The following is a 114164-nucleotide window of genomic DNA, read 5'->3' as shown; positions in this document are numbered from 1 at the left end:
TTGGTCAGCTTCGCGTTGCCCGAGTTCAGCCACTTCTTGCCGTCGCACGCCGCGACGCTGCTGGGATACGGCATCTCGTACGGCGAGTCGTAGCTCTTCGTCGGTGGTGTTCCGCCCTCCAGCGCGGCCGCGGCCACGATCGGCTTGAACGTCGATCCCGGCTGATAGCCGGCGCCGCCGCCCATGGAGTCGTCCACCGACAGGTTGATCGTGGTCTCGTCCTTCTTGAAGCCGTAGGGCCGCGACTGGCCCATGCCCAGGATCTTGCCGGTGCCCGGCTCGACGAGGGTGGCCGCCGTCGCCACGTCGTCGGACTGGTTGACGTGATCCTTTATCGAGGCCTGCACGGACTGCTGGGCCTTGGGATCGAGTGTCGTCCTGATGCGCAGACCGCCCTGGTTCCAGACCTTGGCCCGGGCCTCCTTGGTCTTGCCGAAGACCGGGTCGGAGAGGAAGACCTCGCGTACGTAGTCACAGAAGAACCCGGCGCCGCTGACCGCCGTGATGCAGCCGTTCTTGGGCTTGCTCACCTTCAGGCCGAGCGGCTTCTCCTTGGCCGCGGCGGCCTCCGCCTGCGTGATGTCGTGCGTCTCCGCCATCCGCTGGAGGACGACGTTGCGGCGCTTGGTCGCTTCCTCGGTGTCGTTGACCGGGTCGTACCTGCTGGGGGACTGCACGATGCCGGCGAGCAGCGCGGCCTCCTGGACCTGCAGTTCCTTGGCGGGCTTGGAGAAGTAGCGCTGGGCCGCGGCCTCGACGCCGTACGCCTGCTGGCCGAAGTAGGTGATGTTCAGGTAGTTGCTGAGGATGCGCTTCTTGCCGAGCTTGTCCTCGACCTGGATCGCGTACTTCAGCTCGCGGATCTTGCGCCCGAGGGTCTGCTGGGTGGCTTCGGCGACCTTCGTGGGGTCGTCGCCCGCCTCCTCGACGAAGACGTTCTTCACGTACTGCTGGGTGAGCGTGGACGCGCCCTGGGAGACGCCGCCGCTCTGCGCGTTCTGGTTCAGCGCGCGCAGGATGCCCTTCGCGTCGACCGCGCCGTGCTCGTAGAAGCGCGAGTCCTCGATCGCGACGATCGCCTTCTGCATGTACGGCGAGATCTCCTTGAGGGGGACCACCGTGCGGTCACGCGAGTAGACCGTGGCGATGGAGCCGCCCTGGCTGTCGAGGATCGTGGTGCGCTGACTCAGCGGCGGCTGCTTCAAGTTGGACGGGATGTCGTCGAACCCCTCCACCGAGCCCTTCGCCGCGAGGCCGAGCGCGCCGGCCGCGGGCAGGGCGATACCTGCCAGCACGGCTCCCGCGAGCACGCTGACACCTAGGAACTTCGCGGCCTGCTGAGTTGGTGACAGACCACCGCCCGAGCGCTTCTTTCCCATGGGGGCAGCCTACGTTCTGATTCGCCGGACAGGCCTCAATGCCTTGGCCTAAGCTGCTCTCAACTGTCACAGCAGTGCGGTTCGGCAACAACCCTCCGCCGGTCCCGAATCCCGGACGGGGGCCTCCCCTGCTCTTCCGGAGCTCCGAGTGAGCTCGTGGGACGCGCCCGGAGCCGGCCCGGATCGAGCCTTGATCGAGCTTGGGAAAGCGCCCGAATTCGCCTCATGCGGCATTCGATGCCCGTTGTGGCCCAGCTGAAGTGCCCTCATTTGCCGGGTTAATCACGCATGTCGCCAGCTCACTCCGTCGGGTGATCTGCCGCTTACGCATAGTCCGTTCGGGCCATCCAAGATTGGGCCCGAAGGGGGTGTTGCGCTGTGCCCACCTTCCGTAACGTCCTCAACTGGCGGCGGTGAATATGCCGCTGCCGCCGTGGGGGAGCCTCGATTCGGGAGAGGACGGCGCCGGTATGGGCTGGGTAACCGACTGGAGTGCGCAGGCGGCCTGCCGCACTACCGATCCAGATGAACTGTTCGTTCAAGGAGCAGCGCAGAACAGGGCCAAGGCGGTGTGCACCGGCTGCCCGGTGCGCACGGAGTGCCTGGCCGACGCGCTGGACAACCGCGTCGAATTCGGCGTGTGGGGTGGCATGACTGAGCGGGAGCGTCGCGCATTGCTGCGCAGGCGTCCCACGGTCACCTCGTGGCGCCATCTGCTGGAGACGGCGCGCTCCGAGTACGAGCGTGGCGCGGGCCTGCTGCCCGTGGACTTGGAGGACGACGAGACGTACGAGAGCTACGCGGCAGTGGGTTAGCGCCCGTCAGCCGCGTGGCGGTGGGGTAGGGCCCCCACCGGCCGCGTGGCAGTGGGAGCGGGAGCGGGCGCCGGAGGGAGTGGGTCGGACCCACTGCTCAGGCAGCTCGGGCCGGACCACCGACACTGGTCACCGGTTCGGATCACCATCACTGGTCACCGGGTCGGCCACCATTACTTGGTCACCGGGTCGGATCCTTGTCACTGGTCACCGGGATCACCGGCCGCGAGCCGGTCCCCGATGGCCCGAAGGCCTGCCAGGTCGTGCACGTCACCCGGCAGAGCCGTCACTTCGGCCACGGCAACCTCGGGGTGAAGCGCGGTGAAGCGATCGCGCGTGCGCTTTTCGCGCGCGAGCAGTTGCATGCGTTCCGCGTGCAGTCGCAGCAGGCCGACGGTCAGCTGCGCCACGGGCGGATGCGTGTCATGGGGATGCGCGTCATCGAGTGCGGAAGATGCGGGAGTCGGGGAACCGCCGGGGGCCTCGGTGGAGTTGCCGGGAGCTTCGTGGGATGCCTCGGGAGAAGCCTCGCGGGGGTTACGCAGTCGAACCTTCCCTTCCTCCTGATCCACAATGCGGCTCTCTTCAAGATTTTCCGCGGCGGCAAGCGCCCGCTCGGCCGAGAGCTGAGCGGCGCCGCTGCTGTGCACCCTGTTCAGCACGAGACCGGCGAGCGGCATGTCGTCGGCCGCCAGGCGCTCCACGAAGTACGCGGCCTCCCTGAGCGCGTCCCGCTCCGGCGAAGCCACCACGAGGAACGCCGTGCCCGGCGCCTGGAGCAGCCGGTAGGTGGCGTCCGCGCGGGTCCGGAAACCGCCGAACATGGTGTCCATGGCAGCCACGAACGTCTGGACGTCACGCAGCAGTTGGCCGCCGAGCAGCTTGCCCAGGGCCCCCGTCATCATCGACATCCCGACGTTCAGGAACTTCATCCCGGCCCGGCCGCCCACCTTCGCCGGGGCCATGAGCACCCGGATCAGCTTCCCGTCCAGGAAGGACCCGAGGCGCTTCGGCGCGTCGAGGAAGTCGAGGGCCGACCGCGAGGGCGGCGTGTCGACGACGATCAGGTCCCACTCGTCACGTGAGCGCAGATGCCCCAGCTTCTCCATCGCCATGTACTCCTGCGTGCCCGCGAAGCCCGCCGAAAGCGACTGGTAGAAGGGGTTGTTGAGGATCGCGCTCGCCCGCTCCTTGTCCGCGTGCGCCTCGACGATCTCGTCGAAGGTGCGCTTCATGTCGAGCATCATCGCGTGCAGCTCGCCCTCGCCGGACGGGCTCTCGATGTCCTTGACCCGGCGCGGGACGTTGTCGAGCGAATCGATCCCCATGGACTGGGCGAGCCTGCGTGCCGGGTCGATGGTCAGGACGACGACCTTGCGGCCCCGTTCGGCGGCGCGCAGGCCGAGGGCCGCCGCCGTGGTGGTCTTGCCGACGCCTCCGGAGCCGCAGCACACCACGATGCGGGTCTTCGGGTCGTCGAGCAGGGTGTCCACGTCGAGCGTGCGGGCCGGATCCAGGGGGCGTGTCGTGTCCGGGTCTCGTGCCGGGTCCGAGGTCATGCGATCCCTTGCTTCCGCAGTTCCGTGGCGAGGTCGTAGAGCCCCGCCAGGTCCATTCCCCCGGCCAGCAGGGGGAGTTCGTGCAGGGGGAGGCCCAGCTCGCCCAGGACGGCCCGCTGGGAGCCCTCCAGGGCGTACCGCTCGGCGTACTCGGCGGCCTGCTCCAGGAGCGGGTCGACCAGACGCTCGGCGACCCCTCCGCGGCGGGCCCCGCCGAGCCCGGCGGCGGACAGGGACTTGGCGATGGCGGTACGCGGGGTCTCGCCGAGGCCGAGCTCCAGGGCGTCCTCGTCGAGCAGCGCGGGCCGCACCATGTTCACGATGACGCGCCCCACGGGGAGCTTGGCGGCGCGCAGCTCGGTGATCCCGTCGGCGGTCTCCTGGACGGGCATCTCTTCGAGGAGCGTCACCAAGTGGACCGCTGTCTCCGGAGACTTGAGGACGCGCATCACGGCCTGCGCCTGATTGTGTATGGGGCCGATCTTGGCCAGGCCCGCGACCTCGTCGTTCACGTTCAGGAAGCGCGTGATGCGCCCCGTGGGCGGCGCGTCCATCACCACGCAGTCGTACGCGTAACGCCCGCTCTTGTCCTTGCGGCGTACGGCTTCACAGGCCTTGCCGGTCAGCAGGACGTCCCGCAGGCCCGGTGCGACCGTGGTGGCGAAGTCGATGGCGCCGAGTTTCTTGAGCGCGCGTCCCGCGCCCCCCAGCTTGTAGAACATCTGGAGGTAGTCGAGCAACGCCAGTTCGGGGTCGATGGCGAGGGCATACACCTCCCCGCCCCCGGGAGCGACGGCGATCTTCCGCTCCTCATACGGCAGCGCTTCGGTCTCGAAGAGCTGCGCGATGCCTTGTCTGCCCTCAACCTCCACGAGGAGAGTGCGCTTGCCCTCCGTCGCGAGGGCGAGCGCGAGTGCGGCGGCCACCGTGGTCTTGCCGGTACCGCCCTTGCCGCTGACGACCTGGAGCCTGCTCACACTTCCGAGCCTAACCAGTCGCCGTCCGGACTAAGCAGGAGGCCACCGTGAGCAGCGCCTCACAACGGCTACAGTCGGCCATATGACCAAGTGGGAATACGCAACCGTGCCGCTGCTCGTCCATGCCACGAAGCAGATTCTGGACACCTGGGGCGAGGACGGCTGGGAGCTCGTCCAGGTAGTGCCCGGGCCGAACAACCCTGAGCAGCTCGTGGCCTACCTGAAGCGGGAGAAGCAGGCATGAGCGGCGCCGTGGAGGCGAAGCTGGCCGAGCTCGGGCTGACGCTGCCCGAGGTCGTGCCGCCGATCGCCGCCTACCAGCCGGCGATCCAGTCCGGCGTGTACGTCTACACCTCGGGGCAGCTCCCGATGGTGGAGGGCAAGCTTCCGATGACCGGCAAGGTCGGCGGGGAGGTGACCCCCGAGGAGGCCAAGGAACTGGCCCGCACGTGCGCGCTGAACGCGCTCGCCGCGGTGAAGTCCGTCGCCGGTGACCTGGACCGGATCGCCCGCGTCGTGAAGGTCGTCGGCTTCGTGGCGTCGGCCCCGGACTTCACGGGCCAGCCCGCGGTGATCAACGGCACGAGCGAGCTGCTCGGCGAGGTGCTCGGCGACAAGGGCGTGCACGCCCGCAGCGCCGTGGGTGTGGCGGTCCTGCCGCTGGACGCGCCGGTCGAGGTCGAGATCCAGGTGGAGCTGACGGAGGCGTAAGCGCCGCCCTGGGTGCCTCATCGGCTGCCTCCTGGCACCCGATAGTTGCCTCTCGAACATCAGCCCACTAGGGGATAGCCTCCGCCCATGGCTAATGGGCAGTGGTACCCCCCGGAGTGGCCCGACCGTATCCGTGCGCTGAGCAGCGGCGAACTGACGCCGGCGACTCCGCGCCGGGCGGCCACGGTCATGCTCCTGCGGGACTCCGTGACGGGCCCCGCCGTACACATGCTGCGCAGACGCGCCTCCATGGCTTTCGCCGGAGGCGCGTACGCGTATCCGGGCGGCGGCGTGGACCCGCGCGACGACGACCACCTCGTGCGCTGGGCCGGCCCGTCCCTCGCGACGTGGGCGGAGCGCCTCGGGGTGGACGAGCCGGGCGCGCAGGCCATCGTGTGCGCCGCCGTCCGCGAGACGTTCGAGGAGGCGGGCGTGCTGCTCGCCGGGCCGACCCCGTCGACCGTGGTGGGCGACACCACGGGCGACGACTGGGAGGCGGACCGCGAGGCGCTGGTGGCCCGCGACGTCTCCTTCGCGGAGTTCCTCGACCGCCGGGGCCTGGTCCTCCGCAGCGACCTGCTGGCCGCCTGGGCGCGCTGGATCACCCCGGAGTTCGAACCGAAGCGCTACGACACGTTCTTCTTCGTGGCCGCCCTCCCGGAGGGGCAGCGCACCCGCAACGCCTCCACGGAGGCCGACCGTACGGTGTGGATCGCTCCGGGGGAGGCCACCGCGGGGTACGACAAGGGCGACCTCCTGATGATGCCGCCCACCATCGCGACCCTGCGCCAGCTGAGTCCCTACGGGTCGGCCGCGGAGGCCCTGGCCGCCGCCCCGGAGCGCGACCTCACCCCGGTGCTTGCCCAGGCGCGCTTCGAGGGCGGCGAGTTGGTGCTGAGCTGGCCGGGCCACGCCGAATTCACCAAGCACATCCCTACGGGGGGTTCCGCATGACCACGGCCGCGCCTGCCGTGAAGGCCACCCCTGCCACGAGGGGCGTGCCCGCAATGAAGACGACGCCTGCCACGAAGGCGACACCTGCCACGAACCGGACGGGAGCCCTCCCCGCATGACCGAAGCCGCCGCCCTTCCCGGCCAGCCCCGGGGCGGAGTCCTCAGCGGTCCCGCCACCGCCCGCGCGGTCAACGTCCTGGCTCCCAACGCGTCCGCGATGACGCTGGACGGGACCAACACGTGGATCGTGTCCGAGCCGGGCTCAGGGCTCGCGGTCGTCGTCGACCCCGGCCCCCTGGACGACGCACACCTCCAGCACGTCATCGCCACGGCCGAGGAGGCCGGGCAGCGGGTCGCGCTCACCCTCCTCACCCACGGCCACCCGGACCACGCGGAGGGCGCCGCGCGCTTCGCCGAGCTGACCGGAACCAAGGTGCGGGCCCTCGACCCCGCGCTGCGCCTCGGCGACGAGGGCCTCGGCGCGGGTGACGTGATCACCACGGGCGGCCTGGAGCTCCGCGTGGTCCCGACGCCGGGCCACACCGCGGACTCCCTCTGCTTCCATCTCCCGGCCGATCAGGCGGTCCTGACGGGCGACACCGTCCTGGGGCGCGGTACGACGGTCGTGGCGCACCCTGACGGCCGTCTGGGGGACTATCTGGACTCCCTGCGGCGCCTGCGGTCCCTGACGGTCGACGACGGCGTGCACACGGTCCTGCCGGGCCACGGCCCGGTCCTGGAGGACGCCCAGGGCGTCGTCGAGTTCTACCTCGCCCACCGCGCGAACCGCCTGGCCCAGGTCGAGACTGCCGTGGAGAACGGCCACGCGGCCCCGTCGGACGTGGTCGCCCACGTCTACGCGGACGTGGACCGCTCCTTGTGGCCGGCGGCGGAACTGTCGGTGAGGGCGCAACTGGACTACTTGCGTGAACACGGCTTGATCTAGCCGTAACCCAGCTGCGGAAGCACGGATGGGGCCCCGCCGCGGAAACACGGACGGGGTCCAGCCTCCGAGAGGCTGGACCCCATCCACGTAAGAAACAGCGTCAGCGAATCCGCGTCAGCGAGACCCCGTCAGCGTGACCTCTTGGCCAGTCGCTCCACGTCCAGCAGGATCACCGCACGCGCCTCCAGCCGGAGCCAGCCGCGCCCGGCGAAGTCCGCCAGGGCCTTGTTGACCGTCTCGCGGGACGCGCCGACCAACTGGGCCAGCTCCTCCTGCGTGAGGTCGTGCACGACGTGGATGCCCTCTTCGGACTGCACGCCGAAGCGGCGCGACAGGTCCAGAAGGGCGCGGGCCACACGCCCGGGCACGTCGGAGAAGACCAGGTCGGACATCTGGTCGTTCGTCTTGCGCAGGCGCCGGGCAACGGCACGCAGCAGTGCCGCGGCCACCTCGGGCCGTGCGTTCAGCCACGGCTGAAGGTCGCCGTGGCCCAGGCCGAGCAGCTTGACCTCGGTGAGCGCGGAGGCGGTGGCCGTACGCGGACCCGGGTCGAACAGCGAGAGCTCACCGATGAGCTCTCCGGGGCCGAGCACCGCGAGCATGTTCTCGCGCCCGTCGGGTGAGGTGCGGTGAAGCTTCACCTTGCCCTCGGTGACCACATAAAGGCGGTCTCCGGGGTCGCCCTCATGGAAAAGCGCATCCCCGCGCGCGAGCGTCACCTCACTCATGGAGGCGCGGAGCTCCGCGGCCTGCTCGTCATCGAGCGCCGCGAAGAGCGGGGCGCGCCGCAGAACGTCGTCCACGAGTTCTCTCCTTGTCGACCTGCATCAGGGGACCGGGTCCCCATTTTGCCGGACCGTCCAAACAGTGTGATCAGTCACAAGTCTGCCGCACTGGCGTCGCATGCTGTGCGGGAGGGGGCCAATTGGGGGCCGATCCATGGGGTCCGGGGCGGATGTCAGTGTCGGGCTCTAGGCTGGCCGGGTGTCCAAAAAGCCGGTGAGAGCACAGGCCAGGAGGGCCGGGAAGGCGACAGCCAACCCGGATTCCGCTGTGGGCGAACATACTTCCACTGGGCCAGAGAATGCGACAAAAGGGACAAGGGTGCCACCGGTGAGCAAGCCTTCGGAGCGGAAACCAGCCACCGCCGGCGCGGCGAAAACCACCCCGGCCAAGAAGGCCACTCCGGCTGCCAAGAAGGCCGTACCGGCGAAGAGGACCGCCGCGGCCAAGAAGACCACCGCAGCGAAGAAGGCCATCCCGGCCAAGAAGGTCACGGCAGCCCCAAAGGCCACCCCTGCCAAAGCCCCGGCCACCCCGAAGTCCAAGGCTGCCTCCAAAGCCACCTCCAAAGCCGCCCCCGAGTCCCACACCGCCCTCGTCCGCCGGGCCCGCCGCATCAACCGTGAGCTCGCCGAGGTGTACTCGTACGCACACCCCGAGTTGGACTTCGAGAACCCCTTCGAGCTGCTCGTCGCCACGGTTCTCTCCGCGCAGACGACCGACCTGCGGGTGAACCAGACGACCCCGCGCCTCTTCGCCGCGTATCCGACCCCGGAGGACCTCGCCGCCGCGAACCCCGAAGAGGTCGAGGAGTTGATCCGGCCGACCGGGTTCTTCCGGGCGAAGACGAAGTCGATCATGGGGCTCGCCACGGCTCTCAGGGACGACCACGGTGGCGAGGTCCCCGGTCGCATAGAGGACCTGGTCAAGCTGCCCGGCGTAGGACGCAAGACCGCGTTCGTGGTGCTCGGGAACGCCTTCGGGGTCCCCGGCATCACCGTGGACACCCACTTCGGGCGGCTCGTCCGGCGCTGGAAGTGGACCGAGGAGACCGACCCCGTGAAGGTCGAGGCCGCCATCGCCGACCTCTTCCCGAAGAGCGAGTGGACGATGCTCTCGCACCGCGTGATCTTCCACGGCCGCCGGATCTGCCACTCCCGCAAGCCCGCCTGCGGCGCCTGCCCGATCGCCGACCTCTGCCCGTCGTACGGGGAGGGCGAGACCGACCCGGAGAAGGCGAAGAAGCTCCTGAAGTACGAGATGGGCGGCCTGCCGGGCCAGCGTCTGAAGCCCCCGCCGGACTATCCGGGGAAGGCGGCGCCTCCGCTGGGCGCCGCATGAGCGAGGAACCAACCGAGGGTCCACAGGCGTTGTCCACAGTTGGACGGGGGTGCCGATGACGCACGCGAGCGACACGAGCGAGACAACCGACACGAGCGATACGTACATGAGCGACATGAGCGATGGGAACGGCTTCCAGGAGCGGCCCGGCGGCACAGACAGCCCGCACCCCAACGGCACAGGGAGCCCCAACGGACACGTGCGCCTCAGCACCGAAGGACTCCCCGCCTGGCTGGATCCGGTCGCACGCGCGGCCGAGACGGTCCTGCCGACCCAGCTCAGCCGCTTCCTGCCCCCGGAGAGCGGCGCCGGACGCCAGTCCGCCGTACTGATCCTCTTCGGAGAGGGCGCACGCGGCCCCGAGCTGCTTCTGATGGAGCGTTCGGGAAACCTCCGCTCGCACGCGGGACAGCCCTCCTTCCCCGGCGGCTCCCTCGACCCCGAGGACGGCGACCCGATGACGGACGGCCCGCTGCACGCCGCCCTGCGCGAGGCCGAGGAGGAGACCGGGCTCGACCCCCGGGGCGTCCAGATCTTCGGCGTGCTGCCCAAGCTCTTCATCCCGGTGAGCGACTTCGTGGTGACCCCGGTGCTCGGCTGGTGGCGCAGGCCCACGCCCGTCGGCGTCGTCGATCCGGCCGAGACGGCCCGTGTCTTCACGGTCCCCGTGTCCGATCTCACGGATCCCGCGAACCGCGCGACGACGATTCATCCGAGCGGTCACCAAGGCCCGGCGTTCCTCGTCGAGTCTGCTCTGGTCTGGGGTTTTACGGCCGGAGTGATCGACAGAATCCTGCATTTCGCAGGCTGGGAGCGCCCCTGGGACCGCACCAAGCAGGTGCCGCTCGACTGGCGCGCATGACAAGGTTGCGGGGACGTGGCGACCGCGATGCGAGGCGAGGATTGAATCGGTGAACGTGCTGGACATCCTTTTGGTGGTCGCCGCCGTGTGGTTCGCGGTCGTCGGTTATCGCCAGGGATTCGTCGTCGGCATCCTGTCGGTGATCGGTTTTCTGGGCGGCGGACTCGTCGCGGTGTACCTGCTGCCCGTCATCTGGGGCGCCCTCACGGACGACGAGGGGGCGGTGAGCACGACAGCGGCCGTCGTCGCCGTGGTCATCGTGATCGTCTGTGCCTCCATCGGCCAGGCCTTCACCACGCACTTGGGCAACAAGCTCCGCCGGTACATCACTTGGCAGCCCGCCCGCGCCCTGGACGCCACGGGCGGCGCGCTCGTCAACGTACTGGCGATGCTTCTCGTCGCCTGGCTGATCGGCTCCGCCCTCGCGGGCACGACGCTGCCCACGGTCGGCAAGGAAGTACGCAACTCCAAGATCCTGCTGGGCGTCTCGCGCACGCTGCCGAACCAGGCCGACACCTGGTTCGCGGACTTCTCGTCCGTCCTTGCGCGCAACGGCTTCCCACAGGTCTTCAGCCCGTTCTCGAACGAGCCCATCACCGAGGTCCAGGCCCCCGATCCCAAGCTCGCCAAGAGCGCGGTCGCCACGAAGGCCAAGCGCTCCATCGTGAAGGTGCAGGGCGAGGCCCGCGGCTGCGGCAAGGTCCTCGAAGGCACCGGCTTCGTCTTCTCCGACCGCCGCGTGATGACGAACGCGCACGTGGTCGGCGGTGTGGACGAGCCGACGGTGCAGATAGGCGGGGACGGCAGGACGTACGACGCGAAGGTCGTGCTCTACGACTGGGAGCGCGACATCGCCGTACTGGACGTGCCGACCCTCCAGGCGCCCGCGCTGCAGTTCACGTCGAAGGACGCCGCCAGCGGTGACAACGCGATCGTGGCGGGCTTCCCGGAGAACGGCCCGTACGACGTCCGCCCCGCGCGCGTGCGCGGTCGCATCACGGCCAACGGCCCGGACATCTACCACCGGGGCACCGTGCGCCGAGACGTGTACTCGCTCTACGCGACCGTCCGCCAGGGCAACTCCGGCGGCCCGCTGCTCACGCCCGAAGGCAAGGTCTACGGCGTGGTGTTCGCGAAGTCGCTCGACGACCCGGACACCGGCTACGCCCTCACCGCCGACGAGGTCCGCAAGGACATCGAGGCAGGCCGCACCGCCAACCAAGAGGTCGACAGCGAGGGCTGCGCGCTCTAGTCGGCGCGCAGTCGGGGGAGCGGTCGGAGCAGGCGGATCGATCGCGCGTATGCCTCGGCCGAGTCGCGCGTACGCCCTTGGTTCAGTCGCGCGTATGCCTCAGCCGCGCCGAGACCCAGCGGGCCCTGCGGCGCAGGATGTGGGGAATGCCGATGCCCTGAGCAGGGCCTTCATGGCCCGGGTCATGCGGACCGCCCCTCTCACGGCTGTTCAGCGCTGTGGCCGAGCGGCGATTGCGTGCTACGTCACTGTAGTCGTGCGTCCAGCCCATACCCGGACGTGTGCCCGTGCCTCAAGGTCGGTAATCGCGCCCACGGGCCCCAATTGGCCTATGCGGGCGGCAATTGGCCGTTCGAAGGACAGGTGTTCCCCTGATGCTCCCCTGACCCTGCTTCAGGACCTCGCGCAGGACCTCGTTCAGGGCCTCGTTCAGGGCCCCGCGCGGCCTACCGGTCCGGCTCGGGATCCTTCAGCCAGTTCACCAGCTCGGTGGAGAAGGCGACAGGGTCCTCCTCCTGCGGGAAGTGCCCCAGACCGTCGAACAGCCGCCACCGGTAAGGCGCTTCGACGTACTCGCCCGAGCCGGCCGCGCTGCGCGTGCGCATCACGGGGTCCAGCGAGCCGTGCAGATGCAGCGTGGGAACCCGTACGGGGCGCTTCATGCGCCGGTTGAACTGGATGCCGTCAGGACGGGCCATCGACCGCACCATCCAGCGGTACGGCTCGACCGAGCAGTGCGCCGTCGACGGGATCGTCATGGCACGGCGGTACGTCTCCACCGACTCGTCGTCCGGAAGCCGCGGACCCGACCAGTCCCGCACCAGACGCCCCACCAGAGCGGCGTCATCGGCGACGAGTTGACGCTCCGGCACCCACGGCCGCTGGAAGCCCCACACGTACGAGGCCGCGGAGGTCTGCTTCCGGTCCGAAAGCATCGCCGAGCGCCAGCGCCGCGGGTGCGGCATCGAGGAGACGGCGAGGCGGCGCACCAGCTTGGGCCGCATCACGGCCGCCGTCCACGCGAGGTACCCGCCCAGGTCGTGCCCGACGAGCGCGGCATCCGGCTCGCCGAGCGACCGCACGACGCCCGTGATGTCGAGCGCGAGGTTCGCCGGGTCGTAACCGCGCGGCGTACGGTCGCTGCCGCCCACGCCCCGCAGGTCCATCGCGACCGCACGGAAGCCCGCGTCGGCGAGCGCCACCATCTGGTGCCGCCAGGTCCACCAGAACTGCGGAAAGCCGTGCAGGAGCAGCACGAGCGGCCCGTCGCCCATCTCGGCGATGTGGAAACGGGCGCCGTTGGCGGCGACGTCCCGGTGGGTCCACGGTCCTTCGATGCGTACGAGTGACGTCGGTTGGGCCGGATGGGGGGCGGGCGTGGCAGGGTCCGTCATGAAGACGAGCGTGCCACAGCCGAAGCCTTGTCACCGACACGGTCGAGGGTGGCTCCCACGGCGGGCGCGGGGCCCACCGAACGCGGGTGCGGCTTGACGTTCTGCAGTACGGCAGCCGTCTCCTTGGCCGACGCGGCGGCCTTCTGCGGCCCCTTGCCCTTCTTGGCCTTCTTCGCGAAGACGACGCCGATCAGCGCGAGCACCCCCGCGACCAGCACGTTCGCCGCGAAGGAGAGCAGGAAGCAGATCGCCATGTTCCATCCGCTCCAGGTGCGGATGCCGTACGCCAGGGCGAAGCTCAGCATCGGCAGCGAGAAGATCAGCACCGTCCCCGCCGCGGCGAACGCGGCGCCGCCGACCGCACCCCGCTTGACGTCCTGCCGCAGCTGGGCCTTGGCCAGCGCGATCTCGTCGTGCACCAGCGCGGACATCTCGCTGGTCGCCGTGGAGACCAGCTGGCCGAGGCTGCGTTCGGTGCCGACGGGCCCGTCGGGTGCGCTCATCGCTTCTCCCCTTCTCCGTAAGCCTGCGTAAGCCTGCTCACATACGTCTGTTCCGGTACGACCGCTCAGCTCAGTCTGCGCAGTCAAGTCTGCTCAGATCATGCCGGACCCTCGTCATCGGCGCGTGCCCCGGCCGACACTTCGGCAAGCCTGCGGTGCTCGGCGGCTTTCTTTTCGTAGATCGCGGCCATCCGCAGGTGGTACTCCGGCTTGTCCTGTTCGTACACGTCAGGGATGCCGTCGAGGTCGTCGTCGCGCTCCTCGGCGTCGTACAGCGCGCGGTAGCGGGCGTTGCGCACCTTGAGCAGGATCCCGGAGAGCACGGCCGCGATGAGAGAGCCCATCAGGACGGCTGCCTTGATCTCACCGGTGAGCAGCGGGTCCTCGGTGAAGGCGAGTTCACCGATCAGGAGCGAGACGGTGAAGCCGATGCCGGCCAGCGAGGCGACCGCGAACACGTCCGGCCAGGCGAGCTCGTCGTTGAGTTCGGCCTTGGTGAACCGCGCCGCGAGCCAGGTGCCGCCGAAGATGCCGACTGCCTTGCCGACCACGAGCCCGAGGACGACACCGAGTGTCTCCGGCCTGGTGAAGACGTCCCCCAGGGCGCCGCCCGACACCACGACACCGGCGCTGAACAGCGCGAACAGCGGTACGGCGAGTCCTGCGGAGAGGGGGCGCACAAGGTGTTCGATGTGCTCGCCCGGGGAGTGCTCCTCGCCCTCGCGGCGGGTGCAGCGGAGCATCAGGCCCATGGCGACACCGGCGATCGTGGCGTGGATGCCGCTGTTGTACATCAGCCCCCAGATCACCAGGGCCAGCGGAACGTAGACGTACCAGCCGCGTACGCCCTTGCGGAGCAGCAGCCAGAAGACCGCGAGGCCGATGACGGCGCCGCCGAGCGCCGCGAAGTTGAGGTCGCTGGTGAAGAACACCGCGATGATCAGGATCGCGAAGAGGTCGTCGACGACGGCGAGGGTGAGCAGGAAGGCGCGCAGGGCGGACGGCAGCGAGGTGCCGATGACCGCGAGGACGGCGAGCGCGAAGGCGATGTCCGTGGCGGTCGGCACCGCCCAGCCGTCCATGGATCCGCCGCCGACCGTGTTGACCGTGAAGTACACGAGCGCGGGTACGGCCATGCCGCAGAGCGCGGCGACGACGGGCAGCGCGGCGGCCTTGGGGTCGCTCAGATCGCCCGCGACCAGCTCACGCTTGAGTTCGATCCCGGCGACGAAGAAGAAGACGGCGAGCAGTCCGTCGGCCGCCCAGTGCTGGATGGAGAGGTCGAGGCCGAGGGCGCTGGGTCCCAGGTGGAAACCGCTCACGGACGCGTACGAACCGCCGGCGGTGTTCGCCCAGATCAGTGCGGTGACGGCGGCGACGAGGAGGAGGACACCACCGACGGTCTCGGCACGCAGCGCGTTCGCGACGAAGTTCCGCTCGGGCAGCGAGAGCCGTCCGAGGACCTTGCGGTTGTTCTGGGGTGCGTTGCTGGGTGCGGGCGCGGCCACGGGGGTCGACCTCCGGTCGGTAGGCAGGACAAAACACTTGCCGACCAGACTTCCCGGCGCACCCAGATGCTTCGTGTACTTCGTGTCGTGACTTCTTGTCGCGTTGTTGACGCGGTCCTTAGCGTACCTAACGTGTCCTTGGGGTGCGCGAGCCCATCCGGTGATCGTCACTTTATGCGCAAAAGGGCCATCCGGCGCGATGCCGGACGGCCCTTCGGCGCATGGGGCACGAGGTGCCCCGGTGGATCAGTCCTCGCTCGGCGCGGCCGGCAGCTTGGTCTGGATGAGGTCCATCACGGAGGAGTCCGTGAGCGTGGTGACGTCTCCCAGCTCGCGGTTCTCGGCGACGTCCCGGAGCAGGCGCCGCATGATCTTCCCGGACCGCGTCTTCGGCAGCTCGGCCACCGGAAGGACCCGCTTCGGCTTGGCGATCGGCCCCAGGGCCGTGCCCACGTGGTTGCGCAGGTCCGCCACGAGGCCCTCGTCGTCGGCGTTGGCCGTGCCCCGCAGGATCACGAACGCGACGATGGCCTGGCCGGTGGTCTCGTCCGCCGCGCCCACGACCGCCGCCTCGGCGACCGACGGGTGCGAGACGAGCGCCGACTCGACCTCGGTGGTGGAGATGTTGTGCCCGGACACGAGCATCACGTCGTCCACCCGGCCGAGGAGCCAGATGTCGCCGTCGTCGTCCTTCTTGGCGCCGTCACCGGCGAAGTACTTGCCCTCGAAGCGCGACCAGTACGTGTCGATGAAGCGCTGGTCGTCGCCCCAGATGGTCCGCAGCATCGAGGGCCACGGCTCGGTCAGGACGAGGTAGCCGCCACCGCCGTCCGGCACTTCGCGCGCCTCGTCGTCGACGACGGTCGCGGAGATGCCCGGCAGCGCGCGCTGGGCGCTTCCCGGCTTGGTCTCGGTCACGCCCGGCAGCGGCGAGATCATCATCGCGCCGGTCTCGGTCTGCCACCAGGTGTCCACGATGGGGCACGTGTCGGCGCCGATGTTCTTCCGGTACCACATCCAGGCCTCGGGGTTGATCGGCTCACCGACCGACCCGAGGACCCGCAGGCTGCTGAGGTCGAACTTCGCGGGGATGTCGTCGCCCCACTTCATGAACGTACGGATCGCCGTCGGCGCCGTGTAGAGGATCGTCACGCCGTACTTCTGGACGATCTCCCAGAAGCGCCCCTGGTGCGGGGTGTCGGGCGTGCCCTCGTACATGACCTGCGTCGCGCCGTTCGCCAGCGGGCCGTACGTGATGTACGAGTGCCCGGTGACCCAGCCGATGTCGGCCGTGCACCAGTAGACGTCGGTCTCCGGCTTGAGGTCGAAGACGGCGTGGTGGGTGTACGCGGCCTGCGTCAGATAGCCGCCGGAGGTGTGGAGGATGCCCTTCGGCTTACCCGTCGTGCCCGACGTGTAGAGGATGAAGAGCGGGTTCTCGGCGTCGAAGGCCTCGGGCGTGTGCTCGGCGGACTGGCGCTCGGTGAGCTCGTGCCACCACACGTCACGGCCCTCGGTCCACGCCACGTCCTGGCCGGTGCGGCGCACGACGAGGACGTGCTCGACGGAGCTCCCCTCGCGCGACACGGCGTCGTCGACCGCGGGCTTCAGGGCGGCGGGCTTGCCCCTGCGGTAGCCGCCGTCGGAGGTGATGACGACCTTGGCGTCGGCGTCCTTCACGCGCGTGGCGATGGCGTCGGCGGAGAACCCGCCGAAGACCACGGAGTGCGCGGCGCCGATGCGGGCACAGGCCAGCATCGACACGACGGCCTCGGGGATCATCGGCAGATAGACGGCGACGCGGTCGCCCTGCCGGACGCCGAGCTCGGTCAGCGCGTTGGCGGCCCGGCTCACCTCGTCCTTGAGCTCGGCATAGGTGATGGCCCGGCTGTCGCCGGGCTCACCCTCGAAGTGGATCGCCACACGGTCGCCGTTCCCGGCCTCCACATGGCGGTCCACGCAGTTGTACGCGACGTTGAGCTTCCCGTCGGCGAACCACTTCGCGAACGGCGGGTTCGACCAGTCGAGCGTCTCGGTCGGTTCAGTGGCCCAGGTCAGCCGGCGGGCCTGCTCGGCCCAGAAGCCGAGTCGGTCAGCCTTGGCCTGTTCGTACGCCTCCGCGGTGACGTTGGCGTTGGCCGCCAGGTCGGCCGGCGGCGCGAACCTTCGCTCTTCCTTAAGAAGGTTGGCCAGGCTTTCGTTGCTCACGACATCTCCCATTCCCAGGGTGTCCGTTGTGTCCAAAGCCACAGCTCATCAGACCCGAACCCCTGGTGACAAGAGGCTGCCGAAAATTGGTTTAGACCTTTACTCGGGTGGGCGGCTCCTCGCGGGGTGTTCCCTGCTGCGGTGACGGCGTCACCTGGTCGAATACGTCGTCCGGACTCTCCGTCAGGAGATAGGCCTGCGCCTCGCCGACGTGGAAGTACATGCCGTGCAGTTCGAGGGAGCCCTCGGCCATGCGCCGCGCCACGGCCTCGTGCCCGCGCAGGTGCTCCAGCTGCTGGACCACGTTGGTCAGACAGAGCTGCTCGACGGCGTCGGCAGGTGCCCGCCCGGCCAGCCGCGCCCAGCCCTCGTCCTCGTGGGCCGCCATGCGCTCAAGGCTCGGCATGCCGTGCCGCAGCCACCGCTTCAGGGGCGTCTGGGTGCCCCCGGGCGGCGTGGTGAGCAGCGCCTGCATCGCCCCGCACCCGGAGTGCCCGCACACGGTGATGGACCGCACCTTCAGTACGTCCACCGCGTACTCGATCGCCGCGGCCACCGAGTCGTCGCCGCTCTCGGCGCCCGGCAGCGGCACCAGGTTCCCGACGTTGCGTACGACGAAGAGGTCGCCGGGGCCGCTCGACGTGATCATCGACGTGACGAGCCGGGAGTCGGCGCAGGTCAGGAAGAGCTGCGAGGGCTGCTGTCCGTCGCGTGCGAGCCGGGCCAGCTCCCCTCGCACATGCGGCGCCGTGTTCCGCTGGAACGCGCTGATGCCGCTCTCCAGTTGGTGCGCGCTGGGCCGTCCCTCGCCATGGTGTGCTTCCTGGGGCCGGTCGCAGTGGTGGTTGCGCCAGGCCGTCCAGGGCCGGCAGCAGGAGTGCGACGCGCTGGCGGGCTCGGCGATGCGCGTCCCGGCGCGCCCGGTCACCTCGACGGTGCCGCCCTGCGCGGTGTGCGCGTCCTGCCAGCACTGCAGCGCTTCGAACGCCGCGTGGTCCATGAACGATCCGTCCAACTCGACGATGGTGGACGCCCCGTGGGGCACGAGATGCAGCGCCCTGCTGAGGCGCGGCACGGCGAGGAAGGTCAGCTGCCCGCGCACGCGCACGTGGTGGACCCCGTCCTCCTCGGTGTGGGTGATCCGGGTGCGGGCGAGGCGGTGCAGCGCGACGGCCACGGCCACGGCGACGCCGAGCATCACGCCTTCGAGCACCCCGAAGCAGATCACGCCGAGGATCGTGGCGGAGTACACGAGGATCTCGCGGTGGCGGGTGATGGTGCGGATGTGGTTCAGGTTCACCATCTGGATGCCGACCGCCATCACCAGGGCGGCGAGCGCGGCGAGCGGGATCAGCTCCAGCAGAGGGACCATCAGGGCGGCGGCCAGTACTACCCAAACGCCGTGCAGCATCGTGGAGTTCCGGCTGACGGCACCGGCCCGCACATTGGCCACGCTGCGCACCGCGACCCCGGCGACCGGGAGCCCGCCGAGCGCTCCGGACACGGCGTTGGCGGCACCCTGGCCCAGCAGCTCGCGGTTGAGGTCGGAGCGGATGCCGCCGGCCCGCGGATCGCGCCGCCCGGAGACGAGCTTGTCCACGGCGACGGCGCCGAGCAGTGACTGCACGCTGCAGACCAGCGTGACGGTGAGGACGGCGGCGACGAGCCCGAGAACGGGCCCTCGGGGCAGGCCTGCCAGGGCGTGACTGCTCCACGACGGCAGGTCGACCTTGGCCACGCTCAGCCCGGCGACCGCGGCGACGGCCGTCGCTACGGCGACGGAGACCAGGGGGGCCGGTACGACACGCAGGGCTCTGCCCGCACGGCCCGGGATCCGGGGCCAGAGCAGCAGCACCGCGAGGGTCAGCACGCTGATGGACAGCGCGGACGGCTGCGGCTTCGCCAACTGGGCGGGCAGCGCACGGAGGTTGTCGAGCACGGCGCTCTGCGGGGTCCCGCCGAGCACGATGTGCAGCTGGGCTACGGCGATGGTGACCCCGATGCCGGCCAGCATGCCGTGCACGACGGCGGGGCTGACGGCCAGCGCCGAGCGGGCCACGCGCAGGCAGCCGAGGCCCAGTTGGGCGATTCCGGCCAGGACGGTGATGGCGCAGGTGGTCCGCCAGCCGTACTGGTGGATGAGGTCGGCGGTGACGACCGTGAGCCCTGCGGCGGGGCCACTGACCTGCAGCGGCGATCCGCCGATCCATCCGGCGACCAGACCGCCGACGGCGGCGGCGACGAGGCCTGCCTGGAGCGGCGCTCCGGTGGCGAGCGCGATACCGAGGGACAGGGGCAGGGCGATCAGGAAGACGGCGATCGACGCGGACACGTCGGCGCCGGCGATGCGGAACTTACGGATCTTGCGGAACTTGCCGGGCGGCGGCCCGTGGGGCTCGTGGTCGCGTGAGGCGTGGGCCGAGTCGGTGGCATGGGTGGGGACGCAGGCAGACATGGTTTCCCGTCTCCTCCGGGGCAGCGCGGTCGCGGAACTAGGGGTCCTCCGGGGGTCTCCGGAGGGCGGGTCGCGGCCGTGGGTCACGGCGTTGCAGCGGCGGGATATCTCAACTCTCGGTAAATGAATCGTAATGGAGAGTAAAGGTCTCGGATAGACAAGTGGAGCAAATGGGGCACTAGATCACCCTGAAGGGTGAATAAAGCTATTCATCGGCTTGTCGGAACGTCTGCCCGGAGTCTCCGTGCGACGTTGGCGGCGCTGTGGGTCATTACCGGGCAAATACTGCTCAATCGTCCCCGGTGATGACACCTGAAGCGCGCCCTCGTGGGCTCCCCGCAGCGCCTCTGCGGGGAGTGCCCCGATTCGAAGCCGACTGAAGGAAGAAGGTGGGCGGAAGATGGCCGCCACCCAGAGGATCCACCGGATCGCCGCGGGCATCGCCGCCCTCGTGGCATGCGCCGCCGCACTGGCCGGTTGCTCGCACGGCGACACCGGCGCCAAGCCGGGCGCACCGGGCGCCAAGAAGGCAGCCCCCGCCCAGGCCCCCAAGAGTGCGGTCCGCTTGATCGGTGACGGCTCCACCGCCTTCACCGGCCGGCAGCCGCACCTGCCCGAGCCCGCCCGTCTGAGACCCGGCCAGAAGCCGCCCCAGTTCGTCGTCTTCTCCTGGGACGGCGCCGGCGAGGACAGTCAGAAACTCTTCTCGCACTTCCGCAAGGTGGCCAAGCGGAACAACGCCACGATGACGTACTTCCTCAGCGGCGTGTACATGCTCCCCGAGTCGAAGCGGAAGCTCTACGACCCGCCGCAGCACCTGTCCGGCAGTTCGGACATCGGCTTCAACGACCGCAAGGGAATCAAGGACACCGTGGACCAGCTCCGCGGCGCCTGGCTCGAGGGCAACGAGGTCGGCACCCACTTCAACGGCCACTTCTGCGGCACCAGCGGCGGCGTGGGCCAGTGGTCGGTCGCCGACTGGAAGAGCGAGATCAACCAGGCCAAGTCCTTCGTGAAGGGCTGGAAGACGAACACGGGCACGAAGAAGGCGCAGCCGCTGCCCTTCGACTACGACAAGGAACTCATCGGCGCCCGCACGCCCTGCCTGGAAGGCCAGAAGAACTTCATGCGGGCGGCCCGCGACCTGGGCTTCCGCTACGACACCAGCGGCGTGAACAACCAGGTCTGGCCCAAGAAGAAGGAAGGTCTCTGGGACCTGTCGATGCAGCTGGTCCCCGTCCCCGGCCGCAAGTTCGAGACGCTGACCATGGACTACAACTTCATGGTGAACCAGTCGGGCACGACGTCCCAGGGCGACCCCGACAAGCACGAGTACTGGGGTGACCAGATGCGCGACGGCCTGCTCCAGGGCTTCGACCGCGCCTACAAGGGCAACCGCGCCCCGCTGATCATCGGCAACCACTTCGAGTCCTGGAACGGCGGCACGTACATGCGCGCCATCGAGGAGACGATCGAGTCGGTCTGCACCAAGCGCGACGTGCGCTGTGTCTCCTTCCGCCAACTCGCCGACTGGCTCGACGCCCAGGACCCGCAGACCGTGGAACGCCTCACCAAGCTCCCGGTCGGCAAGGCACCGAAGGAGGGCTGGGCATCCTTCCTCTCCGCCCAGCCCGCCCCGGCCCCGAAGGGCGTCCCGGGAGCCCCGGCAGCCAAGCCGTAGTCGTCAGGCGCTCTGCGGCTGTGACTCGCGCAGGACGAACGTGGGGTCGACCTGGCCGGCCAGGTCGGCGCCCGTTCGTTCGTTGCCCCAGCTCTGGGCGTTCTTCAGGTGGAAGTGGACCATCTGGCGGGTGTAGCGGTCCCAGTCCCTGCGGTCGTACGAGGTGTCGACGGCGCTCTGAAGTGCCTGCAGGGAAAGGCGGTTGGCGTCCTCCAGGAGCTCGAACCGGGGCGGGCGGCCCTTCTCCATGGCGCGCACCCAGTCCGAGTGCCCGACCGTCACCAGGAGGTCGTCGCCGACCTGCTCGCGCAGGAAGTCGATGTCGTCCTGGCCCTGCACCTTGTTGCCGACGACCTTGAGGTCGACGCCGAAGTCCCGCGCGTATTCCTTGTACTGGCGATAGACGGAGACCCCCTTCCGGGTCGGCTCGGCAACCAGGAACGTCATGTCGAAGCGGGTGAACATGCCGGACGCGAAGGAGTCCGAACCTGCGGTCATGTCCACGACCGCGTACTCGTCGCGTCCGTCGACCAGGTGGTTCAGGAACAGCTCCACCGCCCCCGTCTTGGAGTGGTAGCAGGCGACACCGAGATCGGCTTCGGTGAACGGCCCGGTCACCATCAAACGCACGGCCGCGTCGTCGAGTTCCACCGGCCGCGCACACGCGTCGTACACCGGGTTGTCCTCGCGCACCCGCAGGATCCGCGAGCCCTCGCCGGGCGGCGTCGTCTTGATCATCGTGTCGGCGGAGGCGATCCGCGGGTTCGAGCCCCGCAGATAGTCCTTGATCAGGGGGAGCCGCGCGCCCATGGCCGGCAGCGCGGCAGCGTCCGCCTCGTCGAGGCCGAGCGCGGGACCCAGGTGCTGGTTGATGTCGGCGTCCACCGCGAGGACCGGTGCTCCGGTGGCGGCGAGGTGTCGGATGAACAGCGAGGACAGCGTGGTCTTGCCGCTGCCGCCCTTCCCTACGAAAGCGATTTTCATAGTCACCAAGAGTAGTGGCACGATCACGTGACGTATCGATGCGGCGTGAAGAAGACCACTCCTTCGTGGGGCGGGCGCCCGGGGTGCGTAGGGTCGTACTCATGAGTACGACAGCCGATCCGCTCGCGGCCCTGGGCGCACTGCCCGGCGTGGCCGACTCCGTGGACTCCGTGCGCAAGGCCGTGGACCGCGTCTACGGCCACCGGATCATGCGGCGCCGCAGCAATGAGATCACCTCCGAGGCCGCGCTGCGCGGCGCGCGCGGCTCGGCGGCGCTCTCCGGTGCCGACTGGGCACTCGAAGAGGTCCGCCGCCGCAGCGACTTCAGCGGCGGCGGCGAGGCCCGCACGATCGGCGCGGCCCTGCGGCTGACGGCGGAGGCGGGCCAACTCCTGTCCATCTGGCGGCAGTCACCGCTCCGGGTCCTCGCGCGCCTCCATCTGGTGGCCGCCGCGGAGAACGACGAGGCGGCGGGCCGGCCGCGCCTGGCCGGTGAGCCGGTGGACGAGCCGCTGGTCGAGCTGGATGTGCCGGACTCCGACGAGGTGGCGGGCCGCCTGGAGGGCCTGTCGCGGCTGATCATCGCGGGCGGCTCCGCACCGGCCCTCGTGACGGCGGCCGTGGTGCACGGCGAGCTGCTCAGCCTGCGCCCCTTCGGCTCGCACAACGGTCTGGTGGCGCGGGCCGCCGAGCGCATCGTCCTGGTGGGCAGCGGGCTCGACCCGAAGTCCGTCTGCCCTGCCGAGGCGGGCCACGCGGAGCAGGGGCGTGCGGCCTACGTGGGGGCGCTCGACGGCTACGCGTCCGGGACGCCGGAGGGGATGGCCGCCTGGATCGCCCACTGCGGGCGTGCGGTCGAGCTGGGGGTCAGGGAGTCCACGGCGGTCTGCGAGGCGATGCAGCGCGGCGCGGCCTGAGGCGCCTTCGAAGAGGCGTTACGAGGAGACGAAGAGGCCCTGACACAGGGATGCGGCGGTACGAGAACTCGTACCGCCGCTGGCATGTTCACCGGGTTACCAAGCGTCCTCGAAAGTTGCCCATCAGGTCGGGAACTTAGCCCGTCACCTGGTGCGGCTGGCCCGTAATCGACGGGTCGACGTCGCGTGGGTGCTCGATGTTCATGCTTCGGTCCGTGGGGCCTTTTGCGTTTAAAGGTAATCCTCTCGGATGTCCTTGGTCTCGCGGGCCGTTGACTCCTTTGTACTCCTGTCCTGGGGTAAGCGGAAGTGCTGGCACTACTTCTTTACTTTTAGGTTCAAACAAGGGTGAATCGGGCGCGGGAAGTCCGTCGGCGACTCGCGAACCACACGAGCCCCGCCGTGGCCGCCGCGGCACCCACCGCAGCCACCGCCACGAGTGCCGGCCGGGATGGTGCCGGGCGCCTCTTCTTGAGCCGCACCGGGCGATGGAAGTCGAGAATCGGCCACCCGCGCGCGATGGCCTCCCGGCGCAATGCCCGATCCGGGTTGACCGCGTGCGGAAACCCCACGGATTCGAGCATCGGAAGGTCGGTCGCCGAGTCGCTGTAGGCGTGGCAGCGGTCGAGGTCGTACCCCTCGGATTCCGCGAGCTCCTTGATCGCGGTCGCCTTTGTGGGGCCATATGCGTAGTACTCCACCTCGCCGGTGAAGCAGCCGTCGTCGCCGACCACCATCCGGGTCGCCACCACGCGGTCCGCCCCGAGGAGTTCGCCGATCGGCTCGACGACCTCGGCTCCCGAGGTGGAGACGATGACGACGTCCCGGCCCGCGGTGTGGTGCTCCTCGATGAGGGACGCGGCTTCGTCGTAGATGATCGGGTCGATCAGGTCGTGCAGGGTCTCGGCGACGATCTCCTTGACCTGCTGCACGTTCCATCCGCGGCAGAGCGCGGACAGGTACTCGCGCATCCGCTCCATCTGGTCGTGATCGGCTCCGCCCGCGAGGAAGACGAACTGTGCATATGCGGTTCGGAGAACCGCCCTGCGGTTGATCAGGCCGCCTTGGTAGAACGACTTGCTGAAGGTGAGAGTGCTCGACTTCGCAATGACCGTCTTGTCCAGGTCAAAGAAGGCGGCTGCGCGGGGCAAGGAGTGGTTTTCCACGAGCCCGAGCATAGGCGCCCACCATTCGGCGTAAGGTGAGGCGCGTGGGTTTGCCTGAGAAGGCTCTCGGGTACACCATGGAAGTCACGGATCGTTCGCGACCGTGCTAACCCGGTCTGGCTCCTCCCCCCCCGAGTCGGACCGTGGGGACGACCCCCGCTCTCCCCCCCGGCGGGGGTCGTCGCATGTCCGGATGGGTTTCCCGGACCTCTTCCGACCCTCATCTGATCGCCTGGCGCCTTCCGGTAGCCGTTTCGGCGATCTTTCCGCATCTTCAAGATCCGTCACTGTGCGTAGTTGTCAGGCTGCGCTGCGGAAGTCTTCGAGATGTCACTGGTATGGGTGAAGGGGATATTCACAGTCCCCGCCTTGTCCACAGTTATTGACCAAGATCCACACGTTATCCCGGGTCGCTGCACGCTGATTCTGCTCGTTCTGCACGCGAAGTTCATGGCCGGATTGCTTTGGCCCGCTCATCGCTGATGTGGAACGCGGCATTCAACGGGCTTGCAGTGAGAGGGGGCTGGGGATCGTGGCCGGAGTGATGACACGTGACGGGGCACCGTCGTCCGATGGACGGCAGGGCGGACCGCTGATCGTCACGGAAGATGTGGACCTGCTGGACGACCTGCTGCGGCTCTGCGCCGCGGCGGGAGCGCGGCCCGAGGTGCAGCACGGCGTGCCGGAGCGCAGAGGCGGCTGGGACGCGGCGCCGCTGGTCCTGGTCGGGGACGACGCGGTGGACCGGGTGCGCGGGGCCGTGCGCAGGCGCGGGGTCGTGCTGGTCGGACGGGATCAGGACGATTCCGGGGTCTGGCAGCGCGCGGTGGAGATCGGTGCCGATCATGTGCTGGTCCTGCCCGACGGCGAGCGATGGCTGGTGGACCGCATCGCCGATGTCGCCGAGGGCGTGGGACGGCCGGCGCTCACGGTGGGGGTGATCGGCGGCAGCGGGGGAGCCGGCGCCTCGACGCTGGCCTGCGCCCTTGCCGTCACGGCGGCCCGCGCGGGGCGGCGCACGATGCTGGTGGACGCCGATCCGCTCGGCGGCGGGCTCGACGTGCTGCTCGGGGGTGAGGCGGCCGACGGACTCCGCTGGCCCGCCTTCGCGCAGTCCAGGGGCCGGGTCGGTGGGGGCGCGCTGGAGGAGTCGCTGCCCGAGCTGCATTCCCTGCGGGTCCTGAGCTGGGACCGGGGCGATGCGGTGGTCATCCCGCCCGAAGCCATGCGGGCGGTGATCGCCGCGGCCCGCAGGCGGGGCGGTGTGGTGATCGTGGACCTGCCGCGCCGCGTGGACGAAGGAGTGGCCGAGGCGCTGGCCCAGGTGGACCTGGGGCTTCTCGTGGTGCCCGCGGAGCTGCGCGCGGTGGCAGGGGCCCGCCGGGTCGCGTCGGCGGCGGGAATGGTGCTGCGGGACCTGCGGGTGGTGGTCGGCAGGGGCGGCACCGGCCGCTCGGGAAGCACTGGCCGCGACGGACTCGACGGCCTCGGTGGCTTCGACGCGGAGGAGGTCGCGCGACTGCTCGGGCTGCCGCTCGTCGGCGAACTGCCACGAGAGGCGGGCCTGTTGGCCGCGCAGGCCGGAGGGACGCCGCCCGGAGGTGTCGCACGGGGTCCGCTGTCGCGGTTCTGCACGGCCTTCTGGGACCGGGTGCCGGCCGACGCCACCGGAGGCGGCTCATGAGCGCCGTCGTCGGGGCCAGGATGCTGGACGGGGTGCGCCAGTGGCTCGCGGAGAACGGGACGGAGCCGACCCCGGCCCGTGTCGCCGAGGCACTGCGCGCCCAGGGCAGGGTGCTCGGCGACACGGAAATCCTGGGCACGGCGGAGCGGCTGCGATCGGAACTGGTGGGCGCGGGGCCCCTGGAGGCATTGCTCGCGGACGACTCGGTGACCGATGTGCTGGTGTCCGCGCCCGACCGGGTCTGGGTGGACCGCGGTGGAGGCCTGGAGCTGACCGGGGTGTCCTTCGCAGACGCGGCGGCAGTGCGGCGGCTCGCACAGCGGCTCGCGGCCGTGGCCGGGCGCCGCCTAGACGACGCCAGGCCCTGGGTGGACGCACGGCTCCCGGACGGCACCCGTCTCCATGCGGTGCTGCCCCCGGTCGCCGTCGGGTCGACCTGCCTCTCCCTGCGTGTCGTACGGCCCCGGGCCTTCACCCTCGCGGAACTGACCGAGGCGGGGACGGTGCCGCCGGGCGGGGACCGGGTGCTCCGGGCCCTGCTCGACGCCCGGCTCTCCTACTTGATCAGTGGCGGTACGGGTTCGGGCAAGACGACGCTCCTGAGCGCCCTGCTCGGGCTCGTCGGGCCCGGGGAGCGGATCGTCCTCGCCGAGGATTCGGCGGAGCTGCGCCCCGATCACCCGCACGTGGTGCGCCTGGAGGCCAGACCCGCGAATCAGGAGGGGGCCGGTCAGGTCGGCCTGGACGATCTGGTGCGGCAGGCGCTGCGGATGCGTCCCGACCGGCTGGTCGTGGGCGAGGTGCGGGGCGCGGAGGTGGTCCACCTCCTGGCCGCCCTGAACACGGGCCATGAGGGCGGCTGCGGAACGGTCCACGCGAACGCCGCGGGGGACGTGCCCGCCCGCCTGGAGGCGCTGGGGACGGCCGCGGGGCTCGACCGGGCAGCCCTGCACAGCCAGTTGGCGGCCGCACTGTCCGTGGTGCTCCATCTCGTACGGGACCGGGCGGGACGGCGGCGGATCGCGGAGGTGCATGTCCTGGAACGCGATCCGTCCGGGCTCGTGGTGACGGTGCCGGCGCTGAGGTGGGGCGAGAAGGGGTTTGTCCGTGAGCGGGGCTGGGAGCGGCTGAATTCGCTCCTGTTGAGCGGTGGTTGGAGGGGCGAGGGATGAGCGTGACGGGGGTTGCGGCGGCTGCGTTCGCGGGAAGCGCGGCCTGGCTGGTGGTCGGGCGGGACCGAGGGCAGCGGCGGGCACGTGCGGTTCTCGCGGGCGGCGGCGAGGTCGGGCCGGAAGGTTCGGCATGGCGGCGGGTGAAGCTCCGCGTCAGCGCTCGGGGGCGGCCGGAATGGTGGGCCCTGGCGGGCGGGGCCGCGGTCGCTCTGCTCGGGGAGTCCTTGGTGCCGCTGGCCCTGGGGGCGGCCGGGGTGCCGCTGATGCGGCGCGTACGGCGGGGCAGGGACGCACGGCTGGACGGGGAGCGCAGGGCCACCGCGGTGATCGCGTTGTGCGGGGCGCTCGCCGGGGAGGTGCGGGCCGGGCGGCAGCCCGGGGAGGCGCTGAGGGCTGCGGCGGCGACTGAGGACGAACCCGGGCTTGCTGCCGGCCCTGGACCTGGGCCTGGAGCCGGAGCTGGGCTTGGTGAGGGGCGGGCCGGGGTGCTGGCGGCGGCGCGGTTCGGCGGGGATGTGCCGGGGGCGCTGGAGGAGGCGGCGCGGGAGCCGGGGGCGCAGGGGCTTGCGGGGCTCGCGGCGTGCTGGCGGGTGGCGGTGGACCGCGGCGCGGGACTCGCGGCGGGGCTTGAGCGGCTGGAGGGTGCGCTGCGGGCGGAGCGGGATCAGCGCGCCGACCTCAGGGCTCAGTTGGCGGGAGCCCGGTCGACGGCGGTGATGCTCGCGGGGCTGCCGGCCCTCGGACTGCTCATGGGAAGCGCGCTCGGGGCGGCGCCCTTGCGGGTGTTGCTGCACACCGGGGCCGGGCTCGGGTGCCTGGCCGTGGGCGGGGCGTTGGAGGGGGCCGGCGTGTGGTGGGCGCTGCGGATCGTACGAGGGGCGGAGGAGCGATGAGCCTTGTGGTCCACGAGCTGGGGGTGGCCGTGTGGGGTGCGGCGGCGGTGCTGTGGTTGATGTCGGCTGCCCTTGCGGCGCGGCGGGAGCGGGTGGTGCGGGGGCGTTCAGGGGTCGTACTGGGGGTGGTGGAGCGGCTTCCAGGGGTCCCGGAGAGGCCGTGGTGCCGGTGGCGGGGCGGGGTGCGGGGGTGGCTGGCGGTGGCCGGGGCGGTGAGTGCCGGGTGGGTGCTGGTGGGCGGTGTCGCGGGGTGCCTGGTGGGAGTGGGCGCCGGGTACGGGGTGTGGCGCTGGTGGCGGGGGCGAGGTGACGCCCGCTCCTCTGACTTCGACGCGGTGGAGGCGGCTCGGCAACTGCCCTTGGCGGCAGACCTGCTGGCGGCTTGCGTGGCCGCGGGCGCGGGTCCTGTTGCTGCCGCTCAGGCTGTCGGCGATGCGCTGAAGGGGCCGGTCGGGGAGCGGCTCGCGCAGGGGGCCGCGCAGGTGCGGCTCGGCGGTGAACCGGTCGACGCGTGGCGGGGGCTGGCCGCGATACCGGGCGCGGCGGCGCTGGCTCGCCTGCTGGAGCGGGCGGGGGACTCGGGCGCTCCGGCGGCGGAACCGGTGGCGCGTCTCGCCGCCGACTGCCGCGCGGAGCGGGGCCGTACGGCATTGGCTGCCGCGCGCAGGGCGGGCGTGCTGATGACGGCGCCGGTGGGGCTGTGCTTCTTGCCCGCGTTCATCGCGGTGGGGGTGCTGCCCGTGGTGATCGGCCTGGCGGGCGGGTTGTTGAGCGCGGTCTGAGCGGCTCGGCGCCCTGCTGTATCGCCGGCCTGTAGGCGGCGGCTCCGTGAGGCGGGCCGCTGTGACCTGGATGTTCTGAACGTACGGAAATTTCACGGGGGTTGAGATGTGGGGACAGTTGTGTGCACGGGCGTCGCGACGCAAGGCGCGTGCGGTGCGAGGGGACGCGGGGATGGTCACTTCGGAGTACGCGATGGGGCTCATCGCGGCGGTGGGGTTCGCCGGACTGCTCTACAAGGTGGTGACGAGCGGGCAGGTCAGGGCGGCTTTGCAGGCGGTCGTGGAGAAGGCGCTCGATGTCCAGTTCTGAGAGGGCGCGGGGCGGCCGGGGCCGTCGTGGGGACCGGGGGTTCGTGACGGCCGAGGCGGCCGTGGTCCTGCCCACGCTTGTGCTGTTCACGATGGCGCTGGTCTGGGCGCTGCTGACCGCGTCCGCGCAGATCCAATGCGTGGACGCAGCACGGGCGGGGGCGCGTGCGATGGCCCGGCAGGACCCCGGGAGCACGGCGGTGGCGGCGGCTCGGCAGGCGGCGCCGCGTGGTGCGGCGGTGGCCGTGCGGCGTGACGGTGACCTGGTGCGGGTGGAGGTCGTGGCCGACTCGCCGGGGCCTGCGGCACTGGGGCTCGGGCTGCGACTGCGGTCGGAGGCGGTGGCGTTGGCGGAGGAGACGGTGGGGGTGGGCGCGTGAGGGGGCGGGCTGCCGGGGCCGCTTCGGACCGGGGAGCCGCCACGGTGTGGGTCGTCGTCGTGATGGCCGTGCTGTGCGTGGTCTGCGGCGCGGTCCTCGCGATGAGCCAGGTGATCGTCGCCCGCCACCGGGCGGGCGGCGCGGCCGACTTGGCGGCGCTGGCGGCTGCGGACCACTGGATGGAGGGCCGCTCGGGGGCGTGCGCCAAGGCCGGCCGGGTGGCCGAGGCGCAGGGCACACGCCTCGTACGGTGCGCGGTGCGCGGCGAGATCTCGGACGTCACCGCGTCGATGGCCTTCGGCCCGTTCGTGACGGAGGTCAGATCCCGTGCGGGCCCGGCGGGACCGGTCGCTCCGGCTCCGGCTCCGAATACGGACGCGGCGGCTGTGGCGCACGCAGGGCGGCAGCCGGTGGTGCGGTCGGCGCGAGCCGCCGGAAGGGCGCCAGGCACCCTCGTGGGGTCTGCGGGGCGGAGGCCTGGGGTGGGCGCAGGGCGCGCTGTCTTCCGGTCGGCAGGTGCGAGCCCGGCCGCCGTCGGCAGCGGCCCCTCACGGGGCGGGGGCGTCCTTGAGGAGGGTGGTGAGGAGTCGGATCGCGCCGCGTTTGTGCAGGGGGTCGTTGCCGTTGCCGCACTTCGGGGACTGGATGCAGGAGGGGCAGCCGGTCTCGCACTCGCAGGAGGCGATGGCCTGGCGGGTGGCGGTCAGCCACTCGCGGGCCGTGTGGAAGGCCCGCTCGGCGAAGCCCGCGCCGCCAGGGTGGCCGTCGTACACGAAGACGGTCGGCAGGAGCGTGTCCGGGTGCAGCGGTACGGAGACACCGCCGATGTCCCACCGGTCGCAGGTCGCGAAGAGCGGCAGCATGCCGATGGAGGCGTGCTCGGCGGCGTGCAGGGCGCCGCCGAGGATCTCCGGGTTGACGCGGGCGTCGTCCAGCTGGTCCTCGGTGACCGTCCACCAGACCGCGCGGGTGCGCAGGGTGCGGGGCGGCAGGTCCAGCTTGGTCTCGCCGAGGACCTCGCCGCTGATCAGCTTGCGGCGCAGGAAGGAGACGACCTGGTTGGTGACCTCGACGGAGCCGTAGCAGAGGCGGCCGGAGCCCCAGGGGATCTCGGTGTCCGTCTCCAGGATGGAGATGGCCGTGGTGTCGCGGGCGGTCGTGGAGTAGGGCGGCCTGGCCTCCTCGACCAGGGCCACCGAATCCTCCAGGTCCAGGCGGCGCACCAGATAGGTGAGGCCCTGGTGGAGGTGGACCGCGCCCTCGTGGACGGCGGTGTGCGCGGCGGACGCGTCGACGGTGCCGAGCAGCCTGCCCGTGCCCTCCTCGACGATCTGGACGGGCTTCCCGCCCTCGCCCCGGATGTCGGTGAGGTCGGCGGCCCGTTCCCTGCGGGTCCAGTGCCAGGCCTTCGTGCGGCGGCGCAGCAGCTTCGCGGCCTCCAGCTGGGGGATCAGCTCCTCGGTGGCGGGACCGAAGAGGGTCAGGTCGTCGTCCGTGAGCGGGAGTTCCGCGGCGGCCGCGCAGAGGTGGGGCGCGAGGACGTACGGATTGTCGGGGTCGAGGACCGTCGACTCCACCGGCTGCTGGAACAGCGCCTCGGGGTGGTGGACGAGATACGTGTCCAGCGGGTCGTCACGGGCGACGAGGACGGCAAGCGCGCCCTGCCCGGAGCGTCCGGCACGGCCCGCCTGCTGCCAGAGCGAGGCGCGGGTCCCCGGATAGCCGGAAATGATCACTGCATCGAGACCGGAGACGTCCACGCCGAGTTCGAGGGCGGTGGTGGCCGCCAGGCCGAGGAGTTCCCCGGAGTGCAGGGCACGCTCCAGGGCGCGGCGTTCCTCGGGGAGATATCCGCCCCGGTAGGCGGCCACGCGGCGGGCGAGGGAGCGGTCGACCTCGGCGAGGCGTTCCTGGGCGATCACCGAGATCAGCTCGGCGCCGCGCCGGGACCGTACGAAGGCGACCGAGCGGACGCCCTGGACGGTCAGGTCGGTCAGCAGGTCCGCCGTCTCGGCGGTGGCCGTGCGGCGGACAGGGGCGCCCTTCTCGCCGTGGAGTTCGGTGAGCGGGGGTTCCCAGAGGGCGAAGACGAGTTCGCCGCGGGGTGAGGCGTCGTCGGCGACCTCCTTCACGGGAAGTCCGGTGAGGCGTTCCGCGGCGATGGCCGGCTCGGCGGAGGTGGCGGAGGCGAGGAGGAAGACGGGGTCGGAGCCGTAGCGGGCGCAGAGGCGGCGCAGGCGGCGCAGGACCTGGGCGACGTGGGAGCCGAAGACGCCGCGGTAGGTGTGGCACTCGTCGATGACGACATAGCGCAGGGCGCGCAGGAAGGAGGACCAGCGGGGGTGGGAGGGGAGTATCCCGCGGTGCAGCATGTCGGGGTTGGTCAGGACGTAGTTGGCGTACTGACGTACCCATTCGCGTTCTTCGACCGGAGTGTCGCCGTCGTACACGGCGGGCCGGATCGCGTTGCCGAGGGGCGCCGCGAGCTCGCGCACGGCCCGGCGCTGGTCGGCGGCCAGGGCCTTCGTCGGGGCGAGGTACAGGGCGGTCGTGCCGCGTCCGTTGGGGGCCTCCGAGCCGTCCAGGAGGGCCGAGAGCACGGGCGTGAGGTACGCCAGCGACTTGCCCGAGGCCGTTCCGGTGGCGACGATGACCGACTCGCCGTCCAGGGCGTGCTCGGCGGCGAGTGCCTGGTGGGCCCAGGGGTGCTCGATCCCGGCCGACTGGACCGCGGCGACGACCTCCGAACGAATGCGATCAGGCCAGACTGCATAGCGTGCCTCGCGCGGGGGCAAGTGCTCCGTATGAGTGACGCGCGAAGCACGGCTCGGTCCCGCGGTGAGCCGGTCCAGGACCGTCCGTGGAGACGTGCGTACCGGGGCGCCCGTGGAGGGTCCTCCCGGGGGAGAAAAGTTGGCCATCGGCACCGAGTGTGTCACTGGCGGGATGGACAATGGTCCCAAGGCGTCGTGCATGACTGCCTGTAAGTGATTGAATGCCATCGCGGCTGGCGATCCGTCCTGGGGGCTCTGCCGAGGTGTCCCGAGGGATGACCGCTCGATAGCAAGGTGCTGGAGGATCCGTGGACCTGTCCCTGTCGACCCGTACCGTCGGCGATCGTACGGTCGTCGAGGTCGGTGGCGAAATCGATGTTTATACCGCGCCCAAGTTGCGCGAACAGTTGGTCGAGTTGGTGAACGACGGCAGTTTCCATCTGGTCGTCGACATGGAGGGCGTGGACTTCCTCGACTCCACCGGGCTCGGCGTACTGGTCGGCGGCCTGAAGCGGGTGCGTGCCCATGAGGGCTCGCTGCGCCTGGTCTGCAACCAGGAACGCATTTTGAAGATCTTCCGCATCACCGGCCTGACCAAGGTGTTCCCCATTCACACCTCGGTCGAGGAAGCGGTCGCGGCCACCGACTGAGAGCCGGAAGTCCCGGGTCGGCTGCTTGCTCGGCCCGGGGGTGGCGGAACAGCAGGGGACCGGGCCCTCGGCCCGGCCCCCTGACAGCACGCGCGTATGTCCGAGGGGGATGCATGGCCACCGTTGAACTCCGATTCAGCGCGCTGCCCGAGCACGTCCGGACCGCTCGGCTCGTGGCGGCAGCGGTCGCGCGCAGGGCCGGAGTGGACGAGGCCGTACTGGACGAGGTCAGACTCGCTGTCGGCGAAGCCTGCACACGTGCCGTCGGGCTGCACCAGAGCAACGGCGTCTCGGCGCCGGTGCGGGTCGCCCTGATCGAGGACGAGAAGCAGTTCTCCATCGAGGTCGGCGACGAGGTTCCCCACGCGACAGCCGGCGACCGGGCACCCGGCTCCGGGGCCGGTCCGGCCGACGATCTGGACGCCGAGGGCGAGGACGAGATGGGTCTCGCCGTCATCAGCGGGCTCGTGGACGATGTCGAAGTCACCTCCGGCGAGGGCGGCGGTCTCATCCGGATGACGTGGCCGACGACCCCGGTGCCACTCGTCTGAGCTTCGGCTCCACGCGCCACTGAGCTTCGGCTCCACGCGCCACACCCGAGATCCGCCCACCCGAGATCCGCCACGCCGGGATCCGGCCACACTGGGATCCCGGAACACCGAGAGATCCCGCCACACCAAGGTCTTGCTCCCGACGCGGGAGCAGGGCCTTTTTTCATTTGTGGATCACTTTTGGATCATTGCCCCGGTCAATTGCCCAAGGACTGCCGGTCGCCGTCAACGCTTTTGGGGCATTACCGCTTTCGGGGTCAATCTGTGATCGCGATCATTTGCTGGGAAGCAATCTTGCGCCAATTCCGTTTGCGGCACTCTGTTTTGATCAGGTTCCGCTCCCTACAATCCGTCCACATCTTGAGCTCAGCCCACGCGCCAAGGAGGACGAATGGCGGGGCTTTCTACCCCTCATCAGTTTGACCAGCCCACAACCCTCGCAGCCGCAGTACTGACCGACGACAACCGACTCATCGTGATGGTCATCGCGGCCGTCGCGGTGGCGGCTCTCGTGGTCGCCTGGGTACTCGTACGCCAGGTACTCGCGGCCGACGAGGGCACCGACAGCATGAAGAAGATCGCGAAGGCGATCCAGGAGGGCGCCAATGCCTACCTGGGCAGGCAGTTGCGCACGCTCGGCGTTTTCGCCGTCGTGGTGTTCTTCCTGCTCATGCTGCTGCCCGCAGACGACTGGAATCAGCGTGCCGGCCGATCGATCTTCTTCTTGATCGGTGCGGTGTTCTCGGCGACCACCGGCTATATCGGCATGTGGCTCGCCGTACGCAGCAATGTTCGTGTGGCGGCAGCCGCACGAGAGGCCACGCCTGCGGAAGGTGAACCCGAAAAGGATCTCACCGCCGTTTCGCACAAGGCCATGAAGATCGCTTTCCGCACGGGCGGCGTTGTCGGCATGTTCACGGTGGGGCTCGGTCTTCTGGGCGCCTCCTGTGTGGTGCTGGTCTACGCGGCCGACGCGCCGAAGGTCCTCGAAGGTTTCGGCCTCGGGGCGGCGCTGATCGCGATGTTCATGCGTGTGGGCGGCGGCATCTTCACCAAGGCCGCCGACGTCGGCGCCGACCTGGTCGGCAAGGTCGAGCAGGGCATTCCGGAGGACGACCCGAGGAATGCCGCGACCATCGCCGACAACGTGGGCGACAACGTCGGCGACTGCGCGGGAATGGCCGCCGACCTCTTCGAGTCCTACGCGGTGACGCTGGTCGCCGCGCTGATCCTCGGCAAGGTCGCGTTCGGCGACTCCGGACTCGCCTTCCCGCTGATCGTTCCGGCGATCGGCGTCGTGACGGCGATGATCGGGATCTTCGCGGTGGCGCCACGGCGCTCCGACCGCAGCGGCATGACCGCCATCAACCGCGGATTCTTCATCTCCGCGGTCATCTCCCTGGTGCTCGTGGCGGTGGCGGTCTTCGTCTACCTGCCGTCGTCGTACGCCGACCTGGACGGCGTCACGGACCCGGCGATCGCCGGTCATGACGGAGACCCGCGGGTTCTCGCGGTCGTCGCCGTCGCGATCGGCATCGTCATGGCCGCGCTGATCCAGCAGCTCACCGGCTACTTCACCGAGACGAACCGGCGCCCTGTGAAGGACATCGGCAAGACCTCGCTCACCGGTCCGGCCACCGTCGTCCTGGCCGGCATCTCGCTCGGCCTCGAATCGGCCGTCTACACCGCGCTCCTGATCGGGCTCGGTGTGTACGGGGCGTTCCTGCTCGGCGGTACGTCGATCATGCTCGCCCTGTTCGCGGTGGCGCTCGCCGGAACCGGCCTGCTCACCACGGTCGGCGTGATCGTCGCCATGGACACCTTCGGTCCGGTCTCCGACAACGCGCAGGGCATCGCCGAGATGTCCGGTGACGTCGAGGGCGCCGGCGCGCAGGTGCTCACCGACCTGGACGCCGTCGGCAACACCACCAAGGCCATCACCAAGGGCATCGCCATCGCCACGGCCGTCCTCGCGGCCTCGGCGCTCTTCGGCTCGTACCGCGACGCCATCGCGGGCGCGGCCGACGACGTCGGCGAGAAACTCGGTGACGGCGCTCCGATGAACCTGGTCATGGACATCTCGCAGCCCAACAACCTGGTCGGCCTGATCCTGGGCGCCGCGGTCGTCTTCCTCTTCTCGGGGCTTGCGATCAACGCGGTGTCGAGGTCGGCCGGAGCGGTGGTCTACGAGGTGCGGCGGCAGTTCCGCGAGCGCCCCGGGATCATGGACTACTCCGAGGAACCGGAGTACGGGCGCGTCGTCGACATCTGCACCAAGGACGCGCTGCGCGAGCTGACCACGCCGGGTCTGCTCGCCGTGCTCACGCCGATCGCGGTCGGCTTCTCGCTCGGCGTCGGCGCGCTCGGCTCGTTCCTGGCGGGTGCGATCGGCACCGGCACGCTGATGGCGGTCTTCCTCGCCAACTCGGGCGGTGCCTGGGACAACGCGAAGAAGCTCGTCGAGGACGGTCATCACGGCGGCAAGGGCAGTGAGGCCCATGCCGCGGTGGTCATCGGCGACACCGTCGGCGACCCGTTCAAGGACACCGCGGGCCCCGCGATCAACCCCCTGCTGAAGGTGATGAACCTGGTGGCGCTGCTCATCGCGCCGGCGGTCGTCCAGTTCAGCTACGGGGACGACGCGAGCGCCGGGGTGCGGGCACTGATCGCGGTCCTCGCGATCGTGGTCATCATCGGCGCGGTGTACGTCTCCAAGAGGCGAGGCATCGCCGTGGGCGACGAGGAAGAAGGTGGTGCGGAGCGGGTAAGTAATTCACCCGACCCGGCAGTGGTTTCGTAACGCCGGGTCAGACTCTGCCCAACACAAGGGCGGGCGGCGCGTTTTGACGCGGCGTCCGCCCTTCGTGTGCCCCGTCGTGCATCGGGTCGTGTGACCGATGAGCCGTCTGGTGAGGCTTCTCTCGCCCTCTCCGCTTGGTGCAAATGGCTTCAATAGGGGTGGTACCGGACCCCCGGCATGCGGTTGTAGCCCAGTTGGCGTGTAAGTTCCGGGGCCGAGAGCCATGGAAGGGACCAATCCGGTGAACAAGAAGCTTGCAGCCGCACTGTCCGGCGGTGCGGTACTGGTACTGGCGCTGTCGGGCTGCAGCGATGACGGCAACGAGAAGCTGGACTCCTGGGCCAAGGACGTCTGTGACTCGGTTCAGCCGCAGTCGAAGAAGATCGCTTCCGCCAATTCCGCGATCCAGAAGGAGACCTCGGACAACAGCTCGCCGGAGGACGTCCAGAAGACCGACTCCAAGGCGTTCCAGGACATGTCCGACGCCTACAAGGCGATGGGTGCCGCGGTGAAGGACGCGGGCGCCCCGCCGGTCGACGGCGGTCAGAAGAAGACCGACGACGCGGTCAAGGAACTGAACGCCATCTCCAAGTCGTACGGCGACCTGAAGAAGAAGGTCGACGGCCTGGACACCAAGAACCAGGCGGACTTCGCGGACGGCCTCAAGAGCGTCGCGGGAGAGCTGGACAAGCTGAGCAAGAGCGGCAACGAGGCGCTGGAGAAGCTCCAGGAGGGCGAGGTGGGCAAGGCGATGAGCAAGCAGGACAGCTGCAAGTCCGCCAGCGCCACGCCTTCGGCCGCTTAGGAGCCGCAAGGGGCCGCCCCCTTCCTCGACCTGTTGCCCCGGAGCCTGGGGGAGACCCCCGGCGCCGGGGCAGCCGTGTGTCCGGCTGCGTCCGGTGGCATCCGGTTGCGCCCGGCAGTGGCGGACTCGGCGTGGAGAGGCGGATGCGGGTCACAATGAGGGGGTGAGTATTGCTAGCGCCCCCCTGCCCTCGTCCGATCGTGCCGACGTCTCCGCCCAGTTGCGGGAAGCCCTGCTGGCGGCCGACTTCACCGCTGACGGCCTGCTCGAACTGCTGGGGGCGCCCGCCTACACGGCGCTCGCGCGCAGCGAGACCGTGCCCGCGCTGCGGGCCACCCGTGGCGAAGGGCCGCTGGAGACGCTCGTACGGCTCTTCCTGCTGCAGCGTTCCGTGTCGCACGCGCGCGTGGCGGCCGTTCTGCCGGTCGGCCCGCTACTGGAGAGCGGTTGGCTGTCCGCGGCGGACGGTGAGGGCGCGCTCAAGGCGACGGTGGACGTGCGGCCCTACGGCGGGCCGAGCGGTGAGGACTGGTTCATCGTCTCCGACCTGGGGTGCGCGGTCGGCGGCGCCGGAGGCATCGGCAGCCATGACGAAGGGGTCGTACTCGGTGTCGGCGGGGCGTCCACGACGCTCGCCGGGCTCACGGTGCGCGCGCCGGTGGACAGTGCTCTCGACCTCGGCACCGGCTCCGGCATCCAGGCGTTGCACGCCGCGCAACACGCGACCCGGGTGACGGCGACCGACCTCAACCCCCGTGCGCTGCACATCACGCGGCTCACCCTGGCCCTGTCCGGCGCTCCGGAGGCGGACCTGCGGGAGGGCTCCCTCTTCGAACCCGTGGGCGAGGAGACGTACGACCTGATCGTGTCCAATCCGCCCTTCGTGATCTCTCCCGGAGCGCGGCTCACCTACCGCGACGGCGGCATGGGCGGGGACGATCTGTGCCGGTCGCTCGTTCAGCAGGCGGGGGAGCGGTTGAACGAAGGGGGGTACGCGCACTTCCTCGCCAACTGGCAGCACGTGGAGGGCGAGGAGTGGACCGAGCGGCTCCGTTCCTGGGTGCCGCGCGGATGTGACGCGTGGATCGTGCAGCGCGAGGTGCAGGACGTCACGCAGTACGCCGAGCTGTGGCTGCGGGATGCCGGGGACCACCGGTCGGACCCGGAGGAGTACGCGGCTCGGTACGACGCCTGGCTGGACGAGTTCGAGGCCCGCAAGACGCGCGCGATCGGGTTCGGGTGGATCACGTTGCGCAAGTCCGGCGCCGCCGAGCCGTCGGTGACCGTGGAGGAGTGGCCGCACCCCGTCGAGCAGCCGCTGGGCGAGACGGTGCGGGGGTTCTTCGCACGCCAGGACTTCCTGCGGACGCACGACGACGCCGCGCTGCTCGCGGGGCACTTCAAGCTCGCGGACGAGGTCGTGCAGGAGCAGGTCGGGCTGCCCGGCGCCGAGGACCCCGAGCACGTCGTGCTGCGCCAGCACCGCGGGATGCGCCGGGCCACCAAGGTGGACACGGTGGGCGCGGGTTTCGCCGGTGTGTGCGACGGGACGCTGAGCGCGGGTCGGATCCTCGACGCGATCGCCCAACTGGTCGGCGAGGACCCCGTATTGCTGCGTGACCGCACGCCGTCGCAGATCCGGCTCCTCGTCGAGCAGGGCTTCCTGGAGCCGGTCGGCGCGTAGGAAGGCCGCTCGGCATGCCGGGCCGTCGGCGCTACGCGTACGGCGTGTCTCGTACGTTTCGGGGACATCGGTCCCCCGTTGTGGGTGGGATGGGCGGACGTCCGCGCCCGTGGGACGTACATCGAGAAGGTGGATTGTGCGAACCGGCTCCGCGGCGACCGGATCCGGTCGAGTTGGGCCGGGCGGCGGGCCGGTGATTCGGTCCGGGCGCCCTCCGTTCACCCGGGGTTCGCGCCCCGGCTTCCCGGGCGTGCAAGTTTCCCAAGCCGGGAACTCAGTACGGGGAGGCAATGCCATGGAGAGCGGACCAGCGATCTTCGCGGGAACGGTATTCGCGCTGTTCGGAGCGGGACTGCTGCTGTGGACCGGGGCACGCGTGGCGCACCGCGCGCCGGTCGCCCAAGGTGTGAGCCCTGTCGCATCGGCGACGCTCGCCGCGCTCGCCGGATCGGGCGCACTGGTGCTCGGAGTGTGGTGTTTCACTCGGCTCTGACCGGAAGGTTCCGGTGGCCGCGGGGCGCGTACGGGCCGTAGGCCCGGCGTAGGCGGCGCGCCGGTGGTGAACCCGGTGGTGAAACGGCAGGTCGCCACTCCGGGCGGCAGGAATGGCGGTAGTCGGGTTACCGTTCGAGTGGCCGTTGCGGGCTTTTCCCGTTTGACACGGGGGCGGGATGTACCGTCACACTCCGCAGCGTCAGCGCAACGCAAGCGCACCGAGCGAGGCCACACAGCACGGCCACCGAGTACCGACCGGAGAGAAGAGCGAAGTTGTCCCCGACCAGCGAGACCGCAAAGGGCGGCCGCCGACTCGTCATCGTCGAGTCGCCTGCCAAGGCGAAGACGATCAAGGGTTACCTCGGCCCCGGCTACGTAGTCGAGGCGAGCGTCGGGCACATCCGCGACCTCCCGAACGGGGCTGCGGAGGTCCCGGACAAGTACACCGGCGAGGTGCGCCGGCTCGGCGTGGACGTCGAGAACGACTTCGAGCCCATCTATGTCGTCAACGCCGACAAGAAGGCACAGGTCAAGAAGCTCAAGGACCTGCTGAAGGACTCCGACGAACTCTTCCTCGCCACCGATGAGGACCGCGAGGGCGAAGCCATCGCGTGGCACCTCCTCGAGGTCCTGAAGCCCAAGGTCCCGGTCAAGCGCATGGTGTTCCACGAGATCACCAAGGCCGCGATCCAGGGTGCCGTGGCCAACCCGCGCGAGCTCAACAAGCGCATGGTCGACGCCCAGGAGACCCGCCGCATCCTCGACCGTCTCTACGGCTACGAGGTCTCGCCGGTCCTGTGGAAGAAGGTCATGCCGCGGCTGTCGGCGGGCCGTGTCCAGTCCGTGGCGACCCGCCTCGTCGTCGAGCGTGAGCGCGAGCGCATCGCCTTCCGCTCCGCCGAGTACTGGGACCTGACGGGCACCTTCGGCACCGGCCGCACCGGTGACGCGTCCGACCCCTCGCAGCTGATCGCGCGCCTCACCACGGTCGACGGCAAGCGCATCGCACAGGGCCGCGACTTCAACTCGGTCGGCCAGCTCAAGTCCGACACGCTCCACCTGGACGAGGCGAACGCCCGTTCGCTCGCCGCGGCCCTTGAGAACACCCGGTTCGCGGTCCGCTCGGTCGAGTCCAAGCCCTACCGCCGCTCTCCGTACGCGCCGTTCCGTACGACGACGATGCAGCAGGAGGCCAGCCGCAAGCTGGGCTTCGGCGCGAAGGCCACGATGCAGGTGGCCCAGAAGCTGTACGAGAACGGCTTCATCACCTACATGCGTACGGACTCCACGACGCTGTCCGACACGGCGGTCACCGCCGCCCGCGCGCAGGTCACGCAGCTCTACGGCAGCGACTACCTGCCGGACAAGCCCCGCACGTACGCCGGGAAAGTCAAGAACGCGCAGGAGGCGCACGAGGCGATCCGCCCTTCGGGTGATCGTTTCCGCACGCCGGCCGAGACCGGCCTGACGGGCGACCAGTTCCGTCTCTACGAACTGATCTGGAAGCGGACCGTCGCCTCCCAGATGAAGGACGCGGTCGGAAACTCCGTCACGGTGAAGATCGGCGGCACGGCCGCCGACGGCCGCGACGCCGAGTTCAACGCGTCCGGCAAGACCATCACCTTCCACGGCTTCATGAAGGCCTACGTAGAAGGCGCGGACGACCCGAACGCCGAGCTCGACGACCGTGAGCGCAGGCTCCCGCAGGTCAGCGAGGGCGACGCGCTGTCCGCCGACGAGATCTCGGTCGACGGCCACGCGACGAAGCCGCCGGCCCGCTACACCGAGGCCTCGCTGGTCAAGGAGCTCGAAGAGCGCGAGATCGGCCGCCCGTCGACGTACGCGTCGATCATCGGCACCATCCTCGACCGCGGTTACGTCTTCAAGAAGGGCACGGCCCTGGTGCCGTCCTTCTTGTCCTTCGCCGTGGTCAACCTCCTGGAGAAGCACTTCGGGCGGCTCGTCGACTACGACTTCACCGCACGCATGGAGGACGACCTCGACCGCATCGCGCGGGGCGAGGCGCAGGCCGTGCCGTGGCTGAAGCGGTTCTACTTCGGCGAGGGCGACGACGCGGGCGCCGCCTCCAGCGCGGGCAACGGCGACGGCGACCACCTCGGCGGCCTCAAGGAACTGGTGACCGACCTGGGCGCGATCGACGCCCGGGAGATCTCCTCCTTCCCCGTCGGCGACGGCATCCTGCTCCGGGTCGGCCGCTACGGCCCGTACATCGAGCGCGGCGAGAAGGACGCGGAGGGCCACCAGCGCGCCGACGTGCCCGACGACCTGCCGCCGGACGAGCTGACCGTCGAGTACGCCGAGGAGCTGCTCGCCAAGCCGAGCGGTGACTTCGCGCTCGGCACCGACCCCACGTCGGGCCACGAGATCATCGCCAAGGACGGCCGCTACGGCCCGTACGTCACCGAGGTGCTCCCCGAGGGCACCCCGAAGACGGGCAAGAACGCGGTCAAGCCGCGGACGGCCTCGCTCTTCAAGTCCATGTCGCTCGACACGGTGACGCTCGAGGACGCCCTGAAGCTGATGTCCCTGCCGCGTGTGGTCGGGACGGACGCCGAGGGCGTCGAGATCACCGCGCAGAACGGCCGGTACGGCCCGTACCTGAAGAAGGGCACCGACTCGCGCTCCCTGGAGACCGAGGACCAGCTCTTCAACATCACCCTCGAAGAGGCCCTGGCGATCTACGCCCAGCCCAAGCAGCGCGGGCGGGCCGCGGCCAAGCCGCCGCTGAAGGAGCTCGGCGAGGACCCGGTCAGCAAGAAGCCCGTCGTCGTCAAGGACGGCCGCTTCGGGGCGTACGTCACGGACGGCGAGACGAACGCCACGCTGCGGGCCGCCGACAGCGTCGAGGACATCACCCCCGAGCGGGGCTTCGAACTGCTCGAGGAGAAGCGGGCGAAGGGTCCGGCCAAGAAGACCGCCAAGAAGGCGGCGAAGAAGGCCCCGGCCAAGAAGACCGCCGCCAAGAAGACGGCTGCGAAGAAAACGGCCGCAAAGAAGACGACGGCTGCGAAGAAGACCACTACGAAGACGGCCGCCGCCAAGAAGACCGCGGCTTCGGCAGCCAAGGCGTCCGACGCCGAGTAGCCGGCCGTCCGCGTCGTTTTGTCCTGCGCTGCGAATGTGTGAACCGAAGGGGCGTCCGTTTGTTCGGGCGCCCCTTCGGAGTGTCGCACCGTCCAGATAGGCTGGACGGATGACGCGTGCCGAGCAGCCAACGGCCGGAAACCCGGCCCCCGACGACGCCCTGGTCGCAGATTCCCGAGAGCGTGCTGTTCGCGCCTTGCTGCGCGTGCCGCAACTGAAGCGGCTCTGGAGCGCCCAACTGGTCGGCGGTGTCGGCGATGCCCTCGCCCTCCTTGTGCTGGTGGTGCTCGCGCTGCAAGCGGCCATCGCCGAGGGGGCGTTCGGGGGCGGCTATCGAGGGGTCGCGTTCGCGATCACCGCTGTCTTCGGGGCCCGCATCCTCGCGACGCTGCTCTTCGGGGCGGTGCTTCTGGGGCCGCTGAGCTCGATCACGTCACCGGACGGGCCGCTGGACCGGCGCTGGACGATGGTCGTGGCCGACGGGCTGCGGGTCGGGCTCCTGATCGTCGCGCCGCTGTGGATCGACTGGACCCCGGACAACGCGCTCGCGATGCTCCTCGTCACCGCCTTCGTGATCGGCGTCGCCGAGCGCTTCTGGACGGTCTGCCGCGAGAGCGCGGCACCCGCGCTGCTGCCCGCGCCGCCCCTGGAGGGCGCGACGGTGCGGCCGCTGCCGGACCACATGGACGCACTGCGGCGCCTGTCGCTGCGTACGGGATTCGTGGCGCTGCCCATCGCGGCCGCCGCGCTCGTCGCCATCACTCTGGTCGGCAACCTCCTCGGCGCCGGGCTCGACTGGTTCGAGGCGCACCAGGCGGGGCTCGGCTCGTTCGTCGCCGCGGGCCTCTTCGCGGCCTCGCTGTCGATCGTCTACTTCCTCGAACTTCCCGCCACGCAGACGCCACGCGCGCGTAGCCCCCTCGAAGGGCTGCGCAGGCCGCGCACCGGCAGCGGCACCGACAAGGGCCGCACCGGCGCGATCCCGCTGCTCGTCGCCGCCTGCGCCGCGATCGCCGGAGCCGTCGCGGCCTCCGTCGCGGTCGCCGTGCTGCACGCCAAGGACCTGGACGGCGGGCCCGTCACGTACGGCCTGATCGTCCTCGCGCTGACCGGCGGCACCGTCGTCGGCATCCGCACCTCGCCGTCCCTGCTGCCCTCGCTCTCGCGCCGCCGCCTGCTCGCGCTCGCGATCGCCCTCACCGGCGTCGCGCTGCTCGCCGCGGGCCTCGTGCCCGACCTGACGACCGTGCTGCTGCTCCTGGCGCTCGCCGGGGTGGCCGCGGGCATCGCCGCGCACACCGGGCACGCGCTGCTCGACCAGGAGGTCGAGGACTACCGCAGGGCGCGCACGACGGAACACCTCCAGGCGGTCGTACGCCTCTTCGTCGCGCTCGGCGCACTCGTGGCCCCCGTGGTCGCCGCGGCGATCGGGCCGCACCGCTTCGTCAACGGCAAGTTCGTGTTCGACCACGGAGGCGCCGCCTTCACGCTGATGCTGGTGGGCGCGCTGCTCCTGCCGGTGGCCGCGCTGGTCCTCGCCAAGATCGACGACCGGCAGGGCGTGCCGCTGCGGCACGACCTGCGGGACGCGCTGCGCGGCGGCGACGACCCCGTCCAGGGGATCGCGCCCACGGGCTTCTTCATCGCCCTGGAGGGCGGCGACGGAGCGGGCAAGTCCACGCAGGCCGAGGCGCTCGCCGAGTGGATCCGGGCCAAGGGCCACGAAGTCGTCGTGACGCGCGAGCCGGGTGCCACCCCGGTCGGCAAGCGACTGCGGTCGATCCTGCTCGACGTGTCGTCGGCCGGGCTCTCGCACCGCGCCGAGGCACTTCTGTACGCCGCCGACCGCGCCGAGCACGTCGACACCGTCGTACGGCCCGCCCTTGAGCGGGGCGCGGTCGTCATCTCCGACCGGTACATCGACTCGTCCGTGGCCTACCAAGGCGCCGGACGCGATCTGTCCCCGACGGAGATCGCCCGTATCTCGCGCTGGGCGACGGCAGGACTCGTGCCGCATCTGACGGTGCTGCTCGACGTGGCGCCGGAGGCCGCCCGCGAGCGGTTCACGGAAGCCCCCGACCGTCTTGAGTCGGAGCCCGCCGAGTTCCACGCGCGCGTGCGGTCCGGTTTCCTGACGCTCGCCGCGGCCGACCCGGGGCGCTATCTGGTGATCGACGCCGCCCAGGAGCCGGAGGCGGTCACGACCGTCGCCCGGCACCGGCTCGACCTGATGCTGCCGCTCTCCGAGGCCGAGGTGAAGGCACAGGAAGAAGCCCGCAAGGCAGCCGAGGAAGAGGCGCGCCGCAAGGCCGAGGAAGAAGCCGCGCGCAAGGCCGAGGAGGAGCGGGTCGAGCGCGAGCGCCAGGAGCAGCTCGCCAAGCTCCGTGCCGAGGAGGAGGAGCGCAAGCGCCGCGAGCTGGAGGAGGCGCAGCGCCGCGAGGCCGAGCGCCAGGCCGAGGAGGCCAGGCAGCGCGCCGAGGACGCCAAGCGCCGGGCCGAGGAGGAGCAGGCACGCCTGCTCGCCGAGGAGAAGGTGCGGGCGGCCGAGGAGGAGCGGCGCCGCCGCGAGGCGGAGGAAGAGGCGCGGCTCCGGGCCGAGGCCGAGGAGCGACGCCTGGAGAAGCAGCGCAAGGCCGAGGCGGCGCTGCTGCGGGCCGAGGAGGCGCGGCGGCTGGCTGCGGCTTCCGCGGCTGCGGCGGCCGCTGCTTCGACGGCTTCGAGGGCGGTCGCGTCGACTCCGGCCGCGAAGCCGGCTCCTGCACCGGCTCAGGCTCCCGCTCCGTCTGCTTCCCCTGCGGACGCTGTATCCGACAGTCCTTCGGACGCCGTTCCGGACAACGAGACGACGGTGCCCACGCCCGTCGTGAAGCCCGGGGCGCCCGCGCCGGGTGCGGCCGACGAGACGGCGGTACTCCCGTCGGTCCGGGACACGTCCGGCTCGGACGAGACCGAGGTGCTGCCGCAGCCGCCCGTGCCGGGGGCTGCCGACGAGACGGCCGTGCTGCCTTCCGTACGGGAGGACAAGGTGCCGCCGGGGTACTTCCGCGATGAGCGGCCGGCCCCCGCACCGGACGGTGGGAACGACCGGACCCGTGAGCTGCCCCAGGTCGACGAGAACGGGGAGCCCAAGCAGCGGCCCCGCTCGGACTGGGCGGAGGAGACCCCGCTGGACGATCTGCCCTCCCTGGCGGACGAGTTGCTGGGGGAGCGGGACGAGGACGAGGACGGCCGGGGGCGCCGGGGTCGGCGGAAGGGGCGCTGAGCCCTTCGCCGGAGGCCAGCCCTTCGAAACGGAGGCTGCTGAGCGCTGAGCGGCGCTGTGTGCCGCCGTGCGTCGCGTACGTGGCTGTGTGCCGCCGTGCGTCGCTGAACGGCGACGGACGGCGGCCCGCGTTGTCAGTGGCGTGCTCCACAATGAATGCGACAGCGCGAGGTGCGGTGCGGTGCGTGGCGTGTGGTGCGCGATGCGCGGCGGGCGATGCGAGCGGGTGCGGGCGGGTGCGGGAGCAAGGGCGGAGGCGGTGACCGATGACCGTATGGGATGACCTGGTGGGCCAGGAGCGGGTGAGCGAGCAGCTCGGTGCCGCCGCCCGGGACGCCGACACGCTGGTCACCGCCGTGGCCGAGGGCACCCCGCGGCCCGAGGCGTCCAAGATGACGCACGCCTGGCTGTTCACCGGACCGCCCGGCTCCGGGCGGTCCACCGCCGCCCGCGCCTTCGCCGCCGCGCTCCAGTGCACCAGCCCGGACCGCGCGCTGGGCGGCGCCCCCGGCTGCGGCTTCTGCGACGGGTGCCACACGAGCCTGGTCGGCACGCACGCGGACGTCGAAGTGGTCCGTACGGACCTGCTGTCCATCGGCGTCAAGGAGACCCGCGACCTGGTCAGGCGGGCCCAGATGTCGCCCGCGGGCGGCCGCTGGCAGGTCATCGTCCTGGAGGACGCGGACCGCCTCACCGAGGGCGCGGGCAACGTCCTGCTGAAGGCCGTGGAGGAGCCCGCCCCCCGCACCGTATGGCTGCTCTGCGCGCCCTCGCTCGAGGACGTGCTGCCCACCATCCGCTCCCGCTGCCGCCATCTGACGCTGCGTACGCCTCCTGTGGACGCCGTCGCGGACGTGCTCATCCGGCGGGACGGCATCGAGCCGGACGTCGCCGCCGCCGCCGCGCGCGCCACCCAGGGGCACATCGGCCGTGCCCGCCGCCTCGCGACCGATCCGCGGGCACGCGAGCGCCGTGCCGCCGTCCTCAAGCTGCCCATGCGGGTGCAGGACATCGGGGGCTGCCTCAAGGCCGCGCAGGAGCTGATCGACACGGCCGGCGACGACGCGAAGCAGGTCGCCGAGGAGGTCGACGTCAAGGAGACGGACGACCTGAAGGCGGCGCTCGGCGCGGAGAAGGGCGGCCGGATGCCGCGCGGCACGGCGGGCATCATGAAGGACCTGGAGGACCGCCAGAAGCGCCGCAAGACCCGCACCCAGCGCGACAGCCTCGACCTCGCGCTCATCGAGCTGACCGGCGTCTACCGCGATGTGCTCACCCTGCAGCTGGGCTCGCGCGTGGCACTGGCCAACACCGAGGTGCTCGACATGCTGGAGCGCCTGGCGCGCGGGACCTCGCCCGAGTCGACGCTGCGCCGCATCGAGGCGATCGGTGCCTGCCGTACGGCACTGGACCGCAGTGTGGCGCCGCTGCTCGCAGTGGAGGCGATGACGGTGGCGCTGCGGGCGGGGTAGCGACTCAGAGGGAGGCCTTCGGTGGGGCCGGGGGGGGGCGGGTTGACGGAGTCACCCATACGAGCACCTTGCGTCACTGATCCAACGCATGGCGTTACGCTCGCGTGATGCGCATCAGAGGACTCCGCACCCCCGCGACCGTGCTCCTGGCGGCCGGGCTGCTCATCTCCGGCTGCTCGGCCGGGAGCTCGACGGTGGACGCGTCCATGGCCGCGCTGCCCCGAGCCACCCCGCAGGAGCTGGCTCCGTACTACGGCCAGAAGCTGAACTGGCGCGAGTGCGGCGTCCCCGGCTTCGAGTGCTCCACGATGAAGGCGCCGCTGGACTACGCGAAGCCGGACGGCACGGAGATCAAGCTCGCCGTCTCCCGGAAGAAGGCCACAGGGCCCGGCAAGCGCCTGGGCTCGCTCCTGGTCAACCCGGGCGGCCCCGGCGGCTCGGCGATCGGCTACCTCCAGTCGTACGCGGCCCTCGGTTACCCCGAAGAGGTCCGCGCGCAGTACGACATGGTGGCGGTCGACCCGCGCGGCGTGGCCCGCAGCGAGCCCGTCACCTGCCTCGACGGCAAGCAGATGGACGCGTACACGCAGACGGACATCACGCCGGACGACCAGCGCGAGACCACCGAACTGTCGGACTCCTTCAAGAAGTTCGCGGCGGGCTGCGAGAAGCGGTCCGGCGAGGTGCTGCCCCATGTCTCCACGGTCGAGGCGGCCCGCGACATGGACATCCTGCGCGCGGCGCTCGGCGACGAGAAGCTGAGCTACGTGGGCGCTTCGTACGGCACGTTCCTGGGAGCGACGTACGCCGGGCTCTACCCCGACCGCGTCGGGCGCCTCGTCCTGGACGGCGCGATGGACCCGTCGCTGCCGGCGCGCCGCATGAACCGTGACCAGACGGCGGGCTTCGAGACGGCGTTCCAGTCGTTCGCGAAGGACTGCGCGAGCCAGTCGGACTGCCCCCTGGGCACGGAGGGCGAGGCGGACGCGGGCAAGCGCCTCAAGTCCTTCTTCGACGACCTGGACCGCACGCCGATCCCCGCGGGCGACTCCGACGGCCGCAAGCTCGGCGAGGCGCTCGCCACGACGGGCGTGATCGCCGCGATGTACGACGAGGGGGCCTGGCCCCAGCTGCGCACGGCGCTGTCCGCCGCGATGAAGAACAAGGACGGCGCGGGCCTCCTCTCGCTCTCCGACAGCTACTACGAGCGGGAGGGCGACGGGTCGTACGCGAACCTCATGTTCGCCAACGCCGCCGTGAACTGCCTGGACCTGCCCCCGGCCTTCGACACGGCCGCCGACGTGAAGAAGTCGCTCCCGGACTTCGAGAAGGCCTCCCCGGTCTTCGGCGAGGGCCTGGCCTGGGCGTCGCTGAACTGCGCGTACTGGCCGGTGAAGGCGACGGGCGAGCCGCACCGCATCGAGGCGGACGGCGCGGCCCCGATCGTCGTGGTCGGCACCACGCGCGACCCGGCGACCCCCTACCGCTGGGCCGAGGCCCTGGCGGACCAGCTCTCCTCCGGCAAGCTGCTGACGTACGAGGGCGACGGCCACACGGCGTACGGCCGCGGCAGCAAGTGCGTGGACTCGGCGATCAACGCGTACTTGCTGAAGGGCAAGGCCCCGGACGACGGAAAGCGCTGCTCGCAGGGGTGAAACGGGCCCAGCGGGCCGCCCAACCGGGGGTGTGCGGAGCACCCCCGGAAACTGTGTAGACTTGGCGTCGCTGCTGATCGCACCATAGGTGCGGGACGCGTGCGCCGCCTTAGCTCAGATGGCCAGAGCAACGCACTCGTAATGCGTAGGTCTCGGGTTCGAATCCCGAAGGCGGCTCTGTGGAAGCCCCAGGACTCACTCGCCGTGACCTGGGGCTTTTGCTTTTTCTCGGGGCTTGGGGCTTGGGGCTTGGGGGTCAGCGGGCGTAGGGGCCCAGGCCGATCAGGCAGTAGACGTACTCGTTGATCGTCGAGCCGTTGAGGGTGTAGCGGTAGGAGAAGGCGTACTGCGTCTTGGGGTTGTTGTCGCAGCGGCTCATGTCCGATGTCAGAGGGATCGTCTCGATCACCTCGTAGTGGGCGTCCGATGCCGAGCAGGACACCTCGTCTACGTTGCTGACCTCCTGCGCCGTCTCGGAGTCCGGCAGCGTGCCGTTGAGGCAGGTCCCTGAGGTGAAGGGGGTGGGGGCCTCGCTGGTGGGGGTGGCGGCGGGGGCGGCCGTGTCGGTGCCGGTGTCGTAAGGGTCGTTTGTGTATGGGGTGCTGGTTGAGGGGGTGTACGTGTATGCGCTCTGGCTTGTCGTGGAGGTTGGGGCTGCGTTGTCGTCGCTGTCGTCGTTTCCCCGGGTCAGCAGCAGGATGACGATCACTACGGCGCCGATCGCGCCGAGCGATACGAGGCAGCCGCGGGCGGTGGAGCCGGGCGTGGGGGCAGGTCGTGGGGCCGGTGGTACTGGCCGTATGGGTTCAGGCACGGGGTCAGTATCGGGCAGAGGGCCGTTCGAGTGGAGTGATTTTCTAGAAGTTGGTTCTAGAAGTAGATGCTCTAGGCTGGGTGCACCATGAGCCCCAAGCAGCAACGCGGCGAAGAGACCGCCGACCGACTCCTGGATGCCGCGCTCCAGGTGTACGCCGCCTCCGGCGACCAGGGCGTCACCGTGGGCGCGCTCACCAAGGCCAGTGGTGTCAGCCTGGGGAGTCTCTACCACCATTTCGGCAGCGTCGACGGTCTCATGAGCGCTCTGCTGCAGCGCTGGCTCGGACGTCTTCTTGTCGAGCTCGCCACTTCGGTGGAGCGTTCCCGTACGGCTCGGACCGGTATCCGCGCTCTCGTGCGGGCCTATCTGAAGTTCATCGAGGAGAACCCCGACGCCTCCCGGCTGCTCCACTCCTCGTACGCCGACCGGCTCGGGATGGCTCAGGCCCGGCAGCTCCGTGATGCTCAGGAAGCCCGGCTGTCCCCGCTGAGCGGCTGGATGCAGCAGCACGTCGACTCGGGTGAAGTCGCCCCGATCCCAATGCCGTTGATCGAGGGGCTCGTCCTTGGGCCCGTCGTCGCCACCGCGCGCCGCTGGCTCGCCGGCTTCGACGACGTCGACCTTGACCAGGCCGCGCGTGTCCTGCCGGAAAGGATCTGGGCGTCGATTGTTCCCTGAGTCCGTCCCTCCAGGGGATCAGGCGGGGTGAGTTGGTTGGGTGCCCCTGGGGTGTTGGGGTGTCGGGGTGTCGGTGGTGAAACTCCCCTCTTGAGGCCAGTTGTTGAGGCGGGGGGGGGGTGTGTAGGGGCGGGGCGGTTAGTGGCGTAGCGCCTTGCTGATCTCTGCCTTCGGGGTGCCGGAGAGGGAACGGTTGCTGCGGACCGTGCCGGACTTCGACTTGCCGGCGTCCACGTCGGTGATGTTGAGGACGGCCGTGTCCAGGAGGTTGCCGTCGCCGTCGCGGAAGTTGACGGAGATGGTGTAGTCCGCCTTCTTGTCCTTGGGGTTGGTGGCCGTGATCTTGGCCGTTGCCCGGTCGCCCTCGGTCTTGGTGGGGCCGTCGACCTTCACGTCGCCTTTCGCGTCCACTCCGTCCTTCACCTCGGCCATCTTGGAAGCGGCGGCTTCCGTCGCCGATGAGACTGCTTCGCCTGCCTTGGCCGTGGCGGAGGCGGCCCTGTCCTTGGCCTTGTCCACGTCGCTGTCCGAGCAGGCGGTGGTGGTGAGGGCGAGCAGGGCGGTGGTGGCCGCGGCGGTGGCGATGCGGGTTGCTGTGGTGGTGCGGGTGCGGTTCATGCGGACCACCTTCGGGGTGGTGGGCCCTGGGCGCGAGGCGGGGCGGCCGTATGGGGGTGGTCTGTGCGCGGCTGCGGGGCCCTGTGGTGCTTGGCGGGGCTGCGGGGCTGGTTCGTCTGTGGGTGCGGTGCCGCGCCGGTATGTCCGTCCTCGCCATCGTCCGGTGGCCGTTGGGGTGCTTTGGGGCTGGAGTGCCGCGAACCGTGCTCCGGGCGGACATACCGGCACGTCCCCTCGAGAGCGCTGCCGGCCGCGGGTGCGTGCGGGGCATCGCTCGTGCTTGATTTGCCCGCTCGTGGCTGTGGGCGCTCGGGCGGGTGGGAATCCGGGGAGCCCCGCTGCCGGGTCCGTGTGAGGGGATGCGAGTATGCCGCGATGAATGCAGAGGCTGCGTTGTACGTTCGGTATCAGTCCCCCGTGCGCCATCAGCGAGGGCATTTCACCGGGGTGTTCGGCCTGGTCAACGGGCTTGCCCGGGAGGGGAAGCTGACCGCCGAGCAGGAGCGGTTCCGGCGTACGAACAATGACTGGTACGACAGCGCTTATCCGGATCCCTCGACGATTGATCCCACGGTCTACGACCACGACGTGAACCCCCGAGCCGTCGCCTGGTTCAAAGCCACTGCCACTCATCTCATCGAGCGCGTACCCGGCTATCTGGAGATTCTCGATGCGCACGGCGTCGAGTGCCGAGTGGTGCGGTCCTCGGATCCGGGGCGGGTTGTCTACGAGGACGAGTTCCAGGTCGTGGTCGTGCCCTACGAGGCGTAAGAGGTCTGCCGAGGTGTGAGCGGTCTGCCGAGGCGTAAGCGGTCGCCGAGGCGTAAGCCGGCTGCCGGGAGTTATGAGGATCCTGTCAGGCCGCTGTCCGGATCCGGTCAGGGTCCCGCGGCCCCGCCTATGCTCGACGCCATGTGCGCTTTTGTCCTGGTCGCGGAGGATGACGAGAAACAGGCCGAGCTGGTCCGCCGCTATCTGGAGCGCGAGGGCCACACGGTCGCCGTCGTCCACGACGGGCGTGCCGCGATCGACGAGGTGCGGCGCAGGCCGCCGGACCTGCTCGTGCTCGACGTGATGATGCCGCGGGTCGACGGACTCGGCGTCACCCGCGTCCTGCGGAGCGGGAACGGCCCCGCGGTCGGGATTCCCATCCTGATGCTGACCGCCCGTTCCACCGAGGACGATCTGCTGCTCGGCCTCGACCTCGGCGCCGACGACTATCTGACGAAGCCGTACAGCCCCCGCGAGCTGATGGCCCGCGTCCGTACGCTGCTGCGGCGCGCCCAGGGCACGCACCACCCCGTCGTCGAGGGTGCCGAGACCGTCTCGCGCGTCCTGCGGGTGGGTGGGCTCTCCGTCGATCCGGTGCGGCACGAGGTGACCGTCGACGGGCAGCTCGTGGAGTGCACGCCGGGCGAGTTCGGGCTGCTCGCGGCGCTGGCGGCGGAGCCGGAGCGGGTGTTCACGCGGCCTCAGCTCCTGGATCGTATCCACGGCTCGTCCGGGTACATATCGGTGCGCACCGTCGACGTACACGTACTGAATCTGCGCAAGAAGATCGAGGTCGATCCGCGCAGGCCGCGCCATCTCGTGACGGTCTTCGGCGTCGGGTACAAGCTCACGGGCGCCGCTTTCGGCGCGGCCCTCGGGGCGGCGGCGCGTCGTGGCGCGTGACATACCGTTCCGCAAAAGCCTGTTGCCCCGGCTGCTCGCCGTTTCCGTGCTCGTCTCCGTCCTTTCGATCGCCGCCACCGCCTGGCTCGCCGCGCAGACCACCTCAGGCGCGATCCGGCAGGAGCAGGGGCAGGTCCTCGCCGACGACGCGCGTGTCTACGACGAGTTGCTCGGCCTCGCGGCGACCGCGCCCGGGTGGCGGGGCGCCGAGAAGACCGTGCGGGAGTTGGCCCGGCAGACCGGGCGCCGTATCGCCCTGACCACCCAGGACCGTGTCGTCATCGCCGATTCGCGGGGCGGGCGAGGCGGTGCGGGCGGCAAGGGGGCGCCCGGCGCCGGGCTGCCGTCCAAGGCCTCGGCCGTCGTCGATCCGCTCGCCGTCGACGGGGCGCTGACCGCCGGGGCGGGGAGCGGTGACGAGGAGGGCGGGGACGGGGGCACCGCGGGTCCGGACCGTATCGATCCGCGTGCGGTCGGTCCCTTCCGGCTCTCGGGGCGGGAGCGGGGGGAGCTGGCGAAGGTGGCCGATGGCGTCGTGGGGTGCATGCACGACTTCGGGGTCGTCGCCCGTTCCGTCCAGGGGCCCGGCGGGCGTCCGCGTGTGGAGGCCGCCAACGACCCGAACCGGTTCCTGGACTTCACCTGCAACGACGCACGGCTCATCGTCCCCACCCGCACGGAGAGCAAGGCACTCAAGCGGCTCAACGAGCTCACCAACGCGTGTCTGCGGCGCGGGGGCGAGCCACCCGTCGCGGTCGAGCTCGATCTGACGTGGCGGCGGAACGATGGAGGCCCGAGCCGCGCTGCCGGGGTGGTGGGGCCCGCCGGGTCGGGTATGGGCGCCGAATCTGGTCTTCGTATCGGGGGGCGGGCCGAACCGACGCCCACCGTGTCGCCTGATTCCGGTTCCGGTTCCGGTTCCGGTTCCGGTTCCGATTCCGGCCCCGGCCTCGGTTCCGCTCCCGTTCCCGCTCAAAGCTCTACTCCTGCCGAGCCAGGGAGTTCCACGGGGACGGGTGGCTCGAAGGGGACAGGTGGTTCGAAGGGGGAGACGGGTGGGTCCGCCGGCCGGCCCGCCCCCGTCGAGCCGAGCCGCGCCGCCGCCGATCCGATGGACGGCGCCCGCGCCGCCGACACCAAGGCCGCCGCCTGCCTGAGCAGCGCCCGGCGCGAGCAGCTCGGACCGTACGTCTCCGCGCCCGCGCTCCTCTTCGTCACCGCCTCCGACGGTTCGCGCACCGCGGCGGCCCGCGCGGGCGAGAGCTCGGGGTTCAGTCTCTCCGGTGCCAACACCGCCCGGCTCGCGGGGCTCTCGGCGGGCATCCTCGCGGTGACCGTCGCCGTGACGGCCTTCGCCGCGTCCCGGCTGACCCGCCCGCTGCGGGCGCTGACCGCCGCGACGCAGCGGATGAAGGCGGGCGAGGCGGCCGAACCCGTCACGGCGCGCTCGGCGGGATCGGCGGGGGAGATCCGCCAGCTCGCCGACGCCTTCAACGACATGGCCGCCCACCGCAAGGCGTTGGAGAATCAGCGCCAGGCCATGGTGAGCGACGTCGCGCACGAGCTGCGTACGCCGCTGTCCAACATCCGGGGCTGGCTGGAGGCGGCCGAGGACGGCGTGGTCGCCACCGACCCGGAACTGGTCTCCTCGCTCCTCGAAGAAGCCGTACTGCTCCAGCACATCGTCAACGACCTGCAGGATCTCGCCGCCGCCGACGCGGGCACCCTGAGGCTGCACCGCGAGCCCGTGCACGCGTCCGACGTCGTGGACCAGGTCGCTGCGGCGCACCAGGCGCGTGCCGAGGCGGCGGGCGTACGGCTGAGCGCGACGACGCTCGGCGATCCCTGCTTCACCGCCGATCCGCTCCGGCTCCGCCAGGCCATCGGCAACCTGGTCTCCAACGCGATCCGGCACACCCCGGCGGGCGGCAGCGTCACGATCGGCTGCCGCGGCACGCTCGACGCGGTGGTGGTGGAGGTCGCCGACACCGGTACCGGCATCAGCCCCGAGGACCTGCCGCACGTCTTCGACCGCTTCTGGCGCGCGGACAAGTCGCGTACGCGGTCGACGGGCGGCAGCGGGCTCGGCCTCGCCATCGTCCGGCAGCTGGTGGAAGGGCACGGCGGGACGGTGACGGCGCGGAGCACCCTCGGAGAGGGGGCGGTGTTCACGGTGCGGGTGCCGTCGGAGGCGCCGGCCGAGACCGATGGTCATGGGGGTGTCGCTGCGGGTGCGGAGTCCGCGTCACGGGCGGGGTGATGGGTGCCGGCGAAGGGGTTACCGGGGGATACCATTCCGGGGCGTCTTCGCCGGGCCCGTCCACGTGAGCGAATGGTGGGCGATCCGTGGGTTATCCGTGGGTGATCCGTGAGCACCTGGTGTCGGAATGCGGGTCCGGAACGTGTGGCCGAGGCCCGTGGGGCCGTGCTTCCCGCGTGGGTACGGGGGCGCCCGAGCGGGTACGGCGACACCGGCGCGGCTGCTCCCGCTCCGCGAGCACCTCAACTCCCTCACCCCGTTAGGGAGTTGAGGATGCATCGCAGAAACTGAGCGGGCCCGGCCGCAACGGTGACACTCCCCCGAGTTACGCGCTTGGCGCGAGTACCGGCGCGGCCGGGCCCGATGTAGTGATCCCATCAGGGCTCGCCAACCGATCGCTAACATGTGGCCAACGGTTGGCGGGAGATGGCGTGGACGTGCGGTGCGACGGGTTGCGGTTCGGGCTCCTGGGCGCGCCTGCGGTGTACGACGCCGAGGGCGAGCCGCAGCCCGTGCAGAGTGCCAAGGGCCGCGCGCTGCTGGCCGCGCTGCTGCTCGAACCGGGGCGGGTGGTCTCCGTCGACGCCCTCAAGGACGCACTGTGGGGCGGCGCCCCGCCCGCGTCCGCGCATGCCTCGCTGCAGAACCACGTGACGCGGTTGCGCCGGCTCCTCGACGACCCGGAACGGCTGCGGGCGGTGCCTCCGGGGTACCGGCTGCGGGTGGCCGAGGGGGAGTTGGACGTACGGGTCTTCGAGCAGTTGGTGGCACAGGCCCGGGTCGCTCATGCGGAACGTGACTGGGACGGCTGCGCGCGTGCCGCGTCCGGCGCGCTCGCCCTCTGGCGCGGCGCCCCGCTGGGCGGGCTGCCCGCGGACGCGGCGGGCCACGCGCTTGTGCCGCGCCTGGAGGAGGCGCGGCTGCTCGCCCTGGAGCTGCGGTACGACGCGGAGCTCGCGAGCGGGGCCGGTGACGGAGGGCTCGTGCCGGGGCTGGCGGAACTGGTCGCCGAGTATCCCTTGCGGGAGACCTTCCACCGGCAGCTGATGCTGGTGCTGCACCGCACGGGCCGCCAGGCGGAAGCACTCGCCGTCCACCGCGAGCTGCGGCGGCGCCTGGTCGAGGAACTGGGCGTGGAACCGGGCGCCTCGGTACGGGAAGCACACCGCGAGGTACTGCAGGAGCCTGCGGGCGCGGCATTGACGGGGTCTGCTTCGGCTTCTTCGGGGGTGGGCTCGGGGGTCGGTGCCGGGGTTGGTTCTGCGGGGGTGGGCTCGGGTTTCGGTGCCGGGACCCGTTCTTCCGGGGTGGGCTCGGGTTTCGGTGCAGGGACCGGTTCGGGGTCCGCTGCTGCCGGGGCTGGTTCGGGTTCCGCTGGTTCGGGTTCCGTTGGTTCGGGTCCTGCTGTGGGGGGTGCGCGTGGGGCAGGGGCGGGGTCCGCTGACGGGGCGGGCTCAGGCTCTGCTGCCGGGGTGGGTTCTGGGTCCCCTGCCGGGGGTGCGCGTGGGGCGACTTCGGGGTCCGCTGCCGAGGAGGGTTCAGGCTCCGCTGTCGGGGGTGCGCGTGGGGCTGACTCTGGCTTTGCTTCGGGGGGCGATCGGGGGGCGGCTTCGGCAGGGTCTGCTGCGGGCGGAGCTCGTTCGGAGGGGGCTGCTTCGGATGGGGTCGCTCAGGGGCCCGCTTCGGGGGGTGCTTTGGCGCGGTCCGCTTTGGCGCGGTGCGCTTCGGGGAGTGCCGCGGAGGGTGCTCGTCCGACGGGGTCCGACCCAGGGGGCGCTTCGGAGGGCTCAGCTCTAGGGGCTGGCCCAGCGGGCGCCCGCGTGTCTGTTCCGGCGGGCCCTGCATCGGCAAGTCCCGCTTCGGTGGGTCCCGCTTCGGCGGGTTCTGCTTCAGGAGGCTCCCCCTCTTCAGGAGGCTCCCCCTCCGAAGGCTCTGCTCCGGCAGGTTCCGGCCCGGCAGGCTCCGCCTCCGAAGGCAGTGCTCCGGCGGCCTCTACCCCGGAGGGGTTCGACCCTGGTGGCTTTGCTCCGGCGGGCTCTGCCCCCGCAGGCCCAGGTCCGGCAGGTTCTGCCGCGGCGGGCTCCGCGCCCGCAGGTTCCGCCCCGGCAGGTTCTGCCGCGGCGGGCTCCGCGCCCGCAGGTTCCGCCCCCGCAGGTTCCGCCCCCTCAGGCCCCGCCCCTGCCAGCCCCGCCTCCGCCACCCCCACACCCGCACGCATATCCACCCGTCCCGCCCAACTCCCCCCGTCCCCGCCCCACTTCACCGGACGCGAGGAAGTGGTGAGGTCACTCGCGCGGCTCCTGGCCGGGCAGCGCGCCGGTGCCGATGGCGACGCGCCCGACCAGGTCGTCGACACCGCCCGCGCCGGTGGCGATGGCGACGCGCCCGACCAGGAGGTCGACCCCACGCCCCCCGGCACCACGCCCCCCGGCGCCACGCCCCCCAGCACCACCCCTCCCGGCACCACACCCCCCGGCACCACACCCCCCGTAGCCGTCCTGTCCGGCATGGCCGGTGTGGGGAAGAGTGCCCTTGCCCTGCACGTGGCGCACCGCCTGCGTGAGCATTTCCCCGATGGGCAGCTCTACGTCAATCTGCGCGGAGCCACCCCCGGGATGACGCCCCTCACGCCCGGCCAGGCACTCGCCGCCCTGCTGCGGGACCTCGGGATCGAGTCGAGTCACAGCCCCGAACACCCGGACGCCGCAGCCGCCTTGCTCCGTTCGCTGCTCGCGCCCACCCGCACCCTGCTGGTCCTGGACGACGCGGCGACCGCCGCTCAGGTACGCCCGCTGCTGCCCGCGGGGACCGGCTGTGCGGTCATCGTCACCAGCCGTTCCCCGCTCACCGCGCTCGACGGTGCCGGACGTTTCCCGCTGGAGCCGCTCTCCGAGGGGGACAGCGTCGCCCTGCTGCGCGCCGTCTCCGGGCGCGCGGGGCTCGACGAGGGGCACCCCTTGGTCGAACTCGCGGGCCGCCTGCCGCTGGCCCTGCGGATCATCGCCGCCCGTCTCGCCGCCCGCCGTGCACTCACGCCCGACGCCCTCGCCGAACTCCTCACCGTCAGCGGTGGACGCCTGCACCACCTGGAACACGACGACCTGAGCGTCCGGCGCTCGCTCGCCGTGGCCCTGGACGCGCTGCGTACGGCCGAGCGCGAGTCCGACAGGGACGCGGCAGCCGCCCTCGCCGCGATCGGCGCGCTGGACCTTCCGGCGTACGGAGTACCGCTCGTAGCCCGCCTGTTGGGCGTGGAGGAATGGCGCGCGGGGGCCGCACTCGACCGGCTCGTCGACGTGGCGCTGCTCGACGAGACGGCCTACGGCCGCTATGCCCCGCACGATCTCGTACGCGACTTCGCCCGGGAGGCGGCCCACCAGGACGGGGCGGGAGCGGCGGACGTCGTGGAATCGGCGCTGCGGTGGTACGCGGAGTCGGCACGGCAGACCCTGCTCGCGATCATGCCGGAGGGACTCGACCGCGACGACCGCCTCGGCGACCTCCCGGACGGTCTGCTGCCCAAACAGCCCACGGCCGACGGCAGTCCCGGCCTTGAGGCCGGCGCACCAGGCCTCGCCCCCGACGCCCCCGCCCACCCCTGCCCCGTTCCCCCCGTACCGCCGATGTCCACCGACGACGCCTTCGCCTGGGGCGACACCGAGCTTGCCAACGTCATCGCCCTCGCCGAACGCCACGGCCGCGAATCCGCCCTCCTGCCCGCGCTGGTCCGGTGTTTCTTCTCGTACCTCAAGCGCCGTGGGCGGCTCGCCGAGGCGGGCCTTCTCAACCGGCTCGCGGTGACCGCGGCCCGCCGTTGGAAGGACACCGCGGCCGAGGCCCAGGCCCTCACCGACCTCGCGGGGCTCAACTACGTTTCGGGGCGCAGCAGCACGGCGCTCGACCTGATCGACGAGGCCCTCGACCTGTGGCAGAAGCTCGGCCGCATGTCGTGCGTCCACCGCGGCGTCATCAACCGCGGCCTCCTCCTCGAAGCGCTCGGCCGCTACGAGGAGTCGGCCGAGGCCCTGCGCCACAGCCTGGACCTCGCCAAGGCCATGGACGACCCGCTGAGCGAGGCGTTCGCCCTCAGCACCCTGGGCAACGTCTACGAGCACACCGACGCGCGCGCCGCGATCTCCTACTACGAGCGGAGCCTGGCGATCGGCGAGACCCTCGGGCACGCGGGTCTGCGGCAGGAGGTCCACTGCGACATGGGCAACGCCCACCTCGCGCTCGACGAACCGGACGTGGCGCTCAGGCACTTCGAGGAGAGCCTGCGCATCCATGGCGTGGCCGAGGACTGGCACAACGAGTCCAAGGTGCGCCTCGGTATCGTCCGCGCCCTGCGCGAGACGTCCCGCACACAGGACGCGGGACGCGAGTGCGCCGACCTCCTGGAGCGTGCGGAGCAGCGGGCCGACGCCCACATGGCGGGTCTGGCCCGCCACCAGCGGGGGCTTCTGCTGTACGCGGAGGGGCGAGCCGAAGAGGCGTACGAGCAGTGGAAGTCGGCGCTCGCGTCGCTGGACGGCACGGACAGCAGCGAGGTGGTCGACGAGCTGAAGAGCTTGCTCGCGGGTTCGTCGGCGACGGACTGAAGCCCCCCCCCGGGCCGGGGGAATCTGCTCGTGGGCGGGGCTACTTCGCGTCCGCGTAGCACTCCACCACGGCGACGGTGAACGGGAAGCGCACCGGGGTCTCGCCGAACGTGATGCGTCCCGCCAGGTCTCCGGCCGCGCGGATCGCCGCCGTGACCGTCTCGGCCTCCTCCTGCGGGCAGTGCACGATGACCTCGTCGTGCTGGAAGAAGACCAGCTCGGCACGGAGACCGGCCGCGGCGATGGACTGCCGCAGCGCGGCCAGCATCAGCAGCGCCCAGTCGGCGGCGCTGCCCTGGACGACGAAGTTACGGGTGAAACGGCCGCGGGCCCGGGTGTTGCTGGATGCGTACCCAGGAGTGAACTCGCCGTCCTGGGAGGTTAGTTCGGCGGACTCCTCCGGCGGCTGCGGGATGCCCGCCTCGTCGAAGTCCTCCGCGACGGCCGCCGGCGGGCTCGTCCGGCCCAGCCAGGTCCGTACGAGCCGGCCCTCCTCGCCCGCCTTCGCCGCGTCGTCGACGTACGCGACCGCGGCGGGGAATCTGCGGCGCAGCGCCGCCAGGTTCTTCAGGCCGTCGCCCGACGTCTGCCCGTACACGGCACCGAGGAGTGCGATCTTGGCGTGGTCGCGGTCGCCGGAGAACGCGCGGTCCGAGAGGCGCGTGTAGAGGTCCTCGTGGCTGCCGGCCACCTCCATCAGGCCCCGGTCGCGGGAGATCGCGGCGAGGACCCGCGGCTCCATCTGGTCGGCGTCGGCGACCACGAGCCGCCAGCCGGGGTCGGCCACCACCGCACGACGGATGATCTTGGGGATCTGCAGCGCGCCGCCGCCGTTCGTGGTCCAGCGGCCGCTGACGGTGCCGCCCGGGGTGTACTCGGGCCGGAAGCGGCCGTCGCGCACCCAGTCCTGGAGCCAGCTCCAGCCGTGCGCCGTCCAGATCCGATACAGCTTCTTGTACTCGATGAGGGGCCGCACGGCCGGATGGTCGATCTCCTCCAGTGCCCAGCGGCGGGTGGACTTGATCCTGATCCCGGCCTGGGCGAAGGCCTTGATGACGTCGTTCGGCAGGTCGGGGCGGACACGGCGGCCGAAGGCGGCGGAGATCTCGTCGGCGAGCTCGGCCAGGCGGCGCGGTTCGGACGCGCCCGCGTTCCTGCCGCCGCCCGCGTACCGCTCGCCGAGGAGTTCGGTGAGCAGGGCGTGGTGGACGTCGGCGCGCCAGGGCAGGCCCGCCACGTTCATCTCGGCGGCCACCAGCATGCCGGCCGACTCGGCCGCCGTGAGCAGCCGCATCCTGCCGGGGTGCTCGGCGGCCCCGTGTCTTCGCTGCTGCGCGGCATACACCTCCAGGAGGGCGTCGAAGGGCAGCGATGTCACGGGGGAGGGCTCGAAGAGGGAGTCCTGGGCGCCGGGAGCGGCGGCTCTGGGGGGAGGGTCGGACGGGACCGGGGCGTTGTGCAGCCGTGCCCAGGCCGCCGCGGCCGAGCGGGGCTCGCCGAGGCGGCCCTCGTGACCGAGGAGGAGCAGCTCGGCGTCCTCGATGTCGTAGCACCGGTTCACCCGGACGCCCGCCGCGAGCAGCGCGGGATAGATCTCGGCGGTGGACCGCCAGACCCAGCGGCTCGCGTCGGGTCTGTCGCGCACGGCCTTGGCGAGGTCCGGCTCGTGCCGGACCGGGCCCGAGGGCAGGCCGTCCTCCCCGAGGGGGGCGAGGGTGGCGCCGCCGGCCTCGGTGGCGGCGAGGGCCCACCTTTCGGTCATGCGGTCGAGTGTGTCAGCAGGCACTGACAATGCGGCGGAGGGCTTGTTACGGGGGCGGGGCTGGGGGGAGCGGGGGTGGCTCCGGCGCTGCGGGTCCGGCCCGGAGGGGCATGGGGCGCCCCACGCCTGGATGCCCCGACATGCGAGGGGCGCCCGGCGCTGCGAGGCTCGGAGCCATGAGAGTGGCCCTTGCGCAGACCGACTGTGTCCTCGGCGAGGTGGACGAGAACCTCGCGGAGGCCCGGGACCAGATCGGCCAGGCGGCGGCGCAGGGCGCCGACCTCGTCGTCTTCCCCGAGCTGAGTCTGCACGGGTACCACTTGGGCGGCCTGGCGCAGGACACGTCGGTGGAAGCGACGGACCGCCGCCTCATGGAACTCTCCACCGCCGGTCCCGACGTCATCGTCGGCCTGCACGAGCACACGAGTCTGCGCGCGTACAACACGTCCGCGTACTACGCGGACGGCCAACTCCTCCATGCCCACCGGAAGTTGTACCTGCCGAACTACTTGGCCTGGGAGGAGCGCAAGCATGTCAGCCCCGGTCAGCACCTGCGTGCGTACGACCTGCCGGGCGGGCACGGCCGCGCCGCGACGCTCGTCTGCAACGACGCGTGGCAGCCGGTGCTTCCGTGGCTGGCCGTGCAGGACGGCGCCGAGGTCATCGTCGTCCCCACGAACAGCGCGGCGAGCCTGGATCCGGAGGCGATGGACACGGGCCTGTACTGGGACACCCTTCTCTCCTACACGGCCCGCATGCTCCAGTGCTGGGTGGTGTTCGTGAACCGGGTCGGTAACGAGAACGGGGCTTCGTTCTGGGGCGGTTCGCGGGCGGTGGACCCGCGGGGCACGGTCGTCGCGCAGGCGCCGAAGTGGGAGCCGGGTCTGGTGACCGTCGACATCGACGTCCACGAGGCTCGGCGGCAGCGGCGGGCGGTGCCGCTTGTCGCCGAGGCGCGACTGGGGTTGGTCGACCGGGAGGTACGACGCCTCATCGATGAGGGCGGCGACAGCTAGGGCCTTGGCCTTGGCTTGGCCTCGGCCTCGGCCTCGGCCTCAGCGGCGGGCGGAGCGGTGCGGGTCGCTTGGCGGCGGGCGGAGCTGACTCATGCCTCAGCGCCGTCGTACCCCCAGTACCCCCGACCCCACCCCCACCACCGCGCAGACCCCCGCGGCCAGCCCCACCATGTCCCACGGCACCGTCATCGCCGCCGGTGCCGACAGGCGGGTCAGGGCCGCGGTCAGTGCGGCCAGGTTGAGGAGGGTCACCGCCAGGCCAAGGACCGTGCCCACGGCCACCGCCAGCAGGGCCTCCCCGGCGATCACCAGGCGCACCTGGCCCCGCGTGGCCCCGGCCATTCGCAGCGAGCGGAGCTCAGGGCCCCGTACCGATGTGGCCATCAGCAGTGTTCCGGCCAGGGAGATGGACGTGTAGACCAACGCGATACCCAGCAGCAGCCCCAGCCCCAGCCGCGTCTGCGGCTTCGTCGCCGGGTGCGTGTCCGTCAGCCATTCCTCCGCCGTGCGGACCCGAAGCCCCGCGTCACCGACCCGCTCCCGCAGCGCCCCCGCCACCGCACCCCGGTCCGCCCCATCCCGTAGCCCCACGTCAACACGGTCCACCACAGCGGCAGCCCCGTTCGCCGACGTGACGTACGCCCCGTTGTCACCGGTACCCCGCGCCAGCACCGCGACGATCCGCAGCCGCACGGCCCTGCCGTCCCCGAGCCACACGTCGACCCACTCGCCGACCCGCCGCCGCTCCCACTCCTCGTTGACGACGATCGAGCGGTCGTCGAGATCGCGTACGTCCCCCGCCACCACCGGAAGCCGCGAGACCGAGGCGAACGCGGCCGGATCGCTCACGGCCCGCGCCTCCGACCGGATCAGCGCCGTGCCTTCCTCCCGTACGAACACGGCAGTGGAAGCGGACGACGCGGCCACCCGCACCCCCTCCACCTGCTCCGCCGGCTCCACCCTCTCCGTGCGGCTCAACTCATCGCCCGTCAGCACCAGTTCAGCCCCAGTGCGCTGCCGCGCCTCCGCGGCCCGCGCCTCGCCCGCCGTCTCCGCCGAGCCCAGCAGCGAACCCGCCAGGGCCACCGTCACCAGGACCGGCGCGGCGACAGCCGCCGTGCGCCGCACGGACGCGGCGGAGTTCTCGCGGACCAGGAGCCCGATCGCGCCCGGCAGCCGGACGGCGCGCAGGACAGGACGTACGAGAAGGGGCGTGAGCGCGGCGAGCGCGGTGATCAGGATCATCGGCTGGGTCGTGTACGTCTTCCGCTTCATCAGCGCGGACGGGTCGGTCCACAGGGTCCAGCCCAGCAGTCCGACGCCCGCCGCGAGCAGCGTGCCGCCCACGATCCGCCGGCTCCACGGCATGACGCCGGTATCGACGGACGCGTCCCGCAGTGCCTCGACGGGACCCACGCGCCCCGCCCGCCGCGAGGCGGTCCACGCCCCGGAGAAGGCCACCGTCACGCCGACCCAGAAAGCGAGGTGGTACGGCCAGACCGCCCCGCCGATCGCGAACCACTCCGGAGCGATCTCCGCGTCCACCAGTGCGTCGGCGAGCACCGGCGCGCCCCAGGCCCCCAGCAGACACCCGACGCCGGAGGCCACGGCCCCCACCGTGAGCGCCTCCGCGAGCAGCATCCTGCGGACCTGGCCCGGCGTCGCTCCGGCCATCCGCAGCAGCCCGAACTCGCGGCGCCGCAACGCCACGACGAAGGCGAAGGTGGACGCGGTGACGAAGACGGACACGAACGCGGACACCCCGCCCGCCGTCCCCAGGAAGGAGTTCACCGCCACCAAGGCCTGCGCGTCCCGCTCCGGCTCCGGATCGGCGAGCCGCCGCTCGGCTCCAGTGAGGACGCGCGCCCGGTCGCCGACGACTTTCCTTACGTCCCCAACCGGGGCATCCACGCCCACCGCATCCCTTTTCGCCCCGTCCAGACGGACGGGACCGAGGCGGCGCAGGTCGCGCAGAAGTTCGATATCCACAGGGTGTGGATGAGCGAGCGGCTTTGATGCGTGTGCGGTGTCGGGGCCGCGTTCTACCGGGACGGTCAGGGTGTTCTGCCCCATGACGACGACGGGTGACCCGGCGAACCGCACGGGTTCCCGCTCCGGGGCGCCGAACGTCGAGGCGAGCCCGAGCCCCATCGCGGCGGTGAGCGCCACGCCGAGCGCGACGGCGACGAACGCGCCGAGGAGTCCCGCCCAGCGGGTGCGGAGGGAGGCGAGGAACATCACCGACCACCCACGACGGCCGACTCAGAACCCACACCCCCGGAACGCCCGCCACCGCCACCGGCGCCGTCACGTAGGGAACGCCCACCACCGCCACCGTCACCGGCACCGGCGCCGTCACGTACGGAACGCCCGCCACCGCCACCGTCACCCGCGCCCTCCGAACGGGCACCCCGAGACCCCCCACTCACCAACTCAAGCCCCGCCATCCGCCGAGCCACCTCCCCCGCATCCGGCGCGAGAACCTCGTCGGAGACCCTTCCGTCCACCAGGAAAACCACCCGGTCCGCATGCGACGCCGCCACGGGATCGTGCGTGACCATCACGGTCGTCTGGCCCTCCCCGTCCACCAACTCCCGCAGCAGCAAAAGGACTTCGCGGCTGGTCGTCGTGTCCAGCGCCCCCGTCGGCTCGTCGCCGAACAGCACCGCGGGGCGTGTGACGAGTGCCCGCGCCAGCGCCACCCGCTGCTGCTGGCCACCCGAAAGCTCACCCGGCCGGTGCCGGGCGCGCTCGGCGAGGCCCACCCGGCCCAGCGCGTCCCCCACCTCCGTGCGCGAGGGCCTGCGCCCCGCGAGCCGCAGCGGCAGGGCGACGTTCTGGGCGGCGGTCAGTGAGGGGATGAGGTTGAAGGACTGGAAGACGAAGCCGATGCGGTCCCTCCGCAGCAGGGTCAGCCGCCGCTCGCTCAGCCCCGTCAGCTCCGTGCCGCCCACCTCGACCGTCCCGGACGTCGGCCGGTCGAGTCCGGCGGCGCACTGCAGCAGCGTCGACTTGCCGGAGCCGGAGGGGCCCATGATCGCGGTGAAGGTACCGGCACGTATCGCGAGGTCGACGCCGTCGAGGGCGGTCACATCGCGGTAGCGGCGGTGGACGGCGGTGAGCCGTACGGCAGTTGGGGTCATGCCTCAACCCAACCGTCCGAGGCCCCGCCGGGCACGACCACTGGGGGGCGTCCCGGGGGTATGGCCAGCCATACCCTTGACGTATGGATCCGGTGACCGAGGTGATCGACAAGGCGTTCGCGGCAGCGCTGTACGCGGACGGCGACGAGGGCCTCGACACCGGCGCGTCCCTCCTCGCGGCGGCCCCCGAGGCCGACGCCGAGCTGTGGCGCAGGGGCGAGGAGCTGGTGCGCCGCGCGTGGGAGCGGGGCTGGCAGCCGGCGGACGTCATACGCATGGTCGGCCGCGCCCAGGACGACATCGCCCACGGCACCGACCGCACCCACCAGGCGCAGCTCGCCGCCGGGCTGATCACCACGGAGACCAGGCGGTACGGCGACACGCTGCCGCCCCGCTGGCAGGCGCAGCTCGCCGAGCTCGCCGAGCCGGCATCGCAGGGCAGCCCTCGGCCCGATCGCTTCTCCCAGGCCACCACCACCCTCGCCCTCTACCGCCTCCTCCTGCGCCTGCCCGCGATCGAGCCCGTCGGCCCCGCACCTGGCACCCCGCTCCACGCGCCTCCGCCCCCCGGCCACGAGGAACCCCGCATCCTCACCCGTATCCGCGCCCTCCTCGCCAAGGCGGAGGCCACCGGGTTTCCCGAGGAGGCGGAGGCGCTCACCGCCAAGGCGCAGGAGCTGATGGCCAGGCACACCATCGACGAGGCCCTGCTCGCGTCCCGTACCCACGCCAAGGACACTCCGGGCGCCTGCCGCATCGGCGTGGACGCCCCGTACGAGACGGCGAAGGCGATCCTCCTGGACGCGGTGGCCACCGCGAACCGCTGCCGTGCGGTGTGGAACGAGGCGTACGGCTTCTCGACCGTCGTCGGTTTCGAGCCCGACCTGGAAGTGGTCGAACTCCTCCACACCTCCCTCCTCGTACAGGGAACGGCGGCGATGACGAAGGCGGAGGCGGGGCAGCGCGCGGGCGGCCGGAAGCGTACGAAGACGTTCCGTCAGGCCTTCCTCCTCGCGTACGCGAACCGGCTCGGCGCGCGCCTCGCCGCCGCCGCGGAGGATGTCACCGCGGAGTCCCCGGACGCGGGCGAGCTGCTGCCCGTCCTGGCCGCCAGGGATGTGGCCGTCACGTCCCACACCGAGCGGATGTTCCCGGAGACGACCACCACGCGGGTGCGGGGCGCGACGGACCACGAGGGCTGGACCCACGGAACGGCGGCGGCGGACGAGGCGCAGATGACCCCGGGCAGACGCCGCCTCACCTGAGAGGTACCCCGCGGCAAGGCTGGGTTCCGGTCCTGGATCCCGAGAACTCCGTGAGCGTGACGAGCGCGACGCCGTGCAGGTACGCGAGGGGAGGGCGCCGTGGCCCCGCCCCCTTCGAGCCCTCGATCCCTCGATCCCTCGATCCCTTCGAGCGGACCCGCACCGGAACCCCCTCCCGCCCCCTGTCGCGGTTCAGCCCGATATGCCCCGTATCATCACAGGGTGACCTGGCTCCGAGCGCTGAAGGAGACCGCTCGCTCGGGCCTGACCGTCGAGCGGAAGCGCCTCGAACCCCTCATCGCGCTCCGTGGCGCGGCCGGCCTCGCCGTCATCATCGGCGTGAGCCTCACCCTCTTCGGTCCTGCCGTGGCGGCCAGCTCGGCGTTCGGGGCCTTCCAGGCCGCCATCGCCACGTTCCAGCGCAGCTGGCGGCCCCGTCCGGAGCTGGCTCTGGCCTCCGGCACGAGCCTCGCCATCTCCACGTTCCTGGGCTACCTCACCGGCTCCCACCTCCTCCTCTTCCTCGCCCTCCTCTGCCTCTGGACGTTCCTCTCGGGGCTGAGCTGGGCCGCGGGCCCGACCATCGGCATCATCGCCTCCTCCAACGTCGCGATCATGCTGGTCACGGTCACCCTCCCCGGCTCCCTGGCCGCCGCGGCCGGCCACGCCGCGATGATGGTGGTGGGCGGCGCCGTCCAGGCCGCCCTCGTGGTCCTGTTTCCCGTACGCAGATGGGGCGCCCACCGGGACGCCCTCGCCGACGCGCTCGCGGCCGAGGCCGACTACGCCCGCCGCCTTCGGCACGATCCCCACGCCGACTTCGACCCGGAGCCCCTGATGGCGGCCCGCGACGCGGCGACCGTCACCCCGCGCCAGGCCCGCACCCGCCCCGCCGAACTCCACGGCGCCCGCGGCGTCGCCGAACGCATCCGCCCGGTGCTCGCCTCCCTGGCCGACCCGGCGGTGGGCGTACCGGAGGAGGGCCCCGAACGTGACCGCGTACGCGAGATCCTGGCCGCGGCGGGCTCGATCCTGGACGCGGCGGCCAGGGCGATCCGGCAGGGCGAACCGGTCAAGATCCCGCCCGCGGCCGTGGCGACCCTCCGGACCCCGGACACGGGGGCGATCCTCACGGGCCCGGCCCAGAGAGCGGCGAAACGCCTGGCGGCACTCCTGCGAGACGTACTCGAAACAGCAGGCAAACCCCCCGACAAGGCAGCAACCCTCACCACAAAAGCAACCCCGGAAGCGACAGGAGCCACAAGCCCTGCGGCGGCTACGGGGCCGGCGGATGCCACAGCGCTTACGGGTGCCACAGCAACCCCGACCACCCCAGCCCCCACCCCCCTCCTCCGCCCCACCTTCCCCGCCCTGCTCCCCGCCGCCCTTCGGGCCATGAGGGGCGAGCTTCGGCGGCGGCATGAATCGCCCGTCACCCGCCATGCGATCCGCGTCACCGCCGTGGCCGCCGCGGGGTACCTCCTGGGTACCTGGCTTCCCCTCGGTCACGGCTACTGGGCTCCCATGGCCTCCGTGATGGTGATGCGCCCGGACTTCTCACAGACGTACTCCCGCGCGGTGGCCCGTTTCGGCGGCACCCTCGTCGGCGTGGCCCTCGCCACCGGCATCGTGCAGCTCGCGCACCCCGACACCGGGCTCTCCGCGGCGCTCGCCGTGCTCTGCGCCGGGATGATGTACCTGCTGATGCGCACGGGCCAGGTCGCCGCCCAGGCCTGCGTCGCCGCGTACGTGGTGTTCCTGCTCGGCATGGGCGGCGAGCAGTGGACGCAGACCGTGCCGGAACGTGTCGTGCTCACGCTCCTCGGCGGCGTCCTCGCGATGATCGCGTACGCCGTGTATCCGGCCTGGGAGACCCCGCGTCTGCGCAACCGCCTCGCCGACTGGCTCATCGCGGACGGCCGGTACGCCGCGGCCGTCGTCACCCGCTACGCGGACCCCGTCGGCAAGGCCTGCCCGGACGTCCGCGAGGCGCTCCTCGCCGCCCGCGACGCCCGCATCGCCTGGCAGGAGGCCGCCGCCCGCGCCAAGCACGAGCCGGTACGCCACCGCGGCCTCTCCCGCGCCGCGGCCGCCGACGCCGAGGACGCCCTCGCCCAACTCGGCCGCGTGGCCATGCTGATGGAGGCCCACCTCCCGGACCGCGACGCCACCCCCGTCCCCGCGGCCGACCGCCTCGCCGAGGCCCTGCGCAAGGCGACCCAGGACGGCGCGAAGGCCGTGCGCGAGCGCCGCGTCCCGAAGTGGGAAGCCGTGCGCAAGGCCCTGGACGAGTGGGACGGCGAGGGCGTCCCCGACCGGGTCGTACGCAGGGGAGCGGGCCTCCTTCTCAGCACCCTGGAGGAGGTGTCGGACGCCCTGGACACAGCGCCACCGCCCATGCTCGTGGACGGCTCGGAAACAGCGACGCAGGCAGAACCAGAAACAGCCGCCCCAACAGAAACAGCCACCCAGGCAGAGCCAGAAACCGCCGCCCGAACCGAGCCCGCCCCCCGAACAGACAGCGGGCCGCAGGACCCCGATCGAGGTCCCGCTGCCCGCTAGCCGCGCCGCATCCCGTGAGGCCGGAGCCTCAGGACCCCGGAATACCCGCCGTGGGCAGCCCGTCCGGCAGCTTCCCGCCCTTGGTCCTGGTGAACTGATCCTTGCCCGCGCCCTGCCAGGAGACCGTCATCGACGTCCCGTTGACCGACTCGACCGTGCCCTCGGTGCGGTCCGAGTCACCCTTGGCGCACTTGAGCCGGATCGTCTCGGCGCTGGCGGTGCCGCTGCACAGGACGTTCTCCCCGAGCAGCGTCGCCTGCTTCCCGGCGATCACCAGCGCCAGCGGATTCCCGTCGGCGGTGGCGACCCAGCTGCCCTCGGAACTGCCGTCCTTGGCACCGGAGTCCGCGCCGGAGTCCGCCCCGCCCTCGTCCGGCGTCCCGGCCGAGGAACCTGCCGAGCCCTTGTCCTTGCCCTCGTCCCCACCGTCGCCGCCGTCACTGCTGCAACCGGTCAGGACAAGGGCGGCGACAAGACCTGCCGCCGCGGCACCGATACGTACGTTCCGGACGTGCGTGCGCACTGAACTCCCCCTAGGACCAGGTCGGTGAATCGCGCGCCAAGCTACCAGGACGACTTGCGCACCCCGGGGAGGAATCCGGCGTGCGCTTGGTCACGCAGCTTCACCCTGGAGAGGCCGAACTTCCCGACGTATCCGCGCGGGCGGCCGTCGACGCTGTCCCGGTTGCGTACGCGCGTCGCACTCGCGTCCCGCGGCTGACGCGCCAACTCGGCCTGGGCTGCGCGTCGTTCGGGCTCGCTCGTCGAGGGCCGCCGCAGGATCTCCTTCAGCTCGGCCCGCCGCACGGCGTACCGTGCGACGACCTCGCGCCGCTTCTCGTTCTTCGCGATCTTGCTCTTCTTGGCCATCAGACCCTCACCCCGCGCGCACGGATCCTGGCGACGGCGGCCTCGATGCCGATCGAGTCGACGGTCTTGATGCCCTTGGTGCTGAGCCGCAGCCGCACGTAGCGGCCCTCGCTCGGCAGCCAGTACCGCTTGCGCTGGACGTTGACGTCGAACCGGCGTGACGTGCGCCGGTGCGAATGGGAGATCTGGTTGCCGAAGCCCGGCATGGCGCCGGTGAGCTGGCAGTGGGCGGACATGGTGACGCACCTCTCGGTCACGGGGGCGGGGTCCTTTGCGGAACCGTTTTGAAAACGGGAATCATTTTCATACACTAGCGGCATGGCTCGCAACGAACTCAAGTACGCCCCGGTCGTCGGGCGCCACGTCGATTTCCGAGAGGAGCGCTGACCGACATGCGCAAGGACATCCACCCGCCGTACGGCCCCGTCGTCTTCCGTGACAAGTCCGCCGGCTTCGCCTTCCTCACCCGGTCCACCGCGACCAGCGAGAAGACGGTCGACTGGGAGGACGGGCGCACCTATCCCGTCGTCGACGTCGAGGTCTCCTCGGCGAGCCACCCCTTCTACACGGGCACGGCCAAGGTCATGGACACGGCGGGCCGCGTGGAGCGCTTCGAACGCCGTTACGGCGCGCGGTGAACCCGATGAACCCCGGCAACGACTGGCACCCGGAGCACGGTGACTGCTGCCAGCACCTGCCCCCTGCCTTCGACACCCTCCTGGAGGCCTGTCCGGCTCGCTGAACCACGCCGTCATCAGGTAGTCGCGTAAACGTTGGAACACCTAGGGCGTCCTGTGCGTCTCTACCTAGTACACGAACCCATGAACACGTACGCGGACTTGCAGGCGAGGCTTCGACCTGGACGGCGGTTCGCATGGCATGCGGGGCTTGGGAAGGTGCTGACAGAGCTGTAACCAAGAGAGCACCCCGCGTGCACGTGCATCTGCCCATGCATCGGCATGTGAACACAGCTATGATCCGGGACAGTTGACCACTGCATCTAGAGCGATCTAGAGCCACACCAGGCACTGCACCACCACCGGGGAGCGACTGTGCATCACGTGTTTAACGGCATGGCCGCCACGGAGCTTCATGGGGTGGTCTGGGAGAAGAGCAGGCACAGCAACTCGCAGGGCGCCTGCGTGGAGTTCGCGAAACTGCCGGGCGGCGACGTCGCCGTACGGAACTCGCGGTTCCCCGAGGGGCCTGCGCTCGTCTACACGCGCGCCGAGATAGAGGCCATGCTGCTCGGGATGAAGGATGGGGAGTTCGACCACCTGATAGGTGGTTAGTCCGCCGGTTGGTCAGCCGGCTGGCCGGCCCCGCTGCTGAATGACGTTCACGCCGCTGAACCCGTACGGGTCATGCGTCCCTGCGTCGGCCGGCGTCCGACGGCCCAGCCCGGCCCCGCCCGCTAAGCCAGCTGGAACAGCGCCCACACGACCTTGCCCCGCAGCGCGCCCGCGAGCGGGTGCCAGCCCCAGCTGTCGCTGAACGAGTCCACCAGGAACAGGCCGCGGCCCGACTCGGCCGAGAAGTCGTCGTCGGTCTCGCGCGCGACCGGGCTGTCGTCACTGGGGTCGCGCACCGCGCACACCAGACGCGAGGTCCAGCGCATCAAGTGCAGCCGTACCGGCGGGCCGTGGTCGCGCGGGGTGTCCGACGGCAGGGCGTGTCTGAGGGCGTTGGTGACCAGTTCGGAGACGACGAGGGCGATGTCGTCGAAGCGCTCGTCCAGTTCCCACTGACACAGCGTCTTGCGGGTGAACTGCCGTGCGCTGCCCACTGCTTCATAGCGGGCGGGCAGCGAGCAGGACGCGGCGCTGGAAACGGCTGAGGGGTCGAGTGGGGGAAGCCCCTGCCGTAACGGCTCGAGCATGGTCGATCCATTCGTCCCCATGCGAGGCACTCCCCGGTTTCGCGGTACATAGCGATGGAGCGGTGGTGCGGTCGGTACAGCGACGCTGCGACGCATCGGTACAGCTCGGTGCGACGGTGATACAGCGGTGGCGCGCGGACCATGGTTCCGAATGCGTACAGCAGATGCAAGGGCAGATGCACGTGCACGCGCCGGACTTGGTCGCTCCCGTGCCACTTCTTGCCCATTTCTTCCTACGACTTCTTGTGGAGGACTTCCGAAGGCTTTCCGTTTCTGTAACCGAACGAGTACGGCCTGAAGCGTTTAATGGCAGACTGCTGGCTTCCAAGTGATGGGGAGGATTGAGCGAAGTGACCGCAGGGGAGTCGAGCGGCTCGGTCGTACGGCGCATGCTCCTTGGCTCGCAACTCAGGCGCCTGAGGGAATCGCGCGGCATCACCCGTGAAGCGGCCGGCTACTCGATCCGAGCCTCCGAATCGAAGATCAGCCGCATGGAGTTGGGACGGGTGAGCTTCAAGTCCAGGGATGTCGAGGACCTGTTGACGCTGTACGGCGTCACCGACGAGGTCGAGCGGGTCGCGCTGCTCTCGCTCGCCAAAGAAGCCAACCTCGCGGGCTGGTGGCACAGTTACTCGGACATCCTGCCGGGCTGGTTCCAGACGTACGTCGGCCTGGAGGGCGCCGCTTCGCTCATCCGTGTCTATGAAGTCCAGTTCGTCAACGGCCTGTTGCAGACCGAGGCCTACGCCCACGCGGTCGTCGCGCGCGGCATGAAGGACGCGAGCAAGGCGGACATCGAGCGCCGAGTCGCCCTGCGCCTCGAACGCCAGAAGCTCCTCATCTCCGAGCGCGCCCCTCGCTTCCACTGCGTACTCGACGAAGCCGCGCTCCGACGCCCGTACGGAGACCGGGAAGTGATGCGGGGTCAGCTCCAGCATCTGATCGACATCTCCGAGCGGCCGAATGTCACCCTTCAGGTCATGCCGTTCAGTTTCGGTGGGCACTCGGGCGAGAGCGGAGCGTTCACCATGCTGCGCTTCCCGGAGTCGGACCTCTCGGACGTCGTGTACGTGGAACAGCTGACCGGAGCCCTGTACCTCGACAAGCCCGAGGAAGTCGGCCAGTACGAGCGGGTGGTGGGCGAGCTGCAGAGCGACAGCCCGAATCCGGCCGATAGCCGGGATCTTCTACGAGGTCTACTCCAACTGACGTGACCGGTCAGTAGGATGACGTGAAATCAGATGTCTGCACAGTCTGCGGCAAGGGGTCTCATGTCCTTCTTCACTGACCTGGCTCACCAGTACATCGACGGTGAGTGGAAGGCCGGCTCCGGATCCTGGGACATCATCGACTTCAATCCGTACAACGGGGAGAAGCTGGCGTCGATCACCGCGGCGACAGCCGACGAAGTGGACCAGGCCTACCGAGCGGCCGAACGCGCGCAGAAGGCGTGGGGCAAGACCAGCCCCTATGCCCGGCGCGCGGTCTTCGAGCGTGCCCTGCGCATCATCGAGGACCGTGAGGAAGAGATATCCGAGGCGATCGTCGCCGAGCTGGGCGGCACCCGGCTCAAGGCCGCCTTCGAGCTCCACCTCACCAAGGAATTCCTGCGCGAGACGGTGAACTTCGCGCTGCTGCCCGAGGGCCGCATCCTGCCGTCGCCCGGCGAGGGCAAGGAGAACCGCCTCTACCGCGAGCCGGTGGGCGTGGTGGGGACCATCAGCCCGTTCAACTTCCCGCTCCTCCTCTCCACCAAGACCGTTGCCCCGGCGCTCGCCCTCGGCAACGCGGTGGTGCTGAAGCCGCACCAGAACGCGCCGGTGACGGGCGGCAGCCTCCTCGCGAAGGTGTTCGAGGACGCGGGGCTGCCCGCCGGTGTGCTGAACGTGGTCATCACCGACATCGCCGAGATCGGTGACGCGTTCATCGAGCACCCGGTGCCGAGCGTCATCTCCTTCACCGGTTCGGACCGCGTGGGCCGGCATGTCGCCACGGTCTGCGCCTCGCACTTCAAGCGCTCGATCCTGGAGCTCGGCGGCAACAGCGCGCTGGTCGTCCTGGACGACGCGGACGTCGACTACGCCGTGGACGCGGCGGTCTTCAGCCGCTTCGTGCACCAGGGCCAGGTCTGCATGGCCGCCAACCGCATCCTCGTGGACCGCTCCGTGGAGGCGGAGTTCACCGAGAAGTTCGTCGCGAAGGTCGCCTCCCTGAACGTCGGCGACCCGGCGGACCCGGCCACCCACATCGGCCCGCTGATCAACTCCTCGCAGGCGGACGCGGTGACGAAGATCGTCGAGCAGACGGTGGCCGCGGGCGCGAAGGCGCTGCTGCACGGCCGCACCGACGGCAACCTGGTGTCGCCCACCGTCCTGACGGACCTGCCGGCCGACTCGCCCGCCCTGCAGCAGGAGATCTTCGGCCCGGTGGCGCTGCTCGTGCCCTTCGACGGCGAGGACGAGGCCGTACGCATCGCCAACGACACCCCGTACGGGCTCAGCGGCGCCGTGCACACGGCCGACGTCGAGCGCGGCGTGCGGTTCGCTCGGCAGATCAACAGTGGCATGTTCCACGTGAACGACGGCACCGTGCACGACGAGCCGATCGTGCCGTTCGGCGGGGAGAAGCGCTCGGGCGTCGGGCGCCTCAACGGCGAGGCGACGGTCGAGGCGTTCACGACACAGAAGTGGATCTCGGTGCAGCGCGGCCGCTCCCGGTTCCCCTTCTGAGCCCCTCCTGTTCTCAGCCCTTCCTGGCGGCATGAACTCAGAACTCCCGGACCCTTGCGGACAGAACCTGACCGCAAGGGTCCGTAACGTTCGTGGTGTCGGAAAGCCCGGCAGGCTCCACAGGCTCGGAGAGGCGGACCCCATGGTCACCCACGTCAACGCAGAGGCCCCCGGCGACGAGCGCGGCGCGCTGCTCGCCTTCCTCGACGCCGAGCGCGGCGGCATCCGGCGATCCGTGCTCGGCCTGACCGACGAGCAGGCGGCCGGCAAGCCGAGCGCGAGCGAACTGTCGCTCTCCGGGCTGCTCAAGCATGTCGCGGAGGTCGAGGAGGGCTGGATCTCGCGGGCGAAGGGCGTCGAACCCGCGGTCGCGCGCACCGAGGCGAACTGGGACGAGTGTTTCCGCCTGGTCGAGGGCGAGACGGTCGATTCGGTGCTCGCGTACTGGGAGCAAGTGGCCGCCCGCACCGAGGAGTTCATCCGCTCCCTGCCCACCCTGGACGAGACCTTCTCGCTCCCCGATCAGCCGTGGTTCCCGAAGGAGGACGTGTCGATGCGGTGGGTGCTGCTCCGTCTGATCACCGAGATGTCCCGGCACTCGGGGCACGCCGACATCATCCGCGAGACCCTCGACGGCAAGACGGCGTTCGAGCTGGTGGCCCTGGAGAGCGGCAGGCCCTGGCAGGGCTAGCAGCTCCCGGCGGGCCGCCCGCTGCCCTTGCCCTACTCCCGCCCCTCCTCGCCGAGTTGCGCAGCCGTCTCCGCCCGCAGGGCGTGCAGTTCCCGTAGCTGTGCGGGGGTGGGGGTGCCGTCGGCGGCGAGGGCGCGGTCGATGATGCGCAGGGCCGCCGCGTGGTCCTGCTTGGACTCGCCGAGGAGGGTGGCCTGGTGCAGGGCGCGCGCGTATCTCTCCCTCGGGACCGGCGCGTGTTCGAAGGACTCGGCGATGGGCTGGCCGACGCGGACGCAGTTGCCCGCCGGGTCCGTCATCAGGAACTGCCGCACCCCGTAGCTCGTGTCCTTCGCGACCCCTATGCGGGGCAGGCCACGGGCCGGTATCCGCCCCAGGGTCTGCTTGAGTCCGGCGCGGAAGGCCTCGTTGAGGGCGTCCACGCGGTCGGTCACGACGTAGCAGGTGCTGTGGGACGTGTGCGGGTCGTAGCCCTTGATCCGGTAGAACTGCAGCTCCATGGCGTCGCGCCGGACCACGGCGTACGGATTGGGTGCCTTCTGGTAGAAGGTCACCTCGAAGCCGATGGCGCGGTAGAAGTCGAGGGTCTCGTCGAGCTCGTGGCAGGGGAGCAAGGGGATCATTGTCTCGGCCATAACCGCTACTCTAATCAAAGTTGATTAGAAGGAGGTGGCTCTGATGTCGGCGATCCGACTCCTCGTCCTCGGCGCCGTGCGCCAGCACGGGCGGGCCCACGGCTATCAGGTGCGCAACGACCTGGAGTACTGGGGCGCCCATGAATGGTCCAACGCCAAGCCCGGCTCGATCTACCACGCGCTGAAGCAGATGGCGAAGCAGGGCCTGCTGGTCGCGCACGAGATCGCCCCGTCGACGGCGGGCGGCCCGCCGCGCACGGAGTACGAGATCACGGAGGCGGGCACCGAGGAGTTCCTGAGCCTGCTCCGGTCCAACCTGGTCTCGTACGACCAGCGGCCGGACATGCTCTCGGCGGCCCTCGGCTTCATCGTGGACCTGCCCCGCGACGAGGCGGTCGACCTGCTGAAGCAGCGGGTGCGGGGCATCGAGGAGTGGCGCAGGTCCGTCACGGAGTACTACACCCCCGAGGAGGGCCCGGGGCAGCTCGGGCACATCGGCGAGATCATGAACCTCTGGGTCCACACGGCCGACGGGGGTGTGGAGTGGACGCGCGGCCTGATCCAGCGGATCGAGGGCGGAGCGTACACGTTCGCGGGGGAGGGTGAGCCCTTCGTGGGCGTCCTCGCCGAGGGTGAGGAGAACCCGTTCGCGGCCGGGGAGCAGCGGGAGTCGCGGGAGCCGCGGGAGCCGGACGCGGAGGGCGACCGCTGACCGGCGAGGAAAACGACCTCTGATCAAGTTTGACTAATTCTGGATTCGGGGATACCTTCCTTCGCGTTGGCCCTGTAGTCAAGTTTGACTACAAGGTGGCAGGGGCTCGGGACTTGCTCGGAGGGAGACGGATGACGGACGCGATCGTCGTCGAGGGCGCACGGAAGAGGTACGGGGAGAAGTGGGCGCTCGACGGCCTTGACCTGACGGTCGGGCGCGGCACGGTGCACGGGGTGCTCGGCCCGAACGGCGCGGGCAAGACGACCGCGGTGCGCGTGCTGGCCACGCTGCTGCGGGCGGACGGGGGCCGGGTGGAGGTCGCCGGGTACGACGTGGGGCGGCAGCCGGACGAGGTGCGCAGGCGCATCGGCCTGCTCGGCCAGCACGCCGCGCTGGACGAGGAGTTGAGCGGTCGGCAGAACCTGGACATGTTCGGGCGGCTCTACCACCTGGGCGCCCGCCACGCGCGCGTGCGGGCCGACGAGCTCCTGGAGCGGTTCGGGCTCGGGGACGCGGGCCGCAAGGCGGTCAAGCAGTACAGCGGCGGCATGCGCCGCCGCCTGGACCTCGCGGCCTCGCTCATCACGGAACCTGAGGTGCTGTTCCTGGACGAGCCGACTACCGGCCTCGACCCCCGGGGCCGCACGGAGGTCTGGGAGGCGGTGCGCTCGCTGGTCGACGGCGGTACGACGGTGCTGCTCACCACGCAGTACCTCGAAGAGGCGGACCAGCTCGCCCACCGCATCTCGGTGATCGACCGGGGCCGGGTCATCGCGGACGGCACGGCGGACGAGCTGAAGTCGATGACGGGCGGTGACCGGATCGACGTGGTGGTGCGGGACGCGGCCCAACTGGGGCTCGCCGCACGGCTGCTGCCCGGTGACGCCACGCTGGACGCCGACCGCCGCCTCGCCAGCGCCCCGGTCGCGGACCGCATGGAGGCGCTCACCGGGGTCGTACAGGCCCTGCGGGAGGCCGGTGTCGAGGCCGAGGACATCGCGGTGCGCAGGCCGACCCTGGACGAGGTGTTCCTGCGCCTGACGGGCCACGCGGAGGACGCGGCGGACCAGGGACGTACGACGGGCAACCGGGGACGCACGCAGACGGACAGCCAGGGACGCACGAAGGAGACCGTGTGAGCGCGACGACGACCGGCAGCGTCCCGGCGGTGAGCGGCACGCCCGTCCGGTGGGCGGCGATCGACTCCTGGACCATGACGCGGCGCGAACTCGCGCACTGGGCGCGGCAGCCCGTGCAGGTGCTCGTCGGCCTGGTCTTCCCGGTGATGCTGCTGCTGATGTTCAACTACCTGATCGGCGGCGGGAAGGGCATCGACGGCGGCTACTCCGAGTTCCTGGTGCCCGGCATGTTCGCGCTGACCATGACCTTCGGTCTGGACGCGACGATGGTCGCCGTCACGCAGGACCTCAACAAAGGCGTGATCGACCGCTTCCGCTCCATGCCGATGACCAACGGTGCCGTCCTGGTGGGGCGTTCGGTCGCCGACATGCTGCAGTCGCTCACCTCGCTGGCCGTCATGATCGGCGTGGGTCTGGCGATCGGCTGGCGCTGGCACGGCTCCTTCGGGGCGGCGCTCGGCGCGGTCGGACTACTGCTCCTGCTGCGGTTCGCCATGCTGTGGATCGGCATCCACCTGGCGATGGTCGCGGGCAGGCCGGAGATGGTCGTGGCCGTGCAGGTCCTGGTCTGGCCGGTCGGCTTCCTCTCCAACGCCTTCACGGTCCCGCAGAACATGCCGGGCTGGCTGGGCGCGGTGGTCGAGTGGAACCCGATGTCGGCGACGGCCACGGCCGTGCGCGACCTGTTCGGCAACGACCCCGGGGTGGTGGGCACTTCATGGGCGGCCGAGCACGCGGGGCTGCTCGCCGTGGTCTGGCCCCTGCTGCTGGTGGGCGTCTTCATGCCGCTGGCCGTGCGGAGGTTCGGGGCGCTCAGCAAGTAGCCCCGTGCCGCCGCCTCAGTGGTGGAAGCTCGTCGCCGCGTCCCGGTCCCGGGTGAACGGGTGCGGCTGCCGCCGCAGTTCGGGCACCAGGCTGCTCAGATCCGCCAGGAAGAGCTCCGCGAGGTCTGCCGTGAATCCGTTGCGGCAGACCACGCGGAGGACCGCCAGATCCTCGCGGTGGGCCGGGAAGGTGTACGCGGGGACCAGCCAGCCGCGCTCGCGAAGCCGCCGGGACACGTCGAAGACGTCGTACGCCTTCACGTCGTCCAGCGTCGTGAAGGCGAACACCGGCAGCTGGTCCCCGCGGGTGATCAGCCGGAAGTCGCCGAGCGCCTCGATACGCTCCGCGAGGCCGCGGGCGACGTCCCTGGCGGCCTGCTGGACGGCGCGGTAGCCCTCGCGGCCCAGGCGCAGGAACGTGTAGTACTGCGCGGCGACCTGCGCGCCCGGCCGGGAGAAGTTCAGCGCGAACGTCGGCATGTCACCGCCGAGGTAGTTCACCCGGAAGACCAGCTCCTCCGGCAGCGCGTCCGCGTCCCGCCACAGCGCCCAGCCGACACCCGGGTAGACCAGGCCGTACTTGTGGCCCGAGGTGTTGATGGAGGCCACCCTCGGCAGCCGGAAGTCCCACTCCAGGTCCTCGTCGAGGAAGGGCGCCACCATCGCGCCGGACGCCCCGTCGACGTGCACGGGGATGTCGAGCCCGGTGCGCTCCTGGAGGTCGTCGAGGGCCGCGCAGAGCTCGGCCACCGGCTCGTACGACCCGTCGAAGGTGGAGCCCAGCACCGCCACGACGCCGATGGTGTTCTCGTCGCAGAGCTCGGCGGCGGCCACCGGGTCGAGGTGGAACCGGTCGCCCTCCATGGGGACCTGGCGCGCCTCGACCTCCCAGAAGTTGCAGAACTTGTCCCAGCAGACCTGGACGTTGACGCCCATGACGAGGTTCGGGCGCGCGGTGGGGGAGGGATAGCGGTCGCTGTTGCGCTTGTCCTTGGCCCAGCGGCGCTTGAACGCCATCCCGGCGAGCATGCACGCCTCGCTCGACCCCGTCGTCGAGCAGCCGACGGCGCCCGCCGGGTCCGGCGCGTGCCACAGGTCGGCGAGCATGGCCACGCAGCGCCGCTCCAGCTCGGCGGTGTGCGGGTACTCGTCCTTGTCGATCATGTTCTTGTCCCGGCACTCCGTCATGAGGACGCCGGCCTGCGGCTCCATCCACGTCGTGACGAAGGTCGCGAGATTGAGGCGTGAGTTGCCGTCCAGCATCAGCTCGTCGTGCACCAGCTGGTACGCCGTCGTGGGCGGCAGCGGTCCGTCGGGGAGGCGGTGCTTGGGCGGCGCCTCGGTCATGCCGCTGACCGGGTTCGCCTCTCCGTAGAAAGGGTTCACCGCGAGGGTGCGCCTCTTGGGGTCACCGTTCTGGCCGTTCTGGTCCTCGCTGCGGTGGAGCGGCATGGGCGGTCTCCTCTTGGCCGAGGTCTGCTGTCCCTGCTGGCGAGGATATGGGCGGCTGCCGGGGTCTGCACTTGCACCTCACGCGGCGTGAGGATTCAGGCTGGAACGCGTACCGAGAGAGAGGCGGAAGCCATGGGCGACAAGGGCCCCATGAGCCACCTGGGCTACTCCGTGGGACAGGTCGCCGGTTTCGCCGGGGTGACGGTGCGCACGCTGCACCACTACGACGAGATCGGCCTGCTCGTGCCCAGTGAGCGCAGCCACGCGGGCCACCGGCGCTACTGCGACGACGACCTGGACCGGCTGCAGCAGATCCTGTTCTACCGGGAGCTCGGCTTCCCCCTCGACGAGGTGGCGGCCCTCCTGGACGACCCGGGCACGGACCCGCACGTGCATCTGCGGCGCCAGCACGAACTGCTGACCGCCCGGATCACCAAGCTCCAGGAGATGGCCGCCGCCGTCCAGACCGCCATGGAGGCGAAGAAGATGGGCATCAACCTCACGCCCGAGGAGAAGTTCGAGGTCTTCGGGGACCACGACCCCGACCAGTACGCGGAGGAGGCCGAGCGGCGCTGGGGCGACACCGACGCCTACAAGGAGTCGATGCGCAAGGCCGCCTCGTACACCAAGGAGGACTATCAGCGGATCGCCGACGGGTTCAACGCCCTGCACGCGCGCATGGCGGACCTGCTCGGCCAGGGGGTGCCCGCGGATTCCGGAGAGGCGATGGACGTCGCGGAGGAGCACCGCCTGTTCATCGGGCGCTGGCACTACGCCTGCTCACACGAGTTCCACACCTGCCTCGGCGAGATGTACGTGGCGGACGAGCGCTTCGCGGCCACCTACGAGGCCATCCGGCCGGGGCTCGCGGTGTACATGCGGGACGCGATCCTGGCGAACGCCGTACGCAGCAGTTGAGTCGGCCAGAGACTCGGTAAGGGGCGTCCACCCGTGGTGGGCGCCCCTTACCCGTTACGTCACTGCTCCTTGGCGATCACGGCGGCCGTGCCGTAGGCGCACACCTCGGTGCCCACGTCCGCGGCCTCGGTGACGTCGAAGCGCATCATCAGGACCGCGTTGGCACCCCGCGCGCGTGCCTGCTCGATGAGCCGCTCCATCGCCTGGTTGCGGGTCTCCACCAGCGTTTTCGTGAGGCCCTTCAACTCGCCGCCGATCATGGACTTCAGGCCCGCGCCGATCTGGCTGCCCAGGTGGCGGGAGCGCACGGTGAGGCCGAAGACCTCACCGATAACCTGTTGTACGCGGTAGCCCGGTACGTCGTTCGTCGTCACGACCAGTACGTCCGAGTGCGGGTCGGTGCCACCGCCGAAGTCTTCGATACCCATGGCACACAGCTTTCCCCCAGATCACGCACAGTGCACCCTGGGGGGAACCGTGGAACCTGGGCGCTTCACCTCGCGTTGATAGCTTTGGGCGGCCACCCCCGCCGCATCGCCCTCTCACCCTCAGGAGTCCCGAACCGTGACGACGCTTGCGCTCGGACCTAGCTGGCTGGATCCGGATTACCTCCTGAACACGTTCGGGGTCTGGGGTCTGCTCGCGATCGTCTTCGCCGAGTCGGGTCTGCTCATCGGCTTCTTCCTGCCGGGCGACTCGCTGCTGTTCACGACGGGGCTGCTGATCACGACGAAGCAGCTCGACTTCCCGCTCTGGCTCTGCGTCGTCCTCATCTGCATCGCCGCGATCCTCGGCGACCAGGCGGGCTACCTCTTCGGCAAGAAGGTCGGACCCTCCCTCTTCAACCGCCCGGACTCCAAGCTGTTCAAGCAGGAGAACGTGGTCAAGGCCCACGAGTTCTTCGAGAAGTACGGCCCGAAGTCCCTGGTCCTGGCCCGCTTCGTGCCCATCGTGCGGACGTTCACGCCGATCATCGCGGGCGTCAGCGGCATGCGGTACCGCTCGTTCATCACGTTCAACATCATCGGCGGCGTCCTGTGGGGCGCGGGCGTGACGATGCTCGGCGCCTGGCTGGGCAACGTCGACTTCGTGCACAAGAACATCGAGGCGATCCTCATCCTGATCGTCCTGATCTCGGTGGTGCCGATCGCGATCGAGTTCCTGCGGGCGCGCAGCAAGTCCAAGAAGGCCGCCGCGGCCGAGGGCGAGACCCCCGGTGCGGCCCCGGCCTCCCGCGGCCGGCACGCCAAGCGCTAGCGCGGAAGCCGGTGGGACCCGGGGTCAGAAGCCTCGGGTCCGCTTCGCCGCACGGCGGTTCGCCGCGGTGGTCGCGCCCGGGATCTTGAGGATCATGCGCGAGACCTCGCTGCCCAGGTTCACGCCGATCGCGATGGCCAGCGCCGTCGCCGCCGCCTTGGTGAGCGAGTTGATGCCCGTGTTCATGTCGTTCTGGGCAAGGGCCAGCAGACCGAAGTACGTCGCGCTACCGGGCAGCAGCGGGCCGATGGCCGCGGTGACGTACGGCAGTGAAGAAGCGAAGCGGTAGCGCGAGAAGAGCTGGCCGAACAGGCCCACGAGCCCGGCGGCTACGGCCGTCGCCGCCACCGGCGAGAGCGCGATCGACGTCTGGGCGAGCGCCCCGTACATGACCCAGGCGATGCCGCCGTTCAGGGTCACGATGAGCACGGTGTGACGTTCCTGCTGGAGCAGTATCGCGAAGGCGAGACTCAGCGCCATCGACGCCAGGATCTGGATCACCGGGCGCGAATCGGTCGCCACGAACGCCGTCTCGGGCTGCAGGCTCGTCGCGTCGAGCATCACGCCGAGCGACAGGACGAGCAGCACGCCGCAGACGATGCCCACGACGAGATAGCAGACCTCCAGGAGGCGGGCGGCCGCCGTGATGTAGTAGCCGGTCAGACCGTCCTGGACACCGGCCACCAGGGCCCGCCCCGGGATCAGGGCGAACAGCCCACCGGTGATCACCGCGGAGGCGTTGACCTCCTGCGAGTGCACGAGGCTGAGCGTGACGCCCATCGCGGCGGGCGGCATCGCGGCGCCCACGAACTGGTAGAACTCCGGCAGCCCGCGGCCCGCGCACAGCCAGGCGAGCCGGTCGCCGAGCATCGCGCCGAACGCCGCGACCAGGAAGACCAGGGCGCCACCGCCGACGAGCACGGAGGCCGAGCCCGCGAGCAGCCCGCCGGCCGCGGTGAGCGCCCAGCCGGGGTAGGGGTGGCGGTTACGGCGGATCGCAGCCAGACGGCGGTAGGCCTCCTCCAGGGAGACGTCGATGTCCGTGTCGCTGATGTCGTCCACCAGCTGGAAGACCGCCGCCAGACGGGTGTAGTCGGTGCCCCGGCGGCGTACCGTCCTGGAGGCCGTGACCGGATCGTCCACCAGCGAGGGCTGGTGCGAGATCGACAGGAGCGTGAACGTGACGGTGGGCTCGCAGCGGTCGAGGCCGTAACTGCGGCAGACGGCGAACATCGCCGCCTCCACGTCCTCGGCGCCCTCGCCGCCCGCAAGGAGCAGCTCGCCGATACGCAGCGTCAGGTCGAGCACGCGCGGCACGGCGGGACCGGACTCGTCCTCGTGCTTCTGCGAGGCCTCCGGAGTGGGCCGTTCGGCGACCGGCATGCGCAGCATCGTGCGCATCTGGTCCTGCCAGGGCGTCTCCTTGGTGAGTTTCACCAGGGGTATGCCGTGCGGTGGCGTGAAGGCCGGCGGGGCGTTGCGGGAGCTGTAGGTGTGCGGCGTGGTGAACGCCGACTTCTCCGTCTCCTGTGTGGTCGACGAAGGATTCGGCAGACCGGTCGGGATCGCGAACTCGGAGGTCGTCTGCGACTCGTCCTCGGGCGCCGGTGGCTGCTGCATCACGCCGGTGGGCTGAGTGAACGCACTCCGTGCCTCGTCCGACTGTGGCTTGCGGTCTTCGGCCTCCTGGTCAGCCACTTTCACTGCCTCGCTCCCACATACGTACCTTGTGCACCTCCAGTACGAACAGTATGCGCACAGATACGCGAACGGGCCGCGTGGTCCTGGTGAAGATCACGCGGCCCGCTCAGAGGCACTGCGGGGATGCAGGGGCACTCAGTGGCCCTGGGCCTCCGCGCGCTTGTACGACTTCTCGATCTCGGCCTCGGCGTCCGCGCGGCCGACCCAGTCGGCGCCCTCGACGGACTTGCCGGGCTCCAGGTCCTTGTAGACCTCGAAGAAGTGCTGGATCTCCAGGCGGTCGAACTCGGAGACGTGGTGGATGTCGCGCAGGTGCTCCACGCGCGGGTCGGACGCCGGTACGCAGAGCAGCTTGTCGTCGCCGCCCGCCTCGTCGGTCATCCGGAACATGCCGATCGCGCGGCACTTGATGAGGCAGCCCGGGAAGGTCGGCTCGTCCAGGATGACGAGGGCGTCCAGCGGGTCACCGTCCTCGCCGAGGGTGTTCTCGACGAATCCGTAGTCAGCGGGGTAGCTGGTCGACGTGAAGAGGCGACGGTCCAAGCGGATCCGGCCGGTCTCGTGGTCCACCTCGTACTTGTTCCGCGAACCCTTCGGAATCTCGATGGTGACGTCGAACTCCACGGGTGGCTCCTCCATGATCAGCACATACTTCGGGTGGTTAAGTGTCCCTCACGCAGATGTGTGATCGCGAAAGGGGCTGGTCGTCGTGCCCGAGCTCAAGCCTTGGCAGCAGACCCGGCAGCAGGTTCGGGGGCTGTTGCGGCAGCTTCCCAAGCCTCCGGCGCCCAAGATCCCTGCCGCTCTCAGAACTCCGGTGAAGCTCAAGACCTGGCAGCTCACGGCGGGTGCCGCCACCGTCGGACTCGCGATCGCGGCCGGTGCGGTGGCCGCGGCCGGCCCCTGGGACTCCTCCGGTCAGCGTACGGCCGAGCGGGACTGGGCGGCCTCCCAGGAGGCCGGGGGTGGCACAGATCACGGCGGTCGTACGTCCGGACGGGCGCCCGCGGCCCCTCCGAGTGCCCCGTCCGTGCTCAGAGGGCTCGGGGTGCCCGCGGGGTCCGCGCACGGCGGCTCGGCGCCCGCTCCGGACGCCAAGGCGCTCGCGGGCGTCCTCGACCCGCTCCTGAAGGCCGGGGCGCTCGGCCCCGAGCGCTCGGCGGTCGTGATCGACGCGGGCACCGGGCGGCAGGTCTACGGCAGGGGCGGCGGCGACGCCCTCACGCCCGCGTCCACCACCAAGATCGCCACGGCGGTCGCGGCGCTGACCTCGGCGGGGGCGGATCACCGCATCACCACGAAGACGGTCATCGAGCCGGACTCGAAGGAGGTCGTCCTGGTCGGAGGCGGCGACCCCACGCTCACCGCCCGCAAGGACGGCCCCTACGCGGGAAGCGCCGCGAGCCTGCGCGAGCTGGCCGAGGACACCGCGCGCGCCCTGAAGGACCGCGGCGCCGACAAGGTGACCCTGACGTACGACACCTCGCTCTACGCGGGGGAGGCGCAGCACCCCATCGGCCCGAACGAGAACCTCACCCTGGTCAGCGCCCTGATGGCCGACGAGGGCCGCCTCGACGACTCCTCCAGCGGCCCCGCCCCGCGCTCGGGCGACCCGGCGGGCGACGCGGCGAAGAAGTTCGCCGACCTCCTGAAGAAGGAGGGCATCGAGACCGGCACCAAGGACAAGAAGGACCCCGGCCCCTCCAAGGCGAGCGGCGGTGCCGAGTCCCTCGCCAAGGTCGAGTCCCCGCCGCTCTCGGCGCTCGTCGAGCGGATGCTGACGCACAGCGACAACGACATCGCCGAGGCGCTGGCCCGCCAGACGGCGCTCGCCTCGAAGGAGCCGGTGAGCTTCGACGGCGCGGGCAAGGCGATCGACGCCCAGCTCAAGAAGGCGGAGCTGCCGCTTGCCGGGACGAAGTTCGCCGATGGCAGCGGCCTGGACCGCGCCGACCGCAGCTCGGCCGAGCTGCTCGCGGCGCTCCTGGCCCGCGCCGCCGACCCCGCCCACCCCGAACTGCGCTCGGTGGTGACGGGCCTGCCCGTGGCGGGCTTCACGGGCACCCTGGTCGACCGCTACCCCAAGAACTCCCCGGGCACCGGCGTCGTCCGCGCCAAGACCGGCACCCTGACGGGCGTGAACACCCTCGCGGGCACGGTCGTGGACGCGGAGGGCCGCCTCCTGGTCTTCGCCTTCATGACCACGGGCACGACGGACCCCAAGGCGGCCCAGGCGGCACTGGACCAGATGGCATCGGCGGTGGCGAAGTGCGGCTGCCGCTGAACCCCGCCGGGCTTCACCGATTCGGCCCCCTGCCTCCGGCCGGGTCCCACGGAGGCCGCTGAGCTCTGTGGGCCCGGAGATGGGGGCAATCTCGGGGTTCAACCCCCTCCGCGGGCGGGGCCGACCACGTACCGTTGACGCATGACGAGCATCGGTGGTGCGGAGATGGTCGACTGGAATCTCGCGGTGGCGACCGCGACCCGGCTCGTTCGGCCGGGTCCAGAAGTGAGCCGGGACGAGGCGCGGGCCATCGTCGCCGAGCTCCGAAAGCATGCGAAGTCCTCGGAGGAGCACGTCCGTTCCTTCACCGGGATGGGCACGGAGGACACCCACGACACCCCGGTGCTCGTCGTCGACCGGGCCGGGTGGATCCGGGCGAACGTCGCCGGGTTCCGGGAGATCCTCAAACCCCTTCTGGAGAAGATGCAGGACCGGCGCGGCGGCCCCGGCGGTGCCGTGCTCGGAGCGGTCGGCGGCAAGGTGACCGGCGTGGAGCTGGGGATGCTGCTCTCCTTCCTCGCCTCCCGCGTCCTCGGGCAGTACGAGACCTTCGCCCCGGCCACCCGCGACCTCCCGGCGGGGGAGCACGGCGGCGGCAGGCTCCTCCTGGTGGCCCCGAACATCGTGCACGTCGAGCGCGAACTCGACGTGGACCCCCATGACTTCAGGCTCTGGGTGTGCCTGCACGAGGAGACGCACCGCACCCAGTTCTCCGCCGTGCCCTGGCTGCGGGACCACCTCGAAGGTGAGATCCAGTCGTTTCTCTCGGAGACCGAAGTCGACCCGATGACGGTCCTCGAGCGCATCAGGGAAGCGGCCCAGTCCCTCGCGGGCGGCCGGCCCGAGGGCGAGGAGGACGACGGGGGCCGCTCCATCGTGGAGCTCGTCCAGACCCCCGCCCAGCGCGAGATCCTCGGCCGGCTCACGGCAGTGATGTCGCTCCTGGAGGGCCACGCGGACTTCGTGATGGACGGCGTAGGACCCGACGTGGTGCCTTCCGTCAACGAGATCCGCGAGAAATTCCAGCAGCGCAGGGCCCGCGGGGCGAGCCGCCTTGACCAGGCGCTGCGCAAGCTGCTCGGCCTCGACGCGAAATTGCGCCAATACCGCGACGGCGAGCGTTTCGTGCGCGCGGTCGTCGGCGAGGTCGGTATGGACGGCTTCAACCGGGTCTGGACTTCGCCGAACACGCTGCCCACCAAGTCGGAGATCGCCAAACCGGCGGACTGGGTCGCGCGGGTGCACCGTAAGGGAGAGTGAGGGAAGCAGGGGAGCGAGTTGCGGCCGATGGCAGGAGAACGCCCCCGCAATCACCCGTCCGAGGGACCGTGAGCCATGGGTAGGCGTGCAATGCTCGGGGAACGGCTCGGCTCTGTCACCATCGACACACTCTGAGTGACTAACCTCGTGGGATCTGCCTGAGGCCCGATCTCCCGAGTGTGGTCCTGAGTGACAGGTCCGAGGCTCACCCCCGAACTTCATGAAGGGAACCGGACATGGGTCCCCATCCTGCGGTCGCGGCGATACGCCTGGCGGTCCGCCGCGTACTCCACGACGTACTGACCGACGTACAGCGCACCGACACCCAGCGCGCCGACCTGAGGCGCCCGGAAGCACAGCGCACCCCCGAGCACGTTCCCGCACGCCCCGCTCTCCCCGTTCACTCCGCTCCCCCTCACCCTCCACGCGAGCAGGCCACGTCGCCACTCGTGCTGGTCGCGTGCTCCGGCGGCGCGGACTCCATGGCGCTCGCCTCCGCCCTCGCCTTCGAGGCCCCGAAGCTCGGCATCCGCGCCGGCGGCGTCACCGTCGACCACGGACTGCAGGACGGGTCCGAACTGCGCGCCGCCGAGGTCGTCGTGCGGCTCACCGCCCTCGGCCTGGACCCGATCGAGTCCGTCGCCGTCGACGTCGGCCGGGACGGCGGCCCCGAAGCCGCGGCCCGCGACGCGAGGTACGGCGCACTGGACGCCGTCGCCGAGCGCCACGGCGCCGCCGCGATCCTGCTCGGCCACACCCGCGACGACCAGGCGGAGACCGTCCTGCTCGGCCTCGCCCGTGGCTCCGGCATCCGCTCCCTGTCCGGGATGGCGGCCGTGTCCGGTGGCCCGGGCGCCGACCGCCGCTACCGCCGCCCCTTCCTGCACATCGACCGGCAGACCGCCCGCAAGGCCTGCATGGTCCAGTCGCTGCCGGTCTGGGACGACCCGCACAACACCGACCCCGCCTACACCCGCTCCCGGCTGCGGCACGAAGGCCTGCCCGCCCTGGAGAAGGCGCTCGGCAAGGGCGTCGTGGAAGCACTCGCCCGTACGGCCCAGTTGTCCCGGGATGACGCCGACGCCCTGGACCACTGGGCCGCACAGGCGGAAGCTTCCGTGCGTGACGCCGCGGGACTCCTGGAGTGCGCCAAGCTCTACGCCCTGCCGCCCGCCGTCCGCCGCCGCATCGTGCGCCGCGCCGCCATCGAGGCGGGCGCCCCGGCAGGCGCGCTGTTCGCCCGGCATCTCGAAGAGGTGGACCGGCTGATCACGGGCTGGCGCGGCCAGGGAGCCATCAATCTCCCGGGCAAAGTCGTCGCCCAGCGCCAGGGTGGCAGACTGGTGATCCGGCAAGGCTGTTGACCGAGGGGTCCCCGGGCCCCGCGCAGCCGGTGTGACGGACGACCGAAAGTGATGCGGGTGGACGCGAAAGACATGGGCACCGACCTTCAGTCGGTGCTCATCACCAAGGAAGAGATCGACGCGAAGCTGGCTGAGCTGGCCGCGAAGATCGACGCGGAGTACGCGGGCAAGGACCTGCTGATCGTCGGTGTGCTCAAGGGCGCGGTGATGGTCATGGCGGACCTGGCGCGTGCGCTGTCCACCCCGCTCACCATGGACTGGATGGCCGTGTCGTCTTACGGCGCGGGCACCCAGTCCTCCGGTGTCGTGCGGATCCTCAAGGACCTGGACACCGACATCAAGGGCAAGCACGTCCTGATCGTCGAGGACATCATCGACTCCGGCCTGACGCTGTCGTGGCTGCTCTCCAACCTCGGCTCGCGCGAGCCCGCGTCGCTGAAGGTGTGCACGCTGCTGCGCAAGCCCGAGGCGGCCAAGGTCGCGATCGACGTGGAGTGGGTCGGCTTCGACATCCCGAACGAGTTCGTCATCGGGTACGGCCTGGACTACGCGGAGAAGTACCGCAACCTGCCGTTCGTCGGCACCCTCGCTCCGCACGTCTACGGCGGCTGATCACCGGACCTCCCGGCCAACTCCACGGAGGCGGCCGGGAACCCTCACCCGTTTCCCCGCGTTGAAGCATGCGAAGACGGGTTTGTCAGCCGTCCCGTGCGGCTTCGGGTGACAATGCTGGGGTACCGTCCGAAGAACAGTCTTTATCAAACTCACTATGGCAGGAGGGACGGGGCGTCATCGCTCCGTATGGATGGACGTGAAGCGATACTTCCGTGGGCCAGTCATGTGGATCGTGCTGGCCGTCCTTGCCGTGGTCGTGTTGATGCAGGTCGTCGGTTCGTCCGGCGGCTACAAAACGGTGGACACCGGCCAGGTCGTTCAGGCGATCAACGACAACAAGGTCGAGTCCGCCAAGATCACCACCGGTGACGAGCAGACCATCAAGGTCGAGCTCAAGGATGGCCAGAAGGTCAAGGACAGCAGCAAGATCCAGGCGAGTTACATCGGCGACCAGGGTGTCGCCCTCGCCAAGACCTTGCAGGACAAGTACCAGGACAAGCAGATCCCGGACGGTTACACCGTCTCGCCGTCGAAGCAGAACCCGTTCGTCGGCATCCTGCTCTCCCTGCTCCCCTTCGTACTCATCGTCGTTGTCTTCCTGTTCCTGATGAATCAGATGCAGGGCGGCGGCTCCCGGGTCATGCAGTTCGGGAAGTCCAAGGCCAAGCTGATCACCAAGGACACCCCGAAGACGACGTTCTCCGATGTGGCCGGGTCGGACGAGGCTGTCGAAGAACTCCACGAGATCAAGGAGTTCCTCCAGGAGCCGGCGAAGTTCCAGGCCGTCGGGGCCAAGATTCCCAAGGGCGTACTGCTGTACGGCCCGCCCGGAACGGGCAAGACGCTCCTCGCGCGTGCTGTCGCGGGTGAGGCCGGCGTCCCGTTCTACTCGATCTCCGGTTCCGACTTCGTCGAGATGTTCGTCGGTGTGGGTGCCTCGCGTGTGCGTGACCTCTTCGAGCAGGCCAAGGCGAACGCCCCGGCGATCGTCTTCGTCGACGAGATCGACGCCGTCGGCCGGCACCGCGGTGCCGGTATGGGCGGCGGTCATGACGAGCGCGAGCAGACGCTGAACCAGCTGCTCGTCGAGATGGACGGCTTCGACGTGAAGGGCGGCGTCATTCTGATCGCCGCCACGAACCGTCCCGACATCCTCGACCCGGCGCTCCTGCGCCCCGGCCGTTTCGACCGTCAGATCGCGGTCGACCGCCCGGACATGCAGGGCCGTCTGGAGATCCTCAAGGTTCACCAGAAGGGCAAGCCGGTCGCCCCGGACGTCGACCTCGGTGCGGTGGCCAGGCGTACGCCCGGCTTCACCGGTGCCGACCTGGCGAACGTGCTGAACGAAGCGGCGCTCCTGACGGCGCGCGGTGACAAGAAGCTGGTCGACAACCACTCGCTGGACGAGGCGATCGACCGTGTCGTGGCGGGCCCGCAGAAGCGGACGCGCATCATGTCCGACAAGGAGAAGAAGATCACCGCGTACCACGAGGGCGGACACGCCCTGGTCGCGGCGGCTTCTCCCAACTCGGACCCGGTCCACAAGATCACGATCCTGTCGCGCGGCCGGGCCCTCGGTTACACGATGGTCCTGCCGGACGAGGACAAGTACTCGACCACGCGCAACGAAATGCTCGACCAGCTGGCGTACATGCTGGGCGGGCGCGCGGCCGAGGAGCTCGTCTTCCACGACCCGACGACGGGCGCGGCGAACGACATCGAGAAGGCCACCGCGACCGCACGGGCCATGGTCACGCAGTACGGCATGACCGAGCGGCTCGGCGCGATCAAGTTCGGCGGTGACAACACCGAGCCGTTCCTCGGCCGCGAGATGGGTCACCCGCGCGACTACTCGGAAGAGGTCGCGGCGCTGGTCGACGAAGAGGTCAAGAAGCTCATCGAGACCGCGCACAACGAGGCCTGGGAGATCCTCGTCGAGAACCGCGACGTTCTCGACAACCTGGTCCTCCAGCTCCTTGAGAAGGAGACGCTCAACAAGGAGCAGATCGCCGAGGTCTTCGCCGGCATCGTGAAGCGTCCGGCTCGTCCGGCGTGGACCGGTTCCTCGCGGCGCACGCCCTCGACCCGTCCGCCGGTGCTCTCCCCCCGGGAGCTGTCACTGACGAACGGTTCGAACGGCGCCACCCCCGCGGTCACCGCGGGGCCGACGGACGCGCCGGTCGACGTGACCAAGGAAGACCGCCCCGAGAGCTGATCCCGAGCGCCTCAGCAGGCCCGGAATGGAAGCTGCGCCCCCCTGGTTCTAGCCTGGGGGGCGCAGTTTTTTTCATATGCACTGGTGCGGGATGCTAGGAACGAGGCACACATGACCGACCCCGTGACGCTGGACGGCGAGGGCACGATCGGCGTGTTCGACGAGAAGCGCGCCGAGAACGCCGTGCGCGAGCTGCTGATCGCGGTCGGAGAGGACCCGGACCGCGAGGGCCTGCGGGAGACCCCGGGGCGTGTGGCACGCGCGTACAAGGAGATATTCGGCGGTCTGTGGCTCAAGGCCGAGGACGTCCTGACGACGACGTTCGATCTCGGCCACGACGAGATGGTCCTGGTGAAGGACATCGAGGTGCAGAGCTCGTGTGAGCACCACCTGGTGCCGTTCCACGGCGTCGCGCACGTCGGCTACATCCCGTCGTCCGACGGCAAGATCACCGGTCTGTCCAAGCTCGCCCGCCTCGTGGACGTGTACGCGCGCCGTCCGCAGGTCCAGGAGCGGCTGACCACTCAGGTCGCGGACTCCCTGATGGAGATCCTCGAGCCGCGCGGCGTCATCGTGGTCGTCGAGTGTGAGCACATGTGCATGACCATGCGCGGGGTGCGGAAGCCGGGCGCCAAGACGATCACGTCCGCGGTGCGCGGACAGCTGCGGGACCCCGCCACGCGCAACGAGGCGATGAGCCTGATCATGGCGCGCTAGCGAGCGGGAGCCCCGCCCCGGCGGCCCTAGGCGGCCGGGGCAGCCGTGCCGCCGTTCTCGTCGTCGTCCTCCGGGAGGCGGCAGACCCGCTCCAGGAAGAAGGCGGCCGCTATCACCGCGATGCCCGCCAGTAGCGAGAGACCTGCGTAGATGGCCTGGTCGCGGCGGGACGGGACGTCCAGGTACTCCAGGAGGAAGGCGCCCGTGCCGCCGTACATCCCGGCGACGAGGGCGGCGACCAGGGCGCTCGCCTGGCCGAAGACGACGGCACGCGCGGCCATCATCGGCTCGACGCCCTTCGCGCCGGGGCGCCGCTCGCGCTGTGCGCGCAGCCGGGAGCGCAGGGAGAGCGCCGTGGCCAGCAGCACCGCGGCGATCACCGCGAGCACGATGGGCGCGGCCAGCGGGACCCGCGGCAGGGTGCCCACGGAGTCCCACAGCCGGGCGCCCGCCCAGGACAGCACACCGGCCACCAAGAAGAGGCCGGCCAGCGTCCTGATGCGCAGCTGCTTCACGGATGACCCTTCATCGTCGTACGGATCCGCTTCTCGTCGTGCGGGTCCGATAGACCCTAACGATTACTCGGGCAGGCGGAGTTCCAGGTCGACGCGGGGCGTGACGCCCTCGCGGGTGACCTTGGCGAGCAGGTCGGCGACCGGGCCGCGCCCCGCGAGCTGCGCCTCGGGCTCCACGTCGTGCCAGGGGGCCAGGACGAAGGCACGTTCATGCGCGCGCGGGTGCGGGAGCGTGAGGACCGGGTCGTCCGACACGACGTCCGCGTACGCCACGATGTCGACGTCGATCGTGCGGGCGGCCCAGCGCTCGTCCCGTACGCGGTGGAACGCTTCTTCGATCGCGTGTGCCCGCTCCAGGAGCGAGGAGGGCGGCAGGGTCGTCTTCACGACGACCACCGCGTTGAAGTACGACGGCTGGGTGCCGGGGTCCACGCCCCAGGGCTCCGTCTCGTACACCGGAGAGACGGCCTTGACGCGCAGGCCGGGGGTGTCCTCCAGGGCGTCGATGGCACCCTGCAGCGTCTCCAGGCGGTTGCCGAGATTGCTGCCGAGGGAGATCACGGCGCGTTTGGGGTTGGAAAGGGTGGTGTCGGCGGCGTCGACCTGCTCGACCACGGCGGTGGGCACCGGCTGGACGGTCGGGTCGCTCTGCCCTTGCGTGGAAAACGCGGTCATACTCGGCTCCGGGTGATGGTGACGGTCACGTCGTCGAAGGGGACGGTGATCGGGGCGTCCGGTTTGTGGACGCACACCTCGACCTCCAGGACCCCTTCGTGCTTGAGACACGTCTGGGCGATGCGCTCGGCGAGGGTCTCGATGAGGTCCACCGGATCGCCTTCCACGGCGGCCACGACCTCTTCGGCCACGACGCCGTAGTGCACGGTCTTCGCCAGGTCGTCGTCGGCGGCGGCCGCACGGGTGTCCAGGCCAAGGACCAGGTCCACGATGAAGGTCTGGCCCTCTTCGCGTTCCCGCGGAAAGACACCGTGGTGCCCGCGGGCCTTGAGGCCGCGCAGCGCGACACGATCCACGCGAATCACTCCTGCAATCGTCGTTATCGGCAGGCCTGCACCGAGTGCGGTCGGCACACCGGCCTCGATCGAATCTACCTGCGCGCACTGACAGCTCCTGCCCGCGGGGGCTCCCGGAACCGCACCTACCCACTCAGGAGGGTGACTCCTCGCCCTCTTCGTCGTCGGTTTCCGCCAGTACGGGTGAGGCGTGGTGCGACCAGAGCTTCCATCCGTCGACTGTGCGGCGGAACACATTGGTGGCGACGACGAGCTGGCCGACGAGCGGGCCGAGTTCACCGCCGGCCTCCGGGGGCGGGCCGCCGCTGAGGATGTTCTCCGTGCAGGTCACCAGGGCGGTGTCCCCGGCCACCCCGACGTGCACGTCGGTCAGGAAGAACTGGATGTACTCGGTGTTCGCCATGATCAGCGCGTACGACCTGAGGACCTCGCCGCGGCCCGTGAGGACCGGCCAGCCGGGGTGGACGCAGGAGATCGCGGCCTCGGCACCGTCTTCGGCGGCGTCCTCGTCGTCCCGGCTGTCGGGGTCGTCCGGCTCCGGGGCCGCGCCCGTGTCCAGCCAGATGTCGGAGAGGTCGTCGAAGTCGCCGCGCTCCAGTGCCTCGTAGAAGGCCGTGTTGGCCAGCTCGACCTGTTCGACGTCGGTCCGGGCCCCGGTCACTGAGGACCGCCCGCCGCGCTGGTCACGGCGTGTGCGACACGGACGGCGTCGGCGGTGGCCCGCACCTCGTGCACACGGACCGCCCAGGCGCCCTGGTGGGCGGCGATGGCGGAGACCGCGGCGGTGGCGGCGTCGCGCTCACGGGCGGGCGGCGGCGCGCCCTCGGGGCCCGCGAGGACACGGCCCAGGAAACGCTTGCGGGAGGCGGCGACCAGGATCGGGTGGCCGAGCTCACGGAGGCGGTCGAGGCGGGCCAGGAGCGCCAGGTCGTGCTCGGCGTCCTTGGAGAAGCCGAGGCCGGGGTCGACGACGATGCGCTCGGGGGCGATGCCGCCCTCGATGGCGGCCCGCACGCGCGCGTGGAGCTCGTCGACGACCTCGGAGACCACGTCCTCGTAGACGGGAGTGGCGTGGATGTCGGCGAGGAAGCCGCGCCAGTGCATCACGACGAAGGGCGCCCCGGCGGCGGCCACCGCGGGGACCATGCGCTCGTCGGCGAGGCCGCCGCTGACGTCGTTCACCAGGACGGCGCCCGCGGCGAGCGCCTGCTCGGCCACGGTGGCGCGCATGGTGTCCACGGAGACCGTCACGCCCTCGGCGGCCAGGCCCCGCACGACGGGGACCACGCGCCGCAGCTCCTCGTCCTCGTCCACGCGCGAGGCGCCGGGACGGGTCGACTCACCGCCCACGTCGACCAGGTCGGCGCCCTGGGCAACCAGGTCGATGCCGTGCTTGACGGCGGCCGTGGTGTCGAACCAGCGGCCCCCGTCGGAGAAGGAGTCGGGGGTCACGTTCACGACCCCCATGACCGCACAGCGGCCCCAGTCCGGCAGCCCCTCGACCGATCCCCGCCCGCGCAACGTACTCATGCCTCCAGCCTAGGCCCGTGCGGCCGGGCTCTATGCCGCCTGGACCTCGCGCTCCGTCGCATGGTGCGGGCAGGGGCGGCGCTGCGCGCTCCCCCGGCGCAGGAAGCGGGGCATCGCGAGGGTGACGAAGCCCTCGGCCTGCATGGCGGCGAAGCCGATGCGGGGGAGGTCCTTGGAGGAGCGGTAGACGACGAAGCGGGGCTCCCAGCGGGGGCGGAACTTCGCGTTGAACTTGTACAGGGACTCGATCTGGAACCAGCGGGAGAGGAAGACGAGCAGGCCCCGCCAGGCGCGCAGGACGGGGCCCGCGCCGATCTTCTCGCCGCGGGCGAGGGCCGCGCGGAACATCGCGAAGTTGAGCGAGACGCGGGCGATGCCCAGCTTCGGGGCGGCCTGCAGGGCGGCCACGATGAGCAGCTCGTTCATGCCGGGGTCGGCCGAGCGGTCGCGGCGCATGAGGTCGAGGGAGACGCCGTCCTTGCCCCAGGGGACGAAGTGGAGGACGGCCTTGAGGTCTCCGTAGGCGCCCGGTTCGGCGTCCGCCTTGTGGGCGGTGGCGATCAGACAGTCGCCGTCGTCCGGGTCGCCGATGCGGCCGAGCGCCATCGAGAAGCCGCGTTCGGTGTCGGTGCCGCGCCAGTCGTCGGCGGCGCGCTGTATCCGCTCCAGCTCGCGCTCACCGAGGTCACGCACGCGCCGTACGCGCGTCTCGTAGCCATTGCGCTCGATCCGCTTGACCATCTGGCGTACGTTGCGCATCGCACGCCCGGCCAGGGAGAAATCCGCGACATCCACCACCGCCTCGTCGCCCAGTTCGAGGGCGTCCAGGCCGGTCTCCCGGGTCCAGACCTCGCCACCCGTCTCGGAGCAGCCCATGACGGCGGGCGTCCAGGAGTGGGCCTTCGCCTCGTCCATGAAGCGTTCGATCGCGCCGGGCCACGCCTCCACGTCGCCGATCGGATCACCGCTGGCGAGCATCACTCCGGAGACGACGCGGTAGGTGACCGCGGCCTTGCCGCTGGGGGAGAAGACGGCGCCCTTGTCGCGGCGGAGCGCGAAGTGGCCGAGGGAGTCGCGGGCGCCGTGCTTGTCGAGCAGGGCGCGCAGCTTCGTCTCGTCGTCCTCGGTGAGGCGCGCGGCGGGGTGCTCGGGGCGGAACGCCAGGTAGATGGTGGTGATCGCGGTGAGCAGGCCCAGGGCGCCGAGCGAGCAGGCGACGGTCCAGGACGTACGCCCGTAGTAGTCCACGGGCCCCTCGAAGCCGAACAGGCCGTACAGGACGTGCGCGAGGCGGTCCGTGATGCTCGGGTCGCCGACGACCTTCCCCGGGTGGACGCTTACGATCACCAGGCCGAGGACGAGGGAACCGGCCCCGAGGAGTACGAAGTTGGCCAGCGCACGCCAGCGGCTGCGCGGGTCGGGCAGCGCGGCGAACTCACCGCGATGGCGCAGCAGCAGCGCCAGGAGGGCGAGCGAGATCAGTACCCCGATGACCGAGTGCCGGTACGCGAACTGCGCCACGGCGCCGGCCGGGAGCAGCACCACGGCGGCCCGCCAGGCCCGCCTCTTGTGGCGGCGCAGGCCGTGCGCGAGCAGCAGCAGGAGGACCCCGGAGCTGAGCGCGAGCGCGGCGGCGAAGGGGCCGAGCGCGCCGGGCAGGACCTCGGCGATGGCGTGCATGCGGCTGTTGCGGAAGCGCGGGAAGACACCGGCCGCGACGTTCAGCAGGCCGACGAGGGTGCAGGCGCGGGCGACGAGGGCCGGTACGCCCTCGGGGCTCGGGCCCTGGAGCAGCCGGCCGAGTCTGCCGTCACGGAGCCCGGTACGGCGCCGTCCCTCGGGGCGGTTGCCCTCACTGTCCGGAACCCCACCCGACATTTCCGCATCTATCCTGACAGACATCGCATCCCGTGGTTCTGCGAGAGACCTTGAATCCGGCACCAAAACGGCATCCGGCGACATTGCGCCCTCTAGGACGGTTCTTCAGGGAATCGGGTTCACTCCCGACCGGAAAAACCGCTGGAAAATAACGACGGAACAGGCAGAAAGCGCAGGCAGAACGTCCCATGGGTCTGACGAGCAACAAGCTCCTCACGTTGGCGGTTCTCCTCGCCGTCGTGCTGTTCATCGGCACGGTCTGGTTCTGGCCGCGCCTGGCCCGCCAGTCCTGGCGGGCCGTCACCGGCCGTATCGGTCTCCTCGTCGCCACGCAGCTGGCGATCTTCGCCTCGGTCGGCCTCGCCGCCAATCAGGCGTTCGGCTTCTACGCCACGTGGGCGGATCTCTTCGGCCAGGAGACGAGCCCCGGTGTCGTCGTCGACCACGATCCCGCCAAGGGCGAGACGCCTGTCGACGTGCGCAGCACCCGGGCGGTGAACGTGCCCGGCGGCGGTAAGCCGTCGACCGGCGGCCAGATCCAGAAGGTGGTCGTCAGCGGGAAGGAGGCCGACATAGCGAGCCCGGCGTACGTCTACCTGCCGCCCGAGTACTTCCAGGAGCGGTACAAGAAGCGCACGTTTCCGGTGTCCGTGGTGCTGACCGGCTACCCCGGCACCGCCGAGGCGCTGATCAAGGGCCTGCACTACCCGCAGACCGCTCACTCGGAGGTCAGGCGGGGCAACATGAAGCCGATGATCCTGGTGATGATGCGGCCCACCGTGGCGCCGCCGCGGGACACCGAGTGCGTGGACATCCCCGGTGGCCCGCAGACCGAGACGTTCTTCGCCAAGGACCTGCCCAAGGCCATCTCCGAGCACTACCGGGCGGGCCGCACCGCGGGCAGCTGGGGCGTCATCGGCGACTCCACGGGCGGCTACTGCGCCCTGAAGCTCGCCGTCCACCACCCGGACGTCTACGCCGCGGGGGCCGGCCTCTCCGCGTACTACAAGGCGCCCATCGACGTGACGACGGGTGACCTCTTCCACGGCGACAAGGAGTTGGAGCAGCGCGCCGACCTCATGTGGTACCTCGACCACATGCCGGCGCCCAAGACGTCCCTCCTTGTCACCACCAGCAAACAAGGAGAGGACAACTTCGAGGAGACCGAGAAGTTCATCGGCAAGGTGAAGGCGCCCACCAGGATCTCGTCGATCACGCTCGACAGCGGCGGGCACAACTTCAACACGTGGCGCCGGGAGATCCCCGCGACGCTGGAGTGGATCAGCGGGCGGCTGAACGGCGAGTAGCCCTCCGGCGCCGACCGATCAGTCAGCTCCCGATGGCCGTGATGGTCTCCAACTCGACCTCCCCGCGCGCGATCGCGCGCGCGTCCGCCGCCGTCGACCTGCGCAGCGCCTCGTGCAGCCGGGCCGGGGTGAGGACGCCCAGGAAGCGGCCCTCGCTGTCCTCGTCGATGACCGCGATCCAGCCCGCGTCGTGCTGGAGCATCGTCGCGAACGCCTGCTTCAGGGTGGCGCCCACCGGGAGCCAGGCCTCCATGCGGCGGGCGTGGTCCCGGACCGTCCCCCGGCCGCCGCGGGCGTGCTCGGCGGAGATCCAGCCGTGCAGGTTGTTCTCGCCGTCCAGGACCACGGCCCAGCGGGCGTCCAGCTTCGCGGGCAGCGGGTCGTCCAGGTGCAGGACGGGCGGCTGCTCCAGGTCGCCCTCCTCGATGGGCGTCACCGAGAGGCGCTTGAGGCCGCGGTCCGCGCCGACGAAGTCCGCCACGTAGTCGTTGGCCGGGGCGCCCAGGATCGTCGACGGGGTGTCGAACTGCTCGATGCGCCCATCTCCGTAGACGGCCATGCGGTCGCCGAGACGGACCGCCTCCTCGATGTCGTGCGTGACGAAGAGGACGGTCTTGCGGACGGCCTGCTGGAGGCGGAGGAACTCGTTCTGCAGGTGCTCGCGCACCACGGGGTCGACGGCGCCGAACGGCTCGTCCATCAGGAGCACGGGCGGATCGGCCGCCAGGGCGCGGGCCACGCCCACCCGCTGGCGCTGTCCCCCGGAGAGCTGCTCGGGGTAGCGGTCGCCGAAGGTGGCGGGGTCGAGGCCGACCAGGTCGAGGAGTTCGGCGGCACGCTCGCGGGCCTTGCCGCGCTTCACGCCGAGCAGGTGCGGGACGGTAGCCGTGTTCTCCAGGACCGTCTTGTGCGGGAAGAGGCCGACCTGCTGGATGACGTAGCCGATGCGGCGCCGGAGTTGGACCGGGTCGGTGGTGGATATGTCATCCCCGTCGACATATATCCGGCCCTCGCTCGGCTCGATGAGTCGGTTCACCATCTTCATCGTCGTCGTCTTGCCGCAGCCCGACGGGCCGACGAGCGTGACCAGTTCACCCTCGGCGACCTCGAAGGACAGGTCGTCGACGGCAGTGGTGCCGTCCTCGTACCGCTTGGTGACGTGCTCGAACCGGATCATGATTCCCCATTGTTGCGGGCGTTGTGTAAAGCCCATGTTGCGCCAGTACGACGAGTCTCGGCGATTGTCGGTGCTCCGCGTTAGGGTCGCCAGACGGCCTCAGGAAACGGGACTCGGGGGGAGTGGGGCGGGATGAGCGATCAGAACTGTCTGGTGACGAACGACTGGATCTGCGGGGAGTACGTCCGCTCCCGCAGCCAGGAGCTGATCGACGCCACCGTGCAGCACATCGGCATCACAGCGGCCTCGGTCGCCATCGGTGTCGCCGTCTCGCTGCCGCTCGCGCTGCTCGCGCGGCGCTGGCGCTTCCTCGCGGGCCCGATCCTCGGTGTGACGACCGTGCTGTACACGGTGCCCTCGCTCGCGATGTTCTCTCTCCTGCTGCCCTTCTTCGGGCTCTCGGCCTCGCTGGTCGTCACGGGCCTCGTGCTGTACTCCCTGACGATCCTCGTGCGGAACATCCTGGCGGGGCTCCAGGCCGTGCCGGAGGAGGCACGGGACGCGGCCAGGGGCATGGGGTACGGGCCGGTGCGGCTGCTGTGGGAGGTCGAACTGCCGCTCGCGCTTCCCGCGTTGCTCGCCGGTGTCCGCATCACCACGGTCTCGACGGTGGCGCTCACGACCGTCGGGGCGATCGTGGACTACGGAGGCCTCGGATCCCTGATCCTCGACGGCCTCGACACGACCTTCAAGGCCCAGGTGCTCACCGCGTCCGCGATCTGCGTGCTCCTCGCCGTCGTCGCCGACCTGCTCCTCCTCGCCCTCCAGCGATGGCTGACGCCGTGGACCCGCGTCCGTCGCATACGTACGAAGCGCTCCGCGGGAGCGGAGCGCACGGCCAAGGTGGCTGAACCTGCATGAACGCGATAACCGGCGCGTACGACTGGCTGACCACGGGTGCCAACTGGCAGGGCGAGAAGGGGGTGTGGCACCGCCTCGCCGAGCACCTGTACTTCAGCGGTGTGTGTCTCGCCGTCGCGTGCCTGATCGCGCTGCCGATCGCCCTGTACCTCGGCCACATCGGCAAGGGCGGCGCCCTCGCGGTGAACATCTCGAACATCGGCCGCGCGGTGCCGACGCTCGCGGTGCTCGTGCTGCTCACGCTCACCCCGCTCGGCGAGCACGGGGACATACCGACGCTGATCGCGCTCGTCCTCTTCGCGGTGCCGCCGCTGCTGACCAACGCGTACATCGGGATGCGCGAGGTCGACCGGGCGGTGGTGGAGGCCGCCCGGGGGATGGGTATGAGCGGCCGCCAGCTCTTCGCCCGGGTCGAACTTCCCCTTGCGTACCCCCTGGTCATGACCGGTGTGCGGTCCGCCGGCGTGCAGGTCGTCGCCACGGCGACGCTGGCCGCGATGGCGGGCGAGGGGGGCCTCGGCCGGATCATCACCGCCGGGTTCAACCTGCAGAACACGCCCCAGGTGGTGGCGGGCGCACTCCTCGTGGCGCTGCTCGCGCTCTTCGTGGAGGTGGTGCTCGTCGTGGTGGGGAAGGTCTTCAATCCCATGCGAGGGCGCTCGGGCGTCGCGCAGTGATCTTCAAGTGGCAGTCTGTGGCAGTTTCCAGTGTTTCCAAGTTTCCAAGGGCTTTCGAAATGGTGGTTCACCGATGAACAGCACAACGCGTCGCGCGCGACGGATGGCAGGGGCGGCCGTGGCCGTCGTGGCGCTGACCGCGGGGCTCACCGCGTGCGGCGGGGACAGCCTGGAGAAGGACGGCAAGGGCGGCTCGGACAAAGCGGGCGACAAGGGCAAGATAGTCGTCGGCTCGGCCCGTTTCACCGAGCAGAAGGTGCTCGCCGAGCTCTATGTGGGCGTGCTTGAGGACGCCGGATACGACGCCGAGGTCAAGACCGTCCAGAACCGCGAGGTCTACGAACCCGAGCTGAAGAAGGGCGCGATCGATGTCGCCCCCGAATACGCGGCGACGCTCGCCGAGTTCCTGAACCTCGGCAAGAACGGCCCGAAGGCGAAGCCGGTCGCCTCGAATGACGTGGATGCCACGGTGACCGAGCTGAAGAAGCTCGCCGGACCCCGCGGCCTGAAGGTGCTTCCCGCCGGCGAGGCCGTCGACCAGAACGCGTTCGCGGTGAGCAAGGAATACGCGAAGGAGCACAAGCTCAAGACGCTTTCGGATCTCGGTAAGTCCGGCGAGAAGGTCAAGATCGCCGCGAGTGACGAATGCGAGTCGCGGCCGTTCTGCGCCCCGGGACTGAAGAAGACGTACGGCATCGACGTCGCGGGAATCGACCCCAAGGGCGTCGGCACCACGCAGTCCAAGCAGGCCGTGAAGAACCGCACGGACCAGGTGGTGCTGACCACGACCACCGACGCGACGCTCGACAGCTTCGGTCTGGTGGCCCTTGAGGACGACAAGAAGCTGCAGAACGCGGACAACATCCTTCCGGTTGTGAACGCGAAGGAAGCGGGCGACAAGGAGATAGCCGACGCGCTCGGGAAGCTGACCAAGACCCTGACGACGGAAGATCTCGCGGAACTCGACCGGAAGGTCGATGTGGAGCGGCAGAAGGAAGCCGATGTCGCCAGGGAGTATCTGGAGTCGAAGGGATTGATCAAGAAGTAGCGCGTCCGGAGGGGCCATCCTCGAAGTGACTCGGCCGAAAGTGGAGTTGAGTGACCGAAGAGGAGCGACAAGGGTGGGGAGTTAGCGCTGTGACGCTGTCATTTTGGCGGGCGGGGCACCATAGTTCGCCTACGCGCGGTAAGTTTCTGGCCATGCCACGTGGACGTCACCGCCATTCCCCACCCTTGCACAGGCTGCTGCCGCCCTCGACGGTCGCAGGGATCTCCGTTGTCTGCGCCGGCGGCGCCTGGCTGTTCGCGGAACCCGTCGTGCTCCGCGGCCTGGTCGCCGCCGCGGCCGCTGCCGCCGTCGTGGGCTCGGTCGTCATGCGCCGCTGGGACCTGGCGGCGGGCAGACGCGTCGCCGAGCTGGGCCGGGCCCGCAAGAGCGACGAGTGGCGCTATGAGGAACGCATAGCCGAGTGCGAGTCCGATCTCGACGAGTCCCGCGAGCTGCGGGGCCGCCTGGAGACGAAGCTGCGTTCCAAGCGGGCCGAGCTCGCCGCCATGCGGAACGAGCACGCGGCCCTGCTGCGGCGGTACGCCACCGCGGAGACCGAGCGGGCCAGCGCCCTTGAGGGGCGGCGGCTGCTCGCCATAGAGGCGTCCACCCCGGCGCGCGCACTGCCGCCGGCCCCCGTTCCCGCCGCGGCTCCGGCGCCCGCCCCGGTGCCGGCTCCGGCCGAGGCCGCGGCTCCCGTCGTGTGGCCGGGGGCGAGCACGCCTCCGTCGCTGTACGACCGTGCGAACGCCGCGCTCGACCGGCTCGCGCCGAGGCCTTCCGCCGTACGGAAGCCTGCCGCCGCACCGAAGTCTTCTGTCACGCCGAAGTCTTCCGCCACGCCGGAACCTTCCGACGGCGCCACGGACGGGGACGAAGCGCGGGGGAAGTCCGGGGCGGCCGAGGGGTACGGCGGGCATGAGCGCGCGGTCGCCGTCGCGCCGCCCGCGCAGAGGCGACGCCGGACCGCCCAGGGCGGCTTCGACTTCTTCGGCACGAAGAGCGAGGCGACCGCCGGGGCACTGGAGTCCGTACAGAACGTGGACCTCGCGGACGTGGTGGGCGAGGAGGCACTCGCCGTGCACAAGGCGGAGTCCGAGGCCGAGTTCAAGAAGGCGCCGGAAGGCGCCGCCGAGGGCGTGGGCCAGGTCATCGACCTGACGGCACACGACGAGACCGAGCAGATCGACGTCGCCGGGCTGCGGACGGCGCTGCGGGCGTAGTGCCGCTCCCCGTAGGGGCTGGCTGACCCCCGCCCCCGCCCCCGCCCCCGCGCCGGAGGCCCGGGGCCCGCGTCACGCCATCCAGCGGTCCGGCCGTGCCGTCCTGCGCCCCGTACGGGACCTCTCCGCCTGCGCGGACAGCAGCGCGACCGCCTCGTCGGCGGGACGCAGCCGCGCCGTCACCGTCTTGTCGGCCCCCGTGTCGACGTGCACGTCCGCCACGCCCTTGAACCGCTCCCAGGGCCCCTGCGTGAGCCGCACGCTCTGCACCTTCGCGTGCGGCACCAGGGACAGGCGGCGGCGCAGAAGACCGTGCCGCGCCGCGAACACCGTGTCCGTCACCGTCAGGCCGTACCCCTTCCACCACACCGGAAGGCACCACGCGGCCCGCGCGGGAGGGCGGATCAGCTCGGTCGCGGCGGGCACCCGGACGCCCGGCAGGATCCGCGCGATCACGGACTCCGCGACCTCGCGCGGCGCGACCGGGAGCAGCACGCCGTTCGACGAGCCCGCCACGTCCAGTTCCACCCGCACCCAGCCCTGCCGCCGCCACAGCCACGGCTCCACGACGCGCACCGTCTGCACCCGCCCCGGCGGCACCGTCTCGTGCGCCTTGTCGAGCAGCCCGTGGTCGATGCGCAGGCCGTCGGGGGACTCGCCCACCTTCCAGTCGTACTCCCCGATGAACCGCCCCACACTGCTGGCGAACGCGCCGCCCAGCATGGGCAGTCCGGTCGCCAGGACCGTCCACAGGTTGTGGGTGGCGAACCACAGGAGGGGCGGCACGATGAGCGTGGCGACGAGCATGCCCCACGTCGTGCCGGTCAGCAGCAGGGAGATCGCGAGCATCCGCGGCTGGACGTGCACCAGGCCGTTGACCGGCGCCTCGCCGACCTCGCGTGCCGTCTCGGGTGCGAAACCGGCCGCACGCGCGAGGAGCTCGGCCCGCAGTACGGAGGCCTCCTCCTCGCCCAGATAGGCCAGTTCGTCCTTCTTCTCCGTCCCGACGACGTCCAGCTTGAGCTTGGCGACGCCCGCGATGCGGGCCGCGAGCGGCTGCGTCACGTCCACGGCCTGGAGCCGGTCCAGCCGGATGTGAGCGGTGCGCCGGAAGATCAGGCCGGTGCGGATGCGCAGTTCGGTGTCGGTGACGGCGAAGTGCGTGAACCACCAGCTCATGAAGCCGTAGACGGCGCCGCCCAGGAGGACGACGGCGATCCCCGCGAGCAGTTGGGTCACGGGGAGCTCGGAGACCCGCTGCTGCGTGCCGTTCGGGTCGTGCACCGCGAAGCCCACGACGACCGCGACCGGCGCCCAGGCCCTGCGCAGGGGCGTGACGGGGTGCAGGCGCCTCTCCCGCAGGTCCTCGGTGCCCGGGGCGCGTTCCTCCCCCGCCACCTCCTGTACGCCGCTCACAGCCCCGCCGAGCGGGCCTCGCCCAGCTCGGTGAGCCGGTCGCGCAGCCGCTCGGCCTCCTCGGGGATGAGGCCGGGGATCCGCGCGTCCGTGGCGGCGGCCGCCGTGTGCAGCTGCACGCTGGCCAGGCCGAAGTGCCGCTCCACGGGCCCCGATGTCACCTCGACGAGCTGCATCCGGCCGTACGGGACGATGGTCTCCTCGCGCCAGAGCACGCCCCGGCTGATCAGGAGGTCGTCGGCCCGTTCCGCGTACCGCCACGAGCGCCAGTTGCGCCCCAGCATCGGCCAGCCCCACACCACGAGGGCGAGCGGAACGGCCGCGAAGGCCGCCCACACCGGGCCGGCGAAGATCCACAGGAGCACCCCGACGGCCACCGCGAGCGGCACAAGCCACACCACGAGGAGGAGCCGCCGCATCCGCAGCAGGTCCCGTGGCAGCCCGGTCCACACCGGCTCCGCGTCTGAATCTCCCGGCTGCGCCGGCCGTGCCGGTCCCGCCGGTCGTGGCGTCGACGTTTCCATGCCTCAAGCGTACGTAGCCGAGGTGACGGTCGCGTATGAGCGCGCGTACGAGAGAATGCGCGCATGAGCCCTACGACGGAGACCACGCTCGGCATCGGCGGCGCCGCGGAGAGCACCGACATGGTGCTCAACATCGGCCCCCAGCACCCGTCCACGCACGGCGTGCTGCGGCTGCGCCTCGTCCTCGACGGCGAGCGGATCCAGCACGCGGAACCGGTCATCGGCTATATGCACCGCGGTGCGGAGAAGCTCTTCGAGGCGCGTGACTACCGGCAGATCGTGGTGCTCGCCAACCGGCACGACTGGCTGTCCGCGTTCTCGAACGAACTCGGGGTCGTCCTTGCCGTGGAGCGGATGCTCGGCATGGAGGTGCCCGAGCGCGCCGTCTGGATGCGCACGCTCCTCGCCGAGCTGAACCGCGTCCTCAACCACCTGATGTTCCTCGGTTCGTATCCGCTCGAACTGGGCGGGATCACCCCGGTGTTCCACGCGTTCCGGGAGCGCGAGGAGCTCCAGAACGTGATGGAGGAGATCTCCGGCGGCCGCATGCACTACATGTTCAACCGCGTGGGCGGCCTCAAGGAGGACCTGCCCGCCGGATGGGCCACGCGCGCGCGTGCGGCAGTCGCCTCGGTCCGCTCCCGCATGGACGTCTACGACAAGCTGGTGCTCGGCAACGAGATCTTCCGCGGCCGTACGCGCGGCGTCGGCGTGCTCTCCCCGGAGGCGGTGCACTCCTACGGAGTGAGCGGTCCCATCGCCCGCGCCTCCGGAGTCGACTTCGACCTGCGCCGCGACGAGCCGTACCTCGCGTACGGGGAGCTCCAGGAAACCCTGAAGGTCGTCACGCGGCAGGAAGGCGACTGCCTGGCCCGCTTCGAGGTGCTCCTGGAGCAGACGCACAACGCCCTCGACCTCGCCGACGCCTGCCTGGAGCGGCTCGCCGAGCTGCCGCAGGGGCCGGTCAACCAGCGCCTCCCGAAGGTGCTCAAGGCCCCCGAGGGGCACACGTACGCGTGGACCGAGAACCCGCTGGGCATCAACGGCTACTACCTGGTCTCCAAGGGCGAGAAGACCCCGTACCGCCTGAAGCTCCGCTCGGCGTCGTACAACAACATCCAGGCGCTCGCGGAACTGCTGCCGGGCCAGCTCGTCGCCGACATGGTGGCGATCCTGGGGTCACTGTTCTTCGTGGTCGGCGACATCGACAAGTAGCGGGCCGCCCGGCTCCCGCAGCTCCTTCAGCGGGTCGGGGATGCCCACCGGCTGGGTCAGCCATGCGAAGTCGCCGAGCCCGCCCGCGGCGGTCAGCTCGGCGGCCTCTCCCGCGCCCGTGAGCGCCTGTACGTACGCCACCGGGTCGCTGGAGGCCAGGGACAGCGGTGGGCGGCCCCCGCTCACACCCAGGGCCCGCAGGGCCGCGCGCTGGGTGAGCAGGGACGCTCCGGGCGGCGCGCACGCGTCGAGTGCCACATGGGCCGTGATGTCGCACGTGCCGTCCGGCACGGGCGCCGTCTCCCGGCCCGCGCGGAAGCCGGTCAGCGTCCCGAAGGGCGGCCGGCCCGCGCGGTCGTGCGCGTAGTCCACCGCGACCGCGAGACCGCGCGTCAGCGTCGCCGCGGCCCTCGCCCACGCCTCGTCCCTGGGGCGGCCGATCTCCGCGCGCAGGCCGGGCTCGGGGGCGAGCGGCCACCAGCGGGCGAGCCAGGAGGCGTCCGCGTCCTCGACCGGGCCACCCAGGGATTCGGTGCCGTCCTCGCCCACGAGCACGTGCCGCACCAGGCCCTCGGGGTCCACCTCGACGACGTCCAGGGGGACGTTGTCCAGCCACTCGTTGGCGAAGAGCAGGCCGTTGACACCGGTCGGCGGCAGGTCGCGCCACTCGATGCGCGGGTCGAGTCCCGCCGGGCGCCCGGCCCGCTCGACCGCATAGGCACGCGCGCGTGCGGCCACCTCGGCGGGCAGCGCGCCGAGCACACCCGCGGTCAACTCGCCGCGGCCCGCGCCAAGATCGACGAAGGCCAACTCGTCCGGGTGGTCGAGTGCCTCGTCCACGCGGCACAGCAGCCGGGCCACCGCGCCCGCGAAAAGGGGCGACACGTGCACCGACGTCCGGAAGTGTCCCGCGGGCCCCTCGGGGCGCAGATAGAAGCCGTCAGGCCCGTACAGAGCGGCCTCCATGGCCTCCCGCCAGCCACGCGGCACGTCTCGCCGTTCACCTCGGACCTCGTTCGTCACGCGAGAAGGCTATGCGGGCCTCCACCTTGGGGAGTACGTGCGAGGGGTACGGATCGGCCCTCCGGTTGACCCCGGAGGGCCGTCGCGCTGCCTACGCTGGGTTACGTGCAGCGCGTCTATGACTTCCTCCGCAGACACCCGACCGGGGTCGATGGCTTCTGGGCCCTCGTCCTGCTCGGGGTCTCCGGCATCGGTCTTGTCTCCATGGCCGACGCGGAAGGCCATGACCCGACGGTGCCGGCCGCCTTCGTCGTCCTCGGCATGTCCGTCGTGGTGGCGCTGCGCCGCAAGCACGTCGAGAAGATGCTGATCCTCGCCGTCGTGCTCGGCGTGGCCCAGCTGATCTTCGACGTGAAGACGATGCCGGCCGACTTCGCGATGCTGGTGATCATCTACACCGCGTCGGCCGACGGCGCGAAGTGGGCCTCGCGGTTCGCCCTCATAGGCGGTCTGTGCGCGGCTCCGCTGTCGTCGCTGCGCTGGCCCGAGGAGAACATAAGCACCTTCGGCAGCATCTTCTTCACGATCTTCCAGATGGTGCCCTTCGCCCTCGCCTGGGTGCTCGGCGACTCCATCCGCACCCGCCGCGCCTACTTCGCGCAGCTGGAGGAGCGCGCCGACCGCCTGGAGAAGGAGCGGGCGGCGCAGTCCAAGGTCGCGGTGGCGGCCGAGCGGGCGCGCATCGCCCGCGAGCTGCACGACGTCGTCGCGCACAACGTCTCGGTGATGGTCGTCCAGGCCGACGGCGCCGCGTACGTCCTCGACCAGGCCCCCGAGCAGGCCAAGCAGGCACTGGAGACCATCTCGGGCACCGGACGCCAGGCGCTCGCCGAGATGCGCAGGCTGCTCGGCGTGCTGCGCACCGGCGAGCACGAGGAGAGCGGTGAGTACGTCCCGCAGCCCGACGTCGAGCAGCTCGACGAGCTCATCGAGCAGGTGCGCACGGCCGGCCTCCCGGTGGACTTCAAGGTCGAGGGAACGCCGCGTCCGCTGCCCAGCGGCGTCGAGCTCACGGCGTACCGCATCGTGCAGGAGGCCCTCACCAACACCCGCAAGCACGGCGGCGAGAACACCGGCGCGAGCGTGCGCCTCGTCTACTTCGACGACGGCCTGGGGCTCCTCGTCGAGGACGACGGCAAGGGCGCGCCGCACGAGCTGTACGAGGACGGCGGCGCCGACGGCAGCGGGCACGGCCTGATCGGCATGCGGGAGCGCGTCGGCATGGTCGGCGGCACGCTGGACGCGGGGCCGCGGCCGGGCGGCGGATTCCGCATCAGCGCGCTTCTCCCGCTCAAGCCCGCACATTGACACCTGTCACCGAAATGCCCACGCCCTACGCTCATGACCACAGCCGTTCGCTCGTACATCGCTTGTGAACACATCCACGAAAGGGCCTTTGATGTCGATCCGCGTCATGCTCGTCGACGACCAGGCGCTGCTGCGCACGGGGTTCCGGATGGTGCTCGCCGCACAGCCGGACATGGAGGTCGTCGCCGAGGCGGGTGACGGGGTCGAGGCGCTCCAGGCGCTGCGGACGACCGAGGTCGACGTGGTGCTCATGGACGTGCGCATGCCGAAGCTGGACGGCGTGGAGACGACCCGGCGCATCTGCCAGGACGAGAACCCGCCGAAGGTGCTGATCCTGACGACCTTCGACCTCGACGAGTACGCCTTCTCGGGGCTGAAGGCGGGCGCATCCGGCTTCATGCTGAAGGACGTGCCCCCGGGGGAGCTGCTCGCCGCGATCCGCTCCGTGCACAGCGGTGACGCGGTGGTCGCGCCATCCACGACGCGGCGCCTCCTCGACCGCTTCGCGCCGATGCTGCCGAACGCGGGCGGCCAGCCGCAGCACAAGGAATTGGAGCGGCTCACCGAGCGCGAGCGCGAGGTCATGATCCTCGTCGCCCAGGGGCTCTCGAACGGGGAGATCGCGGCGCGGCTCGTCCTGTCGGAGGCCACGGTGAAGACCCACGTGGGCCGCATCCTGACCAAGCTCGGCCTGCGGGACCGGGTGCAGGTGGTGGTCCTCGCGTACGAGACGGGCCTGGTGCGGGCGGGCGGCGGAGCGGGCGGCGGGACGGCTTGAGGGCGGTCCTTCCGGCGGCGTGACGGCTGCCCCGGGGTGCGGGGTCAGCGCAGGATGCCCTCCAGGAAGTCGCTGCCCAGGCGGGCCACCACGGTGACGTCCAGCTGGTGCAGCACGTACCGGCCGCGCCGTGTCGTGGTCACCAGGCCCGCCTTCTTGAGAAGCGTGAGGTGCCGGGAGACCTCCGGCGCCGTCAGGCCCGTCGCGTGGGCCAGCTCCCCGGTGCTGAAGGGCGCGCGGGCCATGTCGCGGCACAGCCGCAGGCGCACGGGGTGCGCGAGGGCCGTGAGCCGCCGCTCCAGCGTCTCCACCGAGGTGGGCCTGGCCAGGTCCGGGGCGGACACGGGGTAGTGGATCACCGGGCGCCAGCCCGGGGCGTGCAGGACCATCAGGTGCGGCCAGGCGAAGTGCGACGGCACGAACGTGAGCCCCGCGCCCAGGGTGTGGTCCAGGGCGGTCGTGGTGCCCGGCACGAGCTTGTCGGCGGTGATGCGGCGCCGGTCCTCGTCCACCGAGAGCGCGGCCGACACCGAGGTCAGTACCTCGGCGAGGCCCTTGTGGCGCAGGATCTCGGTCTTGTGCCGTGCGTCGGCGGCCAATTGGACGCGCACCCGCCGCCAGGTGTCCGCGAAGAACGCCTCGTCGCAGTCCTCAAGGAGGCGGCGCAGCCAGGCCCGGACACCCTTCGGGTCGGTCAGGAGCCGGTTGGCGAAGTCCAGTTGGCGGCTGCCGCGCGTGGCGGCGAGCTCCAGGGCGCGAGCACCCCGGACCGGGTCGACGAGCGGTGAGGGGCCGCCTTCGTTGTAGGTCGTCCCGCAGGTGAACTCCAGGGCCGCCATGACGAAGCGCTCGTCGTCCAGGCCGTCGAGCAGGTCCAGCTCCTCGGAGAGCGTGTCGCCCGGCCTGCCGTCGCCGTCGACGAGCCCGGCGAACGGCATGAAGACGTCCGAGAACGTGTTCCGCCACAGGAAGTCGGCCTCGCACAGCCGGTCGGCGAGGTCCGGCTTGAGGCAGGCGGTGGTCGCGGTGGCCCAGCCGTGCAGGCCCGGATGGTGCCCGGGCTCGGCCAGCGCGTGCAGGGCGACGCCCAGCTCCGCCAAGGGCGAAGTGTGGAAGAAGATCCGCTCCTGCGGCAGGCCCGCTATCTCGATGTGCACGCTCATGGACCCATCGTGCACCGCGCCACCGACATCCCGGCCGCCGATTGACTGCCGCCGTCAATCGGCGCGACGCCGGGGTGGCACCGGGAGCAGTCTGTGATGACCGGGCCGCACGGCAGTGCCGCCGCCGGACCCGGAATCCGAACTCCCCGTGCCGATCGCGCCCCCTGTGCCGACCCTGTTTCCCGTCGACCCAAGGGCGCCCGATAAGTAACCTTTGTCATGAGAGGCGAACCCGTCATGAGCATCACCCAGCAGTACCTGCTCGACAGCTACCGCGCCGTTCAGCACGGCGCACCGACCCCGCCCGCCCCCGGCCGCGACGACTGGCAGGCCGTCCGCGAGGTGCGCGACTACGGCCGCTTCCGTGCCGTCGTCGAAGAGCGCCCCGCCCACGGACGGTTCCGCGCCGCCCTGGCCAGGATCATCGACCGGGGATCCGGCGCACGAACTCCGCGACTGCGTCACTGACCTCGCAGGCCGTCCACTCCAGGCCCGCCTCGGTCACGGTGACCTCCGTGACCGAGAGGCCGGGCGGCCCGTCCGGGAACCAGCGGCCGAAGAGCTGGGTCCTGGTCTCCTCGGCCTGGCCGAGCGCCGCCTCGGTCAGGACCTCGGAGTCGTACGGCAGCCACACCTGGAACTGGTGGGTGTACGGCCGCTCCGGGTGCACGCGCGACCAGGGCACCCCGGCGGCGGCGAACCCCTCGCGCAGTGCGTCGGCGACCACGCGCGCGTGGGCCACGTAATCCGGCAGCCGCGGCAGCGTGTTCTTCAGGCCGAGCAGGGCGGCGACGGCGGCCGGGAACTGCTGGAAGACCTGGCCGCCGTAGCGGTGCCGCCAGGTCCTCGCCTCGTCGACCAGGGTGCGCGGGCCCGCGAGCACCGCGCCGCTCAGGCCGTCGAGGGACTTGTAGAACGACACGTACACGGTGTCCGCGAGCCCGGCGATCTCCGCGAGGGACCGGCCGAAGTGCGGTGTGCACTCCCACAGGCGCGCACCGTCGAAGTGCACGACGGCGTCGCGTTCCCGGGCCGCCTCCACGACCTCTTCGAGCTCCTCCCAGGACGGCAGCACGAAACCGGCGTCCCGGAGCGGCAGTTCGAGCATCAGCGTCCCGAAGGGCTCCTCGAAGTCCCGCACCTCGTCGGCCGTGGGCAGCCGCGGCTCCCTCGTGGGATGCACCGTGCGCAGCCCGCTCACCGCGGAGAAGGCGCCCCCTTCGTGGATCTCGGGGTGCGCCTTCGGGTGCAGGGCGACGGTCGCGTTGCCCGTACGGCCCGCCCAGCAGCGCAGGGCGACCTGCTGGGCCATCGTGCCGGTCGGGAAGAAGGCGGCCGCCTCCTTGCCGAGCAGCCGCGCGACCTCGTCCTCCAGGCGGGCGACGACCCCGTTGCCGTAGAGGTCGATGGGCTCGTCCGGGTCCACGACCTCGGAGGCCGCGTCCGCGAGTGCCGCGAGCCGGGTGGCGAGCGGGAGGTGCGCGGACCAGCGGTGCAGGACGCGGGTGGCGCCGAGGGCGGCGGCCCGGCGGCGGGCCGCGGACTGTTCCTGCCCCGCTTCCCGCTCCGGCCCCGCTTCCCGCTCCTGCCCCTGTGCTCCGTCATGTGAAGTCATCCCCCGAGCATGGCGTGCGATCGGCCACCGGTCATATGAATACCCACAGGCTGTGGACAGCCGAGGACGCGGCGCGGACCAATCGCGTTAGCATGACGAGAAATCGTCCGGTACCCCGAGCGGACTGGAACGGGAAGGCGTCATCGCGTGAACGCACCTCATCAGCCAGACCCGCGGGATCGCCCCGCGAGGCTCACGGTGGGCGTCGTGGGAGCGGGCCGTGTCGGCCCCGCGCTCGCCGCGGCACTCCAACTCGCCGGGCACCGCCCGGTCGCCGCGTCGGGCGTCTCCGACGCCTCCGTACGACGCGCGGCGGCCCTGCTGCCCGACGTCCCCCTCGTCCCGCCCGCCCAGGTCCTGGAGCGCGCCGACCTGGTCCTCCTCACCGTTCCCGACGACGCCCTGCCCGGCCTTGTCGAGGGACTCGCCGAGACCGGGGCGGTCCGTCCCGGCCAGCTGCTGGTGCACACGTCCGGGCGGTACGGCGTCAAGGTGCTCGAACCCGCGCTGCGCGCCGGAGCCCTGCCGCTCGCCCTGCACCCCGCCATGACGTTCACCGGTACCGCCGTCGACGTGCAGCGCCTCGCGGGCTGCTCCTTCGGCGTGACCGCTCCCGACGAGCTGCGCCTTGCCGCCGAGGCCCTGGTCATCGAGATGGGCGGCGAGCCCGAGTGGATCGCCGAGGACTCCAGGCCGCTGTACCACGCGGCGCTCGCGCTCGGCGCGAACCACCTGGTCACGCTGGTCGCCGAGTCCATGGAGCTGCTCCGTGACGCGGGCGTGGCCGCCCCCGACCGGATGCTCGGCCCGCTGCTCGGCGCCGCCCTGGACAACGCACTGCGGTCCGGCGACGCCGCCCTCACCGGACCCGTCGCGCGCGGGGACGCGGGCACCGTCGCCGCGCACGTCGCCGAGCTGCGCAAGCACGCACCGCAGACCGTCGCCGGATATCTGGCGATGGCCCGCGCGACCGCCGACCGCGCGCTCGCCCACGGACTGCTCAAGCCCGAGTTCGCCGAGGACCTCCTGGGAGTCCTGGCCAACGGCGGAAGCGCGACGGGCGAAGCCGAGGGAGGGACCCGATGACCCGCCTGGTGCACACCGCCGAACTCCTTCGGACGCGCGCGCGTGCCGGGCGACGCGTCGTCGTCATGACCATGGGCGCCCTGCACGCGGGGCACGCCACCCTGATCCGCACCGCACGCCGCATCGCGGGCGACGAGGGCGAAGTCGTGGTCACGGTCTTCGTGAACCCCCTCCAGTTCGGCGCGGGCGAAGACCTCGACCGCTACCCCCGCACCCTGGACGCCGACGTCAAGATCGCCGAACAGGAAGGCGCGGACCTCGTGTTC

General features: G+C 70.8%; 99 protein-coding genes, 1 tRNA gene and 3 pseudogenes (2 of these 103 running past the window's edge). 64 read left to right on the top strand and 39 right to left on the bottom strand.

The window, feature by feature from the left end; translation table 11 throughout:
- Positions 1–1379, bottom strand: partial view of a transglycosylase domain-containing protein gene (locus OG302_RS20050; RefSeq protein ID WP_371528033.1) — the 5' portion only. 895 nt of this gene lie to the left of the window's left edge; only the first 1379 of its 2274 coding nucleotides appear in the window; its start codon is at positions 1377–1379; the stop codon falls past the left edge of the window.
- A gap of 470 nt (positions 1380–1849) precedes the next feature.
- Between OG302_RS20050 and OG302_RS20045 the strand changes: the two genes are divergently transcribed.
- Positions 1850–2194, top strand: a complete 345-nt coding sequence (locus tag OG302_RS20045; RefSeq protein WP_361829254.1) for a WhiB family transcriptional regulator — start codon at positions 1850–1852, stop codon at positions 2192–2194.
- A 200-nt stretch (positions 2195–2394) separates the two neighbouring features.
- Here OG302_RS20045 and OG302_RS20040 read toward each other — a convergent pair whose 3' ends face one another.
- On the bottom strand, positions 2395–3753 hold the full coding sequence (locus OG302_RS20040) for an ArsA family ATPase (protein WP_371528032.1): 1359 nt from the start codon (positions 3751–3753) through the stop codon (positions 2395–2397).
- Positions 3750–4730 carry an ArsA-related P-loop ATPase gene (locus OG302_RS20035; RefSeq protein ID WP_371528031.1) on the bottom strand — a complete coding sequence of 327 codons (981 nt, stop codon included), beginning with the start codon at positions 4728–4730 and terminating at the stop codon, positions 3750–3752. Before OG302_RS20035 ends, OG302_RS20040 begins: the two co-directional genes overlap by 4 nt.
- A gap of 82 nt (positions 4731–4812) precedes the next feature.
- On the opposite strand from OG302_RS20035, the gene OG302_RS20030 reads away from it, so the two are divergent.
- From OG302_RS20030 to OG302_RS20015, 4 genes are all read left to right on the top strand, one after another.
- A complete protein-coding gene (locus OG302_RS20030) occupies positions 4813–4974 on the top strand; it encodes a DUF4177 domain-containing protein (protein ID WP_003975360.1) in 162 nt (53 codons plus the stop codon).
- Positions 4971–5441 (top strand): RidA family protein, encoded by a 471-nt coding sequence (locus OG302_RS20025; protein ID WP_371528030.1) that lies wholly within the window; start codon positions 4971–4973, stop codon positions 5439–5441. Before OG302_RS20030 ends, OG302_RS20025 begins: the two co-directional genes overlap by 4 nt.
- An 87-nt stretch (positions 5442–5528) precedes the next feature.
- A complete protein-coding gene (locus OG302_RS20020; RefSeq protein WP_371528029.1) occupies positions 5529–6395 on the top strand; it encodes an NUDIX hydrolase in 867 nt (288 codons plus the stop codon).
- A 115-nt stretch (positions 6396–6510) separates the two neighbouring features.
- Entirely contained in the window at positions 6511–7341 is an 831-nt protein-coding gene (locus OG302_RS20015) for an MBL fold metallo-hydrolase (protein WP_371528028.1), read from the top strand.
- A gap of 128 nt (positions 7342–7469) precedes the next feature.
- On the opposite strand, the gene OG302_RS20010 is transcribed toward OG302_RS20015, so the two are convergent.
- Positions 7470–8144: a Crp/Fnr family transcriptional regulator gene (locus OG302_RS20010; RefSeq protein ID WP_016642758.1), complete on the bottom strand. Its 675-nt coding sequence runs from the start codon at positions 8142–8144 to the stop codon at positions 7470–7472.
- A gap of 301 nt (positions 8145–8445) precedes the next feature.
- On the opposite strand from OG302_RS20010, the gene nth reads away from it, so the two are divergent.
- The 3 genes from nth (at position 8446) to OG302_RS19995 (ending at position 11579) form a co-directional block, all read left to right on the top strand.
- On the top strand, positions 8446–9465 hold the full coding sequence (nth, locus tag OG302_RS20005; RefSeq protein ID WP_371528027.1) for an endonuclease III: 1020 nt from the start codon (positions 8446–8448) through the stop codon (positions 9463–9465).
- Between the two features lie 106 nt (positions 9466–9571).
- The gene (locus tag OG302_RS20000; RefSeq protein ID WP_371750177.1) at positions 9572–10327 is read left to right on the top strand and encodes a CoA pyrophosphatase; all 756 of its coding nucleotides are present in this window, start codon (positions 9572–9574) and stop codon (positions 10325–10327) included.
- 49 nt (positions 10328–10376) lie between these two features.
- Positions 10377–11579 (top strand): MarP family serine protease, encoded by a 1203-nt coding sequence (locus OG302_RS19995; protein ID WP_371528026.1) that lies wholly within the window; start codon positions 10377–10379, stop codon positions 11577–11579.
- Positions 11580–11661: 82 nt separating this feature from the next.
- Here the strand turns inward: OG302_RS19995 and OG302_RS19990 are convergent, their stop codons facing one another.
- The 6 genes from OG302_RS19990 to OG302_RS19965 form a co-directional block, all read right to left on the bottom strand.
- Complete coding sequence (locus tag OG302_RS19990; RefSeq protein WP_371528025.1) at positions 11662–11850, bottom strand: hypothetical protein; 189 nt, start codon at positions 11848–11850, stop codon at positions 11662–11664.
- A 175-nt stretch (positions 11851–12025) separates the two neighbouring features.
- Positions 12026–12973: an alpha/beta hydrolase gene (locus OG302_RS19985; RefSeq protein WP_363310253.1), complete on the bottom strand. Its 948-nt coding sequence runs from the start codon at positions 12971–12973 to the stop codon at positions 12026–12028.
- A complete protein-coding gene (locus OG302_RS19980) occupies positions 12970–13476 on the bottom strand; it encodes a phage holin family protein (protein WP_371528024.1) in 507 nt (168 codons plus the stop codon). Before OG302_RS19980 ends, OG302_RS19985 begins: the two co-directional genes overlap by 4 nt.
- Positions 13477–13574: 98 nt before the next feature.
- The gene (gene nhaA, locus OG302_RS19975) at positions 13575–14984 is read right to left on the bottom strand and encodes a Na+/H+ antiporter NhaA (protein ID WP_371528023.1); all 1410 of its coding nucleotides are present in this window, start codon (positions 14982–14984) and stop codon (positions 13575–13577) included.
- A 246-nt stretch (positions 14985–15230) separates the two neighbouring features.
- Positions 15231–17234 (bottom strand): acetate--CoA ligase, encoded by a 2004-nt coding sequence (gene acs, locus OG302_RS19970; RefSeq protein WP_371528022.1) that lies wholly within the window; start codon positions 17232–17234, stop codon positions 15231–15233.
- A 49-nt stretch (positions 17235–17283) separates the two neighbouring features.
- Positions 17284–19647, bottom strand: coding sequence for a bifunctional SulP family inorganic anion transporter/carbonic anhydrase (locus OG302_RS19965; protein ID WP_371528021.1), 2364 nt, complete (start codon positions 19645–19647; stop codon positions 17284–17286).
- Positions 19648–20047: 400 nt separating this feature from the next.
- On the opposite strand from OG302_RS19965, the gene OG302_RS19960 reads away from it, so the two are divergent.
- A complete protein-coding gene (locus OG302_RS19960; RefSeq protein WP_371528020.1) occupies positions 20048–21328 on the top strand; it encodes a hypothetical protein in 1281 nt (426 codons plus the stop codon).
- 3 nt (positions 21329–21331) lie between these two features.
- Here the strand turns inward: OG302_RS19960 and OG302_RS19955 are convergent, their stop codons facing one another.
- Positions 21332–22312: an ATP-binding protein gene (locus tag OG302_RS19955; protein WP_371528019.1), complete on the bottom strand. Its 981-nt coding sequence runs from the start codon at positions 22310–22312 to the stop codon at positions 21332–21334.
- A gap of 101 nt (positions 22313–22413) precedes the next feature.
- Here OG302_RS19955 and OG302_RS19950 point away from each other — a divergent pair, with 101 nt between their 5' ends.
- Positions 22414–23229: an oxidoreductase gene (locus OG302_RS19950; RefSeq protein ID WP_371528018.1), complete on the top strand. Its 816-nt coding sequence runs from the start codon at positions 22414–22416 to the stop codon at positions 23227–23229.
- A gap of 338 nt (positions 23230–23567) precedes the next feature.
- Here the strand turns inward: OG302_RS19950 and OG302_RS19945 are convergent, their stop codons facing one another.
- Positions 23568–24407, bottom strand: coding sequence for an HAD family hydrolase (locus OG302_RS19945; RefSeq protein WP_371528017.1), 840 nt, complete (start codon positions 24405–24407; stop codon positions 23568–23570).
- A gap of 520 nt (positions 24408–24927) precedes the next feature.
- Between OG302_RS19945 and ssd the strand changes: the two genes are divergently transcribed.
- The 7 genes and pseudogenes from ssd to OG302_RS19910 form a co-directional block, all read left to right on the top strand.
- The gene (gene ssd / locus OG302_RS19940; RefSeq protein WP_371528016.1) at positions 24928–26079 is read left to right on the top strand and encodes a septum site-determining protein Ssd; all 1152 of its coding nucleotides are present in this window, start codon (positions 24928–24930) and stop codon (positions 26077–26079) included.
- A complete protein-coding gene (locus tag OG302_RS19935; protein WP_371528015.1) occupies positions 26076–27251 on the top strand; it encodes a TadA family conjugal transfer-associated ATPase in 1176 nt (391 codons plus the stop codon). Before ssd ends, OG302_RS19935 begins: the two co-directional genes overlap by 4 nt.
- Entirely contained in the window at positions 27248–28144 is an 897-nt protein-coding gene (locus OG302_RS19930) for a type II secretion system F family protein (protein ID WP_371528014.1), read from the top strand. The genes OG302_RS19935 and OG302_RS19930 overlap by 4 nt, the downstream gene beginning before the upstream one ends.
- Complete coding sequence (locus OG302_RS19925) at positions 28141–28926, top strand: type II secretion system F family protein (RefSeq protein ID WP_371528013.1); 786 nt, start codon at positions 28141–28143, stop codon at positions 28924–28926. Before OG302_RS19930 ends, OG302_RS19925 begins: the two co-directional genes overlap by 4 nt.
- 106 nt (positions 28927–29032) lie before the next feature.
- On the top strand, positions 29033–29236 hold the full coding sequence (locus tag OG302_RS19920) for a DUF4244 domain-containing protein (protein WP_361829298.1): 204 nt from the start codon (positions 29033–29035) through the stop codon (positions 29234–29236).
- Entirely contained in the window at positions 29223–29615 is a 393-nt protein-coding gene (locus OG302_RS19915) for a TadE family type IV pilus minor pilin (RefSeq protein WP_371528012.1), read from the top strand. Before OG302_RS19920 ends, OG302_RS19915 begins: the two co-directional genes overlap by 14 nt.
- A 62-nt stretch (positions 29616–29677) precedes the next feature.
- Positions 29678–29893: pseudogene (locus OG302_RS19910) on the top strand (Rv3654c family TadE-like protein); the annotation flags it as partial.
- Positions 29894–30163: 270 nt separating this feature from the next.
- Here OG302_RS19910 and OG302_RS19905 read toward each other — a convergent pair.
- Complete coding sequence (locus OG302_RS19905) at positions 30164–32617, bottom strand: DEAD/DEAH box helicase (protein ID WP_371528011.1); 2454 nt, start codon at positions 32615–32617, stop codon at positions 30164–30166.
- Positions 32618–32697: 80 nt separating this feature from the next.
- Here OG302_RS19905 and bldG point away from each other — a divergent pair, with 80 nt between their 5' ends.
- From bldG to OG302_RS19850, 11 genes are all read left to right on the top strand, one after another.
- Positions 32698–33039: an anti-sigma factor antagonist BldG gene (gene bldG / locus OG302_RS19900; protein ID WP_003975386.1), complete on the top strand. Its 342-nt coding sequence runs from the start codon at positions 32698–32700 to the stop codon at positions 33037–33039.
- Between the two features lie 113 nt (positions 33040–33152).
- Positions 33153–33590, top strand: coding sequence for an ATP-binding protein (locus OG302_RS19895; RefSeq protein ID WP_371528010.1), 438 nt, complete (start codon positions 33153–33155; stop codon positions 33588–33590).
- 391 nt (positions 33591–33981) lie between these two features.
- Entirely contained in the window at positions 33982–36390 is a 2409-nt protein-coding gene (locus tag OG302_RS19890; protein ID WP_371528009.1) for a sodium-translocating pyrophosphatase, read from the top strand.
- Positions 36391–36613: 223 nt separating this feature from the next.
- On the top strand, positions 36614–37195 hold the full coding sequence (locus OG302_RS19885) for a small secreted protein (RefSeq protein WP_361829308.1): 582 nt from the start codon (positions 36614–36616) through the stop codon (positions 37193–37195).
- Positions 37196–37358: 163 nt separating this feature from the next.
- The gene (locus OG302_RS19880) at positions 37359–38879 is read left to right on the top strand and encodes a methyltransferase (RefSeq protein ID WP_371528008.1); all 1521 of its coding nucleotides are present in this window, start codon (positions 37359–37361) and stop codon (positions 38877–38879) included.
- A gap of 295 nt (positions 38880–39174) precedes the next feature.
- A complete protein-coding gene (locus OG302_RS19875; protein ID WP_371528007.1) occupies positions 39175–39372 on the top strand; it encodes a hypothetical protein in 198 nt (65 codons plus the stop codon).
- 275 nt (positions 39373–39647) lie between these two features.
- Entirely contained in the window at positions 39648–42479 is a 2832-nt protein-coding gene (topA, locus tag OG302_RS19870) for a type I DNA topoisomerase (RefSeq protein ID WP_371528006.1), read from the top strand.
- A 109-nt stretch (positions 42480–42588) separates the two neighbouring features.
- Positions 42589–45741: a dTMP kinase gene (tmk, locus tag OG302_RS19865; RefSeq protein WP_371528005.1), complete on the top strand. Its 3153-nt coding sequence runs from the start codon at positions 42589–42591 to the stop codon at positions 45739–45741.
- 266 nt (positions 45742–46007) lie between these two features.
- A complete protein-coding gene (locus tag OG302_RS19860) occupies positions 46008–47213 on the top strand; it encodes a DNA polymerase III subunit delta' (RefSeq protein ID WP_371528004.1) in 1206 nt (401 codons plus the stop codon).
- A gap of 107 nt (positions 47214–47320) precedes the next feature.
- Positions 47321–48868 carry an alpha/beta hydrolase gene (locus OG302_RS19855; RefSeq protein WP_371528003.1) on the top strand — a complete coding sequence of 516 codons (1548 nt, stop codon included), beginning with the start codon at positions 47321–47323 and terminating at the stop codon, positions 48866–48868.
- Between the two features lie 103 nt (positions 48869–48971).
- Positions 48972–49045, top strand: a tRNA-Thr gene (locus OG302_RS19850).
- A gap of 79 nt (positions 49046–49124) precedes the next feature.
- On the opposite strand, the gene OG302_RS19845 is transcribed toward OG302_RS19850, so the two are convergent.
- On the bottom strand, positions 49125–49682 hold the full coding sequence (locus OG302_RS19845) for a hypothetical protein (RefSeq protein WP_371528002.1): 558 nt from the start codon (positions 49680–49682) through the stop codon (positions 49125–49127).
- A gap of 87 nt (positions 49683–49769) precedes the next feature.
- Between OG302_RS19845 and OG302_RS19840 the strand changes: the two genes are divergently transcribed.
- The gene (locus tag OG302_RS19840) at positions 49770–50363 is read left to right on the top strand and encodes a TetR/AcrR family transcriptional regulator (protein WP_371528001.1); all 594 of its coding nucleotides are present in this window, start codon (positions 49770–49772) and stop codon (positions 50361–50363) included.
- A 138-nt stretch (positions 50364–50501) separates the two neighbouring features.
- On the opposite strand, the gene OG302_RS19835 is transcribed toward OG302_RS19840, so the two are convergent.
- Complete coding sequence (locus OG302_RS19835; protein WP_371528000.1) at positions 50502–50981, bottom strand: hypothetical protein; 480 nt, start codon at positions 50979–50981, stop codon at positions 50502–50504.
- 375 nt (positions 50982–51356) lie between these two features.
- Between OG302_RS19835 and OG302_RS19830 the strand changes: the two genes are divergently transcribed.
- The 5 genes and pseudogenes from OG302_RS19830 to OG302_RS19810 form a co-directional block, all read left to right on the top strand.
- The gene (locus OG302_RS19830; RefSeq protein WP_371527999.1) at positions 51357–51752 is read left to right on the top strand and encodes a hypothetical protein; all 396 of its coding nucleotides are present in this window, start codon (positions 51357–51359) and stop codon (positions 51750–51752) included.
- Positions 51753–51893: 141 nt separating this feature from the next.
- Complete coding sequence (locus tag OG302_RS19825; RefSeq protein WP_371527998.1) at positions 51894–52655, top strand: response regulator transcription factor; 762 nt, start codon at positions 51894–51896, stop codon at positions 52653–52655.
- Entirely contained in the window at positions 52645–54915 is a 2271-nt protein-coding gene (locus tag OG302_RS19820) for a sensor histidine kinase (RefSeq protein ID WP_371527997.1), read from the top strand. The genes OG302_RS19825 and OG302_RS19820 overlap by 11 nt, the downstream gene beginning before the upstream one ends.
- 437 nt (positions 54916–55352) lie before the next feature.
- Positions 55353–56141 (top strand): annotated as a pseudogene (locus OG302_RS19815) (BTAD domain-containing putative transcriptional regulator); the annotation flags it as partial.
- 1236 nt (positions 56142–57377) lie between these two features.
- Positions 57378–59513 (top strand): annotated as a pseudogene (locus tag OG302_RS19810) (tetratricopeptide repeat protein); the annotation flags it as partial.
- A 40-nt stretch (positions 59514–59553) separates the two neighbouring features.
- Here OG302_RS19810 and OG302_RS19805 read toward each other — a convergent pair.
- Positions 59554–61275, bottom strand: coding sequence for a bifunctional 3'-5' exonuclease/DNA polymerase (locus OG302_RS19805; protein ID WP_371527996.1), 1722 nt, complete (start codon positions 61273–61275; stop codon positions 59554–59556).
- A gap of 176 nt (positions 61276–61451) precedes the next feature.
- Here OG302_RS19805 and OG302_RS19800 point away from each other — a divergent pair, with 176 nt between their 5' ends.
- Positions 61452–62291 (top strand): nitrilase-related carbon-nitrogen hydrolase, encoded by an 840-nt coding sequence (locus OG302_RS19800; RefSeq protein WP_371527995.1) that lies wholly within the window; start codon positions 61452–61454, stop codon positions 62289–62291.
- 96 nt (positions 62292–62387) lie between these two features.
- Here the strand turns inward: OG302_RS19800 and OG302_RS19795 are convergent, their stop codons facing one another.
- The gene (locus OG302_RS19795; RefSeq protein WP_371527994.1) at positions 62388–64529 is read right to left on the bottom strand and encodes an FtsX-like permease family protein; all 2142 of its coding nucleotides are present in this window, start codon (positions 64527–64529) and stop codon (positions 62388–62390) included.
- Positions 64529–65434 (bottom strand): ABC transporter ATP-binding protein, encoded by a 906-nt coding sequence (locus OG302_RS19790; protein WP_371527993.1) that lies wholly within the window; start codon positions 65432–65434, stop codon positions 64529–64531. Before OG302_RS19790 ends, OG302_RS19795 begins: the two co-directional genes overlap by 1 nt.
- Before the next feature lie 92 nt (positions 65435–65526).
- Here OG302_RS19790 and OG302_RS19785 point away from each other — a divergent pair, with 92 nt between their 5' ends.
- Positions 65527–66699 carry a DUF2786 domain-containing protein gene (locus OG302_RS19785; RefSeq protein ID WP_371750176.1) on the top strand — a complete coding sequence of 391 codons (1173 nt, stop codon included), beginning with the start codon at positions 65527–65529 and terminating at the stop codon, positions 66697–66699.
- Between the two features lie 222 nt (positions 66700–66921).
- The gene (locus tag OG302_RS19780; protein WP_371527992.1) at positions 66922–69261 is read left to right on the top strand and encodes an FUSC family protein; all 2340 of its coding nucleotides are present in this window, start codon (positions 66922–66924) and stop codon (positions 69259–69261) included.
- A gap of 28 nt (positions 69262–69289) precedes the next feature.
- Here the strand turns inward: OG302_RS19780 and OG302_RS19775 are convergent, their stop codons facing one another.
- Genes OG302_RS19775 through rpmB form a run of 3 tightly spaced genes read right to left on the bottom strand, consistent with a single transcriptional unit; the run spans position 69290 to position 70367 of the window.
- The gene (locus OG302_RS19775) at positions 69290–69784 is read right to left on the bottom strand and encodes a hypothetical protein (protein ID WP_371527991.1); all 495 of its coding nucleotides are present in this window, start codon (positions 69782–69784) and stop codon (positions 69290–69292) included.
- Between the two features lie 41 nt (positions 69785–69825).
- Complete coding sequence (gene rpsN / locus OG302_RS19770; protein ID WP_371527990.1) at positions 69826–70131, bottom strand: 30S ribosomal protein S14; 306 nt, start codon at positions 70129–70131, stop codon at positions 69826–69828.
- Positions 70131–70367, bottom strand: a complete 237-nt coding sequence (gene rpmB, locus OG302_RS19765) for a 50S ribosomal protein L28 (RefSeq protein WP_371750175.1) — start codon at positions 70365–70367, stop codon at positions 70131–70133. Before rpmB ends, rpsN begins: the two co-directional genes overlap by 1 nt.
- Before the next feature lie 156 nt (positions 70368–70523).
- Between rpmB and OG302_RS19760 the strand changes: the two genes are divergently transcribed.
- Together OG302_RS19760 and OG302_RS19755 are read left to right on the top strand one after the other, a co-directional pair.
- A complete protein-coding gene (locus OG302_RS19760; protein WP_371527989.1) occupies positions 70524–70769 on the top strand; it encodes a type B 50S ribosomal protein L31 in 246 nt (81 codons plus the stop codon).
- A gap of 414 nt (positions 70770–71183) precedes the next feature.
- The gene (locus OG302_RS19755) at positions 71184–71423 is read left to right on the top strand and encodes a DUF397 domain-containing protein (RefSeq protein WP_361829345.1); all 240 of its coding nucleotides are present in this window, start codon (positions 71184–71186) and stop codon (positions 71421–71423) included.
- A gap of 122 nt (positions 71424–71545) precedes the next feature.
- Here OG302_RS19755 and OG302_RS19750 read toward each other — a convergent pair whose 3' ends face one another.
- Positions 71546–72031, bottom strand: a complete 486-nt coding sequence (locus tag OG302_RS19750; protein ID WP_371527988.1) for an ATP-binding protein — start codon at positions 72029–72031, stop codon at positions 71546–71548.
- A 329-nt stretch (positions 72032–72360) separates the two neighbouring features.
- Here OG302_RS19750 and OG302_RS19745 point away from each other — a divergent pair, with 329 nt between their 5' ends.
- The 3 genes from OG302_RS19745 (at position 72361) to OG302_RS19735 (ending at position 75430) form a co-directional block, all read left to right on the top strand.
- Positions 72361–73224, top strand: coding sequence for a helix-turn-helix domain-containing protein (locus OG302_RS19745; RefSeq protein WP_371527987.1), 864 nt, complete (start codon positions 72361–72363; stop codon positions 73222–73224).
- Positions 73225–73281: 57 nt separating this feature from the next.
- A complete protein-coding gene (locus tag OG302_RS19740) occupies positions 73282–74739 on the top strand; it encodes an aldehyde dehydrogenase family protein (RefSeq protein WP_371527986.1) in 1458 nt (485 codons plus the stop codon).
- Between the two features lie 142 nt (positions 74740–74881).
- The gene (locus OG302_RS19735) at positions 74882–75430 is read left to right on the top strand and encodes a DinB family protein (RefSeq protein ID WP_371527985.1); all 549 of its coding nucleotides are present in this window, start codon (positions 74882–74884) and stop codon (positions 75428–75430) included.
- Between the two features lie 32 nt (positions 75431–75462).
- Here OG302_RS19735 and OG302_RS19730 read toward each other — a convergent pair whose 3' ends face one another.
- Complete coding sequence (locus OG302_RS19730; RefSeq protein ID WP_371527984.1) at positions 75463–76065, bottom strand: bleomycin resistance protein; 603 nt, start codon at positions 76063–76065, stop codon at positions 75463–75465.
- Positions 76066–76108: 43 nt separating this feature from the next.
- On the opposite strand from OG302_RS19730, the gene OG302_RS19725 reads away from it, so the two are divergent.
- The 3 genes from OG302_RS19725 (at position 76109) to OG302_RS19715 (ending at position 78740) form a co-directional block, all read left to right on the top strand.
- Entirely contained in the window at positions 76109–76777 is a 669-nt protein-coding gene (locus OG302_RS19725) for a PadR family transcriptional regulator (RefSeq protein WP_371527983.1), read from the top strand.
- 131 nt (positions 76778–76908) lie between these two features.
- Complete coding sequence (locus OG302_RS19720; protein ID WP_371527982.1) at positions 76909–77916, top strand: ATP-binding cassette domain-containing protein; 1008 nt, start codon at positions 76909–76911, stop codon at positions 77914–77916.
- Positions 77913–78740, top strand: coding sequence for an ABC transporter permease (locus OG302_RS19715; protein WP_371527981.1), 828 nt, complete (start codon positions 77913–77915; stop codon positions 78738–78740). Before OG302_RS19720 ends, OG302_RS19715 begins: the two co-directional genes overlap by 4 nt.
- 15 nt (positions 78741–78755) lie before the next feature.
- Here the strand turns inward: OG302_RS19715 and OG302_RS19710 are convergent, their stop codons facing one another.
- A complete protein-coding gene (locus OG302_RS19710; protein ID WP_371527980.1) occupies positions 78756–80192 on the bottom strand; it encodes a glutamate decarboxylase in 1437 nt (478 codons plus the stop codon).
- Between the two features lie 159 nt (positions 80193–80351).
- Here OG302_RS19710 and OG302_RS19705 point away from each other — a divergent pair, with 159 nt between their 5' ends.
- Complete coding sequence (locus tag OG302_RS19705; RefSeq protein ID WP_371750174.1) at positions 80352–81110, top strand: MerR family transcriptional regulator; 759 nt, start codon at positions 80352–80354, stop codon at positions 81108–81110.
- A 59-nt stretch (positions 81111–81169) separates the two neighbouring features.
- Here OG302_RS19705 and OG302_RS19700 read toward each other — a convergent pair whose 3' ends face one another.
- Positions 81170–81538: a YbjQ family protein gene (locus OG302_RS19700; protein ID WP_371527979.1), complete on the bottom strand. Its 369-nt coding sequence runs from the start codon at positions 81536–81538 to the stop codon at positions 81170–81172.
- A 136-nt stretch (positions 81539–81674) separates the two neighbouring features.
- Here OG302_RS19700 and OG302_RS19695 point away from each other — a divergent pair, with 136 nt between their 5' ends.
- Entirely contained in the window at positions 81675–82367 is a 693-nt protein-coding gene (locus OG302_RS19695) for a DedA family protein (protein WP_371527978.1), read from the top strand.
- Between the two features lie 24 nt (positions 82368–82391).
- Here the strand turns inward: OG302_RS19695 and OG302_RS19690 are convergent, their stop codons facing one another.
- Both OG302_RS19690 and OG302_RS19685 read right to left on the bottom strand, forming a co-directional pair.
- Positions 82392–84065, bottom strand: a complete 1674-nt coding sequence (locus tag OG302_RS19690; protein ID WP_371527977.1) for a threonine/serine exporter ThrE family protein — start codon at positions 84063–84065, stop codon at positions 82392–82394.
- Positions 84066–84203: 138 nt separating this feature from the next.
- The gene (locus OG302_RS19685) at positions 84204–84692 is read right to left on the bottom strand and encodes an inorganic diphosphatase (protein ID WP_135330561.1); all 489 of its coding nucleotides are present in this window, start codon (positions 84690–84692) and stop codon (positions 84204–84206) included.
- 85 nt (positions 84693–84777) lie between these two features.
- Between OG302_RS19685 and dacB the strand changes: the two genes are divergently transcribed.
- The 6 genes from dacB to folE all read left to right on the top strand — a co-directional run bounded on the left by dacB (position 84778) and on the right by folE (position 92523).
- Complete coding sequence (dacB, locus tag OG302_RS19680) at positions 84778–86352, top strand: D-alanyl-D-alanine carboxypeptidase/D-alanyl-D-alanine-endopeptidase (protein ID WP_371527976.1); 1575 nt, start codon at positions 84778–84780, stop codon at positions 86350–86352.
- Positions 86353–86493: 141 nt separating this feature from the next.
- Complete coding sequence (locus OG302_RS19675; protein WP_371527975.1) at positions 86494–87612, top strand: zinc-dependent metalloprotease; 1119 nt, start codon at positions 86494–86496, stop codon at positions 87610–87612.
- 236 nt (positions 87613–87848) lie between these two features.
- On the top strand, positions 87849–88976 hold the full coding sequence (gene tilS, locus OG302_RS19670; RefSeq protein WP_371527974.1) for a tRNA lysidine(34) synthetase TilS: 1128 nt from the start codon (positions 87849–87851) through the stop codon (positions 88974–88976).
- Between the two features lie 51 nt (positions 88977–89027).
- Positions 89028–89588: a hypoxanthine phosphoribosyltransferase gene (gene hpt, locus OG302_RS19665; RefSeq protein ID WP_135330538.1), complete on the top strand. Its 561-nt coding sequence runs from the start codon at positions 89028–89030 to the stop codon at positions 89586–89588.
- Positions 89589–89781: 193 nt separating this feature from the next.
- The gene (gene ftsH, locus OG302_RS19660) at positions 89782–91806 is read left to right on the top strand and encodes an ATP-dependent zinc metalloprotease FtsH (protein ID WP_371527973.1); all 2025 of its coding nucleotides are present in this window, start codon (positions 89782–89784) and stop codon (positions 91804–91806) included.
- A gap of 111 nt (positions 91807–91917) precedes the next feature.
- Positions 91918–92523, top strand: a complete 606-nt coding sequence (gene folE / locus OG302_RS19655) for a GTP cyclohydrolase I FolE (protein ID WP_344522535.1) — start codon at positions 91918–91920, stop codon at positions 92521–92523.
- A gap of 26 nt (positions 92524–92549) precedes the next feature.
- On the opposite strand, the gene OG302_RS19650 is transcribed toward folE, so the two are convergent.
- The 6 genes from OG302_RS19650 to OG302_RS19625 form a co-directional block, all read right to left on the bottom strand.
- Positions 92550–93038: a DUF3180 domain-containing protein gene (locus OG302_RS19650; protein ID WP_371527972.1), complete on the bottom strand. Its 489-nt coding sequence runs from the start codon at positions 93036–93038 to the stop codon at positions 92550–92552.
- Positions 93039–93101: 63 nt separating this feature from the next.
- Entirely contained in the window at positions 93102–93713 is a 612-nt protein-coding gene (folK, locus tag OG302_RS19645) for a 2-amino-4-hydroxy-6-hydroxymethyldihydropteridine diphosphokinase (RefSeq protein WP_371527971.1), read from the bottom strand.
- Positions 93710–94069, bottom strand: coding sequence for a dihydroneopterin aldolase (gene folB, locus OG302_RS19640; RefSeq protein ID WP_160506392.1), 360 nt, complete (start codon positions 94067–94069; stop codon positions 93710–93712). The genes folK and folB overlap by 4 nt, the downstream gene beginning before the upstream one ends.
- Positions 94070–94202: 133 nt before the next feature.
- Entirely contained in the window at positions 94203–94730 is a 528-nt protein-coding gene (locus OG302_RS19635) for a nuclear transport factor 2 family protein (RefSeq protein ID WP_371527970.1), read from the bottom strand.
- Complete coding sequence (gene folP, locus OG302_RS19630; RefSeq protein WP_371527969.1) at positions 94727–95599, bottom strand: dihydropteroate synthase; 873 nt, start codon at positions 95597–95599, stop codon at positions 94727–94729. Before folP ends, OG302_RS19635 begins: the two co-directional genes overlap by 4 nt.
- Positions 95600–95629: 30 nt before the next feature.
- Positions 95630–97477, bottom strand: a complete 1848-nt coding sequence (locus OG302_RS19625; protein ID WP_371527968.1) for a phosphatidylglycerol lysyltransferase domain-containing protein — start codon at positions 97475–97477, stop codon at positions 95630–95632.
- Positions 97478–97665: 188 nt separating this feature from the next.
- Between OG302_RS19625 and OG302_RS19620 the strand changes: the two genes are divergently transcribed.
- Positions 97666–98784 carry an alpha/beta hydrolase gene (locus OG302_RS19620; RefSeq protein WP_371527967.1) on the top strand — a complete coding sequence of 373 codons (1119 nt, stop codon included), beginning with the start codon at positions 97666–97668 and terminating at the stop codon, positions 98782–98784.
- A gap of 22 nt (positions 98785–98806) precedes the next feature.
- Here the strand turns inward: OG302_RS19620 and OG302_RS19615 are convergent, their stop codons facing one another.
- A complete protein-coding gene (locus OG302_RS19615; protein WP_371527966.1) occupies positions 98807–99961 on the bottom strand; it encodes an ABC transporter ATP-binding protein in 1155 nt (384 codons plus the stop codon).
- 132 nt (positions 99962–100093) lie between these two features.
- Between OG302_RS19615 and OG302_RS19610 the strand changes: the two genes are divergently transcribed.
- The 4 genes from OG302_RS19610 (at position 100094) to OG302_RS19595 (ending at position 103770) form a co-directional block, all read left to right on the top strand.
- Positions 100094–100822: an ABC transporter permease gene (locus tag OG302_RS19610; RefSeq protein ID WP_371527965.1), complete on the top strand. Its 729-nt coding sequence runs from the start codon at positions 100094–100096 to the stop codon at positions 100820–100822.
- Positions 100819–101499 (top strand): ABC transporter permease, encoded by a 681-nt coding sequence (locus OG302_RS19605; RefSeq protein ID WP_371527964.1) that lies wholly within the window; start codon positions 100819–100821, stop codon positions 101497–101499. Before OG302_RS19610 ends, OG302_RS19605 begins: the two co-directional genes overlap by 4 nt.
- 73 nt (positions 101500–101572) lie before the next feature.
- Positions 101573–102547: an ABC transporter substrate-binding protein gene (locus tag OG302_RS19600; RefSeq protein WP_371527963.1), complete on the top strand. Its 975-nt coding sequence runs from the start codon at positions 101573–101575 to the stop codon at positions 102545–102547.
- 152 nt (positions 102548–102699) lie between these two features.
- A complete protein-coding gene (locus OG302_RS19595) occupies positions 102700–103770 on the top strand; it encodes a hypothetical protein (RefSeq protein WP_371527962.1) in 1071 nt (356 codons plus the stop codon).
- A 72-nt stretch (positions 103771–103842) separates the two neighbouring features.
- On the opposite strand, the gene OG302_RS19590 is transcribed toward OG302_RS19595, so the two are convergent.
- Both OG302_RS19590 and OG302_RS19585 read right to left on the bottom strand, forming a co-directional pair.
- The gene (locus OG302_RS19590) at positions 103843–105186 is read right to left on the bottom strand and encodes a PH domain-containing protein (protein ID WP_371527961.1); all 1344 of its coding nucleotides are present in this window, start codon (positions 105184–105186) and stop codon (positions 103843–103845) included.
- A complete protein-coding gene (locus OG302_RS19585; RefSeq protein ID WP_371527960.1) occupies positions 105183–105710 on the bottom strand; it encodes a PH domain-containing protein in 528 nt (175 codons plus the stop codon). Before OG302_RS19585 ends, OG302_RS19590 begins: the two co-directional genes overlap by 4 nt.
- A gap of 63 nt (positions 105711–105773) precedes the next feature.
- On the opposite strand from OG302_RS19585, the gene OG302_RS19580 reads away from it, so the two are divergent.
- Positions 105774–106925 (top strand): NADH-quinone oxidoreductase subunit D, encoded by a 1152-nt coding sequence (locus OG302_RS19580; protein WP_371527959.1) that lies wholly within the window; start codon positions 105774–105776, stop codon positions 106923–106925.
- On the opposite strand, the gene OG302_RS19575 is transcribed toward OG302_RS19580, so the two are convergent.
- Positions 106890–107891: an SAM-dependent methyltransferase gene (locus tag OG302_RS19575; protein WP_371750173.1), complete on the bottom strand. Its 1002-nt coding sequence runs from the start codon at positions 107889–107891 to the stop codon at positions 106890–106892. The two genes, OG302_RS19580 and OG302_RS19575, sit on opposite strands and share 36 nt — an antisense overlap.
- Before the next feature lie 162 nt (positions 107892–108053).
- Here OG302_RS19575 and OG302_RS19570 point away from each other — a divergent pair, with 162 nt between their 5' ends.
- Both OG302_RS19570 and OG302_RS19565 read left to right on the top strand, forming a co-directional pair.
- Positions 108054–109256 carry a sensor histidine kinase gene (locus OG302_RS19570; protein ID WP_371527958.1) on the top strand — a complete coding sequence of 401 codons (1203 nt, stop codon included), beginning with the start codon at positions 108054–108056 and terminating at the stop codon, positions 109254–109256.
- A gap of 91 nt (positions 109257–109347) precedes the next feature.
- Positions 109348–110034 carry a response regulator gene (locus OG302_RS19565; protein ID WP_371527957.1) on the top strand — a complete coding sequence of 229 codons (687 nt, stop codon included), beginning with the start codon at positions 109348–109350 and terminating at the stop codon, positions 110032–110034.
- 44 nt (positions 110035–110078) lie between these two features.
- Here OG302_RS19565 and OG302_RS19560 read toward each other — a convergent pair whose 3' ends face one another.
- Positions 110079–111191 carry a DUF5937 family protein gene (locus tag OG302_RS19560; RefSeq protein WP_371750172.1) on the bottom strand — a complete coding sequence of 371 codons (1113 nt, stop codon included), beginning with the start codon at positions 111189–111191 and terminating at the stop codon, positions 110079–110081.
- A gap of 243 nt (positions 111192–111434) precedes the next feature.
- Here OG302_RS19560 and OG302_RS19555 point away from each other — a divergent pair, with 243 nt between their 5' ends.
- Entirely contained in the window at positions 111435–111665 is a 231-nt protein-coding gene (locus OG302_RS19555) for a hypothetical protein (RefSeq protein WP_371527956.1), read from the top strand.
- Here the strand turns inward: OG302_RS19555 and OG302_RS19550 are convergent.
- Entirely contained in the window at positions 111619–112812 is a 1194-nt protein-coding gene (locus tag OG302_RS19550; RefSeq protein ID WP_371527955.1) for a low specificity L-threonine aldolase, read from the bottom strand. The genes OG302_RS19555 and OG302_RS19550 overlap by 47 nt on opposite strands.
- A 147-nt stretch (positions 112813–112959) precedes the next feature.
- On the opposite strand from OG302_RS19550, the gene OG302_RS19545 reads away from it, so the two are divergent.
- Both OG302_RS19545 and panC read left to right on the top strand, forming a co-directional pair.
- Entirely contained in the window at positions 112960–113898 is a 939-nt protein-coding gene (locus OG302_RS19545) for a Rossmann-like and DUF2520 domain-containing protein (protein WP_371527954.1), read from the top strand.
- Positions 113895–114164, top strand: partial view of a pantoate--beta-alanine ligase gene (gene panC, locus OG302_RS19540; RefSeq protein WP_371527953.1) — the 5' end (the start) only. The gene runs 732 nt beyond the window's last position; only the first 270 of its 1002 coding nucleotides appear in the window; it begins with the start codon at positions 113895–113897; the stop codon falls past the right edge of the window. The genes OG302_RS19545 and panC overlap by 4 nt, the downstream gene beginning before the upstream one ends.

This window comes from Streptomyces sp. NBC_01283 (assembly GCF_041435335.1).
Taxonomy (GTDB): Bacteria; Actinomycetota; Actinomycetes; order Streptomycetales; family Streptomycetaceae; genus Streptomyces.
This window is presented reverse-complemented; position numbering and strand designations above follow the sequence as displayed.

What these genes read in the sequence shown, in the direction of transcription:
- OG302_RS20045 (WP_361829254.1), top strand. Translation starts at nt 1,850, where the DNA reads ATGGGCTGGGTAACCGACTGGAGTGCGCAGGCGGCCTGCCGCACTACC.
- OG302_RS20040 (WP_371528032.1), bottom strand. Translation starts at nt 3,753, where the DNA reads ATGACCTCGGACCCGGCACGAGACCCGGACACGACACGCCCCCTGGAT.
- OG302_RS20030 (WP_003975360.1), top strand. Translation starts at nt 4,813, where the DNA reads ATGACCAAGTGGGAATACGCAACCGTGCCGCTGCTCGTCCATGCCACG.
- OG302_RS20025 (WP_371528030.1), top strand. Translation starts at nt 4,971, where the DNA reads ATGAGCGGCGCCGTGGAGGCGAAGCTGGCCGAGCTCGGGCTGACGCTG.
- OG302_RS20020 (WP_371528029.1), top strand. Translation starts at nt 5,529, where the DNA reads ATGGCTAATGGGCAGTGGTACCCCCCGGAGTGGCCCGACCGTATCCGT.
- OG302_RS20015 (WP_371528028.1), top strand. Translation starts at nt 6,511, where the DNA reads ATGACCGAAGCCGCCGCCCTTCCCGGCCAGCCCCGGGGCGGAGTCCTC.
- OG302_RS20000 (WP_371750177.1), top strand. Translation starts at nt 9,572, where the DNA reads ATGAGCGACATGAGCGATGGGAACGGCTTCCAGGAGCGGCCCGGCGGC.
- OG302_RS19990 (WP_371528025.1), bottom strand. Translation starts at nt 11,850, where the DNA reads ATGGGCTGGACGCACGACTACAGTGACGTAGCACGCAATCGCCGCTCG.
- OG302_RS19985 (WP_363310253.1), bottom strand. Translation starts at nt 12,973, where the DNA reads ATGACGGACCCTGCCACGCCCGCCCCCCATCCGGCCCAACCGACGTCA.
- OG302_RS19980 (WP_371528024.1), bottom strand. Translation starts at nt 13,476, where the DNA reads ATGAGCGCACCCGACGGGCCCGTCGGCACCGAACGCAGCCTCGGCCAG.
- OG302_RS19965 (WP_371528021.1), bottom strand. Translation starts at nt 19,647, where the DNA reads ATGTCTGCCTGCGTCCCCACCCATGCCACCGACTCGGCCCACGCCTCA.
- OG302_RS19960 (WP_371528020.1), top strand. Translation starts at nt 20,048, where the DNA reads ATGGCCGCCACCCAGAGGATCCACCGGATCGCCGCGGGCATCGCCGCC.
- OG302_RS19955 (WP_371528019.1), bottom strand. Translation starts at nt 22,312, where the DNA reads ATGAAAATCGCTTTCGTAGGGAAGGGCGGCAGCGGCAAGACCACGCTG.
- OG302_RS19950 (WP_371528018.1), top strand. Translation starts at nt 22,414, where the DNA reads ATGAGTACGACAGCCGATCCGCTCGCGGCCCTGGGCGCACTGCCCGGC.
- OG302_RS19945 (WP_371528017.1), bottom strand. Translation starts at nt 24,407, where the DNA reads ATGCTCGGGCTCGTGGAAAACCACTCCTTGCCCCGCGCAGCCGCCTTC.
- OG302_RS19935 (WP_371528015.1), top strand. Translation starts at nt 26,076, where the DNA reads ATGAGCGCCGTCGTCGGGGCCAGGATGCTGGACGGGGTGCGCCAGTGG.
- OG302_RS19930 (WP_371528014.1), top strand. Translation starts at nt 27,248, where the DNA reads ATGAGCGTGACGGGGGTTGCGGCGGCTGCGTTCGCGGGAAGCGCGGCC.
- OG302_RS19925 (WP_371528013.1), top strand. Translation starts at nt 28,141, where the DNA reads ATGAGCCTTGTGGTCCACGAGCTGGGGGTGGCCGTGTGGGGTGCGGCG.
- OG302_RS19920 (WP_361829298.1), top strand. Translation starts at nt 29,033, where the DNA reads ATGTGGGGACAGTTGTGTGCACGGGCGTCGCGACGCAAGGCGCGTGCG.
- OG302_RS19915 (WP_371528012.1), top strand. Translation starts at nt 29,223, where the DNA reads ATGTCCAGTTCTGAGAGGGCGCGGGGCGGCCGGGGCCGTCGTGGGGAC.
- OG302_RS19905 (WP_371528011.1), bottom strand. Translation starts at nt 32,617, where the DNA reads ATGGCATTCAATCACTTACAGGCAGTCATGCACGACGCCTTGGGACCA.
- OG302_RS19895 (WP_371528010.1), top strand. Translation starts at nt 33,153, where the DNA reads ATGGCCACCGTTGAACTCCGATTCAGCGCGCTGCCCGAGCACGTCCGG.
- OG302_RS19890 (WP_371528009.1), top strand. Translation starts at nt 33,982, where the DNA reads ATGGCGGGGCTTTCTACCCCTCATCAGTTTGACCAGCCCACAACCCTC.
- OG302_RS19885 (WP_361829308.1), top strand. Translation starts at nt 36,614, where the DNA reads ATGGAAGGGACCAATCCGGTGAACAAGAAGCTTGCAGCCGCACTGTCC.
- OG302_RS19875 (WP_371528007.1), top strand. Translation starts at nt 39,175, where the DNA reads ATGGAGAGCGGACCAGCGATCTTCGCGGGAACGGTATTCGCGCTGTTC.
- tmk (WP_371528005.1), top strand. Translation starts at nt 42,589, where the DNA reads ATGACGCGTGCCGAGCAGCCAACGGCCGGAAACCCGGCCCCCGACGAC.
- OG302_RS19860 (WP_371528004.1), top strand. Translation starts at nt 46,008, where the DNA reads ATGACCGTATGGGATGACCTGGTGGGCCAGGAGCGGGTGAGCGAGCAG.
- OG302_RS19855 (WP_371528003.1), top strand. Translation starts at nt 47,321, where the DNA reads ATGCGCATCAGAGGACTCCGCACCCCCGCGACCGTGCTCCTGGCGGCC.
- OG302_RS19840 (WP_371528001.1), top strand. Translation starts at nt 49,770, where the DNA reads ATGAGCCCCAAGCAGCAACGCGGCGAAGAGACCGCCGACCGACTCCTG.
- OG302_RS19835 (WP_371528000.1), bottom strand. Translation starts at nt 50,981, where the DNA reads ATGAACCGCACCCGCACCACCACAGCAACCCGCATCGCCACCGCCGCG.
- OG302_RS19830 (WP_371527999.1), top strand. Translation starts at nt 51,357, where the DNA reads ATGAATGCAGAGGCTGCGTTGTACGTTCGGTATCAGTCCCCCGTGCGC.
- OG302_RS19825 (WP_371527998.1), top strand. Translation starts at nt 51,894, where the DNA reads ATGTGCGCTTTTGTCCTGGTCGCGGAGGATGACGAGAAACAGGCCGAG.
- OG302_RS19805 (WP_371527996.1), bottom strand. Translation starts at nt 61,275, where the DNA reads ATGACCGAAAGGTGGGCCCTCGCCGCCACCGAGGCCGGCGGCGCCACC.
- OG302_RS19800 (WP_371527995.1), top strand. Translation starts at nt 61,452, where the DNA reads ATGAGAGTGGCCCTTGCGCAGACCGACTGTGTCCTCGGCGAGGTGGAC.
- OG302_RS19795 (WP_371527994.1), bottom strand. Translation starts at nt 64,529, where the DNA reads ATGTTCCTCGCCTCCCTCCGCACCCGCTGGGCGGGACTCCTCGGCGCG.
- OG302_RS19790 (WP_371527993.1), bottom strand. Translation starts at nt 65,434, where the DNA reads ATGACCCCAACTGCCGTACGGCTCACCGCCGTCCACCGCCGCTACCGC.
- rpsN (WP_371527990.1), bottom strand. Translation starts at nt 70,131, where the DNA reads ATGGCCAAGAAGAGCAAGATCGCGAAGAACGAGAAGCGGCGCGAGGTC.
- rpmB (WP_371750175.1), bottom strand. Translation starts at nt 70,367, where the DNA reads ATGTCCGCCCACTGCCAGCTCACCGGCGCCATGCCGGGCTTCGGCAAC.
- OG302_RS19760 (WP_371527989.1), top strand. Translation starts at nt 70,524, where the DNA reads ATGCGCAAGGACATCCACCCGCCGTACGGCCCCGTCGTCTTCCGTGAC.
- OG302_RS19750 (WP_371527988.1), bottom strand. Translation starts at nt 72,031, where the DNA reads ATGGGGACGAATGGATCGACCATGCTCGAGCCGTTACGGCAGGGGCTT.
- OG302_RS19740 (WP_371527986.1), top strand. Translation starts at nt 73,282, where the DNA reads ATGTCCTTCTTCACTGACCTGGCTCACCAGTACATCGACGGTGAGTGG.
- OG302_RS19735 (WP_371527985.1), top strand. Translation starts at nt 74,882, where the DNA reads ATGGTCACCCACGTCAACGCAGAGGCCCCCGGCGACGAGCGCGGCGCG.
- OG302_RS19730 (WP_371527984.1), bottom strand. Translation starts at nt 76,065, where the DNA reads ATGGCCGAGACAATGATCCCCTTGCTCCCCTGCCACGAGCTCGACGAG.
- OG302_RS19725 (WP_371527983.1), top strand. Translation starts at nt 76,109, where the DNA reads ATGTCGGCGATCCGACTCCTCGTCCTCGGCGCCGTGCGCCAGCACGGG.
- OG302_RS19720 (WP_371527982.1), top strand. Translation starts at nt 76,909, where the DNA reads ATGACGGACGCGATCGTCGTCGAGGGCGCACGGAAGAGGTACGGGGAG.
- OG302_RS19710 (WP_371527980.1), bottom strand. Translation starts at nt 80,192, where the DNA reads ATGCCGCTCCACCGCAGCGAGGACCAGAACGGCCAGAACGGTGACCCC.
- OG302_RS19700 (WP_371527979.1), bottom strand. Translation starts at nt 81,538, where the DNA reads ATGGGTATCGAAGACTTCGGCGGTGGCACCGACCCGCACTCGGACGTA.
- OG302_RS19675 (WP_371527975.1), top strand. Translation starts at nt 86,494, where the DNA reads ATGACGAGCATCGGTGGTGCGGAGATGGTCGACTGGAATCTCGCGGTG.
- tilS (WP_371527974.1), top strand. Translation starts at nt 87,849, where the DNA reads ATGGGTCCCCATCCTGCGGTCGCGGCGATACGCCTGGCGGTCCGCCGC.
- hpt (WP_135330538.1), top strand. Translation starts at nt 89,028, where the DNA reads ATGCGGGTGGACGCGAAAGACATGGGCACCGACCTTCAGTCGGTGCTC.
- ftsH (WP_371527973.1), top strand. Translation starts at nt 89,782, where the DNA reads ATGGACGTGAAGCGATACTTCCGTGGGCCAGTCATGTGGATCGTGCTG.
- folE (WP_344522535.1), top strand. Translation starts at nt 91,918, where the DNA reads ATGACCGACCCCGTGACGCTGGACGGCGAGGGCACGATCGGCGTGTTC.
- folK (WP_371527971.1), bottom strand. Translation starts at nt 93,713, where the DNA reads ATGACCGCGTTTTCCACGCAAGGGCAGAGCGACCCGACCGTCCAGCCG.
- folP (WP_371527969.1), bottom strand. Translation starts at nt 95,599, where the DNA reads ATGAGTACGTTGCGCGGGCGGGGATCGGTCGAGGGGCTGCCGGACTGG.
- OG302_RS19625 (WP_371527968.1), bottom strand. Translation starts at nt 97,477, where the DNA reads ATGTCGGGTGGGGTTCCGGACAGTGAGGGCAACCGCCCCGAGGGACGG.
- OG302_RS19620 (WP_371527967.1), top strand. Translation starts at nt 97,666, where the DNA reads ATGGGTCTGACGAGCAACAAGCTCCTCACGTTGGCGGTTCTCCTCGCC.
- OG302_RS19615 (WP_371527966.1), bottom strand. Translation starts at nt 99,961, where the DNA reads ATGATCCGGTTCGAGCACGTCACCAAGCGGTACGAGGACGGCACCACT.
- OG302_RS19610 (WP_371527965.1), top strand. Translation starts at nt 100,094, where the DNA reads ATGAGCGATCAGAACTGTCTGGTGACGAACGACTGGATCTGCGGGGAG.
- OG302_RS19605 (WP_371527964.1), top strand. Translation starts at nt 100,819, where the DNA reads ATGAACGCGATAACCGGCGCGTACGACTGGCTGACCACGGGTGCCAAC.
- OG302_RS19600 (WP_371527963.1), top strand. Translation starts at nt 101,573, where the DNA reads ATGAACAGCACAACGCGTCGCGCGCGACGGATGGCAGGGGCGGCCGTG.
- OG302_RS19595 (WP_371527962.1), top strand. Translation starts at nt 102,700, where the DNA reads ATGCCACGTGGACGTCACCGCCATTCCCCACCCTTGCACAGGCTGCTG.
- OG302_RS19585 (WP_371527960.1), bottom strand. Translation starts at nt 105,710, where the DNA reads ATGGAAACGTCGACGCCACGACCGGCGGGACCGGCACGGCCGGCGCAG.
- OG302_RS19580 (WP_371527959.1), top strand. Translation starts at nt 105,774, where the DNA reads ATGAGCCCTACGACGGAGACCACGCTCGGCATCGGCGGCGCCGCGGAG.
- OG302_RS19575 (WP_371750173.1), bottom strand. Translation starts at nt 107,891, where the DNA reads ATGGAGGCCGCTCTGTACGGGCCTGACGGCTTCTATCTGCGCCCCGAG.
- OG302_RS19565 (WP_371527957.1), top strand. Translation starts at nt 109,348, where the DNA reads ATGTCGATCCGCGTCATGCTCGTCGACGACCAGGCGCTGCTGCGCACG.
- OG302_RS19555 (WP_371527956.1), top strand. Translation starts at nt 111,435, where the DNA reads ATGAGCATCACCCAGCAGTACCTGCTCGACAGCTACCGCGCCGTTCAG.
- OG302_RS19550 (WP_371527955.1), bottom strand. Translation starts at nt 112,812, where the DNA reads ATGACTTCACATGACGGAGCACAGGGGCAGGAGCGGGAAGCGGGGCCG.